Source organism: Pseudomonas sp. JQ170C (genome assembly GCF_035581345.1).
Taxonomy (GTDB): Bacteria; Pseudomonadota; Gammaproteobacteria; order Pseudomonadales; family Pseudomonadaceae; genus Aquipseudomonas.
Window position 1 is genome coordinate 341,468 of record NZ_CP141608.1, and the last position, 112,983, is coordinate 454,450.

Here is a 112,983-nt window from a genome sequence, read left to right on the forward strand (position 1 = left end):
CATCTCGTCGTCGCCCATCTTGCACGAGCACGATGGATGGAACGCGGTTTCGGCGTGTTCGCGGATGAACTTGTCCAGTTCCTCGTCGGTCTGCACATCGGCGCCTGGGCTGATTTCGCGACCACGGTAAGCATCCAGCGCAGGTTGGGCCATGATTTCCCGGGTCAGGCGGATGCCGTCACGGAATTCCTGCCAGTCCTGCTCGGTAGCCATGTAGTTGAACAGGATGCTCGGGTGCTGGCGCGGGTCCTTGGACTTGGCCTGGATACGACCGCGGCTAGGCGAACGCATCGAACCCATGTGGGCCTGGAAGCCATGTTCCTGTACGCCGTTGCTGCCGTTGTAGTTAATCGCAACGGGCAGGAAGTGGTACTGGATGTTCGGCCACTCGAACTCAGGACGGGTGCGGATGAAACCGCCGGCCTCGAACTGGTTGCTGGCGCCGATGCCGGTACCGTTGAACAGCCACTCGGCACCAATGGCCGGCTGGTTGTACCAGAGCAGCGACGGGTACAGGGAAACCGGCTGGGTGCAGGCGTACTGCAGGTACAGCTCCAGGTGGTCCTGCAGGTTCTCGCCAACGCCTGGCAGGTCATGGACCACCGGGATGTCGAGGTTCTTCAGCAGTTCGGCCGGGCCGACACCGGAGCGCTGCAGCAGTTGCGGCGAAGCGATGGCGCCGGAGCAGACGATGACTTCCTTGCGGGCACGGGCTTCGACGCGCTCTTCGCTGGCGCCGACCAGGTAGGTCACGCCAACGGCGCGCTTGCCGTCGAACAGCACGCGGTCAGACAGGGCGTGGGTGACGATAGTCAGGGTCGAACGCTTCTTGGCGGTGTCCAGGTAGCCACGGGCGGTGCTGGAACGACGGCCTTTAGGCGTGACGGTACGGTCCATCGGGCCGAAACCTTCCTGCTGGTAGCCGTTCAAGTCTTCGGTGCGCGGGTAACCGGCCTGCACGCCGGCCTCGACCATGGCGTGGAACAGCGGGTTGTTGCCGGCTTTTGGCGTGGTCACGCTGACCGGGCCTTCGCCACCGTGCCAGTCGTTGGGGCCGATGTCGCGGGTTTCGGCCTTGCGGAAGTACGGCAGGCAGTCCAGGTAGGTCCAGTCGTCAAGGCCCGGCAGTTGTGCCCAGCCGTCGAAGTCCAGGGCGTTGCCGCGGATGTAGCACATGCCGTTGATCAGCGACGAGCCACCCAGGCCCTTGCCACGGCCGCATTCCATCCGGCGGTTGTCCATGTGCGGCTCTGGATCGGTCTCGTAGGCCCAGTTGTAGCGACGACCCTGCAGCGGGAAGGCCAGGGCGGCCGGCATCTGGGTACGGAAGTCCATGCGGTAGTCGGGGCCACCGGCCTCGAGCAGCAGGACGGTAACGCCTTCGTCTTCGGTCAGGCGGGTCGCCAGGGTATTACCGGCCGAGCCGGCACCGACGATGATGTAATCGAATTCCATGGGGGGCTTCCTCCGGAAGCAGCTGCAAGCTTCAGGCTACAAGCTGCAAGTAACAGCAGTTGTGCGAAGCTTGCGAGATGGATTAGGCCTGCAAGGGCCGGTGGGCTACGCCGACCGGCACTTTCTTGCAGCTTGAAGCTTCAGGCTTGTAGCTGTCGGTCAAAAGACCGACGCGTAATTACCCAGCTCTACCTGTACCGACTTGATGCGGGTGTACTGAGCCAGCGAGCTCACACCGTTTTCACGGCCGACACCGGATTGCTTGTAGCCGCCGACCGGCATTTCGGCTGGCGACTCGCCCCAGGCGTTGATCCAGCAGATGCCGGCTTCAAGCTGGTGGATGATGCGGTGGGCGCGGCTGATGTCGTTGGTGCATACGCCAGCGGCCAGGCCGAAGTCGGTGTCGTTGGCACGACGGATGACTTCTTCTTCGGTCTCGTAGGAGAGGATGCTCATCACCGGGCCGAAGATCTCTTCCTTGACGATGGTCATGTCGTCACGGCAATCGGTGAATACGGTCGGGGCCACGAAGGCGCCCTTGGCGAATTCGCCGTCGGTCAGACGCTCGCCGCCGCACAGGACGCGTGCACCTTCTTCCTTGCCCTTGGCGATGTAGCCCAGCACGTTTTCCATGTGGGCGAAGCTGACCAGCGGGCCGAAGTTGGTGTTCTCGTCTTCCGGGTTGCCAACGCGGATGCGGGCAACGCGCTCGGCGATCTTGGCTTCAAAGGCCGCTTTCATCGAGGCAGGCACGAATACGCGAGTACCGTTGGTGCAGACCTGACCGGAGCTGTAGAAGTTGGCCATCATGGCGATATCGGCGGCGCGATCCAGGTCGGCGTCTTCGCAGATGATCAGTGGCGACTTGCCGCCCAGTTCCATGGTGACTTCCTTGAGCGAGGAGCTCGAGGCGCTGGCCATGACTTTCTTGCCGGTGTCGGTGCCGCCGGTGAACGAGACTTTCTCGATGCGCGGGTGCTCGGTCAGCCAGGTGCCGACTTCGCGGCCGCTGCCGGTCAGGACGTTGAACACGCCATCGGGCAGGCCGGCTTCGGTGTAGATCTCGGCCAGTTTCAGGGTGGTCAGCGAGGTGACTTCGCTTGGCTTGAAGATCATCGCGTTACCGGCCGCCAGGGCTGGTGCGGATTTCCACAGGGCGATCTGGATCGGGTAGTTCCAGGCGCCGATACCGACGGTCACGCCCAGCGGCTCGCGGCGGGTGTAGACGAACGAGCTGTCGCGCAGCGGGATCTGCTCGCCTTCGATGGCCGGCACCAGGCCTGCGTAGTATTCCAGCACGTCAGCACCGGTCACGATGTCGACGTAGCGGGTTTCGGAGTAGGACTTGCCGGTGTCCAGGGTTTCCAGGGCGGCCAGCTCATCGTTGCGCTCGCGCAGGATGTCGACGGCGCGGCGCAGGATGCGCGAACGCTGCATGGCGGTCATGGCGGCCCAGACTTTCTGGCCGCGCTCGGCGCTTTCTACTGCGCGCTCGACGTCTTCTTTGGTGGCACGTTGCACCTGGGCGAGGACTTCGCCGTTGGCCGGGTTGATGGCGTCAAAGGTAGCGTCGCTGGAAGCGTCGACATAACCACCATCAATGTAGAGTTTTTGCAGTTCGAAACGGGCCATAGTGTCCTCGCAAGTGCAGTGTGTAAGTGGCTATCCGAGCGACGCTCCTGCTGTTTGGGCAATTGCGCCGCGTAGTGGTTCAGAGGTCCGTGTTTGTGGGGTCGGACTCGTCTGCTTCGCCAGTTGTAGATCCATGTATTCGTAAGCGATTTGTTTCGCCTGGTCGGTGTCGAAGGCTTCTCCGGACAACGCTCCGCGCAGCCACAGGCCGTCGATCAGAGCTGCCAGTCCACGGGCTGCGGTGCGTGCCTCGGACAACGGCAGCACACGGCGGAACTGGCAGCACAGGTTGGAATACAAGCGGTGATCGTTGATCCGCTGCAACCTGTGCAAAGACGGCTGGTGCATGCTGGAGGCCCAGAAGGCCAACCAGGTTTTCATTGCCGGGCCGTTGACCTGACTGGCGTCGAAGTTGCCTTCGATGATCACCTGCAGGTGGGCACGCGGGCTGTTGTCCTTGAGCGCCTGCCGGTTGGCGACGACGTTCTCGCTCAGCACGCTCATCAAGTACTGCATGGTCGCTGCGATCAGGCCGTTCTTGTCCTGAAAGTAGTGACTGATGATGCCATTCGACACGCCGGCCAAACGGGCGATCAGCGCAATGCTGGCGTCACCCATCCCGACCTGGTCGATCGCCAGCAACGTGGCTTCGATCAATTGTTGGCGGCGAATGGGTTGCATACCGACCTTGGGCATCTTGCAAATCTCCTCAGGCCTGCGAGCAGTCGACGAGCGGCTGCCTCGGCGAAGGCCAGTCTATTTTGTTTTGATTGAACGTTCAATCAACAAAGAATAAGCTCTGCGACAATCTGTGCCATTGACAGACTTTTCCTACAGTCTGCTGGCACAAATTGGCACCCCAAAAAGACGTGTAACCCCCGGAATACAAGGTGTTGACGGGTGTAAGCGGCGCGTTGGACAGATCTGCCGAGCGGTACCTCACTGCCCGGCCAACCCTCGGAGCGGGGTGTTCGGCCTGTTTTTTTTCAACGTATTCGATTCGGGATCACGGTTTTTCAAGGTGCTTTTATAACACCTGACGCCAGTGGGGCTATTGCACCATTTGCGCAGGCAACGGTTGTTTCGTTTCTCTCGCACTGCCCGGAGCCTATGTGCAATGAGTTCTGCCTCCCTAACCAAGACCCCTGCCGAGAGGGTCCGGGTCAATAGCGTGGTGTTCTACACCTCGACGCTGCTGATCCTGCTTCTGACTGCCTTGCTTATCGCTGTTCCCGAAACTGCTGGCCAACTGCTGGGCCAGGCCCAGGCCTGGCTGTCGCGCAGTTTTGGCTGGTACTACATGCTGGTGATTGGCGGCTACCTGGTATTCGTCATCGTTCTGGCCTTCTCCAACTTCGGCAAGCTCAAGCTTGGCGGCAAGGACGACACCCCGGACTTCAGCTACGGCGCATGGGCCGGCATGCTGTTCTCGTCCGGCATCGGTATCTCGCTGCTGTATTTCGGTGCTTCCGAGCCGCTGGATCACTACTTCAACCCGCCCCAGGGTTCGCCGCAAAGCCTGCAGGCGGCCCGTGAAGGGTTGCAGCTGACCTTCCTGCACTGGGGCCTGCACGGCTGGGCCATCTATGCTCTGGTCGGCCTCGCCGTGGCTTACTTCGCCTACCGCCACAACCAGCCGCTGGCCCTGCGTTCGGCGCTGTATCCGCTGGTGGGTGAGCGTTGGGTCAAAGGCGCTGCTGGTCACACCGTAGACATCTTCGGCATGTTCGTGACCCTGCTGGGCCTGGTGACCAACCTGGGTATCGGCTCGATGCAGGTGTCCTCGGGCCTGGAATACCTGTTCGGCATGGAGCACAGCAACACTAACCTGCTGATCGTGATCCTGGTCATGAGCACTGTGGCGACCATCGCTGCGGTCTCGGGTGTGGAGAACGGCATCCGCCGCCTGTCCAACCTGAACATCATCCTGTTCAGCGGCCTGTTGCTGTTCGTGCTGCTCAACGGCCCGACCCTGCACCTGCTCAACAGCTTCGTGCAGAACATCGGTGACTACCTCAACGGTGTGGTGCTCAAGACCTTCGACCTGTATGTGTACGAAGGCGACGGCGCCAAGTCCGAGCGCTGGCTGGGCCTGTGGACCCTGTTCTACTGGGCCTGGTGGATCTCCTGGGGCCCATTCGTCGGCATGTTCATTGCCCGGATCTCCCGTGGCCGTACCGTGCGCGAGCTGGTGGCCGGCGTGCTGCTGATTCCGCTGGGCTTCACCCTGGCCTGGCTGTCGATCTTCGGCAACACCGCACTGGACCTGGTGATCAACCAGGGGGCGGTGGAGCTGGGACGCTCGGCGCTGGAACAGCCGTCGATGTCGATCTACCAACTGCTCGAGCACTTCCCGGCGGCCAAGATTGTCGTGGGCGTGGCGATTTTCGTCGGCTTCGTACTGTTCCTGACCCCGGCCGACTCCGGTGCGGTGATGATGGCCAACCTTTCGTGCAAAGGCGGTGACGTCGACGAAGATGCACCGCACTGGCTGCGTATCCTCTGGTCGGCCATCATCACGCTGGTGACCATCGGCCTGCTGTTTGCCGGTAACTTCGAGGCCATGCAGACCATGGTGGTGCTGGCCGGCTTGCCGTTCTCGGTGGTGCTGGTGCTGTTCATGTTCGGTCTGTACAAGGCCATGAAGCAGGACAGCCAGGTCGAGCAGGAGCAGGCCGAACTGGCTGCCCGCGGCCGTCGTGGCTTCAGCGAGCGCCTGAGCCAGCTGGATCTGCAACCGACCCAGGCGGTGGTTCAGCGCTTCATGGACAAGCGCGTCAGCCCGGCGCTCAAGGATGCTGCAGCGCAATTGCAGGTGCTGGGCTTCCAGGTGCAGACCCGTGTCGGCCAGTCGCGCGCGGCCATGGGCCTGCGCATCGAGATGGAGGAGGGCAACCCCTTCGTCTACGAAGTGAGCCTGGACGGCTACCTGGCCGCGCCTAGCGAGGCGCCGGTCGAAGGTGAGAGCGAGGTGCGCCAGCGCTTCTATCGCGCCGAGGTGTACCTGCACAACGGCAGCCAGGAATACGACCTGATGGGCTTCACGCCCGAGCAGATCACCCGTGATGTGCTCGATCAGTTCGAAAGCCACCGCCAGGTGCTGGGGCGCGTCTACAGCTGATAAACGCTGAGTGACCGCAAAGGGCCCTGTTCCACGGAACAGGGCCCTTTTTGTTTGTGCGCCGCGCCAGGCTGGACAGCCGCGCAGGGGATCGGCACTCTTGGCGTTGCCAAGGAGCCCGGTGCCATCATGTTCAAGCGTCTTGTTCTGTTGTTGTGCAGTTGCCTGTCGTTCGCCCACGTTGCCCGCGCGGATGAGGCGGTGGTGCTGCTGACCGAGAATTTTCCGCCCTACAACATGTCGATCAACGGCAAGAGCTTTGCCCGCGACGAGGGCATCAACGGTATCGCCACCGATATCGTGCGCGAGATGTTCAAGCGCGCCGACGTGCCTTATACCCTCACGCTGCGCTTCCCCTGGCAGCGCATCTACCAGCAGGTGCTGACCACGCCCGGCCACGGGATTTTCGTCATGGCCCGCCAGCCGGAACGCGAGGCGCTGTTCAAATGGGTGGGGCCGATCGGCCCGGATGACTGGATCCTGCTGGCGCCGGAAGACAGCGACATCACGCTCAACAGCCTGGATGACGCCCGCCGCTATCGCATCGGTGCCTATAAAGGCGACGCCATCGGCAACTTCCTCACCAACAGAGGGCTAAAGCCGGTGCTCGCACTGCGCGACCGCGACAATGCGCAAAAGCTGGTCAAGGGCGAAATTGACTTGTGGGCCAGCGGCGATCCGGCCGGACGCTACCTCGCCAGGCAAGTCGGCATCAGCAACCTCAAGACCGTGCTGCGCTTCAATGGCGCCGAGTTGTACCTGGCGCTGAACAAGCAGGTGCCCGATGAGGTGGTGCGCAGGCTCCAGCAAGCGCTTGAGCAAATGCGCAGCGACGGCTTCGTCGAAGCGGTCTTCGCCCGCTACTTGTAGACGCCGTTGCGGCCGTGGCCGGCCATGGCCCGGTTACTGCGCTCGGCGATCATCTGGCGAATCTCGATCCATTCGATGCCCTGGGCCTTGAGCCTGGGCAGCTCACGCTCCAGCACGTCCAGCGTCTGTGGATAAGGGTGGCCGATCAGCACCGCCGAGCCTTGCTTGCGTGCCAGGGCAATGCCCAGCTGCAGCTGCGCGGCGATGGCTTCCGGGGTGCGTTCATCATCGAGGAATACGTCCCTGGAAACGCTGGCCAGGCCGATGTTCTGCGCCGAGCGGGCCGCGACCGTGGCCGCGCTGGTGCGGCTGTCGACAAAAAACAGGCCGCGTTGTTGCAGCTCGCCCATCAGCCAGGCCATGGGGCCGGCCTCGGCGGTCATGCGGCTGCCCATGTGGTTGTTGATGCCTGCGGCATAGGGCACTTTGGCCAGGGCGGCGTTGAGCCGGCGCTCAAGCTCCGGCAGCGGTGTGCCGGGATGCCAGGCGTAGGGGCCGGTGGCCGGGTCCATGGGCATGTGCAGGATCACCGTCTTGCCGGCGCGATGGGCCTGGCGGGCAAAGTCGGTGGCGTGCGGGGTGTCGGGCATGATCGCCAGGGTTACCGGGCCGGGTAGCGCCAGGGTGCGCGCATCGCGGGCCGGGTTCTGACCGAGGTCGTCGATGATCAGGCTGAGGTAGGCTTTGGCCGGTTGAGCCGGTGCCGCCAGGGCGACACCGCTCAACAGGAACAGCAGGGTGAACAGCAGGCAACGCATCAACTGGCCTTATTTACCCTGGGTGATGCTCAGGCCCTTGAGCAGGCTCAAGGCCTGGCTGAGCTGGAAGTCATCATCCTGTGGGCGAGCCTTGTTGCGGGCTGCCTTGCCGGACGGGCGGTCGGCGCCGCCGTTGCCGTTGCCCAGGTGGCCTTGCAGATCGGCTTCCTTGAAGTTCTCGGTGTCTTGCTCGGCGGTGATCTTGGCGCGCCGCACCTCGATGTCCGGAACAATGCCCTGGGCCTGGATCGAGCGGCCATTGGGGGTGTAGTAGAGCGCAGTGGTGATCTTCAGGGCGCGCTCGTTGTTCAGCGGCAGTACGGTTTGCACCGAACCTTTGCCGAAGCTGTCGGTGCCCATCACCACGCCGCGTTTCTGGTCCTGCAGGGCGCCGGCGACAATTTCCGACGCCGAGGCGCTGCCGCCGTTGATGAGTACCACCAATGGCACCGCTTCGCTGGCGTCGGCCGGGTCGGCCGAGAAGCGCAGTTCGGAGTTGGCGATACGGCCCTTGGTGTAGACGATCAGGCCCTTGGTCAGGAAGTGGTCGGCCACTTCCACCGCCGACTGCAGGACGCCACCGGGGTTGTTGCGCAGGTCCAGCACCAGGCCGCGCAGCTTCTTGCCGTTTTCCTTGCGTAGCTGGGCCAGGGCCTTGCCGACTTCTTCGCCGGTCTTGACCTGGAACTGGGTGATGCGGATGTAGCCGTAGCCGTCTTCGAGCAGCTGGCTCTTCACACTCTTGACCTGGATGACCGCGCGGGCGAGGGTCACGTCGAACGGGTTGCCGCCATCGCGGACCAGGGTCAGGGTGATTTTCTCACCGATCTTGCCGCGCATCTGGTCGACCGCTTCGGTCATGGTCTGGCCGCGGGTCGGGTGCCCGTTGATCTTGACGATCAGGTCACCGGCCTCGATGCCGGCACGGGAGGCCGGGGTGTCGTCGATGGGGGAGACCACCTTGACGAAGCCATCTTCCATGCCGACTTCGATGCCCAGGCCGCCGAACTCGCCGCTGGTGCTTTCCTGCAGCTCCTGGAAGTCTTCCGGGCCCAGGTAGGCAGAGTGCGGGTCGAGGTTGCTGAGCATGCCCTTGATGGCGTTTTCCAGCAGGGTCTTGTCATCCACAGGTTCGACATAGGCTGCCTTGATCCGGTCCATGACCTCGGCAAAGGTGCGCAGTTCGTCCAGCGGCAGCGGCGCCTTGGCCGTAGCCGCCGAGGCCGGTACCGAGGCAGGTTTGGCGGGCTCGGCCGCCTGGGCCAGGGATGCGCCAAGGACCATGGCGATGCTCAGGGCCAGCGAGGTGAGGCGAGGCGAATACAGCATGTCGAACGAACTCCTGATCCTGGTAGCGCTCCGTAGGGAGCTTCGGCGTAGCCCGATATCGCGCTACGCCGCTAAATAGGGGGTTGGTGGTACCTATCCTTGGGCACGGCACCATTGTGCGGGGTCGCTGGGGCGGCCCTGCTGGCGGATGGCGAAGTACAGTCCCGAGCTGTCCTGGCCGCCGCTGTTGCCGACGGTGGAAATAGCCTCGCCGGCCTTCACGACGTCTCCGGCGCTCTTCAGCAGGCTCTGGTTATGGCCGTAGAGGCTCAGGTAGCCATTACCATGGTCGAGAATGACCAGAAGTCCAGCGCCGCGCAACCAGTCGGCAAACACCACCCGGCCGCCATGCACGGCACGCACCTGGCTGCCGGGAGAGGCGCTGATCATCACCCCGTCCCATCTGGCCCGCGAATCATCGCCGCGGGTTTCACCAAAACGTGCCAACAATCGACCATTGACCGGCCATGGAAGTTTTCCACGGGCCGAAGAAAAAGCACCGCCGAAGGTCTCGCCGCTGCTGGAAACCAGCGGGCCAGGCATCGGCTTGGGCTTTTTCGGGGCATCGGTGTTGGCTGCCAGGGCTTCGCGCTGGCGCTGCTTTTCCGCTTCCTGCGCGGCCAGCAGTGCCTTCTGGCGGGCTTCTTCCGCCTCGCGGGCCTGGCGGGCGAGGGTTTCTTCGATGGTCTTGAGGACCTTGGTCAGGTCGGCCTGGTCCTGCTCGCGGGCCTGCAGCTTCTGGTCGCGCGCATTTACATCGTTGCTGAGCTTGGCCAGCACCTGCTGGCGTTCGGCGCGAACCTTCTCCAGCTCCTGGCGCTGAGCATCGAGGTTGCCTTGCTGGGCCAGCAACTGGGCCTGTTGCAGGCTGATGTCCTGTTCCACATTGGCCAGCTGGCGCAGGGTCTCGTTGAAGCTGCGCAACTGCGCCAGGCGCGCCTGGCTCAGGTAGTCGTAATAGGTCAGGGTGCGGGCGAACTTTTCCGGATTCTGCTGATTGAGCAGCAGCTTGAGGTATTCCTCGCGGCCGTTCTGGTAGGCCGAACGGGCCTGGATTGCAATCAGGCGTTGTTGTTCAACGCGGGCGCTCTGGAGTTTTTTTTTCTCGTGATCAAGGCGCTCCAGTTCGCCCTCGGTCTTTTTTAGTTCCTGCTGCAGGGCCTCCACCTGCTTTTCCAGCTTGCCGATGTCGGTTTCTGTGCTGCGCAGGTCTTTCTGCACACCGGATTTTTCCTGCTGCAAATTGCCGAGCATTTTTTTCAGCTCGGCAATGTCCTGGCGCGTGGCGTCCAGTTGCTGCTGGGTTTGCGCGCGCTCGTCGGCAAACGCCGGGCTGAGCAGGCAAGACAGGGCTAGTACGATCAGGGCGCGAAACATGGAGTGGGCGACACCAGGGATAGAGACTGGCCTAGTATGCCCGCCACACGCCGCAAAAAAAACGCCTCAACACAACTGTGTTGAGGCATTGGTCGGCTACTGCCTCAAAGCTTCAGCGCTTTCTTGCCACTTGAGGCTCGGCGCTGCAGCTCAAGCCTTCAGACGAGAATCGAGGTGCCCGTCATTTCTGCAGGCTTTTCCAGGCCCAGCAGCTTGAGCATGGTCGGCGCCACGTCCGCCAGTACGCCGCCTTCGCGCACCGTGAGGTTGCGCTTGCCGACATAGATGAACGGTACCGGCTCAGTGGTGTGCGCGGTGTGCGCCTGGCCGGTGCATTCGTCTTCCATCTGCTCGACGTTGCCGTGGTCGGCGGTGATCAGCGCTTCGCCGCCCACCTTGTCCAGGGCTTCGACGATGCGGCCGACACACAGGTCCAGGGCTTCGACCGCCTTGACCGCTGCTTCAAACACGCCGCTGTGACCGACCATGTCGCCGTTGGCGTAGTTGACCACGATCACGTCGTAGCGCTGCTGCTCGATGGCTTCGACGATGCGGTCGGTGACTTCCGGCGCGCTCATCTCCGGCTGCAGGTCATAGGTGGCGACCTTCGGCGACGGGATCAGGATGCGCTCTTCGCCTTCAAACGGCTCTTCGCGGCCGCCGGAGAAGAAGAACGTCACGTGGGCGTACTTCTCGGTTTCGGCGATGCGCAGCTGGGTCTTGCCGTTTTTTGCCAGGTATTCGCCGAGCACGTTGTTCAGGCTGCCCGGGGCGAACGCGGCCGGGGCCGGGATCTTCGCCGAGTACTGGGTCAGGCCGATGTAGGCGGCCAGCTTGGGCAGGCGTGCGCGCGGGAATTCATTGAAGTCGGCTTCGACGAACACGCGCGACAGCTCGCGGGCACGGTCCGCGCGGAAGTTCATGAAGATCACCGCGTCGCCGTCTTCGACCTTGACGGCTTCGCCGATGCGCGTGGCCTTGACGAATTCGTCGCTCTCGCCACGGGTGTAGGCAGCTTCCAGGCCGGCAACAGCGGAGTCGGCGGTGTATTCGGCAGCGCTGTCGACGATCAGATTGTAGGCGGTGGAGACACGGTCCCAGCGGTTGTCGCGGTCCATGGCGTAGTAACGGCCGATGAGGCTGGCGATGCGGCCCTTGCCCAGCTTGGCGAAGGTAGCGTCGAGCAGCTCGATCGAGGATTGCGCGCTTTTTGGCGGGGTGTCTCGACCGTCCAGGAAGGCGTGCAGGTAGATCTTCTCGGCGCCACGCTGTGCGGCCAGTTCGGCCATGGCGATCAGGTGATCCTGGTGGCTATGCACGCCGCCGTCGGAGAGCAGACCGAGGATGTGCACTGCCTTGCCGGCGCCCACGGCCTTGTCGACCGCGCCGCAGAGCACGGCGTTCTCGAAGAACTCGCCGTCCTTGATGGCCTTGGTCACCCGGGTGAAGTCCTGGTACACCACGCGGCCGGCGCCGAGGTTCATGTGGCCGACTTCGGAGTTGCCCATTTGCCCGTCAGGCAGGCCGACGTCCATGCCGGAGCCGGAGATCAAGCCGTGCGGCTGGGTGGCGCGCAGGCGATCGTAGACTGGCGTGTTGGCCGAATAGATGGCGTTGTAGTCAGGGCTTTCGCTGTGACCGAAACCATCCAGGATGATCAGGACCAAGGGTTTTGGCGTGCTCGTCATCAATCCCACTCACGGTTGTTCAGATGATAAAGACACGCATTTTAGGGCAAATTGGTCATGAATGACGAATTAACCTTGTTTGGCGCCGGGCATTGGCCGACGGACTGTAGCCGCTTGGCAGGATTTACTGCCAACGAGCCGGTCGGGCGGGCTTTGGCCGACCTTGGGTGCTGTGTATACTGGCCAACATTTTTAATGGCCTGGAACACCTTCCGATGGTTGCTCACCTGATTGAATTCGCAACAAAACACTATTTGCTGGTCGGTATTTTCATCGTTCTGTTGGTGCTGCTGATTATCCACGAAGCGCGCAAGGGCGGCCGCAGCCTGAGCACTGGCGAGCTGACCGCACTGGTCAACGCCGACAAAGGCCTGGTGATCGACATCCGTTCGACCAAGGACTACTCGGCTGGCCACATCGTGGGTGCCCTGAACATCCCGCAGGACAAATTCGCCGCCCGCATGGGCGAGCTGGAAAAGCACAAGGCCAAGACCCTGATCGTGGTCGATTCCATGGGCCAGCACGCCGGCACCACTGCCCGTGAACTGCTCAAGGCCGGCTTCACCGCTGCCAAGCTGTCGGGTGGCGTGTCGAGCTGGAAGGCCGACAACCTGCCGTTGGTGAAGTGATATGAGCGCCGTCATCGTCTACTCCAGCGATTACTGCCCCTACTGCTCGCGGGCCAAATACCTGCTCGAGAGCAAAGGCGTGGATTTCAAAGAGATCAAGGTCGATGGCAAGCCGCAGGTGCGTGCCGAGATGAGCCAGAAGGCCGGCCGCACTTCGGTGCCGCAGATCTGGATCGGCAGTACCCACGTCGGCGGTTGCGACGACCTGTATGCCCTTGAGCGCGCCGGCAAGCTCGACGCGCTGCTCAAGGCTTGAACCAGAACCCCTATAAAGACCCTGGAAAGAAGGATCTGTCATGACTGATCAACAGAACAACGACGCCGCCGCAGCTGAAGACAACTCCCCACAGTTCTCCATGCAGCGCATCTATGTGCGCGACCTGTCGTTCGAGGCGCCGAAAAGCCCGGCCATCTTCCGTCAGCAGTGGGAGCCGAGCGTCGCGCTGGACCTGAACACCAAACAGAAAGGCCTGGAAGGTGACTTCCACGAAGTCGTGCTGACTCTGTCGGTGACCGTGAAGAACGGCGACGAAGTGGCCTTCATCGCTGAAGTGCAGCAAGCCGGTATCTTCCTGATCAAGAACCTGGACGCGGCTTCCATGAGCCACACCCTGGGTGCCTTCTGCCCGAACATCCTGTTCCCGTACGCGCGCGAAACCCTGGACAGCCTGGTAACCCGCGGCTCGTTCCCGGCCCTGATGCTGTCGCCGGTCAACTTCGATGCCCTGTACGCCCAGGAAATGCAACGCATGCAGGAAGCAGGCGAAGCGCCTTCGCTGCAGTAAGTTTTGCGATGCATTGAAAAAGCGCCCTGATGGGCGCTTTTTTTATCGCAGCTGTAGCAGCGGGCTTGCCCCGCGATCAGGCAAATCCCTGCTGACGCCAGGCCTCATACACCGTCACCGCCACCGTATTGGACAGGTTCAAGCTACGGCAGCCTTCCTTCATCGGCAGGCGCAGGCGCTGTTCGGCGGGCAGGCTGTCGAGCACGTCGGCAGGCAGCCCACGGCTTTCCGGGCCGAACAAAAAGGCATCGCCAGGCTGGAACGCCACTTCGTGGTAAGGGTGCGAAGCCTTGGTGGTGAAGGCGAACAGGCGCGGCTGGCCGAGGCTTTCCAGGCAGCTGGCAAGGTCGGCGTGACGCTTGAGCGGGGCATACTCGTGGTAGTCCAGCCCGGCACGACGCAGGCGTTTGTCGTCCAGCTCGAAGCCGATGGGCTCGATCAGGTGCAGGTGACAGCCGCTGTTGGCGCACAGCCTGATAATGTTGCCGGTATTCGGCGGAATCTCTGGTTGAAAGAGGATGACGTGAAACATGCACGGCTCCGAACATAAAGATGACGGGCATTCTACTCCTGAACCGGACCCGCGTTCGCAGCTCTGGCCGCGTGTGCTGTTTTCGCTGGCCATTGTGGGCATGCTGGTGGGGTTGATGATCGGTCGCCTGACCGCGCCTGAGCCCAGGGTGCTGGAGCAGCTTCAGGTAGTCGAGGGCGGGTTGGACCTGTGGTTCAACGAAGAGCCCAAGCTGCACGGCGAAGAAGTCGAAGGCACCCTGGCGCTGCTGTTCGATGCCCAGGGCAAGGCGGCGCGAGGCCAGCTGCAGCTGCAGGGCAAGCCTGTCAGCTGGCGGGTTCAGAAGAGTGACGGCGGGTTGCTGGTGACCCTGGTGGCGGCCCGTCCCCTGCACGGCGACTGGGCCGGTGCAGAGGACGATGGGCGCTGGCGGGTACAAGTGCGACTGCGCGAATAAAAGAGGGGAATCCCCGGCCTGCCTGTACCAAGGTCCCCAAAACTGGAGTACTCATACTAATGCAGGGTGTGTGCCAGTTTTGTTGCAGTGCGCAAAATGGCGGGTTTGGCGGGGTTTGGCAGTCGCGGGCAGGGGATTAGTGCCTTGGGGCGGTGCATGGGGCACAGGTTCGGTGCAGTTTCGCGGGGCAAGCTCGCTCCTGTAGGAGCGGGCTTGCCCCGCGACCGCGTCAACCCTCGTCGTCGCCATCCTCGTCACTGCCATCGACCTTCATCCCCAACTCCTTGATCTTGCGCGTCAGGGTGTTGCGTCCCCAGCCCAGCAGCACGGCGGCATCGCGTCGGCGGCCGGCGGTGTGCTTGAGGGCGGTCTCGATCATGATCCGCTCAAAGCTCGGCACCGCGCTGTCGAGCAGGTTCGACTGACCCCGCGACAGCGCCTGGTCAGCCCACTGGCGCAGCGCTTGCTCCCAGTTGGTGACCGGGGCGGCGTCCTGAGGCAGGTTCAGAAGCTCCGGCGGCAGGTCGCCGACGTGCACTTCCCGGCCTGAAGCCATCACGGTGATCCAGCGGCAGGTGTTTTCCAGCTGGCGTACGTTGCCGGGCCAGGGCAGGTTGCGCATGTACTCTTCGGTCTCGGCCTTGAGCAGCTTGGGCTCTACCGCCAGCTCCTGGGCCGCACGGCCGAGGAAGTGCCGGGCCAGGGTCGGGATGTCTTCGCGACGGTCGGCCAGGCGTGGAATATGGATGCGGATCACGTTCAGGCGGTGGAACAGGTCTTCACGAAACTTGCCGGCCTGCACCAGGGTTTCCAGGTTCTGGTGAGTCGCGGCGATGATGCGGACATCGACTTTTACCGGCACATGACCGCCCACCCGATAGAACTCGCCATCGGCCAGTACCCGCAGCAGGCGTGTCTGGGTGTCGGCGGGCATGTCGCCAATCTCGTCGAGGAACAGCGTACCGCCATCGGCCTGCTCGAAGCGGCCGCGCCGCAGATTGGCCGCGCCGGTGAACGCGCCTTTTTCGTGACCGAACAGCTCGGACTCCATCAGGTCCTTGGGAATGGCCGCCATGTTCAGCGCAATGAAGGGCGAGGCTGCGCGTGGGCTATGGCGGTGCAGGGCGTGGGCGACGAGCTCTTTGCCGGTACCCGATTCGCCATTGATCAACACGGTGATGTTGGAGTGGCTCAGGCGACCGATCGCGCGGAACACCTCCTGCATCGCCGGCGCTTCACCGATGATTTCCGGGGTGCGGGTCAAGGCCGGAGCTACATCGAGGCCTTGCTGTTCCTGGGCGTGCTGGTTGGCGCGCTTGACCAGCGATACCGCTTCATCGACGTCGAATGGCTTGGGCAGGTACTCGAATGCGCCGCCCTGGTAGGAGGCCACTGCGCTGTCGAGGTCCGAATGAGCGGTCATGATGATCACCGGCAGACGCGGGTGCTGCTCGCGGATCTGCGCCAGCAGGTCCAGGCCGCTGGCCCCGGGCATGCGGATGTCGGAGATGATCACGTCCGGCTGCTGGCGTGCCAGGCGGCTCATGACGCCGTCGGCGCTGTCGAAGCTCTGGGTGGTCATGCCTTCCTGTTGCAGGGCTTTTTCCAGGACCCAGCGGATGGAGCGGTCATCGTCGACGATCCAGACGGTTTCACTACGGCTCATGAGGCGGAGGCTCCTTGTTCCAGCGGCAGGAAGATCGAGAAGGTGGTGTGGCCAGGATGGCTGTCACACTCGATCAGGCCCTGGTGCTGGCTGATGATGTTCTGGGTGATGGCCAGGCCCAGCCCGGTACCGTCCGGACGGCCGCTGACCATGGGGTAGAAGATGGTTTCCTGCAGCTCGGCGGGGATGCCCGGGCCGTTGTCGATGATTTCGACCTTGGCCACCAGGCGATGGCGGGTGTGGCCGATGGTGAACTGGCGCATTGCGCGGGTACGCAGGCTGATACGCCCCAGGCGCAGCTCATTCTGGCCGCTGACCGCCTGCATGGCATTGCGCACGATATTGAGCACCGCCTGGATCATCTGTTCGCGGTCGATCAGCACGTCCGGCAGGCTTGGGTCGTAGTCGCGCGCCAGGGTAATACCGCCCTGGCTCTCGGCCTCTACCAGGCTGCAGACCCGCTCGAGCACTTCGTGGATGTTGGTCATCGCCAGCGACGGCAGCTTGTTCGAGCCCAGCATGCGATCGACCAGGTTACGCAGGCGGTCGGCCTCCTCGATGATCACGTTGGTGTAATCCTTCAGGCCTTCCTCAGGCAGTTCCCGGGACAGCAACTGCGCCGCGCCGCGAATGCCGCCCAGCGGGTTCTTGATTTCATGCGCCAGGCCGCGCACCAGCATCTTGGTGGTTTCCTGCTTGGACAGCTGGGCTTCTTCCTTGGTGATGCGCAGCAAGCGATCACGGGGGTGGACCTCCAGCAACAGCAGGGTCTGGCCTTTGCTCAGGATGGGCGTTACCGCGTAGTCGACGGTCTGGGTCTGGCCGGTCAGGGACGTCAGTTGGGCTTCGCGCTTGGTGAAGGGGTGCGCGTGTTCCACCGCCTGGCGCAAGGAGTTGAGGGCCTCAGGGGATTCGGTAAACAACTCGCTGATGAATTGCCCATGGCTGCGCTGGCCGCTGATGGCCAGGAGCATTTCCGCTGCCGGGTTCATGTACTCAAGACGCAGATCGGCATTGAGCAGGATGGTGGCAGTGGTCAGGTTGTCCAGTAGCAGTCGGTGCAGGGCATCGCTGATGGTCATGGGGCGTCGGTGACCTCTTTTGGTGATCTGCGGTGACAAAGGAAAATGCAAAAATTAAACCAAAGCTCCGAAAAGAAGCGTAATCCCCTGAAATGGGGCCATCGCTGCGCAGGAAATCCCTGATTTAACTGTTGTTGGCAGAAAATTGAACCAAATTGGGCTGTTTCCGGGTTTGGGACATTCGCTTATGCACCACTATAGAGCACTGTGGTTTTCGCGGGGCAAGCTGCCCATGTAGGTGCGGGCTCGCCCCGCGACGGGTTTGCAAGGCAAAAAAAAGGCCTCCCAATGGGAGGCCTCTTCACGTCACGTCACTGAATCAGCAGCTGTAGTACAGCTCGTATTCCAGTGGGTGTACGAAGGTACGGACCTTGATTTCTTCTTCGCTCTTCAGCTCGATGAAGGCATCGATGAAGTCGTCGGAGAACACGCCGCCCTTGGTCAGGAACGCACGGCCCTTGTCCAGCTCTTCCAGGGCTTCTTTCAGGCTACCGCAAACCTGTGGGATGTCCTTGGCCTCTTCAGGCGGCAGGTCGTACAGGTTCTTGTCGGCGGCATCGCCTGGGTGGATCTTGTTCTGGATACCGTCCAGGCCGGCCATCAGCAGCGCAGCGAAGGCCAGGTACGGGTTGGCCGATGGGTCCGGGAAGCGCGCTTCGATACGGCGGGCTTTCGGGCTGGAAACGTACGGGATACGGATCGAAGCGGAACGGTTGCGAGCCGAGTAGGCCAGCATGACCGGAGCCTCGAAGCCTGGAACCAGACGCTTGTAGGAGTTGGTCGAAGGGTTGGTGAAACCGTTCAGAGCCTTACCGTGCTTGATGATGCCGCCGATGAAGTACAGGGCGGTATCGGACAGGCCGGCATAGCCTTCGCCTGCGAAGGTGTTCTTGCCTTCTTTCCAGATGGACATGTGAACGTGCATGCCCGAGCCGTTGTCGCCGTACAGCGGCTTCGGCATGAAGGTGGCGGTGCGGCCGTAGGCATCGGCAACGTTGTGCACGACGTATTTCAGGGCCTGTACTTCGTCAGCCTTCTTCACCAGGGTGTTGAACTTGACGCCGATTTCGTTCTGGCCGGCAGTCGCCACTTCGTGGTGGTGAACTTCGACGGTCTGACCCATTTCTTCCAGTGCGTTGCACATGGCAGTACGGATTTCGTGGTCGTGGTCGAACGGCGGAACCGGGAAGTAGCCACCTTTCACGCCTGGACGGTGGCCTTTGTTGCCGCCTTCGACGTCCTGGTCGGACATCCACGAGCCTTGCTCGGAGAAGATCTTGAACATCGAGCCGGAGATGTCGGACTTGAACTTCACTTCGTCGAAGATGAAGAACTCAGGCTCTGGACCGGCGAATACGGTGTCACCGATGCCGGTGCTCTTGAGGTATTCCTCGGCGCGCTTGGCGATCGCGCGCGGGTCACGGTCGTAACCCTGCATGCTCGAAGGATCGACGATGTCACAGGTCAGGATCAGGGTCGGCTCTTCGGTGAACGGGTCCAGCACGGCGGTGTCGTCGACCGGCATCAGGATCATGTCCGAAGCCTCGATGCCTTTCCAGCCAGCGATGGAGGAACCGTCGAACATCTTGCCGACTTCGAAGAAGTCTTCGTCCAGCGCATCACGGGCCGGCATGGTCACGTGGTGCTGTACGCCCTTGGTGTCAGTGAAGCGCAGATCAATCCATTTAACGTCATGATCTTTGATGAGTTGAACCGACTTCGACATAGTGTCCTCCGGGGTGGGGTAGAGCTTGCCTGTGCAGCCCTTGAATTTGGGTGATGCCGGGCGCGAATAGTCGGCCAAGGCAACCTGCCTCACAAGGGAGCAAATTGCATGCCAGTGCCCCGGTTTGGAATTTTTGCCCCATTCTTACGCGTTTCAGGGGTGATGAGCCGAAATGTCAGGCAATTCATGCACCCTTAGGGGGCGCAAACGAGGTCGAAAGCACCATATTGGTGCATCGTAAACCTTCTGTAGATTAATTGGTTAAACCTTGAGCAATTTCCGCTATAATCCGCGCCCCACTTTTTTAGTCGGCATCGCGCGCGCTGTTTTCAATGAAACTAATCGTAAAAGTCTTCCCAGAGATCACCATCAAGAGCCGCCCGGTTCGCAAGCGCTTCATCCGTCAACTGGGCCGCAACATCCGTACCGTGCTCAAGGACCTCGATCCTGCGCTCGCGGTTGACGGTGTCTGGGACAACCTCGAGGTGGTCACCCGCATCGAGGACGAGAAAGTCCTGCGCGAGATGATCGAGCGTCTGACCTGCATGCCGGGCATCGCCCACTTCCTGCAAGTCGACGAGTACCCGCTGGGCGACTTCGACGATATCGTCGCCAAGTGCAAGACCCACTTCGGTCACCTGCTGCCCGGCAAGCGCTTCGCGGTGCGATGCAAGCGCGGCGGTCACCACGACTTCACCTCGATGGACGTCGACCGTTATGTCGGCAGCCAACTGCGTCAGCAGTGCGGCGCCGCCGGTATCGACCTGCGCACCCCCGAGGTCGAGGTGCGTATCGAGGTCCGTGACAAGCTGCTGTATGTGATCCACAACCAGCACAAGGGCATCGGCGGCTACCCGCTGGGCACGCTGGAGCAGACGCTGGTACTGATGTCCGGTGGTTTCGACTCCACCGTGGCGGCCTACCAGATGATGCGTCGCGGCCTGATGACCCACTTCTGCTTCTTCAATCTGGGCGGCCGTGCCCACGAGCTGGGGGTGATGGAAGTCGCCCACTTCCTGTGGAAGAAATACGGCAGCAGCCAGCGCGTGCTGTTCGTCAGCGTGCCCTTCGAGGAAGTCGTTGGCGAGATTCTCGGCAAGGTCGACAACAGCTACATGGGCGTGACCCTCAAGCGCATGATGCTGCGCGCGGCGACCAACATCGCCGACCGCCTGGAGATCGACGCCCTGGTGACCGGCGAGGCGATCTCCCAGGTGTCCAGCCAGACCCTGCCGAACCTGGCAGTGATCGACTCGGCCACCGAGAAACTGGTGCTGCGCCCGCTGCTGGCCAGCCACAAGCAGGACATCATCGACCAGGCCAACGAGATCGGCACCGCCGAGTTCGCCAAGCACATGCCTGAGTACTGCGGCGTGATTTCGGTGAACCCGACCACGTGCGCCAAGCGTCATCGCCTTGAACATGAAGAAAAGCAGTTCGACATGGCTGTGCTCGAGCGCGCCCTGGAGCGTGCTCGCCTGGTGTCCATCGACAATGTGATCGATGAACTTGGCCAGGATATCCAGATCGAAGAAGTCAGCCAGGCGCTGGCCGGGCAAGTGGTGATCGACATTCGCCACCCCGACGCCCAGGAAGACCAGCCCCTGGAACTGGACGGCATCGAGGTCAAGGCCTTGCCGTTCTACGCCCTGAACAGTCGCTTCAAGGAGCTGGACGCTACGCGCCAGTACCTGCTGTATTGCGACAAGGGTGTGATGAGTCGCCTGCATGCCCATCATTTGCTCAGTGAGGGACATGCCAATGTGCGCGTTTATCGTCCGACATAAAACGCCGGGGCTATATGGCGGGAGCATCCGCCATCGCCCTCCCGACCTGCGGGCCCGTTGAGCGCTATTCATTCATATTGGCCGCCTAGACTGGGCGGCAACCCGAATCCTCTGATCGAGATACACACGTGATCGAAAATCTGCGTAACATCGCCATCATCGCCCACGTTGACCATGGTAAAACCACTCTGGTCGACAAACTCCTGCGTCAGTCCGGCACTCTGGAGCGTAACGAGCTCAACGACGAGCGCGTCATGGACTCCAACGACCAGGAAAAAGAGCGCGGTATTACCATTCTGGCGAAAAACACCGCCATCAACTGGAACGGCTACCACATCAACATCGTCGACACCCCCGGCCACGCCGACTTCGGTGGCGAGGTTGAGCGTGTAATGTCGATGGTCGACTCCGTACTGCTGCTGGTCGACGCCCAGGACGGCCCGATGCCGCAAACCCGTTTCGTGACCAAGAAGGCCTTTGAAGCCGGCCTGCGTCCGATCGTGGTCATCAACAAGGTCGACCGTCCAGGCGCGCGTCCTGACTGGGTTCTGGACCAGATCTTCGATCTGTTCGACAACCTGGGTGCCACCGAAGAACAGCTGGACTTCAAAGTCGTCTACGCCTCGGCCCTGAACGGCATTGCCGGTCTGGACCACACCGAAATGGCCGAAGACATGACCCCGCTGTACCAGTCGATCATCGACAACGTACCGGCGCCGGCTGTTGACCGTGACGGTCCGTTCCAGATGCAAATCTCGGCTCTGGACTACAACAGCTTCCTGGGTGTTATCGGCGTTGGCCGTATCGCTCGTGGTCGCGTCAAGCCGAACACGCCTGTCGTGGCTATCGACGTCGACGGCAAGAAGCGCAACGGCCGTATCCTGAAGCTGATGGGTCACCACGGTCTGCACCGCGTTGACGTTGAAGAAGCTCAGGCTGGCGACATCGTCTGCATCAGCGGTTTCGACGAGCTGTTCATCTCCGACACCCTGTGCAGCCCTGACGCGGTCGAAGCGATGAAGCCGCTGACCGTTGACGAGCCAACCGTTTCGATGACCTTCCAGGTCAACGACTCGCCGTTCTGCGGTAAAGAAGGCAAGTTCGTCACCAGCCGCAACATCAAAGAGCGTCTGGACAAAGAGCTGCTGTACAACGTTGCACTGCGCGTTGAAGAAGGCGACTCGGCTGACAAGTTCAAGGTTTCCGGCCGTGGTGAGCTGCACCTGTCGGTTCTGATCGAAACCATGCGTCGTGAAGGCTTCGAGATGGGCGTTGGTCGTCCGGAAGTGATCATCCGCGAAATCGACGGCGTCAAGCACGAGCCGTTCGAGAACGTCACCATCGACATCCCTGAAGATTCGCAGGGCAAGGTCATGGAAGAAATGGGTCTGCGTAAAGGCGACCTGACCAACATGGTTCCGGATGGCAAGGGCCGTGTACGTCTGGAATACAACATTCCAGCCCGTGGTCTGATCGGTTTCCGTAACCAGTTCCTGACCCTGACCAACGGTGCAGGCATCCTGACCTCGATCTTCGATCGCTACGCTCCGATGAAGTCCGGCCACATGTCCGGCCGTCAGAACGGCGTACTGGTTTCGGTAGAGACCGGCAAGGCACTGACCTACTCCCTGGAAACCCTGCAGGCTCGCGGCAAGCTGTTCGTCGAGCACGGTCAGGAGATCTACAACGGTCAGATCGTTGGTCTGAACAGCCGTGACAACGACCTGGGCGTCAACCCTACCAAGGGCAAGAAGCTCGACAACATGCGTGCTTCGGGTAAAGACGAAACCATCGCCCTGGTTCCACCTGTTCGCTTCACCCTGGAACAGGCTCTGGAATTCATCCAGGACGACGAGCTGTGCGAAGTGACCCCTAAGTCGATCCGTCTTCGCAAGAAGATCCTCGACGAAGGCGAGCGTACCCGCGCTGCCAAGAAAGCCAAGGCTAACTAAGCCCGGCTGAACAAAAACGCCCCCGGTCGAAAGGCCGGGGGCGTTTTTTTATGCCTGTAGGAGCGGGCTTGCCCCGCGATAGCGATCTGTAAGTCACATCGCATCACATCGCATCGCGGGGCAAGCCCGCTCCTACCGGTCAGCGGCGTGCAGCAGGCTTGGGCATATAAGCGCAGTAGCCTGGCCGCGGGCCTATCCGTGGGTGATTGCGGCAGGTGTCCGGGCGCGTCTCATAAATGGTGCACAAGCGGCTCTTGCGATCCAGGTACAGGCAGTCATCGTTGCTCATCTGCGCCAGGGTGAAGATCCCCGACTTCTGGTTGAAGCGCTGGATGATCCCGTCTTTCTGCAAACGCTTGGCAATGTTCTTCGGCGGCTCGCCCACCTCGAACTCATCCACTACGCCCATGCGGATCAGGTCTTTGATTTTCACTTCCGTCGGCAAGGTGCAGCAGGTCGAGTTGCAGCCTCCGCACATATGGCTTTGGTACTTCTGCCAAGTCTCCAGGCGGTCAACTTCGGCGGCGGCAATCAGGGTCGGTTTCATCAGGCTCAGGTTTTTAGATGTTCTGGTGGGCGCGCGATCATACCGGAGTTGGTCAAAATGTGAACAACCATTTGCCGGTTCTCCGCCTGCGGGCCTGCTTTTGCGTACAAACACCAGAACCTGCGCTGACGCTCTGTGTCGAAGGGTCTAGGCTGAACAGTCTCCATCCGCATTCGTCAACTTGCCCGAGGACGTCGCATGTCTCAGGAACCACTCGCACGTGACGCAGAGGTGGCCGCGTTTCGCACCGCTGTACTGGATAAATTGACCTACGCCGTCGGCAAAGACCCGGAGCACGCGTTTGAGCACGACTGGTTCGAGGCGATCGCCCTGGCAGCCCGTGATCACATGGTCGATCACTGGATGGACCACACCCGGCAGATTTACCGCAAGAGCCAGAAGCGGGTGTACTACCTGTCACTGGAATTTCTCATCGGCCGCCTGCTCTACGACAGCCTGAGCAACCTGGGCCTGCTGGACATCGCCCGTGAGGCCTTGAGCGGGCTGGATGTCGACCTTGAGCGAATTCGCCTGCTGGAGCCCGATGCGGCGCTGGGCAACGGCGGGCTGGGCCGACTGGCGGCGTGCTTCATGGAAAGCATGTCGACCCTGGGCATCGCCGCCCACGGCTATGGCATTCGCTACGAGCACGGCCTGTTCCGCCAGGCGGTGGTCGATGGCTGGCAGCAGGAGCAGACCGAGAACTGGCTGGACTTCGGCAACCCCTGGGAGTTCGAGCGGGCCGAGGTGATCTACCCGATCAGCTTCGGCGGCAGCGTGGAAACCGTGCATGACGCCAACGGCCAGCAACGCCAGGTCTGGTGGCCGGCCGAGACCGTGCGCGCGGTGGCCTACGATACGCCGGTGGTCGGCTGGCGTGGTTCCAGCGTCAACACCTTGCGGCTGTGGCGGGCCCGGGCGCTGGAAGAGCTGCACCTTGAGCGCTTCAATGCCGGCGACCACCTGGGTGCCGTAGCCGAGGTCGCCCGTGCCGAAAGCATCTCGCGGGTGCTGTACCCGGCCGACAGCACCGAGGCCGGCCAGGAGCTGCGCCTGCGCCAGGAGTACTTTTTCGTCTGTGCCTCGCTGCAGGACCTGCTGCGCCGTCACCTGAACATGCACGACAGCCTGCTCAACCTGCATGAGTCGGCGGCGATCCAGCTCAATGACACCCACCCCTCGATTGCCGTGGCCGAGCTGATGCGCCTGCTGGTCGATCAGCATGAGGTGCCCTGGGACACCGCCTGGCAACTGACGGTCGACACCCTGGCCTACACCAACCACACCTTGCTGCCCGAAGCCCTGGAAACCTGGCCGGTGGGGCTGATGGAACGCATGCTGCCGCGGCACATGCAGATCATCTACCTGATCAATGCCTTTCATATCGACGCCCTGCGCGCCAAGGGCATCCACGATTTCGACGTGCTGCGCGCCGTGTCGCTGATCGAGGAAGACAACGGCCGGCGGGTGCGCATGGGAAACCTGGCGTTCCTCGGCTCGCACAGTGTCAACGGCGTGTCGGCGCTGCACACCAAGCTGATGCGCAGCACGGTGTTCGCCGAGCTGCATAAGTTGTACCCCGAGCGGATCAACAACAAGACCAACGGCATCACCTTTCGCCGCTGGTTGTTCCAGGCCAACCCGGAACTGACGGCCATGCTGGTCGAGGCCCTGGGCCCGGAGGTGCTGGACGATCCGCAAGGCCGGCTCAGGGCGCTGGAGTCGTTTGCCGACAAGCCGGCATTCTGCAAACAGTTCGCCGCCCAGCGCCTGCACAGCAAGCGGGCCCTGGCCAGCCTGATCCAGGAGCGCCTGGGTACCACGGTCAACCCCGAGGCGATGTTCGATGTGCAGGTCAAGCGCATCCACGAGTACAAGCGCCAGTTGCTCAATCTGCTGCACACCGTGGCCCTGTACCAGGCAATCCGCGCCGAGCCAGGCATGGGCTGGGTGCCGCGGGTGAAGATCTTCGCCGGCAAGGCGGCGGCCAGTTACCACCAGGCCAAGCTGATCATCAAGCTGAGCAACGACATCGCCCGCGTGGTGAACAACGACCCGACCGTGCGCGGCCTGCTCAAGGTGGTGTTCCTGCCCAACTACAACGTGAGCCTTGCCGAAAGCATCATTCCGGCGGCCGACCTGTCCGAGCAGATTTCCACCGCCGGTTACGAGGCCTCGGGCACCAGCAACATGAAGTTCGGCCTCAACGGCGCGCTGACCATCGGCACCCTCGATGGCGCCAACGTGGAGATGTGTGAGGAGGTGGGGTCCGAGAACATGTTCATCTTCGGCTTGAGTGCCCAGCAGGTCGAGGCGCGCAAACGCAGTGGCGACTTTGGTGCCAGCGCCGCGATCAGTGCCTCTCATCGGCTCAATGATGTGCTCCAGGCCATTCGTGGCGGGGTGTTTTCGCCCGATGACCCGGCCCGCTATGTTGGCTTGGTGGACTCGCTGGTGGCTTATGACCGCTTTCTGGTGTGCGCCGATTTCGATGCCTACTGGGAGGCGCAGTTGCGCGTCGAAGCGCTCTGGCGCGATCCAAAACAGTGGTGGCGCATGGCGGTACTCAACACCGCGCGCATGGGCTGGTTCTCCTCTGACCGGACCATTCGCGAGTACGCGACGCAGATCTGGAGGGCCCTGGACTAGGCTCTGAACTAGGCTGTGTAGATCGGCCCGGGAGCGATGAACTCTCGGGCCGATGTGCCGTCTGATCGGGCAAGCGTGTCTCATTGCTCGCTAGCGCTTCACTCTCCCTGTAAACTGCGTGGGTTTTTATTACCCCATTCTTCGGAGCCTTACATGTCCCGCGTTACCCTGAGTCGCTATTTGATTGAGCAGACCCGCAGCAACAGTACTCCTGCCGATCTGCGCTTCCTGATCGAAGTGGTGGCGCGTGCGTGCAAGGAAATCAGCCATAACGTCTCCAAGGGCGCCCTGGGCGGCGTTCTGGGCAGCATGGGCACCGAAAACGTGCAGGGCGAAGTCCAGAAGAAACTGGACGTGATTTCCAACGACATCCTGCTCGAAGCCAACGAGTGGGGCGGTCACCTGGCCGGCATGGCGTCCGAAGAAATGGACAACGCCTACCAGATCCCGGGCAAATACCCGAAGGGTGCCTACCTGCTGGTATTCGACCCACTGGACGGTTCGTCGAACATCGACGTCAACGTGTCGGTCGGCACCATCTTCTCGGTACTGCGTTGCCCTAACGAGTACCTGAGCCAGAACGAAAGCCTGAACGAACAGGCCTTCCTGCAGCCAGGCACCAAGCAGGTTGCCGCCGGTTACGCGATCTATGGCCCGCAAACCATGCTGATCCTGACCCTGGGCAACGGCGTCAAGGGCTTCACCCTGGACCGCGAGCTGGGCAGCTTCGTACTGACCCACGAGAACATCAAGGTGCCGGAAACCACCGCCGAGTTCGCCATCAACATGTCCAACCAGCGTCACTGGGAAGCCCCGGTCAAGCGCTACGTCGGCGAGCTGCTGGAAGGTGAGACCGGTCCGCTGAAAAAGAACTACAACATGCGCTGGATCGCCTCGATGGTTGCCGATGTGCATCGCATCCTGACCCGCGGCGGCCTGTTCATGTACCCGCGCGATGCCCGCGAGCCTTCCAAGCCGGGCAAACTGCGCCTGATGTACGAAGCCAACCCGATGTCCTTCATCATCGAACAGGCCGGCGGTGCTTCCACCGACGGCAACCAGCGCATCCTCGACATCCAGCCCGAGAGCCTGCACCAGCGTGTGGCGGTGTTCCTCGGTTCCAAGCAGGAAGTCGAGCGCGTTACCGGTTATCACCAGGAGTAAGTCATGCTCGCACCTTGGCAGCCGTTACTGGAGTGGTGGTTCGGATGGGGCACCAGTCCCCAGGACGTCGCTGACGAGAAGAGTACGCTGTGGTTTGGCAAGCACCACGACGCCGAGGCGCAAGAGCGTTTCGGCGACCTGGTCGAACAAGCCCTGGCCGGCGGTCTGGAAGAGTGGCTGCAAAGCCCGCAGGGTTGGCTTGGACTGGTCCTGCTGCTCGACCAACTGCCGCGCATGATCCACCGCGACACGCCGCGTGCCTTCGATGGCGACCGGCGTGCCCAGGTGCTGGTGATGCAGGGTCTGGACAAGGCCTGGGATTATCAGCTGCTGCCGATCCAGCGGGTGTTCATCCTGCTGGTGCTGGAGCATGCCGAGGTACTGGACTGGCAAAACGTCAGCATCGAGCGCTACCGCTTGTTGCTCGATGCCCAGCCCGACAGTGACCGGCGATTGTTCGAGGGTTTCCTCGATTACGCCGAACAGCACCAGCGGGTGATTGCTCGTTTTGGCCGGTTTCCGCACCGCAATCTGATTCTGAATCGGCCGAGTACCGATGAAGAGATGGATTTCCTGCTGGAGCCGGGTTCGCGCTTCTGAGCTGAGATATATCGCGGGGCAAGCCCGCTCCTACTGTAGGAGCGGGCTTGCCCCGCGATCAGTTTCAGATCCTGAAACTTCCCACCAGGTGCTTCAACCGCTCGACCTGATTCTCCAGGTCATTGCAGGCACGCAACGTCGCTTGCAGGTTCTCGACCCCTTCCTGATTCAGCGTATTGATCTCGGTAATGTCGACATTGATCGACTCGACCACGGCCGTCTGCTCTTCAGTGGCGGTGGCCACCGACTGGTTCATGCCGTCGATCTCGCCGATGCGCTGGGTCACGCTGCCCAGCCGCTCACCGGCCTGGTTGGCGATCCCCACACTGTGTTCGCTGTGGCTCTGGCTTTCGGTCATGGTGCTGACCGCAACGCGGGCACCGGCCTGCAGTTCCTCGATGATGCGCTGCACCTGTTGAGCCGAGTCCTGGGTGCGGTGGGCCAAATTGCGGACCTCGTCGGCGACCACGGCAAAGCCGCGGCCGGCTTCACCGGCGCGGGCAGCCTCGATGGCGGCATTGAGCGCCAGCAAGTTGGTCTGCTGGGAAATGCCACTGATCACTTCGAGGATCTGGCCGATGTTCACCGTGTTGGCGTTCAGGGTCTCGATGTTGCCGCACGAATCGCTGATCTTCGCTGACAGCTGGTTCATCACCTCGATGGTCTGCTCGACCACTTGCTGGCCATCGGCGGCCAGGTTGCGTGCTTCGCTGGAGTGCTGGGAGGCGAGGGCGGCGTTCTGGGCGATTTCCTGGGCCGCGGCGCCGAGCTCGTTGATGGCTGCAGCCACGCTGCTGGTGCGGCTCGATTGCTGGTCGGCGTTGAAAATCGACGCATTGGAGGCGCTCACCACCCGCAGGGCCACTTCGTTGACCTGGCCGCTGGCCGAGGCGACTTCACGAATCGACTCGTGGATGCGTTCGACGAAGCGGTTGAACGACTGGCCCAGGCTGCCGAACTCATCCTGGCCATGAATGACCAGGCGGCGGGTGAGATCGCCTTCGCCTTCGGCGATGTCGTGCATGGCCCGGCCCATCACATGCAGCGGCTCCATCAGCACGCGAATCAGCACGCCGAGCAGGGCGATGATGATCAGCACGGCGATCACCGTGGCGACGATGGCCGTGGTGCGCAGTTCGCTGAGCATGGCGAAGGCGAAGTCCTGGTCCAGCTCCAGGGCGACATACCAGTCTGCCGATGGCACGCCGCTGACCTTGGTGAAGGTGATGAACTGGGCGTTGCCGTCGCGCTCGGTTTCCTTGAGGCCGCTGCCGATCCGCGGGGTGTGCCGTGGGTAGGCTTCGCTGAGGTCCTTGAGCACAAGCTTGGCATTGGGGTGCACCAGGATCTTGCCGTCACCGTTGACGATGAACGCCTGGCCGTGGCCGTCGAAGTTCAGGGCGTTGATGATCGCGCTGATGCTGTCCAGGTCGGTGTCGGCACCGTTGACGCCGATCAGCCGGCCCTGGTGTTGAACGGGGGTGGCCAGCGTGATTACCAGTTTGTTCGCCGATGCCGAGATGTACGGTTCGGTGATGATGGTCTGCCCGGCACTGCTGGCGGCCTTGTACCAGCCCCGTACGCGCGGGTCGTAGTCGGCAGCGCGGTTGCCCAGCGGCACCGACTGCATGTAGCCGTCCTGGCCGCCGAAATAGGTCAGCAAAAAGTTGCTGCCATACACCGGCAGGTTGAGGCTGCGCGTCAGGCTGTCTTTGCTGGCGCCATCGACGGCCACTTGCTGGGACAGCGATTGCAGGATCTGGATGCGGCTTTGCAGCCAGGTCTGGATGTTGCTGCTGGTCAGGCTGCCCAACTGCTGCATCGAGGCCTGGGTGTTGGCAAGCAGGGTCTGGCGCTGGCGGTAGTCGTTGAACAGGATGAAGCAGGTAAAGGCGACAGCAACCACCAGGGCGGCGGCGAGCAGAATCTTGTGGCTGAACTTCAGGTTTTTTGTCATTGCGTGGTCTGTCTGCACAAGGCGGGTCAACGGAGAGGGCGCGGCAATACGTCGCAGCGCCTTCCTGTGTCGTCCGCTGTGGGCAAAAGATTAGGCCGATGCGGGTCTATACGACCAAAGGCAGGGATTTGACGCCAGGAAAGCGCGTGAGGCCGGGAACCAGAGTGGGTTTTTCCCTTCTAAGCTGTCGGTAGGCCATCGTGCCTGCACCCTCATGTCCAGGAGTGACCCTTCATGTCGTTGCGTTCCCTCGCCCTGCTGTCCTTGTGCGTGTTTCTGACCGCGTGCAACAAGATCAACCAGGAAAACTATTCAAAGATCAAAGCCGGTATGGCGAAGGCCGAAGTTGAGCAGCTACTTGGCGCCCCCAAGGAGTGCTCCGGCGCACTGGGCATGTCCAGTTGCACCTGGGGTGACGAGAAAACCTTCATCAGCGTGCAGTACGCTGCCGAGAAAGTGCTGATGTATTCCGGGCAGGGACTCAAATGAAACAGCTACACCTGCTGCTGGCCCTGTGCGCCGGCTTGATCCTGGGTGGCTGTGCCAACTCGGGAACGGGCCCGGTACCGCCCAAGACGGTCGAAAAGGTCGACCTCAAGCGTTATCAGGGCAAATGGTTTGAACTGGCGCGCCTGCCGATGTACTTCCAGCGCGACTGCGCCCAGTCCGAGGCGCACTACAACCTCAAGCCTGACGGAACGATGGGTGTGCTCAACCGCTGCATGACCCTGGAAGGCGAATGGCAGGAAGCCAGCGGCACCGCCATACCGCAGGTGCCAGGCGAGACCGACAAGCTCTGGGTGAGCTTCGACAACTGGTTCTCGAAGCTGCTGCCCGGTGGCGTCAAGGGTGACTATTGGGTGCTCTACATCGGCGACGACTACCAGACCGCGCTGGTCGGCAACCCGGATCGCAAGTACCTGTGGATTCTGTCGCGCAAGCCGGTGATTCCGGCAGTGGAGCGTGAGAGCTTGCTGGCCAAGGCGCGCCAGCAGGGGTATGACACCAACCGGCTGATCTGGCGGGTGTCGGACCGGGACATGGCTTCGCACAAGCGTTGAGGGTCAATCGCCGGCACTGCCGGCGATGGTTGCACTGCGGATAGGGTCAGCCCAGCAACGTACGCAACACCCCGGCAAACGCCCGGGCACTCTCTTCTTCATCGGCATGCCGCCCCTGGCGCACCACCCATGTGCCGTTGACCATCACATCCCGCACCTGGCGATCGCCCCCGGCAAACAACCAGCGGTTGAGGATGCCGTCGTCATTGGCGGTGGCCAGGTACGGATCGTTGCCATCGAGTACCAGCCAGTCGGCGCGTTTGCCCACCGCCAGTTCGCCGATCGGCTGCCCCAGCGCCTGAGCGCCGCCGCTCAAGGCTGCGTCATACAAGGTTCGCCCCACCATCGGCTGATCACCCCGGTACAGGCGGTTGCGGCGCTGGTCGCGCAGGCGCTGGCCGTATTCGAGCCAGCGCAATTCTTCGACCACGCTCAGTGACACATGGCTGTCCGAGCCAATGCCCAGGCGACCGCCCTGGGCCAGGTACTCCACTGCCGGGAAGATGCCGTCGCCGAGGTTGGCCTCGGTGGTCAGGCACAGGCCGGCAACGGCGCCGCTACGGGCCATCAGTTGCACTTCATCAGGTTCGGCATGGGTGGCATGGACCAGGCACCAGCGCGAGTCGACTTCGGTGTTTTCATACAGCCACTGCAACGGCCGGCGCCCGCTCCAGCTCAGGCAGTCGTCGACTTCCTTCTGTTGCTCGGCAATGTGGATATGCACCGGGCAGGCTTTGTCGCTGGCTGCCAGCACCTGGGCAATCTGCTCAGGGGTCACCGCGCGCAGGGAGTGGAAGCACAGGCCCAGTTGTTGCGCCGGTTGGCGGGCCAGCTGCGGCGCCAGTTTGGCCTGCAGGTCCAGGTACTGCTCGGTGCTGTTGATAAAGCGCCGCTGGCCTTCATTCGGTGCCTGGCCGCCGAACCCGGCGTGGCTGTAGAGCACGGGCAGCAGGGTCAGGCCGATGCCGCTGGCGCTGGCCGCCTGGCTGATGCGCAGCGACAACTCGGCAGGGTCGGCATAGGCTTGGCCATGGGTGTCATGGTGGACGTAGTGGAACTCGGCGACCGAGGTGTAGCCGGCCTTGAGCATCTCGATGTACAGCTGGCGGGCGATGACCTGCAACTGCTCGGGGCTGATCTTGCCGACCAGGCGGTACATCAGGTCGCGCCAGGTCCAGAAGCTGTCATTGGGGTTGCCGGCAACTTCGGCAAGCCCGGCCATGGCGCGCTGGAAGGCGTGGGAATGCAGATTGGGCATGCCCGGCAGCAGCGGGCCTGCCAGACGCTCGGCGCCTTCGGCCGAGCCGCCAGGCTGAATGTGTGCCAGCAGGCCATCGGCGCCGACCTCGATACGGACGTTTTCGGCCCAGCCTGTAGGCAGCAAAGCGCGCTCGGCAAAGAAGACGGACATCGACCCACACCTCGTTGTGATTATTTGTATATACATATACAGACGTTTGCCTGCTGGGTAAACTCCGGCAAGCTACCGTTCATTCAACCGAACAAGGATATCTTCCGTGCCGACACCTCCTGTCTCCGCGCTGGTTGCCCAGATGGGCGAGGGTCCGGCGCCGCTGTATGCCCGGGTCAAACAAATGATTGCCCAGCAGATCCAGAATGGCAGCTGGCCGCCGCACCACCGGGTGCCGTCGGAAAGCGAACTGGTCACCCAGCTGGGTTTCAGCCGCATGACCATCAACCGCGCCCTGCGTGAACTGACTGCCGAAGGGTTGTTGGTGCGCATGCAGGGCGTGGGGACCTTCGTGGCCGAGCCCAAGACCCGCTCGGCGCTGTTCGAGGTCAACAACATTGCCGACGAGATCGCCGTGCGTGGCCATGAGCACAGTTGCAAGGTGGTGATCCTGGCCGAGGAGGCCGCCGGTTCCGAGCGCGCCCTGGCCCTGGACATGCGCGAAGGCCAGCGGGTGTTCCATTCCTTGATCGTGCATTACGAGAACGGCATCGCCGTGCAGATCGAAGACCGCTTCGTCAATGCGGCGGTCGCACCCGATTACCTCAAGCAGGACTTCACCCGGCAAACCCCCTACGCCTATTTGTCCCAGGTCGCACCGCTGACCGAAGGCGAGCACGTGGTCGAGGCGATTCTGGCCGAGCCGGAAGAATGCCGCCTGCTGCAAATCGAACAGAGCGAGCCGTGCCTGTTGATCCGCCGCCGCACCTGGTCGGGCCGCGTGCCGGTCACGGCAGCTCGCCTGATTCATCCCGGTTCCCGTCACCGTCTGGAAGGACGCTTCAGCAAATGAGCCAGTTGCAGGTTTTACGCGCCAAAGACTACCCCCGCATGCCGTGGAAGAACGGCGGCGGCAGTACTGAAGAAATCACCCGCGATGCTGGCGTTGGCCTGGACGGCTTCGGCTGGCGCCTGTCGATTGCCGATATCGCCGAGTCGGGCGGTTTTTCCAGCTTCGCCGGTTACCAGCGGATCATCACCGTGCTCGAAGGCGAGGGTATGCGCCTGCTGGTCGATGGCCAGCCCACGCGGCCGCTGTTGCCGTTCGATGCCTATGCCTTCAGGGGTGAGAGCCAGGTCAGTTGCACCTTGCTCGGCGCCTCGATCCGCGACTTCAACCTGATCTATGCCCCTGAGCGTTACCAGGCTCGCCTGCAGTGGCTCGACGGCACCCAGCGGGTCTTCAGCTCGGCCTCGACCCTGTTGCTGTTCGCGGCGTCTTCTCAGGTGGAGGTCGCCGTGGCCGGGCAGGGTGAGCACAGCCTTGGTCGCTATGACTGCCTGCACCTCGATGCCAACGACAGCCTGCAAACCTTGAACATCCAGGGGCGCTGCTGCCTGATCGAGCTGTCCCCGCGCTGAAACCGTAACAGCCTCGGCCACGCATTTGGGCGGGGCTGTTACCGATTGACCCGCAGTGGTGCAACGCCACTGGTCGGCTTCTCTCCCCAAAAATACCGCCCGAAAAAAATATTTCAGACCGGCTCCAAGGCCTGCGGGGCTTTAGCACCTGCATTCGCGCCGCTTGGAGGACAGGTTCGAGAAGTTGGCATTTCAATTGCCTATGCTTGTACATACAAGTAAATATGTGTTTGTATAAGTGCCATGACACACCCAATGCCTGGGTTGGTTTGGACTGATCGCTTAGGAGCCATTTCCGTGACTGACAACAATTTCAAAAAATTCCGTGACGTCGAAATCCGCGCAGCCCGCGGCAACAAGCTCACCGCCAAAAGCTGGCTGACTGAAGCACCGCTGCGCATGCTGATGAACAACCTCGACCCGGAAGTGGCAGAGAACCCCAAGGAACTGGTGGTTTATGGCGGCATCGGCCGCGCCGCGCGTAACTGGGAGTGCTACGACAAGATCGTCGAGAGCCTGACCAACCTCAACGAAGACGAAACCCTGCTGGTGCAGTCGGGCAAGCCGGTCGGCGTGTTCAAGACCCACAGCAACGCCCCGCGTGTACTGATCGCCAACTCCAACCTGGTGCCGCACTGGGCCAACTGGGAACACTTCAACGAACTGGATGCCAAGGGCCTGGCCATGTACGGCCAGATGACCGCCGGCAGCTGGATCTACATTGGCAGCCAGGGCATCGTCCAGGGCACCTACGAAACCTTCGTCGAGGCCGGTCGCCAGCACTACAACGGCAGCCTCAAGGGCAAGTGGGTACTGACCGCTGGCCTGGGCGGCATGGGCGGTGCCCAGCCACTGGCCGCGACCCTGGCCGGTGCCTGCTCGCTGAACATCGAGTGCCAGCAGAGTCGCATCGACTTCCGCCTGAGCAGCCGCTATGTCGACGAGCAGGCCAAGGACCTGGACGACGCCCTGGCACGCATTGCCAAGTACACCGCCGAAGGCAAGGCCATCTCCATTGCCCTGCTGGGCAACGCTGCCGAAATCCTGCCTGAGCTGGTCAAACGTGGCGTGCGCCCCGACATGGTCACCGACCAGACCAGCGCCCACGACCCGCTCAACGGCTACCTGCCTGCCGGCTGGGCCTGGGAGCAGTACCGCGACCGCGCCCAGACCGACCCGGCTGCCGTGGTCAAGGCCGCCAAGCAATCCATGGCCGTACACGTCGAGGCCATGCTCGACTTCCAGAAGCAGGGCATCCCGACCTTCGACTACGGCAACAACATCCGCCAGATGGCCAAGGAAGAAGGCGTCAGCAATGCGTTCGATTTCCCAGGCTTCGTACCGGCCTACATCCGTCCGCTGTTCTGCCGCGGTATCGGTCCGTTCCGCTGGGCTGCGCTGTCGGGCAATGCTGAAGACATCTACAAGACCGACGCCAAGGTCAAAGAACTGATCGCCGACGACGCCCACCTGCACAACTGGCTGGACATGGCGCGCGAGCGCATCAGCTTCCAGGGCCTGCCGGCGCGTATCTGCTGGGTTGGCCTGGGCCTGCGCGCCAAGCTGGGCCTGGCGTTCAACGAAATGGTCCGTAGCGGCGAGCTGTCGGCGCCCATCGTCATTGGCCGCGACCACCTGGACTCGGGCTCGGTCTCCAGCCCCAACCGCGAAACCGAATCCATGCAGGATGGCTCCGACGCCGTCTCCGACTGGCCGCTGCTCAACGCCCTGCTCAACACTGCCAGCGGCGCGACCTGGGTTTCGCTGCACCACGGTGGCGGCGTAGGCATGGGCTTCTCCCAGCACTCGGGCATGGTGATCGTCTGCGACGGTACCGATGAAGCGGCCGAGCGTATCGCTCGCGTACTGCACAACGACCCGGCCACCGGTGTCATGCGTCACGCCGATGCCGGTTACCAGATCGCCATCGACTGCGCCAAGGAACAAGGCTTGAACCTGCCGATGATTACAGGCTGATCATCGCCAATTGGTTGATACTGATATCTATGCAGGCGAATACGCCTCACGAGTACGGAGCATTAACGTGACTGAATTGACCCTGAAGCCCGGCACCCTGACCCTGGCTCAGCTGCGTGCGATCTACAAGCAGCCGGTAAAACTCAAGCTGGATGCCAGCGCCGATCAGCAGATCGATGCCAGCGTCGCTTGTGTCGAGCAGATCCTGGCGGAAAACCGCACCGCCTACGGCATCAACACCGGGTTCGGCCTGCTGGCCTCGACCCGTATCGCCAGCCACGACCTGGAAAACCTGCAGCGTTCGCTGGTGCTGTCCCACGCCGCCGGCGTAGGCGCGCCAATCGATGACGCCCTGGTGCGCCTGATCATGGTGCTCAAGGTCAACAGCCTGAGCCGTGGTTTCTCCGGCATCCGCCGCAAGGTGATCGATGCACTGATCGCCCTGATCAACGCCGAGGTCTACCCGCACATTCCGCTCAAAGGTTCGGTTGGCGCCTCCGGCGACCTGGCACCGCTGGCGCACATGTCGCTGGTACTGCTCGGCGAAGGCAAGGCACGCCACAACGGCCAGTGGCTGCCCGCCACCGAAGCCCTGGCAGTTGCCGGCCTCGAGCCGCTGACCCTGGCGGCCAAGGAAGGCCTGGCCTTGCTCAACGGTACCCAGGCGTCCACCGCCTTTGCCCTGCGCGGTCTGTTTGAAGGCGAGGACCTGTTCGCCGCCGCCATGTCGGTCGGTGGCCTGACGGTCGAAGCGGTACTGGGTTCGCGCTCGCCGTTCGATGCCCGTATCCACGAGGCCCGTGGCCAGCGCGGCCAGATCGACGCCGCCGCCTGCTACCGCGACCTGCTCGGCGACGGCAGCGAAGTCTCGGCTTCGCACCAGAACTGCGGCAAGGTACAGGACCCGTACTCCCTGCGCTGCCAGCCACAAGTCATGGGCGCCTGCCTGACCCAGTTCCGCCAGGCTGCCGAGGTGCTGGTGGTCGAAGCCAACGCCGTGTCCGACAACCCGCTGGTATTCGCCAACGAAGGTGACGTGATCTCCGGCGGCAACTTCCACGCCGAACCCGTGGCCATGGCGGCCGACAACATGGCCCTGGCCATTGCCGAGATCGGCTCGCTCAGCGAACGCCGCATCTCGCTGATGATGGACAAGCACATGTCCCAGCTGCCGCCGTTCCTGGTGGCCAACGGTGGCGTCAACTCGGGCTTCATGATCGCCCAGGTGACCGCCGCTGCACTGGCCAGCGAGAACAAGGCCCTGGCCCACCCGCACAGCGTCGACAGCCTGCCGACCTCGGCCAACCAGGAAGACCACGTGTCGATGGCCCCGGCTGCCGGCAAGCGCCTGTGGGAAATGAGCGACAACGTGCGCGGCATTCTGGCCGTGGAATGGCTGGCTGCCTGCCAGGGCCTGGACCTGCGCGAAGGCCTGAAGACCTCGCCGAAACTGGAACAAGCCCGCCAGACCCTGCGTAGCAAGGTCGCCTACTACGAGAAAGACCGCTTCTTCGCCCCGGACATCGAGGCGGCAATCGCCCTGTTGGCTGAAGGTCACCTGACCGGTCTGCTGCCGGCCAAGGTCCTGCCTAGCCTGTGATCCCTGGGCTGGCCTGTGGGCCAGCCACCTGCCGCACGGACCTTCACAGGTCCGTGCCGCTTTTCGCCTACAACAAAAACAGGACGCGAAATGCACACTCAAGCTCAAGGACTCACGCGCGGATTGAACGCGCGTCATATTCGCTTCATGGCATTGGGCTCGGCAATCGGGACCGGCCTGTTCTACGGCTCTGCCTCGGCGATCCAGATGGCCGGCCCGGCCGTGCTGCTGGCCTACCTGATTGGTGGTGCCGCCGTCTTCATGGTGATGCGCGCGCTCGGTGAAATGGCCGTGCACAACCCGGTGTCCGGCTCCTTCGGCCAGTACGCCAACACCTACCTGGGGCCGATGTCCGGGTTCATCCTGGGGTGGACCTACGCCTTTGAAATGATCATTGTCTGCCTGGCCGACGTCACGGCGTTCGGCATCTATATGGGCTTCTGGTTTCCGGAGGTGGCCCGCTGGATCTGGGTGCTGGGCATTGTCTTCCTGATCGGCGGCCTGAACCTGTGCAACGTCAAGGTGTTTGGCGAGATGGAGTTCTGGCTGTCCTTGCTCAAGGTCGGCGCCATCGTTGCAATGATTCTGGCCGGCTTCGGCATCATGGCGTTCGGGCTGAGCACTGCCGATACCGGTAACGCGGTGGGCGTCAGCAACCTGTTCGAGCATGGCGGTTTCATGCCCAACGGCATCGGCGGCCTGATCGCCTCGTTTGCCGTGGTGATGTTCGCCTTCGGCGGCATCGAGATCATCGGCATCACCGCCGGCGAGGCCAAAGACCCGCAGCGCGTCATCCCCAAGGCGATCAACGCCGTGCCGCTGCGCATCCTGCTGTTCTACATCCTCACCCTGTTCGTGCTGATGTGCCTATACCCATGGCCACAGATCGGCAGCCAGGGCAGCCCGTTCGTGCAGATCTTCAGCAACCTGGGCATTGGCTCGGCAGCGACTGTGCTGAACATCGTGGTGATTTCGGCGGCAGTGTCGGCCATCAACAGTGACATCTTCGGCGCCGGTCGGATGATGTACGGCCTGGCCCAGCAAGGACATGCACCCAAAGGCTTCGCCAAGATCTCCCGTCACGGCGTGCCGTGGATGACCGTGATGGTCATGGGTGCGGCCTTGCTCGGCGGTGTAGTGCTCAACTACCTGATCCCGGAAAACGTGTTCCTGCTGATTGCCTCGATCGCCACCTTTGCTACTGTCTGGGTCTGGCTGATGATCCTGGTGACCCAGGTGGCCATGCGCCGCAGCATGAGCCGTGAAGAGGTGGCCCAGCTCAAGTTCCCGGTGCCGTTCTGGCCGTACGGGCCGGCTGCCGCCATTGCCTTCATGCTGTTCGTGTTCGGCGTGCTCGGGTACTTCCCTGATACTCAGGCCGCATTGCTGGTGGGCGTGGTCTGGGTGCTGTTCCTGGTCGCTTCCTACCTGCTGTGGTGCAAGCCGCGGGCAGCCAAGGGCGAGATGCCGCTGGCCCAGGATCCTTCTCAATCTCACCGCTAACGACGGAGACGTTCCATGAAAACCCTCTGGCAGCACTGCCATGTGGCGAGCATGGCCCAAGGCAGCTACTCGATCATCGAGGACGCGGCGATTGTCACCAGCGCCGGCCACATCGAGTGGATCGGTCCGCGCCAGTCGCTACCGGCCATCACCGCTGACAGAACCGTGGACCTGGGCGGCGCCTGGGTCACGCCGGGGCTGATCGACTGCCACACCCACGCGGTGTTCGGTGGCAATCGCAGCGGCGAGTTCGAGCAGCGCCTGCAAGGCGTGAGCTACGCCGAGATCGCGGCCCAGGGCGGCGGCATCGCCAGCACCGTGCGGGCTACCCGCGCGGCCAGCGAAGATGAGCTGTTCGCCAGTGCCCGCCAGCGGGTGCAGGCGCTGATGCGCGATGGCGTGACCACCCTTGAGGTGAAGTCAGGCTACGGCCTGGACCTGGCCAACGAGCGCAAGATGCTCAAGGTGGCCCGTCGCCTGGGCGAGGAGCTGCCACTGACCGTGCGCAGCACCTGCCTGGCCGCCCATGCCTTGCCGCCTGAGTACAAGGACCGCGCCGACGACTACATCACCCACATCTGCGACGAGATGCTGCCGGCCCTGGCTGCCGAGGGGCTGGTCGATGCCGTGGATGCATTCTGTGAGTACCTGGCCTTTTCCCCGGCCCAGGTCGAGCGGGTGTTCATCAAGGCCCATGAGCTGAAGTTGCCGGTCAAGCTGCATGCCGAGCAACTGTCGTCATTGGCGGGCTCGAGCCTGGCCGCGCGATACCAGGCGCTGTCGGCCGATCACCTGGAGTTCATGACCGAAGACGACGCCATTGCCATGGCGGCATCAGGGACCGTGGCGGTGTTGCTGCCCGGGGCCTTTTACTTCTTGCGTGAAACCCAGCTGCCGCCGATGGATGCCTTGCGCAAGCACGGGGTGAAAATCGCCATCGCCAGCGACCTCAACCCGGGCACCTCGCCGGGGCTGTCGTTGCGCCTGATGCTCAACATGGCCTGCACACTGTTCCGCATGACGCCGGAAGAAGCCCTGGCCGGTGTTACCCTGCACGCCGCCACGGCCTTGGGCCTGGGTCATAGCCATGGTTCGCTGGAGGTGGGCAAGGTGGCAGACTTCGTCGCCTGGCAGATCGAGCGTCCGGCAGACCTGTCGTATTGGTTGGGCGGCGACCTGCCCAAGCGGGTGGTGCGCCTGGGCCATGAAATTTTCAACTGATTAAAGGAGGGCCTATGGACAAGGTACTGAGTTTTCACCAAGGCAGCCTGCCGCTGCTGATCAGCATGCCCCATGCCGGCCTGCGCCTGACCCCTGTGGTCAAAGCCGGACTGGTGGCGCAGGCGCGAAGCCTGCCCGACACCGACTGGCACATTCCGCAGTTGTACGACTTTGCCCGTGAACTGGGCGCCAGCGTGGTGGCGGCCGAGTACTCGCGCTTTGTCATCGACCTGAACCGCCCGGACGACGACAAGCCCTTGTATACCGGTGCCACCACCGGGCTGTACCCGGCCACCTTGTTCGAGGGCGAGCCCCTGTTCGAGGCTGGCAAGGAACCGTCGGCCGAAGAGCGGGCCGAGTACCTGGAAGGCATCTGGCGCCCTTATCACAACACTATCCGCAGTGAACTGGACCGCTTGAAGAAGCAGTTCGGTTACGCGCTGCTGTGGGATGCCCACTCGATTCGCTCGCATATCCCGCACCTGTTCGACGGCAAACTGCCGGACTTCAACCTGGGCACCTTCAATGGCGCCAGTTGTGATCCGCAGCTGGCCGAGCGCCTGCAGGCCGTTTGCGCCAGGGCCGAGCAGTACAGCCATGTGCTCAACGGCCGCTTCAAGGGTGGGCACATCACCCGTCACTACGGCGACCCGGCCAACAACATCCATGCGGTACAGCTGGAGTTGGCGCAGAGCACCTATATGGAAGAGGTCGAGCCGTTCAAGTACCGCGAAGACCTGGCGCAGCCGACCCAAGTGGTGTTGAAGCAGCTGCTGGAAACCATGCTTGCCTGGGGCTGCGGGAGCGGGCTTGCTGCGCGAGGCGATTGACCTGACAGACTGCTATCGCGGGGCAAGCCCGCTCCTACCACTGCCGTGATGATGCTCTAAGCGCAATTCAGGTTTATGATGCCCAACGGCAGAATAATTCCCACACGGAGTGCGTAATGCAGACCTTGTACCCGCAGATCAAACCCTACGCCCGGCACGATCTGGCCGTGGAAGCACCGCATGTGCTGTATGTCGACGAGAGCGGTTCGCCGGAAGGTCTGCCGGTGTTGTTCATCCACGGGGGGCCGGGTGCAGGCTGCGATGCCCAGAGCCGCTGCTACTTCGACCCGAACCTGTACCGGATCATCACTTTCGATCAGCGTGGCTGTGGTCGCTCGACCCCCCATGCCAGCCTGGAAAACAACACCACCTGGCATCTGGTCGAAGACATCGAGCGCATCCGCAAGCACCTGGGGATCGACAAGTGGGTACTGTTCGGCGGCTCCTGGGGTTCGACCCTGGCCCTGGCCTACGCCCAGACCCATCCCGAGCGCGTTCACGGGCTGATTCTGCGCGGCATCTTCCTGTGCCGCCCGCAGGAGATCGAGTGGTTCTACCAGGCAGGCGCCAGCCGCCTGTTCCCTGACTACTGGCAAGACTACATTGCCCCGATCCCGGCCGAGGAACGGGGCGACCTGGTCGGCGCTTTTCACAAGCGCCTGACCGGCAACGACCAGATCGCCCAGATGCACGCCGCCAAGGCGTGGTCCACCTGGGAAGGGCGCACCGCCACCTTGCGGCCCAATCCGCTGGTGGTCGATCGCTTCTCCGAGCCTCAGCGTGCGTTGTCGATTGCCCGCATCGAGTGTCATTACTTCACCAACAATGCCTTCCTCGAACCCGATCAACTGATCCGCGACATGCCGAAGATCGCCCACCTGCCGGCGGTGATCGTGCATGGCCGCTACGACGTGATCTGCCCGCTGGACAATGCCTGGGAGCTGCATCAGGCCTGGCCGAACAGCGAGCTCAAGGTGATTCGCGACGCCGGCCACGCCGCGTCCGAGCCGGGCATCACCGATGCCCTGGTACGCGCCGCCGACCAGATGGCCCGGCGCCTGCTGGACCTGCCCCTGGAAGAAGCATGAAGGGGTTGCTGCAACGCGTGCGGGGCGCGCGGGTCGATGTAGCAGGGCAGACCGTCGGTGCAATCGACCAGGGCCTGCTGGTGCTGGTGGCGGTCGAGCCCGGCGATACCCCGGCCCACGCCGACAAGCTCTTGCACAAGCTGCTCAACTACCGGGTATTCAGCGATCCGCAGGGCAAGATGAACCTGTCGCTCAAGGACATCGGTGGCGGGCTGCTGCTGGTGTCCCAGTTCACCCTGGCCGCCGACACCCAGAGCGGGTTGCGGCCAAGCTTCTCGACGGCCGCGCCGCCGGCACTGGGCGCCGAGTTGTTCGACTACCTGCTGGCCCAGGCCAGGCTCAAACATGAAACGGTTGCCAGTGGCCAATTTGGTGCAGACATGCAAGTGCATCTGGTCAATGATGGCCCCGTAACATTTATGTTACAAATCTGATGGCAAAAAACCCCTGTTTGTTAGAAAACAAGGGGTTTTGTGGCAGAAATAGTTTGTTTCGCCTGATGCGTTGTAACGCGGCCTGCTGGATAATCGCGCGCTATGTGGACCTGCGTTCGTGGGTTCGTTTCACTCTGACTTGAGACTGTCTGGAACCGTTTGGGGAATCATTGCGCCCTTTCGGAGTCCGAACAGTGCTCGCCAACCTGGCATTTGTCGCTGGCCGTTGGTTCTTTAGATCTGTTTTCGGCGAGGGTTGCTCGTGATTGTAAGTCCCTGTAATGCACCAAGAACTCCTGGCAATCGGCTGCGCAAGGCCCTGCTGGCGGGCGCTACGCTGGTAGGCCTGCTCAGCGCCGGCCAGCTCTGGGCGTTCAACCTTGACGATGTCGCGGCCAAGGCGAAGGATCTTGCCGGACAGAAATATGAGGCTCCAAAAAGCAATCTGCCGGCCGTGTTCCGTGACATGAAATACGGTGACTACCAGCAAATTCGCTTCCTTAATGAGAAGGCTGAATGGGCGAATGAGAAAACCCCGTTCAAGCTGTCCTTCTATCACCAGGGCATGCACTTCGACACGCCGGTGAAAATCAACGAAGTGACGGCGACCACGGTCAACGAGATCAAGTACGACCCGAGCCGCTTCGATTTCGGCAATGTGCAGTTCGATCCAAAGGCCACCGAGAACCTGGGTTACGCCGGTTTCCGCGTCCTGTACCCGATCAACAAGGCCGACAAGCAGGATGAGATCATGACCCTGCTTGGCGCCAGCTACTTCCGCGTAGTCGGCAAGGGCCACGTGTATGGCCTGTCGGCCCGTGGCCTGGCCATCGACACCGCGCTGCCGTCCGGCGAAGAGTTCCCGCGCTTCACCGAGTTCTGGGTCGAGCGTCCGAAACCTGCCGACAAGCACCTGGTGATCTACGCGCTGCTCGATTCGCCGCGCTCCACCGGCGCCTACCGCCTGACCCTGCGTCCGGGCAGCGACACCATTGTCGACGTCAAGTCCAAGGTGTTCCTGCGTGACCACGTCAGCCGCCTGGGCATTGCCCCGCTGACCAGCATGTTCCTGTTCGGCGGCAACCAGCCGTCCAAGGTGCTCAACTACCGTCCGGCCCTGCACGACTCCGAAGGCCTATCGATCCACGCCGGTAATGGCGAGTGGCTGTGGCGTCCGCTGAACAACCCGAAACACCTGGCCGTGAGCAACTTCAGCGTCGAGAACCCGCGTGGTTTCGGCCTGCTGCAGCGCCAGCGTGACTTCAGCCAGTTTGAAGACCTGGACGACAACTACCAGAAGCGCCCAAGCGCCTGGATCGAGCCGGTTGGCGATTGGGGCAAGGGCACAGTGGACCTGGTCGAGATTCCGACTGCCGATGAAACCAACGACAACATCGTTGCGTTCTGGAGCCCGGAAAAACTGCCGGAGCCAGGTACCCCGTTCGACTACGCCTACCGCCTGCACTGGACCATCGACGAGTCCGAGTTCCACTCGCCGAACCTGGGCTGGGTCAAGCAGACCCTGCGCTCCACCGGTGACGTCAAGCAATCCAACCTGATCCGCCAGCCAGACGGCAGCGTTGCCTTCCTGGTCGATTTCGAGGGTCCGGTGTTGGCTAAACTGCCAGAAGACACCGCTGTGCGTAGCCAGGTCAGCGTCGGCGACAACGCCGAACTGGTCGAGAACAACCTGCGCTACAACCCGGAAATCAAAGGCTGGCGCCTGACCCTGCGGTTCAAGGTCAAGGACCCGAGCAAGTCCGTGGAAATGCGCGCAGCCCTGCTGCGTGACGTTCCGGTCGAGCCGGCCAAGCCAGCTAAACCTGCCAAGCAGGACAAGGCTGCGGCCAAGCATGCCAAGGCCGAGAAGCCTGCCGAGCAACCTGCCGCCGACGCGGCGCCTACCACCGGGACACCGGCCACCACCGAACAGGTGTTGACCGAGACCTGGAGCTACCAGTTGCCTGCCGATGAGTAATTCTCAAGCACGGCCAGAATCGCTCGGCGAGTACCTGGCCCATTTACCTCTGAGCGACGAGCAGCGGGCAGAACTTGCCAGCTGTTCCTCGTTCAGCGAGCTGCACCAGCGTTTGTCTTCGCAGCCGGCTGTGCGCGATGCCGAGGCCGTCCAGGCCTCGGTGGGCAGCCGCCTGACCTTGACCAGCGCCGCTGAAATGGAAGAGGCCGAGATGCTCGGCCTCGACGCCAGCGGTCGCGTGTGCCTGAAAGCCACGCCGCCGATCAAGCGGACCCGGGTCATTCCCGAGCCATGGCGGACCAACATCCTGATCCGCGCCTGGCGCCGCCTGACCGGGCGTACCAACGCCCCGGCACCGGCCAAGCGTGAGCTGCCCAAGGCACGCTGGCGCTGGGTCGGCTCCATGCGCCGCTATATCCTGCTGACGCTGATGCTCGGCCAGACCATCGTTGCCGGCTGGTACATGAAGGGCATCCTGCCGTACCAGGGCTGGTCGTTCGTTGATCTTGACGAAGTCATGCACCAGCCGCTGCTGCAAACGGCAACCCAGGTCTGGCCGTATGCGCTGCAGACCAGCATCCTGATCCTGTTCGGTATCCTGTTCTGCTGGGTATCGGCCGGTTTCTGGACCGCATTGATGGGCTTCCTCGAGCTGCTGACCGGCCGCGACAAGTACCGCATCTCCGGCAGCAGTGCCGGTAACGAGCCGATCGAGGCCGGTGCGCGTACTGCCATCGTCATGCCGATCTGCAACGAAGATGTGCCACGGGTGTTCGCCGGCCTGCGTGCGACCTTCGAGTCGGTGGCTGCCACGGGCGACCTGGACCGCTTCGACTTCTTCGTCCTCAGCGATACCAACGACACCGACATCGCGGTGGCCGAACAACAGGCCTGGCTTGAAGTCTGCCGCGAGTCCAAGGGCTTCGGGCGGATCTTCTACCGCCGTCGTCGTCGCCGGGTAAAACGCAAGAGCGGCAACCTCGACGACTTCTGCCGTCGTTGGGGCAGCGACTACCGCTACATGGTGGTGCTCGACGCCGACAGCGTCATGAGCGGCGAATGCCTGACCAGCCTGGTGCGCTTGATGGAAGCCAACCCGGACGCCGGTATCATCCAGACCGCGCCGAAAGCCTCGGGCATGGACACTCTGTATGCGCGCATGCAGCAGTTCGCCACCCGCGTCTATGGCCCGCTGTTCACCGCCGGCCTGCACTTCTGGCAGCTCGGTGAGTCGCACTATTGGGGCCACAACGCGATCATCCGCATGAAGCCCTTTATCGAGCACTGCGCCCTGGCGCCGTTGCCGGGTAAAGGCGCGTTCGCCGGTGCCATCCTCTCTCACGACTTCGTCGAAGCTGCGCTGATGCGCCGTGCCGGCTGGGGCGTATGGATTGCCTACGACCTGCCGGGCAGCTATGAGGAGTTGCCGCCGAACCTGCTCGACGAGCTCAAGCGTGACCGGCGTTGGTGCCACGGCAACCTGATGAACTTCCGCCTGTTCCTGGTCAAGGGCATGCACCCGGTTCACCGCGCGGTGTTCCTCACCGGGGTGATGTCGTACCTGTCGGCGCCGCTGTGGTTCTTCTTCCTGGTGCTGTCGACGGCGCTGCTTGCGACCAACACCCTGATGGAGCCGCAGTACTTCCTCGAACCACGCCAGCTCTATCCACTGTGGCCACAATGGCACCCGGAGAAGGCCATCGCGCTGTTCTCCACCACCATCGTGCTGCTGTTCCTGCCCAAGCTGCTCAGCGTCATCCTGATCTGGGCCAAGGGCGCGAAAGAGTTTGGCGGGCGCTTCAAGGTCACCCTGTCGATGCTGCTGGAGATGCTCTTCTCCATGCTGCTGGCGCCGGTGCGGATGATCTTCCATACCCGTTTCGTGCTCGCCGCGTTCCTGGGTTGGGCTGCGACCTGGAACTCGCCGCAGCGTGACGACGACTCCACCCCGTGGAGCGAAGCGGTACGCCGTCACGGCCCGCAAACCCTGCTGGGTGTGGCCTGGGCGTTGCTGGTGGCCTGGCTGAACCCAAGCTTCCTGTGGTGGCTGGTGCCGATCGTGGGTTCGCTGATGCTGTCGATCCCGGTCTCGGTGATCTCCAGCCGCGTGCACCTGGGCCTGCGCGCCAAGGACGAGAGCCTGTTCCTGATCCCCGAGGAATACGCCACGCCCCACGAGCTGCTGGCAACCGACCAGTACACCCACGAGAACCGCTGGCACGCCATGCACGACGGCTTTGTCCGTGCAGTGGTCGACCCGCAACAGAACGCCCTGGCCTGTGCCCTGGCCACTGCACGTCACGGTGTCGCGGCGCCGATCGAGTCGCTGCGTGCCGAGCGGATCGAAAAGGCGCTGGACCTGGGGCCGACCGGCCTGGACGGCAATACCCGTCTGGCCCTGCTCAGCGACCCGGTCGCCCTGACTCGCCTGCACAATCGCGTGTGGGATGAGAAGCACGAGCCCTGGTTGAGCGTGTGGCGTCAGTCGATCGCCAACGATCCGCACTCGCCGTTGCTGCCGCTGCATCCGGAGCCGGTGGCGCAGCCTTCGATGGCCAGCGCCTGATTCATCGCGGGGCAAGCTCGCTCCTGCAGCCAATGCAGGAGCGGGCTTGCCCCGCGATCGTCTCCCCCCTTTTTCCGATACCCACAACGCTGCCCATGCGTTAGCATCCCCTCCGAATATCTCGCACCGGTTTGTAGGACGGTTCGCGCTAAAAATAAAATTCGGGCTTTATTGCTGGGGGATCTGGTGATGTTGAAAAAATATCTGTCGATGCTGCTGGTCGGCGTCACGGCACTGGTCGCGGTCAACGCCGCCCAGGCAGCCGGGGCTATTGATGATGCAGTCAAGCGTGGCACCCTGCGTGCCGGCATGGACCCTACCTACATGCCGTTCCAGATGACCAACAAGCGCGGCGAGATCGTCGGCTTCGAAGTCGATATCCTCAAAGCCATGGCCAAGTCCATGGGCGTCAAGCTGGAGATGGTCTCCACTTCCTACGACGGCATCATCCCGGCCCTGATGACCGACAAGTTCGACATCATCAGCAGCGGCATGACCCTGACCCAGGAACGCAACCTGAAACTGAACTTCAGCGAACCCTTCATCGTGGTCGGCCAGACCCTGCTGATCCGCAAGGAACTGGCGGGCGAGATCAAGTCCTACAAAGACTTGAACAACGAGAAGTACCGCCTGACCTCCAAGCTCGGCACCACCGGTGAAATGGTCGCCAAGAAGCTGATCGGCAAGGCCAAGTACCACGGCTACGACAACGAGCAGGAAGCGGTGATGGACGTGGTCAACGGCAAGGCCGACGCCTTCGTCTATGACGCGCCGTACAACGTGGTTGCGGTGAACAAGGCCGGTGCCGGCAAGCTGCTGTTCCTGGACAAGCCGTTCACCTTCGAGCCCCTGGCCTTCGGCCTGAAGAAGGGCGACTACGACAGCCTGAACTTCATCAACAACTTCCTGCACCAGATCAAGCACGACGGTACCTACGATCGAATCCACGACAAGTGGTTCAAGGACACCGCCTGGCTCAAGGACATGGAATAAGGCCACGGCGCAGCGCCTGGCTTGAAACCCGACGCGCAGGCTGGTCCTGCGCGTTCGCTTTTACGGAAGTACGCTTACGTGATCAAACACAAAAAATCCCAGTGGCCCTGGCACGGGCTCACCGCGCTGGTCCTGGTGGGCCTGGCGCTGAGCCTGTACTACGCGACCTCGATGATCTCCTACGAGTGGAGCTGGAACCGGGTGCCGCAGTACTTCGCCTACCAGGCTGAAGTTGCCCAGCGCGCCCCCGAAAACGGCACCATTGAGTCGATCACCCCCCGCGGCAACATGGCCACCGTCACCGTGCGTGACGAGAGCGGTGCCGAGCAGGTATTCGAGGTTGAACAGGGCAGTGTGCAGCTGTCGCGTGGCGACGATGTCGCTGAAGGCGACTTGATTGGCGTCACCCATCACTGGGCCGCCGGCCCCTTGGCCTGGGGCCTGTGGACCACTATCTGGATCTCGGTGGCCTCGGGCGTGCTGGGCCTGGTGATCGGTCTGTTTGCCGGTCTGTGCCGCTTGTCCAACAACCCGACCCTGCGTGACCTGTCCACGGTCTACGTCGAGCTGGTGCGCGGCACGCCGTTGCTGGTGCAGATCTTCATTTTCTACTTCTTCATCGGCACCGTGCTGAACCTGTCCCGGGAGTTTGCCGGGGTGGCGGCGCTGGCGCTGTTCACCGGCGCCTATGTTGCCGAGATCGTCCGTGCCGGCGTGCAGTCGATTGCCAAGGGGCAGGGCGAAGCGGCCCGTTCCCTGGGCCTGAGCGCAAGCCAGTCGATGCGCCATGTGGTGTTGCCGCAAGCGTTCAAGCGTGTGTTGCCGCCGCTGGCCGGGCAGTTCATCAGCCTGGTCAAGGACACCTCGCTGGTGTCGGTGATTGCCATTACCGAACTGACCAAGAGCGGGCGCGAGGCGATCACCACCTCGTTCTCGACCTTCGAGATCTGGTTCTGTGTCGCCGGGTTGTACCTGTTGATCAACCTGCCGCTGTCGCACATGGCCAGCCGGCTTGAGCGGAGGCTTGCGCAAAGTGATTGAAGTTCGTGATCTGGTAAAAGTCTTCGATACCCGTGGCCAGGTGGTGCGGGCGGTCGACCATGTCAGTACCGATGTGGCCAAGGGCGAAGTGCTGGTGGTGCTCGGCCCGTCGGGTTCGGGCAAGTCGACCTTCCTGCGCTGCCTGAACGGCCTGGAATCCTTCGACGAGGGCACCGTGGCCATCGACGGGCTGCAACTGGCCGACCCCAAGACGGACGTCAACGCCTACCGCCGTGAAGTCGGCATGGTGTTCCAGCACTTCAACCTGTTCCCGCACATGACGGTGCTGGAGAACCTGTGCCTGGCCCAGAAGGTGGTGCGCAAGCGCGGCAAGGCAGAGCGCGAAGCCAAGGCCCGGGCGCTGCTGGAGAAGGTCGGGATCGCCCAGAAGGCCAACGAGTACCCGTCGCGGTTGTCCGGTGGCCAGCAGCAGCGCGTGGCGATTGCCCGCGCCCTGGCGATGGACCCGAAAGTCATGCTGTTTGACGAGCCGACCTCGGCGCTTGACCCGGAAATGGTCGGCGAAGTGCTGGATGTGATGAAGACCCTGGCCCTGGAAGGCATGACCATGGTCTGCGTGACCCACGAAATGGGCTTCGCCCGTGAAGTGGCGGACCGGGTGCTGTTCTTCGACCATGGCAAGCTGCTGGAGGACTCGCCGCCTGAGCAGTTCTTTACCTCGCCCAAGGACCTGCGGGCTCAGGCGTTTTTGCGTCAGGTTCTTTAGGGTCATCGCGGGGCAAGCCCGCTCCTACCAGGTAGGAGCGGGCTTGCCCCGCGATACGGTTTACAGCTGGAACCGCCCGACCAGCATCTGCAAGTGGTTCCCCAACCGCGCCAGCTCGACACTCGACGCCGCCGTCTCTTCACTGGCCGCCGAGGTCTGATCCGACACATCCCGAACGTTCATCACGCTGCGGTTGATCTCTTCCGCCACGGCGCTCTGCTGCTCTGCTGCCGCCGCAATCTGCTGGTTCATCGCCTGGATCGCCGACACCGTACGGGTGATGGTCTCAAGGGACGTGCCGGCGCGGCGGGTCAGTTCGACGCTGCTGTCGGTCAGGCTGCGGCTGGCATCCATCACCGTGGCCACTTGCTGGGTACCGTTCTGCAAGCCCGCGATCAGTTGCTCGATTTCTTCGGTGGACTGTTGGGTGCGCTGGGCCAGGCTGCGCACTTCATCGGCGACCACGGCAAAGCCGCGTCCGGCCTCACCGGCGCGCGCCGCTTCGATAGCGGCGTTGAGGGCCAGCAGGTTGGTTTGCTGGGCCACTGACTTGATCACATCAAGCACGCTGCCGATCTTGTCGCTTTCGGCCTTGAGCTGGCCCATGGCTTCGCTGGAGTGGTTCACCTCGCAGGCCAAGCGCTCGATCTGGGCGATCGCTTCGCCTACCACCCGGTCACCTTCCCGAGCCTGTTGGTCGGCCGCCACGGCCGCCTCAGAGGCTTCTTCGGCGTTACGGGCGACCTCATGCACAGTGGCGGCCATTTCGTTCATGGCGGTGGCCACCTGGTCGGTCTCGACCTTTTGGTTGTTGACCCCGGCGCTGGTCTGCTCGGTCACTGCCGACAGCTCTTCGGCGGCACTGGCGATCTGGGTGACGCCGTCACCGATGCCGCCAATCAGCTCGCGCAGGCTGACAGTCATGCGCTGCATGCTGCGCTGTAGCTGGCCCAGCTCGTCGCGGCGCTCGACAGTGAGGTCCTGGCGCAGGTCGCCGCTGGCGATTCGGTCGGCGGCGTTCAAGGTCTGGCGCAGGGGAATGACGATCTGGCGGGTGATGGCCCAGGCAGCAAGCAGGCTGAGCAGCAGGGCCAGGACAGTGGCCAGGGTCAGCATGGATTTGGCGTTCTGCGATTCCTCATCGCGAACCTGGGTCAGGGCGCTCGTCAGTTGCTGGCTCTGGTCGATCAGGGTCTGGCCCAGGCCGGTCATGTGCTGTGTCGCTTGCTCGTTGGCAGCTTGTGCGGCGCCGAACTGGGTGACAGCTGCCCGGTAAGTGTCCAGCGCACGGGTGGCCTGCTGGAAGCTGCTGGTGAAGTTGGCCGGCAGCACTTCGGTCAGGGTCTTGAGCTGGGCGGTGGCCTGGTCGATGGCCTCGTAGGCGGCCTGCTGGAATTCGCTTTTGGCGCTGTAGGTGTAGCCGCGCACCTGGAAGCGTGCCTGCTGCAGCAGTTTGCCGGCGCCAACGACGCTGTTGAACAGGTTCATGTCGCCACCGCTGAGCAGTTGTTGCTCGACGTCGGTAATCAAGGACACGGCCTGCTCGGCACTGCCTGACATGGCCTGGCGACTGGCCTCGCGCTGTTTCGCCGCCTGGTCAGCCTCTTGCAGCGCCTGGCGGTACTCACGCACGGCCTGCTTCTGCTGCTCGATGTGTTTTTGATCTTCGGGGCGAGTGATGCGCTGGTCGATGACCTGCAACTGGCGCTCAAGGTTGGCCAGGGTGTTTTCGAGGTGGCGCGCCGAGGCCTCGTCGCCCCGGATCTGGTAGCCCTGGCGGGCAATGCGCAGATCGAGGGTGGCCTGCAGCACCTGGGAGATGCCGCCCAGGGTATCGCCGCGCTGGGTGATACCGCTGATGCCTTGCCAGCCGGTCAGGGTAATGCTCAGGGTCAGCAGCAACACCAGGCCGAAGCCGATGCCGAGCTTACGATTGACGCTCACGTTACCCAGGTGCAGGGCTAACCAACGGTACATGGTGGGACTCCATTGCGATCGGCAGAGGCGATTTTATTGTTCTGGTGCTCATGCATCGGCGCCAGATCGCAAAACTGAAGTCAGAACAGACGAGCGAGCAGGGCGGTGACCGCCGTCTCCACGCGCAGGATGCGCTCGCCGAGTTGCACCGGGGCAAGGCCGGCCTTGCCCAGCAAGTCGATCTCGTAGGGGATCCAGCCGCCCTCGGGGCCGATGGCGAGGGTCACCGGCTCGTTCAGGCCGCGCGGGCAGGGGGGGAAGGGGCCGGGGTGGCCGACCAGGCCGAGGGTGCCTTGGGCGATGGCCGGCAGGCGGTCTTCGACGAAGGGCTTGAAGCGCTTCTCGATGATGATCTCGGGCAGGAGGGTGTCGCGGGTCTGCTCCAGGCCCAGGATCAATTGCTCGCGAATCGCGTCGGGTTCGAGGAATGGCGTTTGCCAGAAGCTTTTCTCGACCCGGTAGCTGTTGACCAGGATCACCTTGGGCACGCCCATGGTGGCGACGGTCTGGAACACCCGGCGCAGCATCTTCGGGCGCGGCAGGGCCAGCACCAGGGTCAGCGGCAGCTTGGCCGGCGGTTCGCGGTCGAAGCTGACCGAGAGCTCCGCCTCGTGGCCTTCCAGGCGCAGCACCCGGGCCTCGCCCATCAACCCACCGATGCGGCCGACGCGCAGGCTGTCGCCCACCGCCACGCGGTGGATTTCCTGCATGTGGGTAAAGCGCCGGTCAGCCAGGACGACGCGGTCAGCCGCGATGAAGTCGGCCTCTTCGAGGAGCAACAGGTTCACGGCTGGGTCGCTGGCGGCTGGTCGTTGTGGTCGTCGGCAGCGTCATCCTGCGGCGCACTGCGCTTGCGGATCAGCGAGCCAAACAGAATGCCGATCTCGAACAGCAGCCACATGGGCACCGCGAGCAGGGTCTGGGAGAAGATGTCCGGCGGGGTCAGGACCATACCGACCACGAAGCAGCCGATGATCACGTAGGGGCGGATCTTCTTCAGGTACTCCACGTCGACCACGCCGATCCACACCAGCAGCACTACGGCCACGGGAATCTCGAAGGCGACGCCGAAGGCGAAGAACAGGGTCATGACGAAGTCCAGGTAACTGGCAATGTCCGTCATCATCGACACCCCTTCAGGGGTGGCGCTGGCGAAGAATCCGAAGATCAGCGGGAACACCAGGAAGTAGGCGAAGGCCATCCCGGCGTAGAACAGGAAGATGCTGGAGATCAGCAACGGAATGGCGATGCGCTTTTCGTGGCGGTACAGGCCAGGGGCGATGAAACCCCAGATCTGTTGCAGGATCAGCGGGATGGCCAGGAACAGCGAGACGATCATGGTCAGCTTGAACGGCGTCAGGAACGGCGAGGCCACGTCGGTGGCGATCATCGTTGCGTTGGCCGGCAAGTGGGCGCGCAAGGGCGCCGAGACCAGGGTGTAGATCTGCTGCGCGAAGGAGAACAGCCCGGCGAAGATCAGGAAGATGGCCGCGACGCAGCGCAGCAGGCGTGTACGCAGCTCGGTAAGGTGCGAAACCAGCGGCATCGGCTGGTCGTTTTCCGGAATATCGCTCATGGGGCTCGCGGGGGCTGTGTCGGTTCGGTGGTCACGCTGGCGGCCGGCGTGGTGTCGCTGCTGGCCGGGGTCGGCGCGGCGGCGGTTTCGCTGCTGGCAACCGGGGTTACCGGCGGCTGCGGGCTCACGCTTTGCGGGTTGAGGATCTTGCGTGCTTCCTGCTCCATGGAGAGGATGTGCTCGTTGTGCAGTTGCCGACGGATGTCATCGGCGCCGATCTCACGCTCCACTTCCTGCTTGATCGCATTGAAGCTGCGCTTGAGGCGGCCGATCCACAAGCCTGCGGTACGCGCGGCACCCGGCAGGCGCTCGGGGCCGAGTACCAGCAGGGCCACCAGGCCCACGAGCAGAAGTTCGCCGAAGCTGATCCCGAACATTGATCAATCTTTCCTGATGGGCTCTTCGACTTTGTGCGCCTGGCCGTCGATGGTCTGCGGCTGGTTCAGCGGCGAGGCCTGAGGCTGGACGGGCTGTGCCGGTTGTACCGGCGGCGGGGTCGATTCGGCAGGCTTGGATTCTTCCTCGTTCATGGCCTTGCGAAAGCCCTTGATCGACTCGCCCAGGTCGCTGCCCAGGTTCTTCAGCTTCTTGGTGCCGAACACCAGTACCACCACGACCAGCAGGACAACCCAGTGTTTCCAGTCAAAAATACCCATGGTGCAATCCCTCGAGATAATTCAGTTAGGCCGAAGGCTGGCGCGCGGCCTTTTCGGCGTGCCCGGACAGGCCAAAGCGGCGGTCCAGCTCGTCCAGCACCGCCTGCGGGTGCTGGCCCAGTGCGGCGAGCATGACCAGGCTATGGAACCACAGATCGGCGGTCTCGTAGATGACATCGCTGTAATCTCCGCTGTGGGCGGCATCCTTGGCAGCAATGATGGTCTCGATCGACTCTTCGCCGAGCTTTTCCAGAATCTTGTTCAGGCCCTTGTGATACAGGCTGGCGACGTAGGAACTGTCGGGTTCGGCGCCTTTGCGCGACTCCAGTACTTCAGCCAGGCGGGTCAGGGTGTCGCTCATGTCAGTGTCCTGCGCTGTAGATGGCATGGGGATCCTTGAGGACCGGGTCGACGGTCTTCCACTCACCGTTTTCATAGACGCGGTAGAAGCAGCTTTCGCGACCGGTATGGCAGGCGATATGCCCCAGTTGCTCGACCATCAGGATGATCACGTCGGCGTCGCAGTCCAGGCGCATTTCGTGCAGTTTTTGCACATGGCCGGACTCTTCACCCTTGCGCCACAGTTTGCCACGGGAGCGCGACCAGTAGATGGCTCGCTGCTCGGTGGCGGTCAGGCTCAATGCTTCGCGGTTCATCCAGGCCATCATCAACACGCGCCCGGTCTTGTGGTCCTGGGCAATGGCCGGTACCAGGCCATCGCTGTTCCAGTTGATCTCGTCCAGCCAGTCTTTCATGTTCGACTCCAAATCAGGGCCTGATTCTGTGCCAGGCCCTTGCGCTAGTGTGCCAGCCGCAGGCGCGGCTGGCTATCGACGCACTATCAGGTAGAGGCCCGCGGCGAGCATCAGCCAGGCAGGCCAGGCGGCCGGGGCGCTGAGGCTCACGGCACCGGCGGCCAGGGTTGCGCCGCCCGCGAGCAGGCCGGCACCGAGCAGGCGCAAGGCCCAGCCATCGCCCTTCTGTTGCCAGGGGCTGGGCGGGTCGGCCAGGTGCGGCTGCGACATGCGTTCGAGCAAGTCGCGGGTCATACCGGCCAGGTGCGGAATCTGTTCGACCTGGCCGTGCAGGTTCTGCAGCAGGGTCTTGGGGCTGACGCGCTCGCGCATCCAGCGCTCCAGGAACGGCTGGGCAGTGCTCCACAGGTCCAGGTCGGGGTACAGCTGGCGCCCCAGGCCTTCGATATTGAGCAGGGTTTTCTGCAACAGGACAAGCTGCGGCTGGACCTCCATGTTGAAGCGCCGCGCGGTCTGGAACAGACGCATCAGTACCTGGCCGAAGGAAATATCCTTGAGCGGCTTCTCGAAGATCGGTTCGCACACGGTGCGGATCGCCGCCTCGAACTCGTTGAGCTTGGTATGGGCCGGCACCCAGCCCGAGTCGATGTGCAACTGGGCCACGCGGCGGTAGTCGCGCTTAAAGAAGGCGAACAGGTTGCGGGCCAGATAGTCCTGGTCTTCAGGCGTCAGGCTGCCGACGATGCCGCAGTCGATGGCAATGTACTGCGGGCTCCAGGGTTTGACGGTGCTGACAAAGATGTTGCCCGGGTGCATGTCGGCGTGGAAGAAGCTGTCGCGGAATACCTGGGTGAAGAAGATCTCGACACCGCGCTCGGCGAGCATCTTCATGTCGGTGCGCTGGTCGGCCAGGGTGGCCAGGTCAGTGACCTGGATGCCGTAGATGCGCTCCATCACCAGCACCTTGGGACGGCACCAGTCCCAGTACACCTGGGGCACGTACATCATGTCCGAGCCCTCGAAGTTGCGCTTGAGCTGGCTGGCGTTGGCAGCCTCGCGCAGCAGATCGAGCTCGTCGTAGATGGTTTTTTCGTAGTCGTTGACCACTTCCACCGGGTGCAGCAGGCGGGCATCGGCCGACACACGCTCGGCGCCGCGGGCGATCAGGAACAGCCAGGCCAGGTCCTGGGCGATGATCGGCTTGAGGCCCGGGCGCACCACCTTGACCACCACCTCTTCGCCGCTCTTGAGCTTGGCCGCGTGTACCTGGGCGACCGACGCCGAGGCCAGCGGTTCGACGTCGAAACGGCTGAACACTTCGCTGATCTTGGCACCGAGCTGTTCTTCGATCAGGGCCACGGCCTTTTGTGGATCGAAGGGCGGCACCCGGTCCTGCAGCAGCATCAGCTCATCGGCGATGTCTTCGGGCAGCAGGTCACGGCGGGTTGAAAGTAGCTGGCCGAACTTGATGAAGATCGGGCCCAGGTCCTGCAGCGCCAGGCGCAGGCGTGCGCCGCGGCTGAGTTCCAGGGTTTTGCGGGGAAACCAGCGCCAAGGCATCAGGTGCCGCAGGGCCATCAGCCACCAGGGCAACGGCAGTTCAAACAGCAAGTCATCGAGACGGTAGCGGATGACCACGCTCTGGATGCGCAACAGACGGCGGACGGCAAGCAGCTTCATGCGTTATCGCTGGTATCAAGGGATCGGGCAAGGCGCTCGATGCGCGCCTCGAGGCGTTCAATATCGACTTTGAGCGTGTCGAGCTCGCTGAATCGGGCTTCGGCTTCACGTTGACCGACCAGAGTGCGGGCTTCTTCGGCCAGGTACTCGGAGAGGTTCTGGTTCAGATTGGCCAGGCCCTGGCGCGTCCAGCTGGCGCGGCTGCGCAGATGGCCGCTGAGCAGTTGCGTGGCGACCGGGCCGAGCCAGCGCGAGACTTCGTATTCCCAGTCCAGCTCCAGGTCCTGCAGCACCGCGACCAGGTCCAGCAGTACCGCGCTGTTGCCTTCGAGCTCGACCTGCGGGCTGTGCAGTACCGAGGTCTTGTCCTGGCTCAGGGCCAGGCGAACCAGGCTGCTGGCCGGGGCACGCAGGGTGCAGTCGGCTGCAATCTCCCAGTGGGCGGCGAGCATCAGGCCGTCTTCACCGGGCAGGATGAACACCTGCAGCGCTGGCTGGCGACAGTCGATGGCAATCACCTTGCCATCGAGCGCAGCCAGGCGCGGCAGCGCCGTGCTGTCCAGGCGCAGGACACGGTTCAGACCGTGCTCGACGCTGGCGAGAAGACCGGCCAGGAGCATCAGGGCTTGATGCCCCGGTGCAGGGCAACGATGCCGCTGGTCATGTTGTGGTAGGTGACGCGGTCGAAACCGGCCTCGACCATCATGGCCTTGAGGGTTTCCTGATCGGGGTGCATGCGGATCGACTCGGCCAGGTAACGGTAGCTTTCCGAGTCGTTGGTGATCAGCTTGCCGGCCAGGGGCATGAAGGCGAACGAGTAGGCGTCGTAGACCTTGGACATCAGCTTGCTGGTCGGCTTGGAGAACTCCAGCACCAGCAGGCGGCCACCGGGCTTGAGCACTCGCAGCATCGAGCGAATGGCATCTTCCTTGTGGGTGACGTTACGCAGGCCGAAAGCGATGGTCACACAGTCGAAATGGTTGTCGGGGAACGGCAGCTTTTCAGCGTCGGCCTGGACGAACTCGATATTGCCGGCCACGCCACGGTCGAGCAGGCGGTCGCGACCAACCTTGAGCATCGACTCGTTGATGTCGGCCAGCACCACCTGGCCGGTGGGGCCGACCAGTTGCGAGAACTTGGCGGCCAGGTCGCCAGTGCCGCCGGCGATGTCCAGTACCCGGTTACCGCTGCGCACGCCGGACAGCTCGATGGTAAAGCGCTTCCACAGGCGGTGCATGCCGCCGGAAAGCACATCGTTCATCAGGTCGTATTTGGCTGCTACAGAATGGAAAACCTCAGCGACCTTCTCCGCTTTCTGGCTTTCCGGCACGTTCTGATAGCCGAAATGGGTGACGGGTTCGGCGTTGTCGCCTTTGCGCTGATTGTTCATATCGCTTCACCGGAAAAAATTACTGGCCATTCTAGGGCGTACGGTCGGATTTGTCTTGGCGGGGTGTGTCGCAGGTGGGGGGCGGGCATAATAGTCAGTATGCCTCTGAACCCAGGATTGAACGAATGACCCAGATCAGCGTTGAACGCAAACACAGCCTGGGCCGCCAAGCGGCTCGGGAAAAGGCCCAGGCCCTGGTCGACAAACTGGCCCGCGAATACGACCTCACTGCCCGCTGGGACGGCGACCGGGTCGAGGTCAAGCGCAGTGGCGCCAATGGCAGCGTGCAGATCGGCGAAGACACCATCAAAGTCGAACTCAAGCTGGGCATGATGTTGTCGATGATGAGCGGAACCATCAAATCCGAGATCGAGCGGGCTCTCGAGAAGGCGCTCGCCTAGCGGCTCAAGGGGGGAGTTTTTAGCTGCAAGCTGCAAGTGGTTTGCGGTGAGCGGGAGGAGGGCGAAGGTTTCAAGATCACCGCTGCTCCTACTTGCCGCTTGAAGCTTAAAGCTTGCAGCTGCCCTTTATTAGTGTGCCGTTTCTAATTTTTCTCCCTACCTTATGCTCAAGCCCAACTTCCATGGGCAGTTCCTCCATATCTATTCGAGCGTGAGGTGCAGAGCATGGCCAAAGTGATCCTGAAGAAGAAAGACGACGCCCAGCGTACGCTGGGTGAGGTGCGCGGCTACGCGCGCAAGATTTGGCTGGCAGGCCTGGGCGCTTATGTCCGGGTGGGTCAGGAAGGTGCCGACTACCTGAAAGAGCTGGTCAAGGCCGGCGAAACCGTCGAGAAGCGCAGCAAGAAGCGTATCGACCATGAGCTCGATGCAGCCAATAGCCAGATCGAGTCGGTCAAGGGCGAGATCTCCAGTGTGAAGGGCAAGGTCGAAGTCCAGCTCGATAAAATCGAAAAGGCTTTCGACACACGGGTTGCCAGTGCCTTGAATCGTATCGGCATTCCGTCTAAACATGACGTGGAGGCACTTTCTGCCAAGCTCGATGAGCTGACGGCATTGCTCGAACGTGTCGCGCGTAAACAATAAGGAGATCGGGATGGCTGGCAAGAAGAATAGCGATAAAGGAAGCAGCTCCTGGGTCGGGGGGATCGAGAAGTACTCCCGCAAGATCTGGCTGGCTGGTTTGGGTATCTACTCCAAGATCGACCAGGACGGCAACAAGCTCTTCGAGTCCCTGGTCAAGGACGGTGAGAAGGCTGAAAAGCAGGCCAAGGGATCCGTTGACGCGGCCAAGGCTTCGGCCAAGTCGGCCACCTCTCGGGTGGGTGATGTGAAAGACCGCGCACTGGGCAAGTGGAGCGAACTCGAAGAAGCTTTCGACAAGCGCCTGAACAGTGCCATTTCGCGTCTGGGCGTACCGAGCCGCAATGAGGTCAAGGCGCTGCACCAGCAGGTCGACACGCTGACCAAGCAGATCGAGAAACTGACCGGTGCCTCGGTCAAGCCGGCTTCCAGCAAGCCTGCGGCCGCCAAGACTGCAGCCAAGCCACTGGCCAAGGCTGCGCCGAAAGCGGCAGCCAAGCCTGCAGCTGCGAAGACTGCAGCGGCCAAGCCGGCTGCTAAACCTGCAGCCAAGCCGGCAGCAGCCAAAGCGGCAGCAAAACCTGCCGCGGCGAAAAAGCCTGCGGTGAAGAAAGCACCGGCCAAGCCAGCAGCAGCCAAGCCTGCAGCACCGGCCGTCAGTGCAGCACCAGCACCGAGCGCTGTACCTGCTGCCACTTCGGCACCGGCTGCACCGGCCGCACCTGCGCCATTGGCTTCGGTGAGTCCGATCAACCCGTCCTGATTTTCAGGCGGATCTGTCGCGGGGCAAGCCCGCTCCTGCAGAGGTTGCAGGAGCGGGCTTGCCCCGCGATGCTTTCAGCCACCCAGATAGCGCAACGCAATCTGCTCCGCGGCATGCCTGGAATCCGTTTCGAGGTGCGGCGCCACCAGCATCATCACCTGGTACACCACCACCCCCACTTCACCTTCACGGGCCAGCACCCGCTGGTAGTCCAGGGAGAACAGCAGGGTCAGGGTGATCTGCTCAACCAATTGCCCCAGTGCCCGTGTATCGCTGGTCACCTGCCCCTGGGCCTTGAGGCTGGCAAGCAGCGCCGCCAGGGTGCGCTTGAGGGCGTTTAGCAGGTTGCGCATGCCACGTGCCAGCTTGGGCAGGCGGCCAGTCAGGTTCGACAGGTCCTGGAACAGGAAGCGGTACTGGGCCATGCGCTCGACGATCAGGTGCAGGAACAGCCAGTAGTCCTCGGCATCCAGGCGCACCTCCAGCGGCGGGTCGAGCAGCGGGGTCAGCTCGTCTTCAAAGCGCTCGAACAAGCCCAGCACCAACGGCTCCTTGCCGTGGAAGTGGTAGTACAGGTTGCCCGGGCTGATGCCCATTTCGTTGGCAATCTCGAGTGTCGAGACATTCGGTTCGCCCTGCTGGTTAAACAGCTGCAGGGCACATTCCAGAATACGGTCGCGGGTTTTCATCCGTTCTACTTGTTCAGCGCGCCTGCACGTAGGTGCCAGGGGCGGGGTCCATGGGAGGGTAATTCTGGTTGCCCAGGGTGATCAGTGTTTCGCGCTGCGCACCGGAGCGGGCCTGAATCCATTCCAGCCACTGGGGCCACCAGCTGCCGTCGATCTGCTTGGCGTCGTAGAGCCACGCCCGTGGGTCACTGCTCAGGCGGGGGTTGTCGACGTAATGCGCCTTGGGATTGCCCGGTGGGTTGAGGATGCTCTGTACATGGCCGCTATTGGCCAGGATGAAGCGCTTGTCGCCCCCCAGCAGCAGGGTTGAGCGGTAGACCGCATCCCACGGGGTGATGTGGTCGTTGCTGCCGGCCACGCTGAAGCTGTCGACATTGACCTTCTGCAGATCGATGGGGGTGCCACAGACCTCAAGGCCTGCCGCATGGGCCAGGGGGTTGTGCTTGAAGAAATCCAGCAGGTCGCCGTGCAAGGCAGCCGGCAGGCGGGTGTTGTCGTTGTTCCAGTAGAGGATGTCGAAGGCCGGTGGTGCCTTGCCCAGCAGGTAGTTGTTGACGAAGTAGTTCCAGATCAGGTCGTTGGGGCGCATCCAGGCAAAGACCTTGGCGATCTCCCGGCCATCGAGCACACCTTGCTGGTAGGAACGGCGCTTGGCGGCCTCCAGCGTCTGTTCGTCGGCGAACAGGCTGGCCGGGCTGTCGATCTGGCTGTCGAGCAGGCTGACCAGGTAGGTGGCGCTGCTCACCCGGCGCAACTGGCGCTTGGCCTGCAGGTGGCCCTGCAGCGCCGCCATGGTCAGGCCACCGGCACAGGCGCCCATCAGGCTGATTTCGCGGCTGCCGGTAATTGCCCGGCACACGTTCATGGCCTCCTCCAGCGCCTCGACATAACTCGACAGGCCCCACTCGCGGTGGCGTGGATCGGGGTTGCGCCAGCTGACCATGAACGTCTGCAAGCCGTTCTTGAGCATGTACTGGACGAAGCTGTTGCCCGGGCTCAAGTCGAAGATATAGAACTTGTTGATCTGCGGCGGCACCACCAGTACCGGCCGGGCGTATTGGGTTTCGCTCATCGGCTTGTACTGGATCAGCTCCAGCAGCTCGTTGCGAAACACCACTGCGCCGGGAGTGGTGGCCAGGTTTCTGCCGACCTCGAAGGCGTCGGGGTTTACCTGGCGCGGCAGGCCGTCGTTATGGCGAAGATCGTCGATGAGGTGGTGAACCCCGCGTACCAGGCTCAGGCCGCCGGAGTTGAGCAGCTCCTTGACCGCCGCCGGGTTGAGCAGGGAGTTGCTTGGCGCCATCGCATCGTTGAGCAAGGCGAAGAGAAAGTGCGCGCGGGCGCGGTCATCGGCATCGAGCTGGCTTTCGTCGATCCACTGGCGGGTTTGCTTCTGCCAGGCAAGGTAGGCCTGCAGGCCACGGCTGTAGAAGGGGTTGAGGCTCCAGGCCGGGTCCTTGAAGCGGTTGTCGCGCGGATTGGGCTGGTGAGGGGTATCACCGAGCAGCACACGGCCCAACTGATTGCCCAGGGCGAGCACATGCTTGGCCGTGTGCAGCGGATGACGCAGGCTGTGCCGGCTGACATTGCGCAGCGTTGAAAGCAGGTCGCGACCACGCAGGCCGCTGATCGCACTCTGCACGTTCATATAGGTGGCGGGGACCGGTACCGACCCCTTCGCGGGCTTGTCTTTCATCAGGCAACACTCCGTCGTCAGGCCATCAACAAATAGATCAATGCAAGAGCGGCACCAACCTCATGCCGCGCACCGGGCCGCCTGGCATCCTGCCGAGGGCTCGGGTTCGCTGCTTCTCAGCTGGGGGCGGGCCGAGGGTGCATGACGGCGCGTTGGCGCTCTTGCTGGAGGAATTTCATGATGATCGGGGCCACGGCTTCGGCCCGGGTAATCAGGAACAAGTGACCATCGTCGATTATGTGTAGCTGGGCATTGGGAATACGCCAGGCCAGCAGGCGCATATTGATCAGCGGGATCAGCGGGTCGTCGTCGCCAGCCAGCACCAGGGTGGGCTGCTGGATCTTGTGCAGCCAATGGATGCTGGTCCAGCCAAACCCGGCAAACAGCTGCCAGTAGTAACCCAGCTTGCCCGAGGAACGCACCTTGGCGGCATGGGCCATGGCCAGGTCCGGGTCGCGGCGAAAGGCACCGCCATAGATCTGCGGCGCGATGCGGATGACATGCGAGGGCTGGATGTAACGCCGCGGGCTTGCCATCAACCACAGCACCTTGGGCTTGCCCGGCACCATCACCGCGCCGGCGGCGGTGGCGGCGAGCACCAGCTTCTTGCAGCGCTCGGGATAGTCGTGGGCGAACTGCTGGGCCAGGGCCCCGCCCCAGGACACACCGATGGCGTTGACCTGGCCGTAGTCCAGGTAATCGAGCATGCGCGCGGTGAGCTTGGCCAACCCGGGAAAACGATAGGGATGCCGGGGTGTGGATGAGCCTCCCACCCCGGGCACGTCAAAGGCAATGACTTCCAGGTCCGGGTCCAGGGCCTGGATAAACGGGAACACCAGTTCCAGGTTGGCGCCGATGCCATTGAAGATCAGCAATGGCGTCAAATGCGGCTTGCCGGGACGAACCGCGGTGCGGATGGTCTGGCCATCCAGGTCGACGGTCCTGAATATGTACGGTTGCGGCATGCGCGAAGCCCTGTGGTGGGTGAGGCGCCGTGGCCTGGCGGTGGCCACGGCGGTCGGATGTATCAGCGCTCGTGCACGTAGGTACCCGGTGCCGCTTCGGCGGACGGATGGGCCCGGTTGCCCAGGCGTGTCGGTGCTTTCTTCAGTTCACCGGAACGCTCTGTCAGCCAGTTCTGCCAATGCAGCCACCAGGAGTCGGTGTGCTTGTGGGCATTGTCCTGCCATTCAACGACGCACGCCGGCCGCTCGCTGCTGGTCATGTAGCGTGCCTTGGGGTTGCCAGGCGGGTTGAGAATGCTCTGGATATGCCCGCTGTTGGACAGCACGAATTCGACGTTGCCACCAAACAGCTGGGCCGACCGGTAGCAGGCCTGCCAGGGGGTGATGTGATCGGTGGTGCCGGCCAGGCTGTAGATGTCAGCGGTGACTTTCTTCAGATCGATCGGTGTTCCGCACACTTCCAGTGCATCGGCACGGGTCAGTGGATTACTTTTGAACATTTCGATCAGGTCGCCATGGAAGGCGGCGGGCAGGCGGGTGGTGTCGTTGTTCCAGAACAGGATGTCGAACACCGGTGGCTCGTTGCCGAGCAGGTAGTTGTTGACCCAGTAGTTCCAGATCAGGTCGTTGGGCCGCATCCAGGCAAACACCTTGGCCATGTCGCGGCCTTCCAGTACGCCGGCCTGGTAGGACTGGCGCTTGGCGGACTCGAGCGTCTGCTCGTCGACGAACAGGGCCACCTGGTTGTCGAGGGTGGTGTCGAGCACGCTGACCAGCAGGGTCAGGGCATTGACCTTGGTTTCGCCCAGTGCGGCATAGTGTCCGAGCAGCGCGGTGCAGGTGATGCCGCCGGAGCAGGCGCCGAGCATGTTCAGGTCTTTGCTGCCGGTGATCGCCAGGATCACGTCGACCGCTTCCTTGAGAGCGTCGATGTAGGTCGACAGGCCCCATTCGCGCTGGGCCTTGGTCGGGTTGCGCCAGCTGACGATGAAGGTCTGCACGTTGGAGCGCAGGCAGAAGCGCGCCAGGCTCTTCTCGGGACTGAGGTCGAAGACGTAGAACTTGTTGATCTGTGGCGGGACCACCAGTAGCGGCCGGGACAGGACCTGCTCGGTAATGGGCCGGTACTGGATCAGTTCCAGCACGTCGTTGCGAAAGACCACGGCGCCTTCACTGGTACCCAGGTTCTTGCCGACCTCGAAGGCTTCCATGTTCACCTGGCTGGGCATGCCGCCATTGTTGACCATGTCCTTGGCAAGGTTAGACAGGCCGTCGAGCAGGCTCTTGCCACCGGTTTCAAAGAAGCGTTTGACTGCTGCCGGGTTGGCTGCGGAGTTGGTCGGCGCCATGGCTTCGGTCATCAGGTTGATGACGAAATGGCCGCGGCTGATGTCCTGGTCGGAAAGGTTGCTGGTGTCGATCCAGTGGTGCAGCTCCTTGCGCCAGGCAAGGTACGTTTGCAGGTAGCGGCGATACAGCGGGTTCTGGCTCCAGGCCGGATCGTTGAAGCGACGGTCGTCGTTCTCCGGTTGCAGCCCCGACTTGCCGAAGATCACATCCTTGAGTTCCATGCCGAAGTGAGCGACATGCTTGGCACTGTGCAGCGGTTGCCGGATGGCCTGGCGCAGCACCATTCGAGCAGATGTCAGCAAATCCTTTCGACGCAAGCCGATTACCGGGTTAAGACCCAGGGTGTTTTCCGAGGCTTGGCGCTGCAGGTCATCGTTGTTCTTGTTACTCATCTACGACGCTCCGTTGTCCTGAGACGAGTACCGGCCTGCTGTGGGCGTTACACAGACGAGTGCCCGGTACTGCTGCTCGGGTGACCAGTGATAACGAACTGCGGTCCTGCGGCCGGATGCAAACGAGGATGAGCCATGCGGGGTTTTCTGCGTGTGAAGACAGCCTGCTTTCGCTCGCGACCTCTACATTCCGGCCCGACCCTGCGCCGAATACGATGCAGGGAACTTGCCAGATCCATTGGTTACCCGACTTTGGGGTGATGCGCAAGACGGCCATTCATTGGCCGTTGAGCAGGCATTCAAGCAGATAGAATTAGAAAATGCGCTCTAAACCCTGGAGGGCCCGGACTAGAGCATCAGCTTGACGATCGACTCGGATGGGTCGCGGGATTTTCCGGCTTTTGCCAGGTCATCGAGATACTCGGCCCAGAGCTGGTCCTGACGCAGGCATAGCTGCTCCAGGTACTCCCAGGTGAACAGGCCGCTGTCGTGGCCGTCATCGAAGGTCAGTTTCAGTGCGTACTGGCCAGCCGGTTCGATCTGCGACAGACCGACATTGAGCTTGCCGAATTGCAGGATGGGATTGCCGTGGCCCTGGACCTCGGCGGAGGGAGAGTGCACCCGCAAAAACTCGGCGGGCAGGTGATACACCTCATCAGGCCCGTAGGTAAGCGACAGGGTCTTGGAGGCTTTATGCAGGGTGATACCGGTAGGAAGTCTGGGCATTGGGTAAGAACTCTTGGGCTATCAGCTGCAAGCTACAAGCTGCAAGAGAGAGCGTCCAGCGCTCGTCACCTTGCAGCTTGTAGCTCACCACTTGCCGCTTTAGAGAATATAGCGCGAGAGGTCTTCGTTCTGCGCCAGTTCGCCCAGGTGGCTGTTGACGTACTCGGCGTCGATGCGGATCGGCGCTTCGTTGTGGGCGCTGGCCAGGTCGCCGGCGCTGAACGACACCTCTTCAAGCAGACGCTCGAGTAGGGTGTGCAGGCGACGGGCACCGATGTTCTCGGTCTTCTCGTTGACCTGCCAGGCGATTTCGGCCAGGCGCTTGATGCCTTCGGCAGCGAACTCGATGTTCAGGCCTTCGGTCTTGAGCAGCTCGCGGTATTGCTCGGTGAGCGAGGCGTGCGGCTCGCTGAGGATGCGCTCGAAATCTTCCGGGGTCAGGGCCTTGAGTTCGACGCGGATTGGCAGGCGGCCTTGCAGCTCGGGTACCAGGTCGCTTGGCTTGCTCAGGTGGAACGCACCGGAAGCGATGAACAGGATGTGGTCGGTCTTGACCATGCCCAGCTTGGTGTTCACGGTGCAGCCTTCGATCAGCGGCAGCAGGTCACGTTGCACACCTTCGCGGGAGACGTCAGCGCCGCCGACGTTGCCGCGCTTGGCCACCTTGTCGATCTCGTCGATGAACACGATACCGTGCTGCTCGACCGCTTCCAGGGCCTTGGCCTTGAGCTCTTCCTCGTTGACCAGGCGGCTGGCTTCTTCGTCGCGTACCAGCTTGAGCGCTTCCTTGACCTTGAGCTTGCGGCTCTTGCGCTTGCCCTTGCCCATGTTGGCGAACAGGTTCTGCAGCTGGTTGGTCATCTCTTCCATGCCTGGTGGCGCGGAAATGTCGACGCCCATGGACTCGGCCACTTCGATCTCGATTTCCTTGTCGTCCAGCTGGCCTTCGCGCAGGCGCTTGCGGAACAGCTGGCGGGTGTTGGAGTCCTGGGTGTTGACCTGGTCTTCGTTGAAACCAGTGCGCGCCGGTGGCAGCAGGGCATCGAGGATGCGGTCTTCTGCAGCGTCTTCGGCGCGGTGGCCTACGCGGATGATTTCCTGTTCGCGCAGCATCTTGATGGCGGCATCGGCCAGATCACGGATGATCGACTCGACATCACGGCCAACGTAGCCGACTTCAGTGAACTTGGTCGCTTCGACCTTGATGAACGGGGCGTTTGCCAGCTTGGCCAGGCGACGGGCGATTTCGGTCTTGCCGACACCGGTCGGGCCGATCATCAGGATGTTCTTGGGCGTGACTTCAACGCGCAGCTCGGCAGGGAGCTGCATGCGGCGCCAGCGGTTGCGCAGGGCGATGGCGACGGCACGTTTGGCGTCGTCCTGGCCAATGATGTGGCGGTTGAGTTCGTGGACGATCTCGCGGGGGGTCATGGACATGGTAGTGATGGTCCTTGGGCTCGATAAATCAGCGTGGAAAAGCCCGGCCACTGTGGCCGGGCGCCAGAACAGCTGAGTTACTCGGCCAGGTCCTGCTCCTCGATGGTCAGGTTGTGGTTGGTGAACACACAGATGTCACCGGCGATGTTCAATGCGGTTTCGGCGATTTCACGGGCCGAGAGGTCGGTCTTCTGCAGCAGGGCGCGAGCGGCGGCCTGGGCGTAGGCGCCACCGGAACCCATGGCGATCAGGCCGTCTTCGGGCTCGACCACGTCACCGTTGCCGGTGATGATCAGCGAAGCGTCCTTGTTGGCGACTGCGAGCATGGCTTCCAGGCGGCTCAGGGAACGGTCGGTACGCCATTCCTTGGCCAGCTCTACAGCGGCACGGATCAGATGGCCCTGGTGTTTTTCCAGCTGGCCTTCAAAACGCTCGAACAGGGTGAATGCGTCGGCGGTGGCACCGGCGAAGCCAGCGATGACCTGGCCGTGGTACAGGCGACGGACTTTCTTGGCGTTGCCTTTCATCACGGTGTTGCCGAGAGAAACCTGGCCGTCGCCGCCCATGACGACTTTGCCGTGGCGGCGAACTGAAACGATGGTGGTCAAGGGAGAGTCTCCACGCAGCGGGGCGAAAATGCCTGATGCAGACTCATATGGGGGTGCAGGGAAGAATTTCAACCTTCAATGGCAATCGCGGGGCAAGCCCGCTCCTACGGGTAGGAGCGGGCTTGCCCCGCGAGCGTGTCAGGCTTCGTGGCTGATGTGCCCGTCAACCAGGGTGTAGCGCACGGCGCCTGGCAGGCAATGCCCGATGAACGGGCAGTTGTCGCCCTTGGAGCGCCATTGCTCACCGGCAACGGTGGAGGCATTCGGGTCGAACAACACCAGGTCTGCTGCACCGCCAGCCTTGAGCTGGCCTGCAGGCAGGCGCAGCGCGTCGGCCGGGCCGCTGGACAGGCGCGCCAGCAGCGTTGGCAAGTCGAGCAGGCCGTCTTCGACCAGGGTCATGGCCAGCGGCAGCAACAATTCGACGCTGCTGATGCCTGGCTCGGTAGCACCGAAAGGTGCCAGCTTGGCATCGCGCTCATGGGGCTGGTGGTGGCTGGAGATCGCCTGGATCACCCCGGACTTTACCGCCGCGCGCAGAGCATCACGGTCGGCATGGGTGCGCAGCGGCGGTTGCACGTGGTAGAGGCTGGAGAAATCACGCAGCGCTTCGTCGGTGAGGATCAACTGGTACAGCGCCACGTCGGCGGTGACCGGCAGCCCCAGCTCCTGGGCCTGGGCGATCAGCCGGGCACCGCGGGCGCTGGTCAGCTGGCTGAAGTGTGCACGCACGCCGGTTTGTTCCACCAGCAGCAGGTTGCGCGCCAGGGCCACGGTTTCAGCGGTTTCCGGGATACCCGGCAGGCCGAGGAAGCTGGCCATGGCACCTTCGTGGGCCAGGCCACCCTGGGCCAGGTCGCGGTCCTGGGAGTGGAAGATCACCGTCAGGTCGAAGGTGGCGGCGTATTCCAGGGCGCGAGCCAGGGTACGGTTGTTGGCGAACGCATTCAGGCCATTGCCGAACGCTACGCAGCCGGCATCGCGCAGGGCAATCAGCTCGGCCAGTTGTTCACCTTCCAGGCCTTTGCTCAGGGCGCCGATCGGGAAGACCTTGCTGTGCCCGGCTTCACGGGCGCGGTCGAGGATCAGCTCGGCCACTGCCGAGGTGTCGAGTACCGGCTTGGTCTGCGGCGGGCAGCACAGGCTGGTGACGCCACCGGCGGCGGCAGCGCGGGTCTCGCTGGCAATGCTGCCCTTGCGGCTGTAGCCCGGCTCGCGCAGGGCGACGTTGAGATCGACCAGCCCGGGCGCGGCGATCAGGCCCGTGGCGTCGATGCTGCGGGCCGGGGTGAAACCGGCCGGCGCTGCGCCCAGGGCGACAATTTTGCCGGCATCGATGTGCAGGTCGGTGACCTGGTCCAGGCCGCTGGTGGGATCAATGACCCGGGCGCCGAGAATACTGAGGGTCACTGGGCGTTCTCCTGCTCGAATTGACGTTGGGCGGTCTGCCCGCTCATGGCCATGGACAGCACCGCCATGCGCACGGCAATGCCGTAGGTGACCTGGTTGAGGATCACCGAATGGGCGCCGTCGGCCACTGCCGATTCGATTTCCACACCGCGGTTGATCGGCCCCGGGTGCATGACGATGGCATCGGGCTTGGCACCGGCCAGGCGCGCGGTGGTCAGGCCGAACAGGCGGTAGAACTCACCTTCGCTGGGCAGCAGGCCACCGGCCATGCGCTCACGCTGCAGGCGCAGCATGATCACCACGTCGACGTCCTTGAGGCCCTGTTCCAGGTCGGTGTAGACCTTCACGCCGTACTGTTCGATACCGATCGGCAGCAGGGTTTTCGGGCCGATCACGCGGATGTCCGGGCAGCCGAGGGTCTTGAGGGCGAGCATGTTCGAGCGGGCGACGCGCGAGTGCAGGATGTCGCCGACGATGGCCACCGAGAGGTTTTCAAAGCCGCCCTTGTGCCGACGAATGGTCAGCATGTCGAGCATGCCCTGGGTCGGGTGGGCGTGACGGCCGTCGCCGCCGTTGATGATCGCCACCTCGGGGCAGACGTGCTCGGCGATAAAGTGCGCGGCACCGGAATCGCCGTGGCGCACGACGAACATGTCGGCGGCCATGGCTTCAAGGTTGCGCAGGGTGTCGAACAGGGTTTCGCCCTTGCTGGTCGAGGAGGTCGACACATTCAGGGTGATCACGTCGGCCGACAGCCGCTGTGCCGCCAGTTCAAAGGTGGTGCGGGTGCGGGTGGAGTTCTCGAAGAACACGTTGCAGACGGTCTTGCCGCGCAGCAACGGGACTTTCTTGACGGCCCGGGCGCCGACTTCAAGGAAGGAGTCGGCGGTGTCGAGGATTTCGGTCAGCAGTTCGCGGGGCAAACCGTCGAGCGAGAGAAAGTGGCGCAGCTGGCCCTGATCATTGAGCTGCAGCGGGCGCTTGGCGTCGATTGGCGTCATCGCGAGGGACTCTTAAAGTGCGGAAGCGGAGGCGAGGTCCTGGCGCTCGAGGGCGAGCGGTGCGGGTCCGGTCAATTTTACCCGTTCATGGGCGGCCAGCGACAGGGTGGCACCGACCACATTTGGCCGGATTGGCAATTCGCCGGCATCCAGGTCCAGCAGGCAGACCAGGGTCACGCTGGCTGGGCGGCCGTAATCGAACAATTCATTGAGGGCGGCGCGGATGGTTCGACCGCTCATCAGCACGTCATCCACCAGGACCAGGTGCTGGCCTTCGATCTCGAACGGGAGGTCCGAAGGGCGCACCTGAGGGTGCAGGCCATTCTGGCTGAAGTCGTCGCGGTAGAAGGACACGTCCAGGGTGCCGAGGGCGGTGTCGCTGCCCAGCTCTTCCAGCAGCGCCTGGGCAACCCAGATGCCCCCGGTACGGATGCCGATGAAGCGCGGCTCGGTAATGTTGCGACGGGCCAGATGGGCACGAAGATCGACGGCCATCTGCCGGATCAGTTCGGCGGGATTGGGTAGGCTCATGCTTGCTCCTCAAGAGGCCGGGAGCATAGCGCTGGCCCGGCTTGAATCCGATGATCTGGGTCAGGACTGCCCGGTATTGGCCTCCAGCCAGCCTTGCAACAGCAGGGCGGCGGCAATGGCGTCCACCGGGTTGTCGCGGTAACTGCCGCGCTGGCCACCACGGGCCATGCGCTCGCCCTTGGCTTCAAAGGTGGTCAGGCGTTCGTCGTGGGTGTGCACGGGCAGGTTGAAGCGGCCGTTCAGGCGTCGGGCGAACTTCTCGGCGCGCTCGCTCATTTCACTGGGGGTGCCGTCCATGTTCAAGGGCAGGCCGACCACCAGGGCGTCGGGCTTCCACTCCTTGATCAGTTTTTCCACCTGGGTCCAGTCGGGCGTGCCGTTCTGGGCCTTGAGGGTGCACAGCTCGCGGGCCTGGCCGGTGATCACCTGGCCGACGGCGACGCCGATCTGGCGGCTGCCGTAGTCAAAGCCCAGCAGTAGGCGTACTTCACTCATCAGGCGTGCCCCGCCTGGCTGGTGAGCAGGCTCAGGTTGATGCCTAGGCTCGCGGCGGCGGCTGCCAGGCGTTGTTCGCTGGTCATGCCGAAGATGATCTGGGGGTCGAACGGGCAGTTCAGCCAGGCGTTGTCGGCCAGCTCTGCCTCCAGTTGCCCGGCTTCCCAGCCGGCGTAGCCGAGGGTGATCAGGCTCTGCTGGGGGCCGAAGCCGTCGGCGATGGCAAACAGGATGTCCTGGGACGTGGACAGCGACATGCCTTCCAGCTCGACGGTGGCCTGGAAGGTCTTGTCGGTGGTGTGCAGCACGAAGCCACGGTCGGTCTGTACCGGGCCGCCCATGTAGATGGGGATCTGCGTGCAATTGGCGGGCGGTTCGACGTCGGGGCGCAGTTGTTCAAGGATGTCGGCCAGGTTCAGGTCCTGCGGCCGATTGACCACCAGCCCCATGGCGCCATTGGCGTTGTGCTCGACGATGTAGGTCAAGGTGTGCGCGAAGTTCGGGTCAGCCATGTGCGGCATGGCGATCAGGAACTGGTGCTTGAGGTAACTCGGGCTGAGGTTTTTCATGCTTGATAGTGTGGCGTTGGGGCGCCGGACTGACAAGCCTGCTTTTCCCCGCGCCTACGGGTATCAATTGCTCGACAGGCGGTCGCCGCGGGCGAAGCGCCAGGTGCGGATGATTTCCAGGCGGTCGATATCGGCCAGGTCACCCGTGAATGGTGCGAAAGGGGCGGCCAGGCGCACGATGCGCTGGGCAGCCTGGTCCAGCAACGGCTGGCCGGAAGACTCCAGTACCAGCACTTCATAGAGCGAGCCGTCGCGATTGATCGAGACCATCAGTCGCAGGTTGCCGTAGATCTGTTGCCGGCGGGCTTCGTCGGGGTAGTTCAGGTTGCCGATGCGCTCGACTTTTTTGCGCCACTCGTCCTTGTACCAGGCGCCCTTGTCGCGCATGGTCGAGGCCGCATTGAGGCGGTGGATGCGCGGGCGCTTGGCGTAGAGCTGTTGTTCCTGGGACAGCTCGGCCTCAAGGCTGGCGATCTGGCTCGACAGCTGCGAGCTGTCGAAATCAGGCGTGGCGGCCTTGGGCTTGGGCTGCGGCTTGACTTCTTTGGGGCGCGTTTCGACTTTTTGCGGTTTGGGCGCCTGGGTGGTGACCACGGCCTTGGGCGGCGCCGGCTGGGGTTTCACTTCAGGCTTGGCGGCCGGTGGTGGCGTCACCTTGTTGATCTTGCTGTCCTGGAATGGCGCAATCTCGGTGGTTTTCGGCACCGCTTTCTTGTCCAGGGTGCCACTGCCTTGCTGGTTGTCCTGGGCCAGGTAGTCGGCCTTCTCGGGCGCTTTTTCGCTCTTGAAGGTGGCCAGGGTGATTTCCATGGTCCGGCGGATTTCTTCAGGCTTGGCGAAGGAAAAGCCAAGGCCCAGGATCAGCGCCAGGTGAATCAGGGCCGCCAGGAACAAGGTAAAGCCGAGCCGATCCGCCGGGCGAACGCGGGGCGGGATAAAGTCGGCAGGGATGTCAGCAGGCAGGGTCATCGGGTATCCAGCAGCCGCAAGGCCGGGGGCGAGCCGGCAGAGCAAGGCGCTTCAGGTCAAAATCGACCGGCATGATACCCCACTCTGCGCGGTTGCTCCGCGTCGGCTGTCAGCGCGCTTTGAGCTTGCGATCAATGGCGTCCATCAACTGCACACCGATGCGGGTACCGAAGGCGTTGTCGATTTCGCGGATGCAGGTCGGGCTGGTGACGTTGATTTCGGTCAGGTGCTCGCCGATCACGTCCAGGCCGACAAACAGCAGGCCCTTTTCACGCAGGGTCGGGCCAATCTGTTCGGCGATCCAGCGGTCACGGTCGGTCAACGGACGGGCTTCGCCACGTCCGCCGGCGGCCAGGTTGCCTCGGGTCTCGCCACTGGCCGGAATGCGCGCCAGGCAGTAAGGCACAGGCTCGCCGTCGATCATCAGGATGCGCTTGTCGCCGTCCTTGATAGCCGGCAGGTAGGCTTGCGCCATGATCTGCTGGGTACCGTGGAGGGTCAGGGTTTCGAGGATCACCGACAGGTTCGGGTCGCCCGGGCGATGACGGAAGATCGACGCGCCGCCCATGCCGTCCAGTGGCTTGAGAATGACGTCGCCGTGCTGGGCGGCAAACTCACGCAGGATGTCGGCGCGGCGGCTGACCAGGGTGGGCGGTGTGCATTGCGGGAACAGGGTGGCAAACAGCTTCTCGTTGCAGTCGCGCAGGCTCTGCGGACGGTTGACCACCAGCACGCCGGCGGCCTCGGCCTGCTCGAGCAGGTAGGTGCTGTAGACGAACTCCATGTCGAAGGGCGGGTCCTTGCGCATCAGGATCACGTCCAGCTCGCTCAGGGCGCTGTCCTGTTCGTCTTCCAGCTCGAACCAGTGCTCGGGGTCGGCAAATACCTTCAGGGGACGCATGCGCGCCCGGGCAGCACCTTCGCCCTGATAGAGGTCTTTCTGTTCCATGTAGAACAGCGTCCAGCCGCGCTCCTGGGCGGCAAGCAGCATGGCCAGCGAGCTGTCCTTTTTATAGGAAATGCGCGCAATGGGGTCCATGACAATCCCGAGGCGAACGCTCATGGGCTATATCCTCTAAAGCGGCGGGGTGCCGCGTTGGCTCAAATGAAAAGTGGCGTCAGGGTGGCGCCCGCTGCGCTGGCGGTCAAGGGAAAAACGCAGAGCGGACGGCGCTGTGACGGGCCGATGGAATGCACCCCCAGAGTGTGCTAAAAAGGCCTGGCACGTGGCCTGCACGGCCGTCTCCAGCTGCAAGCCACAAGCCATATGCCACAAGAAAAAGCACGCCGCGTACACCCTGCCTTTTCTTGCCGCTAGAACTTTTAGCTTGCCGCTCATAGCGAGCAGCGATGGTAGAGCAATTATGGAACAGCCCGGCGCGGCACTGAAGGTGATGGTGATCGATGACTCGAAGACGATTCGCCGCACCGCCCAGATGTTGCTCAGCGAAGCAGGGTGCGAAGTCATCACGGCCACCGACGGGTTCGACGCCCTGGCCAAGATTGTCGACCAGCACCCGCAGATCATATTCGTCGACGTGCTGATGCCACGTCTGGACGGCTACCAGACCTGCGCTCTGATCAAACACAACAGCGTCTTCAAGGACACGCCGGTGATTCTGCTGTCGTCCCGTGATGGCCTGTTCGACAAGGCAAGGGGCCGCGTGGTTGGCTCCGATCAATTTTTGACCAAGCCTTTCAGCAAGGAAGAGCTGCTGGATGCAATCCGCGCGCATGTGCCCGGGTTCGCCGCAGAAGAACAACCCGCACCCTGACGCCGCGCCCCGGCAGCAGCGTCCATTCCTTTGATGGGGAACAGCATGGCTCGAGTTCTGATCGTCGATGATTCGCCGACTGAAATGTACAAACTCACCGGAATGCTCGAAAAGCACGGGCATCAGGTGCTCAAGGCTGAAAATGGCGCCGACGGCGTGGCCCTGGCGCGCCAGGAAAAGCCCGATGCGGTGCTGATGGATATCGTCATGCCCGGCATGAACGGTTTCCAGGCGACTCGCCAATTGAGCAAGGATGCGCAGACGGCGCACATCCCGGTCATTATCGTCACCACCAAGGATCAGGAGACCGACAAGGTCTGGGGCACCCGCCAGGGTGCAAAGGACTACCTGACCAAGCCGGTGGATGAGGACACCCTGATCCAGAAACTGAACGACGTACTCAAAGGTTGACCACGCAGCCCATGGGCGAATCGCTGACGGCCTTCGAGCTGCTGCTGGATATCGACCGGCGCTGTCGGTTGCTGGCGGCTGACCTGCCGTTGCAGGAAACCCGTCTGCAGAGCTGGAGCGGTATCGGTTTCCGTATTGCCGACCAATGGTTTGTCGCCCCCATGGGCGAGGTGGCCGAGGTATTGCACGAGCCCCACCTGAGCCGCATTCCCGGGGTCAAGCCCTGGGTGAGTGGAGTGGCCAACCTGCGCGGCCGCCTGCTGCCGGTGATGGACCTGTGCGGCTTTTTCGGCCTGGGCCTGTCGGCACCGCGCAAGCAGCGCCGGGTGCTGGTGCTCGATCATGAAGAGCTGTTTGCCGGGCTTTTGGTTGATGAAGTACTGGGGCTGCAGCACTTTCCCCTGCATAGCCTGGAGCTTTCGCCGCCCACGCCGTTGCTCAATGGCGCGGCGCCTTTTGTGCAAGGTCATTTCCAGCGCCAGCGCTGCTGGGCCATTTTCAGCCCGTTGGCCCTGGCCCAGGCGCCGGGTTTTCTCGACGTGGCGTTGTAAAGGAATGCCAGATTCGTGACCACTACCAAGTCGGCTACTTCGACCCAAGGCTCGCGCAGCAGCGCCCGGATCGCGGCGCTGTTCGTCGTTCTGATCCTCTCGATCATCCTGCTGTTCGCCAACTTCGCCTATCTCAACACCCAGGCCAACTATGACAAGCAGTACATCGGTCATGCCGGTGAACTGCGGGTGCTGTCCCAGCGTATCGCCAAGAACGCCACCGAGGCCGCGGCGGGCAAGGCCCGCGCGTTTCGGCTGCTGAGCGAGGCGCGCAACGATTTCGAGCAGCGCTGGGGCTATCTGAAAAAAGGCGATGCGGCCACCGGCTTGCCGGCCGCGCCGCCAGCGGTGCGCAACGAGATGGAAGCGGTGCTGCGCGACTGGGAAGGCCTGCGCAAGAACACCGACACCATTCTGGCCAGCGAGCAGACCGTGCTGTCGTTGCACCAGGTCGCCGCGACCCTGGCCGAGACGGTGCCACAGTTGCAGATCGAGTACGAAAAAGTAGTGGAGATCCTGCTGCAGAGCGGGGCACCGGCCAGCCAGGTTGCGGTGGCCCAGCGTCAGTCGCTGCTGGCCGAACGTATCCTGGGCTCGGTCAATACGGTGTTGGCCGGGGATGACACGGCCGTGCAGGCGGCCGACGCCTTCGGCCGCGACGCCAGTCGCTTCGGCCAGGTGCTGGACGGCATGCTCGGCGGCAACCAGACCTTGCAGATCACCCGCGTTCAGGACCCCGATGCCCGGGCACGGCTGGCCGAAATTGCCGAGCTGTTCCAGTTCGTCGCAGGTTCGGTGGATGAAATCCTCGAAACCTCGCCGGAGCTGTTCCGGGTGCGTGAGGCCGCCGGCAGCATCTTCAACCAGTCACAGACCCTGCTCGATGAGGCCTCGCGCCTGGCCAACGGTTTCGAGAACCTGGCCAGTGGCCGCACCCTGGATACGGTCGGCGGCTATGTGCTGGGCCTGCTGGCGCTGGCTTCGATCATCCTGATCGGCCTGGTCATGGTCCGCGAGACCCACCGGCAACTGCGCGAAACGGCGGAGAAGAACGAGCGCAATCAGCAGGCAATCATGCGCCTGCTCGATGAAATCGAAGACCTGGCCGACGGCGACCTGACCGTCACCGTGTCGGTGACCGAAGACTTCACCGGGGCCATTGCCGATTCGATCAATTACTCCATCGACCAACTGCGCGACCTGGTCGCGACGATCAACCTCAGCGCCGAGGAAGTGGCCGCGGCCGTCCAGGACACCCAGAACACCGCGCACCAACTGGCCAAGGCCTCGGAACACCAGGCCGAGCAGATCAGCGAGGCCTCGGTGGCCGTAGGTGACATGGCCGAGTCCATCGACCGGGTGTCCACCCATGCCTATGAGTCGGCCAAGGTGGCCGAGCGTTCGGTGGCCATTGCCAACAAGGGCAACGAGGTGGTGCATAACACCATCCACGGCATGGACAACATTCGCGAGCAGATTCAGGACACCGCCAAGCGGATCAAGCGCCTGGGCGAGTCGTCGCAGGAGATCGGCGATATCGTCAGCCTGATCGACGACATTGCCGACCAGACCAACATCCTCGCCCTCAACGCGGCGATCCAGGCCTCGCTGGCTGGGGAAGCCGGCCGCGGCTTTGCCGTGGTCGCCGACGAAGTTCAGCGTCTGGCCGAACGTTCGTCGTCGGCCACTCGCCAGATCGAGGCCTTGGTGCGCACCATCCAGGCCGACACCAACGAAGCGGTCATTTCCATGGAACAGACCACGGCTGAAGTGGTACGCGGTGCGCGCCTGGCACAGGATGCCGGCGTGGCCCTGGCAGAGATCGAAGGGGTTTCGCAGACCCTGGCCGAGCTGATCCACAGCATCTCCGACGCCGCCCAGCTGCAGACCTCATCGGCCGGGCAGATCTCGCATACGATGGCAGTGATCCAGCAGATCACCTCACAGACCTCGGCAGGCTCCAGCGCCACGGCCGAAAGCATTGGCGACCTGGCCCGCATGGCCAGCGAAATGCGCCGCTCGGTGTCCGGCTTCACGCTGCCACCGACGCCGCCACGTTGAGCGCGCGCCAGTGAGCATGGCAACGGGAGCAGATATGGCTGAGCTGCATGACACGGTCGCCCTCGCCTGGGTCAAGGGTGCCATCGGTGACTGCCTGGCCCAGGCGCGCCTGGCGCTGGAGCAGTTTTCCGCCGAGGCCGGCGATGAAGACGCGCTAACCGGATTTGTCGACAACCTGCACCAGGTGCGCGGCTGCCTGGTGATGCTTGAACTCAGCGGCGCCGCGCTGCTGGCCGAAGAGCTGGAGCAGCTAGGGCAGGCGCTGCGGGCAAAGCGGGTAAGCCAGCGTGGCGAAGCCCTTGGCGCGTTGTTTCGCGGCCTTGAGCAATTGCCGTTGTACCTGGACCGGCTGCGCAGTGCCCGTCGCGACCTGCCGTTGGTGGTACTGCCGGTGCTTAACCAGCTGCGCGCGGAGCGCGGAGTCGAGCCGCTGGGGCAGGGTAGCCTGTTGACGACAGCACCCGCACCGGCTGAAGAGCTGGCCAATCTCGACCTGTCCCTGAGCGCCTTGCGCGAGCGGTTGCACGCAGGCTCCGACCGCGATGCCATGCGTTCGGTGGTGGCTGCGTTGTGTGAAGACCTGATGCGGGTCAAGGAACGCCTGGACCTGTTTGTACGCAGCGATCGCCAGCGTCTGGATGATCTGCAGCCCTTGCTCTCGCCGCTGCGGCAAATTGCCGACACGCTGGCGGTGCTGGGCTTTGGCCAACCACGGCGCGTCATTATCGACCAGGTGCTGGTTTTGCAGAGCCTGGCCCAGGGCCAGCGCGCCCCGGATGACGCCGTGCTGATGGATGTGGCCGGGGCATTGCTGTATGTCGAGGCGACGCTGGCCGGCATGGTCGGGCCCCTCGAGCATCACCCCAGCCAGAGCTCGCTGCCGGGCACCGACCTGGCCGAAATTCGTCAGTTGGTGCTGGAAGAGGCCAACGCGGTGCTGCAGCAGGTCAAGGACCAGATCGGCGACTCGCTGGAGGCCGGCTGGCAGCCCCATCGCATGCAGCCCTTGCCCGGTTTGCTGCAACAGGTGCGTGGCGCCCTGGCCATGCTGATGCTGCCGCGACCGGCGGCCTTGATGGGGCGCTGCGGCGACTACGCCCAGGCCAATCTGCTCGGGGCCGCGCCGCCGGACACCACGGCCCTGGCGCACCTTGCCGACGCCCTGAGTGCCTGTGAGTGTTATTTGCAGTGGCTGATTGCCGACCCGCAGGCCAACCACTGGCATTTCCTCGACGCCGCCCAGGCAAGCCTCGCTGCGTTGGGGTATGCGCCTGAGCCTGTGCCGGCGGTTGAAGCCCAGGTGCCGGTTATCGAAGAGCCGGTGGTCGATGAAGAACTGCGCGAGGTGTTTCTGGAGGAAGCCGACGAGCTGTTGCCGCAACTCAAGGCGCAATGGGCGCGCTGGCAGGCCAATCCGGCTGAGCGCGACGCGCTGGTAGAGCTGCGCCGCGGACTGCACACCCTCAAGGGCAGTGGCCGCATGGTGCGGGCCCAGGGGCTGGCCGAGCTGGCCTGGGCGGCCGAGCACTTTCTCAACCGGGTGCTGGAAGGCCGTGTCGAAATCGGCGCCGTGCCCCTTGCCTGTCTGCAACACGTACTGGATCTGATTCCCGGACTGCTGGCGGCCTTTGCCAAGGGCCAGTCCCAGGCTGCAGAAGACATCGAACAACTGGCGTTGCGCCTGCACGCACTGGCGATGAATGACGCGCCCTTCGAGGCGGCTGCCAACGAGTCCATTGACCCTCAATTGCTCGAGATCTTCCGCAACGAAGCCCAGGGTCATCTGGCGAGTATCGACAGCTTTCTGGAACATGCCGAGCAGCATTTGCCGCAGCCGGTCAGCGACACATTGCAACGCGCCCTGCATACGCTCAAGGGCAGTGCCGCCATGGCCGGCGTCGCGCCCATCGCTGAACTGGCTGGTGCCCTCGATCTGCTGGCGCGGGAATTCAAGGCCCACCAACTGGCCTTCGACCTTGAAGAAATCTACCTGCTGGAAAGCGCCGAGCCGCTGTTGAAACGTGGGCTCGAGCAACTGAGCAACGCACCGCTGGCGCCGATTGTCGGCGCGTCGACCCTGATCGAAGAGATTCACCAGGTGGTCGAGGCGCGTCTGCAGGCGCTGCTGGAGGCACCGAGCCAGGGCGTACGGATCAAGCGTGACCCGCAGCTGATTGCCAGCTTCCTGGCCCAGGGCATGGATATCCTGCTGGATGCCGAATCGTTGTTGTTGCGTTGGCAGGAGCACCCGGGCGAGCGCCAGGAGCTCACCGCGCTGCTCGATGAGTTGACCACCCTGGGCCAGAGTGCCCATTTGGCCGATCTTTGGCAGGTGGATGACCTGTGCGAAGCGCTGTTGGACCTGTACGGCGCGGTCGAGGAAAGCAGCCTGGCGGTCAGCGAACGCTTCTTCGAGGAGGCGCAGCATGCCCATGAGGCGCTGATCGACATGCTCGACCAGATTGCCGCAGGCCAGGAAGTCGACCCGCGGCCGGAACGTCTCAAGGCCCTGCGTGAGCTGCTCGACGAAGCGTTGGCACCCGATGCCACGGGGTTGGTCAGCATCCGCGATGGCCAGGCGAACATCGCCGAACTGGGCGCTGCCACGGCGGCCCTGGACGCGGAGCCGGCCATGGTCGAGCTGTTTCTCGAAGAAGCCTGCGATGTGCTTGAAAGCGCTGACCAGGCGTTGGCCCGGTGTTTGGTCGAGCCCGACAATGCCCTGACCTTGTCGTCGCTGCAGCGCGATCTGCAGACCCTCAAGGTGGGGGCGCAGATGGCCGCCATCGGCGCGGTTGAAGTACTGGCCCGGGAGCTGGAGTTGCTCTACGAGGGGCTGGTCGATCGCCGTTTCAGCCTGACGCCTGCGCTTGGCGATCTGCTCAAGCGCAGCCACGCGCAACTGACCCAGGTGCTTGCCTCGTTGCAGCAAGGGCAGGCGCCTGCAGCAGCCGTCGAGTTGCTGGCGGCGCTGCGTGAATTTCGCCATGAGGCAGCCCCGGCCGCGGTCGCGGACAAACCTGCCGACGCAGTGCAGGAGGCGGGCGACAAGGAGCTGCTGGAGATCTTCCTCGAAGAGAGTTTCGATATCGTCGAAAGCTCGGGTGCGGCCTTGTTGCGCTGGCAGGCTGAGCCACGCAATGGCGTCGAAGTGGAGAACCTGTTGCGCGACCTGCATACCCTCAAGGGCGGTGCGCGCATGGTCGAGATTGCGCCCATAGGCGACTTGGCCCATGAACTGGAATTTCTTTACGAACTGCTGGCCGCCGGGCAGTTGCAGCCCAGTGCAGCGCTGTTCAGCCTGTTGCAGAACTGCCATGACCGCCTGGCCCATATGCTGGATGCCGTACGCCTGCATCAGCCGCTGCATGCCGCCACGGCACTGATCGACTACATCCGCAATTTCAGCAGCGCCGCCCTGGCCGACACGGCCGCCCAGCATTCCAATCCGGATGCAGCGCCGGTTGAATTACCGGTGGCCGCACCTGAGCGCGGGCCGGTCGACATGGTCAAGGTGGCGTCAGAGCTGCTCGATGACCTGGGTAACCTGGCCGGTGAGCATTCGATCATTCGTGGACGTATCGAGCAGCAGGTCAACGATGCCCAGGTGGCGTTGAACGAAATGGAAACCACCCTGGAGCGCATGCGCGATCAGTTGCGCCGCCTGGATACCGAAACCCAGGGGCGGATCCTCAGTCGCCAGCAGGCTGATGGTGACAACCAGGCCTACGACGACTTCGACCCGCTGGAGATGGACCGCCACTCGCAGTTGCAGCAGTTGTCCCGGGCCCTGTTCGAGTCGGCTTCCGACCTGCTCGATCTCAAGGAAACCCTGACGGTGCGGGCTCAGGATGCCCACAGCCTGTTACAGCAGCAGGCACGGGTGAACAGCGAGTTGCAGGAAGGCCTGATGCGTACGCGCATGGTGCCGTTCGAGCGGTTGGTGCCGCGCTTGCAGCGGGTCGTGCGGCAGGTGGCCAGCGAGCTGGGCAAGCAGGTCGAGCTGGTGGTGGGCAATGCCGAGGGCGAGATGGACCGCAGCGTGCTGGAGCGCATGGTGGCGCCGCTTGAGCATATGTTGCGCAACGCCGTCGACCATGGCCTGGAAGCCCGCGATATGCGCCTGGCGGCGGGCAAGCCTGAACAGGGTCTGATTTCGCTGAACCTGCTGCATGAGGGCGCCGACATTGTCATTGAAATGTCCGACGACGGTGCGGGCGTGCCGCTGGACGCGGTGCGGCGCAAGGCAATCAAGCGCGGACTGCTCGACCCGGAGGCCGTGCTCAGCGATCACGAGATCATGCAGTTCATTCTGCAGCCGGGCTTCTCCACGGCCGAGAAGATCACCCAGATTTCCGGGCGCGGTCTGGGCATGGATGTGGTCCATGAAGAGGTCAAGCAACTGGGCGGTTCGATGGTGATCGAGTCCAATCCGGGCAAAGGGGCGCGCTTTCTGATCCGCCTGCCGTTCACCGTCTCGGTCAACCGGGCGTTGATGGTGCAGTTTGGCGACGAGCAATATGCCGTGCCGCTCAACACCATCGAAGGCATCGTCCGGGTGCCGCCTGCGGAGCTGGAAACCTGTTACCAGCTCGAATCGCCCCATTACGAATACGCCGGGCATCGTTACGTGCTGCATTACCTGGGCGAACTGCTGCAAGGGGCGGTGCGACCGCGCCTGCTTGGCCAGAGCCTGCCGCTGCCGGTGCTGCTGGTGCATTCTCATGATCAGCAGTTTGCCATCCAGGTCGATAGCCTGGCCGCCAGTCGCGAAATCGTGGTCAAGAGCCTGGGGCCGCAGTTTGCCGGCGTCCAGGGATTGTCCGGGGCGACCTTGCTCGGCGATGGCCGGGTGGTGCTGATTCTGGATTTGCTGGGGCAGTTGCGCGGTCTGCAGCAGCGACAGTCCCAGCAAGCGGGAAGCAACGCCACCCTGCGCCGCCAGCAGATCGAGCGGGCACCGAAGCGGCCGTTGCTGGTGATGGTGGTCGATGACTCGGTAACGGTACGCAAGGTCACGGGGCGACTGCTGGAACGCCACGGCATGAACGTGCTGACGGCCAAGGACGGTGTCGATGCCATGGCGCTGCTGCAGGAGCATCGTCCCGACATTCTCCTGCTGGACATCGAGATGCCGCGCATGGACGGCTTCGAGGTCGCCACCCAGATTCGCCATGACCCGGAGCTCAAGGACCTGCCAATCATCATGATCACCTCGCGAACCGGGCAGAAACACCGCGACCGGGCCATGTCCATCGGCGTCAACGACTACCTGGGCAAGCCTTATCAAGAATCGGTGTTGCTGCAGAGCATCGCCCTGTGGAGTCGCCGCCATGCTTGAGCAATCGGTTCGTAATGGCCGACGCACGAGCCTGACCGGCCTGCTGCTGGCCCTCGGCGATCGCTGCCTGGTGCTGCCGAACGTGGCGGTGGCCGAGTTGATCGGATACCAGGCCGGGACCCCGGCCGAGCAGCAACCGGCGTGGATGCTCGGCTGGATCGACTGGCGCAACCAGCGCTTGCCGCTGCTCAGTTTCGAGGCGGTGTGCGGCGGCCCGGTGAAGGTCGGCGAGCGGGCGCGGATTGTGGTGCTCAATGCCCTGGGCAGCAGCCGCCAGCGGTTTATCGCCTTGCTGGTGCAGGGCATACCTCGCTCCTGCAAGCTCGACAGCCAGCTCAACTATGTCGATGTGCCGTTGGCGCCGCTGGAGCTGGCAGCGGTGCAGGTCGGCGATCAGGTCGCCCGGGTGCCGGACCTGCCGGCACTGGAGCGCTTGCTGGAGGAAGCAGGGCTGGTTTGAAACATTTGCCTGTGTAGGATGGGACGTCAGTCCGTTGTCTGGAGGACCCTGTTGCATGTATCACGGTGAACGTTTCAACGCCTGGACGCATCTGGTCGGCGCGGTGCTGGCCTGTATCGGTGCCATCTGGTTGCTGGTGGTGGCGAGCCTTCAGGGCGATCCCTGGAAAATCGTCAGCCTGGCGATCTATGGCTTTACGCTGCTGTTGCTCTACAGCATCTCCACGGTCTATCACAGCGTGCGCGGCCGGGCGAAGGTGGTGATGCGCAAGCTCGATCACCTATCGATTTATTTGTTGATTGCCGGCAGTTACACGCCGTTCTGCCTGGTCAGCCTGCGCGGCCCCTGGGGCTGGAGCCTGTTCGGCGTGGTCTGGGGGCTGGCAGTGATCGGCATGCTGCAGGAGATCAAGCCGCGCTCCGAAGCCCGGGTGCTGTCGATCATCATCTATGCGGTGATGGGCTGGATCGTACTGGTAGCGGTCAAGCCACTGCTGGCGAGCCTGGGGGGCGCGGGGTTTGCCTGGCTGGCCGCCGGTGGTGCGTTCTACACCATCGGCATTATCTTCTTCGCCTATGACAGCCGCTTTCGCCACTGGCATGGCATCTGGCACCTGTTTGTCATCGCCGGCAGCCTGCTGCACTTCATCGCCGTGTTCTTCTACGTGCTCTAGAAGTCGCCCCACAACTGCTGGGCGACAGCCAGGGCCACCACCGGTGCGGTTTCGGTGCGCAGCACCCGTGGGCCAAGGCGCGCAGCCTGAAACCCAGCGGCCTTGGCCTGGTCCACTTCGGCGTCGCTCAGGCCGCCTTCGGGGCCGATCAAAAAGGCCAGGCTGTCGGGCTTCTGGTGGCTGACCAGCGGCTCGGCTACCGGGTGCAGCACCAGCTTGAGCTGCTCGTCACACGCCTTGAGCCAGTCGGCCAGCAGCACGGGCGGGTTGATCTGCGGCACGCTGGAGCGGCCACACTGCTCGCAGGCGCTGATGGCCACCTGGCGCCAGTGGGCCAGGCGCTTGTCGGCCCGCTCGTCCTTGAGGCGGACTTCACAGCGCTCGCTGACGATCGGGGTGATGACGCTGGCGCCCAGCTCGGTGGCTTTCTGGATGGCCCAGTCCATGCGCTCGCCCCGGGACAGGCCCTGGCCCAGGTGAACCTTGAGGCTGGAGTCGGGCTGGCCGGCGAACGCTTCGTTGAGGCTTACGCGCACGGCTTTCTTGCCGACTTCCAGCAACTGGCCCAGGTATTCCTGGCCGCTGCCGTCGAACAGCTGCACGGCGTCGCCGGCGGCCATGCGCAGTACACGGCCGATGTAGTGGGCCTGGGCCTCCGGCAGGTCGTGCTCGCCAAGGCTCAGGGGGGCATCAATGAAGAAGCGGGACAGTCTCATTTGCAAACTCTGTAGGCGCGGGCTTGCCCCGCGATTGTGTTTTTTGATCGTGATCGCGGGGCAAGCCCGCTCCCACAGGTATTAGCCCGGATCGCGGAAGTCGGGGTGGAAATCAGCCGGTACCGCCACGCTGACACTGCTGCGTGTGGCGATGTCGATGCCTTCGCTGGCCACCTCGGCGAGGAAGTCGATCTGCTCGGGTGTGATCACGTAGGGCGGCAGGAAGTACACCACGCTGCCCAGTGGGCGCAGCAGGGCACCGCGAGTCAGGGCATGCTCGAAGACCTTCAGGCCGCGACGCTCCTGCCAGGGATAAGCCGTCTTGCTGGCCTTGTCCTGGACCATCTCGATGGCCAGGGCCATGCCGGTCTGGCGCACTTCGGCGACATGGGGGTGATCGACCAGGTGCGCGGTGGCCGTGGCCATGCGCGCCGACAAGGCCTTGTTCTGCTCGATGACGTTGTCTTGCTCGAAGATGTCCAGGGTCGCCAGGGCCGCGGCACAGGCCAGCGGGTTGCCGGTGTAGCTGTGCGAATGGAGGAAGGCGCGCAGCGTCGGGTAGTCGTCGTAGAACGCGCTGTACACCTCGTTGGTGGTCAGGCAGGCGGCCAGCGGCAGGTAGCCACCGGTGAGGGCCTTGGACAGGCAGAGGAAGTCGGGGCGGATGCCGGCCTGTTCACAGGCGAACATCGTTCCGGTGCGGCCGAAGCCTACGGCGATTTCGTCGTGGATCAGGTGCACGCCGTAGCGGTCACAGGCCTCGCGCAGCAGCTTGAGGTACACCGGATGGTACATGCGCATGCCGCCGGCGCCCTGGATCAGCGGCTCGACGATCACGGCGGCGACCGTGGCATGGTGCTCGGCCAGGGTCTGCTCCATGACGGCAAACATGTTGCGCGAGTGTTCCTCCCAGCTCATGCCTTCCGGACGCAGGTAGCAGTCCGGGCTTGGCACCTTGAGGGTGTCGAGCAGCAAGGCCTTGTAGGTTTCGGTGAACAGCGGCACATCGCCGACCGACATCGCGGCGATGGTTTCGCCGTGGTAGCTGTTGCTCAGGGTGACGAAGCGCTTCTTCTCTGGCTGGCCTTTGTTCAGCCAGTAGTGAAAGCTCATTTTCAGCGCCACTTCGATGCACGATGAGCCGTTATCGGCGTAGAAGCACCGGTCCAGGCCTTCGGGGGTCAGCTTGACCAGGCGCTCGGACAGCTCGATCACCGGCTGGTGGCTGAAGCCTGCGAGAATCACGTGCTCAAGCTGGTCGACCTGATCCTTGATGCGCTGGTTGATGCGCGGGTTGGCATGGCCGAACACATTGACCCACCAGGAGCTGACAGCGTCCAGGTAGCGCTTGCCTTCAAAGTCTTCCAGCCACACGCCTTCGCCGCGCTTGATCGGGATCAGGGGCAGGTGTTCGTGGTCTTTCATCTGGGTGCAGGGGTGCCACAGGACCTTCAGGTCACGTTGCATCCACTGTTGGTTTAGGCCCATTTCGATTCTCCTGGCGACGACGGCGCGAACATGCGCCGCAAGCCTATGCAAAGCGCCGGGCGAGAACAACCCGTGGCATGCAATCAGGCGGCTGGCGTTGCTGGCGGGGACCCTTGGCCTGGCGTATCCTTCAGCTACTCTTTCCGGGGGATTCCCCCCAACATTCTGCTTAGATCCGGAGTTCGCCAAAATGTCTGCTGGTTGGCTGCGCGCGTGTGCGCTGGTAATGATAGGACTGTTCAGTGGCGCCGCGCTGGCCAAGGACAAAACCCCGACGGCGATTGTCGTCGGCGGTGGCCTGGCCGGCCTTACGGCTGCCTATGAGCTGCAGGGCAAAGGCTGGCAAGTCACGGTGCTTGAAGCCAAGTCGGGCATGGGCGGGCGCTCGGGCCTGGCCACCAGCGAGTGGATCGGCAACAGCAAGGCCCAGCCGGTCCTCAACCAGTACCTGGACAGCTTCAAGATCACCACGCTGCCGGCGCCGGAATTCGTGCGAACGCCGGGTTACCTGATCGACGGCGAGTACTTCACCGCCGCTGACCTGGCCACCAAGCAACCGGCCACGGCCGAAGCGCTCAAGCGCTACGAAAAGACCCTGGATGATCTGGCGCGCTCGATCGACGATCCGCAGAACCCGGCGGCCAACAGCACACTGTTTGCCCTCGACCAATTGAACGTGTCGACCTGGCTGGACAAGCTGCAACTGCCGACTACCGCTCGCCAACTGGTGAATCAGCAGATCCGCACCCGCTACGACGAGCCTTCGCGTTTGTCGCTGCTGTACTTCGCCCAGCAGACCCGTGTCTACCGTGGCGTCAGCGATCGTGACCTGCGCGCCGCTCGCCTGCCTGGTGGCAGCCCGGTGCTGGCCCAGGCCTTCGTCAAGCAGCTCAAAACCATCAAGACCAGCTCGCCGGTCAGCGCCATTGTCCAGGAAAAGGACGGCGTCACCGTCAAGGTCGGTAGCGTCGGTTACCAGGCTGACTACGTCGTGTTGGCGGTCCCCCTGCGTGCCCTGTCGAAGATCCAGATGACCCCGGGCCTGGACAGCCAGCACCTGGCGGCGCTCAAGGGCACCAACTACGGCTGGCGCGACCAGCTGCTGCTCAAGTTCAAGACCCCGGTCTGGGAGCCACGCGCCCGCATGTCTGGCGAGATCTTCAGCAACGCCGGCCTCGGCATGCTGTGGATCGAGCCTGCGCTCAAGGGCGGCGCCAACGTTGTGATCAATCTGTCGGGCGACAACGCCCGCTTGCTGCAGGCGTTTGGTGACAAGCAGATGGTCGATCAGGTGCTGATCCGCCTGCATGCGTTTTATCCACAGGCCCGTGGTTCCTTCACCGGCTACGAAGTACGCCGCTACAGCACAGACGCTGGCATGGGTGGTGCGTATCTGGCTTACGGCCCAGGCCAGATCAGCAAGTACTGGCGCCTGTGGGAGCGCCCGGTGCAGCGTGTAGCCTTCGCCGGCGAGCACACCGACGCCCTGTACCCAGGCACCCTGGAAGGCGCCCTGCGCAGTGGCCAGCGCGCCGCTAGCCAGGTCCAGGACCTGGCGGCAGGCAAGTCCTTCGACCCGGCCAAGGCTGCAGCGGTTGCGGGTGCAGCAGGTGCTGCGGGTGCCGCAGCAGCGGCGAGCAAGGGCAACTTCTTCAGCAATATGTTTGGTGGTTCGTCCGACAAGCCAGCCAAGGCAGCAGAGCCTGCGAAGCAGGACGAGGCCAAGCCAGGCTTGTTCAAGCGTATTTTCGGTGGTGATGAGAAGCCGGTTGAGAAGCCTGCGGCCAAGCCGGTCGAGCCTGCGGCCACCCCTGCTGTGGCACCGGCCGCGCCAGTCGCGCCAGTGGCCAAGCAAGAACCGGTCAAGGCAGCGCCTGCCAAGGCCGCAGCCGCCAAGCCTGCGCCGGTGAAAAAGCCGGTTGCCAAGGCTGAGCAGGCGCAAAAGACGGCTGCCAAGCCGGCGCCGGTCAAGAAGCCTGTGGCCAATACCCAGGCCAAGGCGCAGTAAGGCGTTTATCGCTGTCGCGGGGCAAGCCCGCTCCTACGTTAGGAGCAGGCTTGCCCCGCGAAATCTTCACCACCTTCCCCTGCAGTTAATGTTTTCTTAATGGCGTTGTTTCACAGTACTGATCGTTTTTCTCGATATATCAAGGCAAAATTTTCCGCTTTAATTCGATATTTAACGCGTTAGTCTGTGCACAGTTCTTACAGGGAAACACGGCAATGCAACTGCGTAATTCGTCTTCTCGTTACGGCTTCGTCAGCATCTTCATGCACTGGGGTGTCGCACTGGCAGTCTTTGGACTGTTCGGGCTGGGCTTGTGGATGATGGGGCTGGACTACTACAGCCCGTGGCGCAAAGACGCTCCCGACCTGCACAAGAGCATTGGCCTGGTCCTGCTGGCAGTGATGCTGCTTCGCGTGCTGTGGCGCTTCATCAGCCCGCCGCCACCAGCCTTGCCCAATCACGGCAAATTGACCCGCGTCGCCTCCAAGGCCGGGCATGGTCTGCTCTACCTGGGTTTGTTCGCCGTGATGATCGCCGGCTACATGATCTCGACCGCCGATGGCGTCGGCATCCCGGTGTTCGGCCTGTTCGAGGTGCCGGCCTTGGTCAGCAACCTGCCTGACCAGGCGGATGTCGCCGGTGAGATTCACTTTTACCTGGCCTGGGGCCTGGTGATTTTTGCCGGCCTGCATGGCCTGGCAGCCCTGAAACATCACTTTATCGACCGTGACGCGACCCTCAAGCGCATGCTGGGCCGCAAAGCTTGATGTTCAACCTCAACTCCAAAAAGGATATAGACGCATGTTGAAAAAGACTTTTGCCGCTCTGGCGCTCGGTACCGCACTGCTCTCGGCTGGCCAGGCCATGGCGGCAGACTACAAGATCGACAAGGAAGGCCAGCATGCCTTCGTTGACTGGAAAATCAGCCACCTGGGCTACAGCTTCATCCACGGTACATTCCGCGATTTCGACGGTACCTTCAGCTGGGATTCGGCCAAACCTGCCGACAGCAAGATCGCTGTCGACCTGAAAACCGCCAGCCTGTGGTCCAACCACGCCGAGCGTGACAAGCACATCGCCAGCGCCGACTTCCTCGACGTGAAGAAGTACCCACAAGCCAAGTTCGTTTCCACCAGCGTCAAGCCGACTGGCGACAAGACTGCTGACGTGACGGGCGATCTGACCATGCACGGTGTGACCAAGCCTGTGACCTTCAAGGCTGTGTTCAACGGTGAAGGCAAGGATCCATGGGGCGGCGAGCGTGCCGGCTTCAACGCCAAGACCACCCTCAACCTGAACGACTTCGGCATCAAGGGCCCAGGCGCTACTTCGCAGACTCTGGACCTGGATATCTCGATCGAAGGCGTGAAGCAGAAGTAATCCGCGCTACGCACCAACAAAAACGCCGCCCCTAGGGGCGGCGTTCTTGTTTCTGCGTTTGCTGGATCAGCGATTGCGGGTCAGCAGTGCAGGCTTCTCGCCACGTGGGCGGCTTGGCAATTGCTCAAGCTGCTCGGCAGTCGGGAAACGGTCGATCTTCGACTCTTTGTGCATGATCTTCGGTTGCGGCTGACCTTCACGCGGGTTGCGTACGGCCGGCTCGCCCGAGGCGCTGTCACTGCTCGGACGACGGTTGCGGCCACCACCACCGTCACGGCGCTGTTGGCCGCCAGTGCCGTTACGTGCGCCACCGCGTTTTTCGCCGTTGGCCGAGCCGCCGGTACCGGCGCCGCTGCGTGGGCCATTGTTACGGCCCTGGCCGCCACCGTTGTTACGAGGTTGACCGGTGCCGGCGCCGGCCTGGGCAGGTGCGCCCGGACGACGGTTGCGACCCTGGCCGCCCTTGTTCTGGTAAGGGCTGACGTAGTCGGCGCGGTTACCAAAGTTGTCCACGTCGTCATCCAGGAACTCTTCTGGATCACGGTTGGCCTGTGCGGGTGCTGCACCCGGCTGTGCGGATTGCGGCTGGCGTGGCTTCTTGTCGCGCGGTTTGCGGTCCTGGCGACCACCGGCGGATTTCTCCGCGGTTTTTTCCTTGTCTTTCTCGCGACCTTTTTCCTTGCCTTGATCCTTGCCCTTGTCCTTGCGACCGCCGTTGTTGGCATTGCTGCCATCGGCACGCTGGCCACGGCCGCCGCGCGGATTGTTCTGCGGACGTTCGCGCACTTCAGGTTTTTCGGCTTCAACCTTGGAGGCATCGAAGCCCATCAGGTCACCGTCCTGGATCTTCTGGCGCGTCACGCGCTCGATGCTCTTGAGCAGCTTTTCTTCGTCCGGGGCGACCAGCGAGATCGCCTCGCCGGAGCGACCGGCACGGCCAGTACGGCCGATGCGGTGTACGTAGTCTTCTTCGACGTTGGGCAGCTCGAAGTTGACCACGTGCGGCAGCTGGTCGATGTCCAGGCCACGGGCGGCGATGTCAGTGGCGACCATGATGCGCACGGTGCCGGCCTTGAAGTCGGCCAGGGCCTTGGTGCGCGCGTTCTGGCTCTTGTTGCCGTGGATGGCGGCGGCGGTCAGGCCGTGCTTTTCCAGGTACTCGGCCAGGCGGTTGGCGCCGTGCTTGGTGCGGGTGAACACCAGCACCTGTTCCCAGGCGCCCATGGTGATCAAGTGGGCCAGCAAGGCGCGCTTGTGGCTGGCTGGCAGGCGATACACACGCTGCTCGATGCGCTCGACCGTGGTGTTCGGTGGCGTGACTTCGATGCGCTCGGGGTTGTGCAGCAGCTTGTCGGCAAGGTCGGTGATGTCTTTGGAGAAGGTCGCTGAGAACAGCAGGTTCTGGCGCTTGGCCGGCAACCGTGCGAGGACTTTCTTCACATCGTGGATAAAGCCCATGTCGAGCATGCGGTCGGCTTCATCCAGGACCAGGATTTCGACGTGGGACAGGTCGACGCTACCTTGGCCGGCGAGGTCCAGCAGGCGGCCCGGGCAGGCGACCAGCACGTCGACACCGCGGGACATGGCCTGAACCTGCGGGTTCATGCCGACGCCGCCGAAGATGCAGGCGCTGACGAAGTTCAGGTCGCGGGCATAGACTTTGAAGCTGTCATGCACCTGGGCGGCCAGTTCGCGCGTGGGCGTGAGCACCAGAACGCGCGGCTGGCGCGGGCCATGGCGCTGGGATTTGTCTGGGTGACCACCTGGGAACAGGCGCTCGAGGATTGGCAAGGCGAAACCACCGGTTTTACCAGTACCTGTCTGGGCGGCGACCATCAGGTCGCGACCTTGCAACACGGCGGGAATGGCCCGCTGTTGCACCGGAGTGGGCTGGGTATAGCCCGCTGCCTCGATGGCGCGGACTAGAGCCTCGGAGAGACCGAGGGAAGCAAAGGACATGAGTAATCCTGTTCTTAGTGGGGGCTAAGCCCGATGGGATAATCTTGCCTGGCGCGACGGGCATCGGGTGATGCTATCGCGTCCGGTCCAGCAGGGTCTTCAATGCGCATCCGGAGTGTGGCGGGCGGGCTTTTGGCCGCGCTGTCCTGCCGGTCGGGATGCCTTTTGCAAGGCCGAGCGTCCGGGCGTAAGCCTGGCGGGAAGGCCCGAGTATAACAGAGCAATCAGGGCGTGCTGTGTTCCTGCTGCTCAACGGCCGTCCGAATGCTGTCTCCGGCGCCGCCATAGCGGGCGTTCAGGGCCGCATAGGCAGGTTCACGCTTGAAGCGGCGAAGCTCGGCGGCGAAGCGCTGAACCAGAAGATCCATGCCGACATTGCGGCGCACGGCCAGGTACTGGCTCTGGCGGCTGACCACCAGTGGCAGCTCGCTGATCTCCTGCTTCAGGCCCATGCTGTTGATCATGTAGCGCCCGACACGCCGGTCGGTGATCAGCAGATCAATGCGCCCTCGCTGCAGTTTGCCGAAGTTGGCTTCATGGGTGGGCGCCGGTTCGCGGGTGAACAGCGGCGATTCGCTGAAGGCCGAGGCGTAGGTGTAGCCGGGGGAGGTGCCCACCGTCAGGCCGCGCAGGTCTTCAAGGCTGTTGATCGAGTGGGGGCGGGCGTTGGCGTAGAACAGTACGAATTCGACATCCGACAGGGGTTCGCTGGGGTAGTACAGCTGACTGTCGCGCTGCGCAGTCTGGAAAATATCCAGAACACCGTCGGCCAGGCCCTGCTCGACCATGGCCAGGCACCGCTTCCAGGGCAGGAACTGCCACTCCACTTCCACGCCCAGGCGCTTGAATACCTCGGCGGTGACCTCGTAGTCGATGCCTTTGGGCTCACCGTTCTCCAGGTACACGTAGGGCGCCCAGGGTTCGGTAACGATACGCAGTTTCTCGCCATGGGCCAGGGCACTCAGGCAAGTGAGGAGCAACGCGGTCAGGAGGCGGGCGAAATCAGGCATGGCTGGAGATTACGACGTGTACACGGCTATGGCTAGTGGACGTGCGCAATGCTCCAGCCCAAGCATCAGTGATGTGATCGCTTTAACAGGGATTCGCGGACTGTGCCGTGCTTTTGCCCAAGGCTCAGGCGCATGCCGGGGTGTTCCAGCCACCGCTGAAGTTTTTTCTGGCACAGCGGGTGGCGGGCACTGGCGTTTTCCAGGGCTTTGTCCCACCAGGCGGATGCGCAGGCACGGTCAAACTCGTTGGGGTAGTCGTAGCAGCCGTACATCAGTTCACGCAGGAACTGGCGCTGCTCGGCGGGCAGAGTCAGGCTCAGCGCCTTGTAGCCCAGGCGTTGCAGGGCTGGGGGCTTGGGCAGTTGAGCGTTGACCCGCGCCACGTCCTGCAGGGCCTGGCAACTTAGTGGGGCATGCTGGTGCTTGGCCAACCAGGCCTGGACCTTGGCCCGGAACAGCTGCTTGCGGCTCCAGTAGTGGTGGATCAGGTCGGTGCACTGGTTGACGTGCATCCGGCGGTAGGCCGCGACCGACAGGCAGAACTCCTCCAGGGTGTAGGCCCCGTTGGCGTGCGGGTAGTACGTGTCCATCAGGGCGATGGACTGATCGAGCAGGCCGGCGTCCTCCTGCATCAGGCCGATCACGCCGGAGTTGAGCAACGGCAAGTTGCGGTCGGCCAGACCGCGTGCTTCAAGCATCGGCGCCAGACTTTTGAACAATGGGCATTGGGGATCGTCGCCGTAATTGGCGCCGATGGCGTTGCACAGCAGGGTACCCGGCTGCACGCGGCGAAACAGCTCCATGGGCGATTGATGAAAGAAGGTGTCGGTGTCGATCAGTACGGCTTTGGCGTGGCTGGCCAGCACCTGGCGCAGGACCACATGCTTGCTGCGAAAGTGATAGCCGTAGGGCTGGTTCCAGGCTTCGCGGGTTGCGTCATCCAGGAGGTGGACGGTCACCGGCAGGTGCTGATAAGGCTCGGGGTTGTCACTGTAGACCTGGATGTCCAGGGCTTCATCAGGGGTTTTGCGCAAGTTGGCCAGGGCGCTGACGATGCTGAACTGCGCTTCTTGATGATAGGTGGGCGGCCCGAAGACCAGGTAGACAAGTTGCGGGCGGGCTGAGGCGTGGCCGTGGGTCATGAATGCGCGTAAATCCGTAGGTCATGAATGCAGAAAAGGCCTTAGCGTAAGCCAAGACCTTTTCAGCAATCTGCAGCAATTGTTACCAACGGTTTACAGGCCGATCAGCGGGGCAACTTGAGGTTGTTCCAGATCGCCAAGCTAGGTTCGGCCTGGTTCAGCGTGTAGAAGTGAAGGCCCGGTGCGCCGCCTTGCAGCAGTTGTTCGCACATGCGGGTAATCACCTCTTCACCGAAGGCCTGGATGCTCTTGACGTCATCGCCGTAGGCTTCCAGCTGCTTGCGGATCCAGCGCGGAATTTCGGCGCCACAGGCATCGGAAAAACGTGCCAGCTTGCTGTAGTTGGTGATCGGCATGATCCCCGGTACCACAGGAATGTTCACGCCCAGTTGCTGCGCACGCTCGACGAAGTAGAAGTAGCTGTCGGCGTTGAAGAAGTACTGGGTGATGGCACTGTCGGCACCGGCGTTGGCCTTGCGCACGAAGTTCTTCAGGTCATCCTCGAAGTTGCGCGCCTGGGGGTGCATCTCGGGGTAGGCGGCGACTTCGATATGGAAATGATCACCACTTTCCTGGCGGATGAACTCGACCAGCTCGTTGGCGTAACGCAGTTCGCCACTGGCCATGCCCATGCCCGAAGGCAGATCGCCACGCAGGGCGACGATACGCTGGATGCCGGCAGCCTTGTACTGGGTCAGCAGGCCGCGCAGGTCGTCCTTGCTGTCACCGACACACGACAGGTGCGGTGCGGCAGGCACTTTTACTTCGCTTTCCAGCTGCAGCACGGTGTTGAGGGTGCGGTCGCGGGTCGAACCACCGGCACCATAGGTGCAGGAGAAGAAGTCAGGGTTGTAGCTGGCCAACTGGCGGGCAGTGGCGAGCAGCTTTTCATGGCCAGCATCGGTCTTGGTCGGAAAGAACTCGAAGCTGTAACGACGCTCTTGTGACATAGAAGATTCTCTTCAGCGGCAAGCTACAAGCTGCAAGCGTCAAGTAGAAGCGACATGAGTCGCTTGCTGCTTGACGCTTGCAGCTACCAACTATCAGTAGCGGTAGGCGTGTGGCTTGAATGGCCCTTCAACGGTGACACCGATGTACTCGGCCTGTTGAGGAGTCAATTGGGTCACCACGCCGCCGAAGCCGCGGACCATTTCCAGGGCCACTTCTTCGTCGAGTTTCTTCGGCAGTACTTCAACGGTCAGGCGCTCGGCTTTCTGAGCGGCTGGCAGGTCGGCGTACTTCTGGCCGAACAGGAAGATCTGCGCCAGTACCTGGTTGGCGAACGAGCCGTCCATGATGCGGCTTGGGTGGCCAGTGGCGTTGCCCAGGTTCACCAGGCGGCCTTCGGCCAGCAGGATCAGGTAGTCGTCGTTCTGTGGGTCGAAGGTGCCAGCACCGGTACGGTGGATCTTGTGTACCTGTGGCTTGACCTCTTCCCAGGCCCAGTTCTTGCGCATGAAAGCGGTGTCGATTTCATTGTCGAAGTGGCCGATGTTGCACACCACGGCGCGCTTTTTCAGGGCCTTGAGCATGTTGGCGTCGCAGACGTTGACGTTACCGGTGGTGGTGACGATCAGGTCGATCTTGCCCAGCAGGGCCTTGTCGATGCTCGCTTCGGTACCGGTGTTGATACCGTCGATGAACGGCGAGACCAGCTCGAAACCGTCCATGCAGGCCTGCATGGCGCAGATCGGATCGACTTCGGTGACCTTGACGATCATGCCTTCCTGGCGCAGCGACTGGGCAGAGCCCTTGCCGACGTCACCGTAGCCGATGACCAGGGCTTGCTTGCCCGACAGCAGGTGGTCGGTACCGCGCTTGATCGCATCGTTCAGGCTGTGACGGCAGCCGTACTTGTTGTCGTTCTTGCTCTTGGTGACCGAGTCGTTGACGTTGATGGCCGGAATTTTCAGCTCGCCCTTGGCCAGCATGTCCAGCAGGCGGTGAACGCCGGTGGTGGTTTCTTCGGTAACGCCGTGGACGCGGTCGAGGACGGCCGGGTACTTCTTGTGCAGCAGCTCGGTGAGGTCGCCGCCGTCGTCCAGGATCATGTTGGCATCCCATGGCTGGCCATCCTTGAGGATGGTCTGCTCCAGGCACCACTCGTACTCTTCTTCGGTCTCGCCTTTCCAGGCGAATACCGGAATGCCGGCAGCGGCGATGGAGGCAGCGGCCTGGTCCTGGGTGGAGAAAATGTTGCAGGACGACCAGCGAACTTCGGCACCCAGGGCAACCAGGGTTTCGATCAGCACGGCGGTCTGAATGGTCATGTGGATGCAGCCGAGGATCTTGGCACCCTTGAGCGGTTGCTCTTGCAGGTACTTGCGACGCAGGCCCATCAGTGCCGGCATTTCCGATTCAGCGATGATGGTTTCGCGACGGCCCCAGGCAGCCAGGGAGATGTCGGCGACTTTGAAATCGGTAAAACCTGCAGGCGTGATTACAGCGCTCATTGAGAGCCTCCATTCGTAGTGTGCGAATGGGCGCCGTTGTGCGTTTAGTGTCGGCAGGCAGGGCCTGGCCAGACAACGCCCCATCCGAGCCTGACAGGTTGAACCTGCTGCAGCGCCCCTCGGACAGGTGGCGGGAACGGTATCAAGTGCAGATGACCGTTTTTAAAGCGAGGGCGATTATAGCCGCGCCAACGCAACTGCCCAAGGTTTTCTGTCGATTAATCGAGACCATAGTCGATGTTAAATGGAGGCATGTGGCTGGCTCTGCCATCATTACCTCCATCGATTGGCAAGACGGTCAGGAGTAGATATGAATTTTCACACCCGCAAATGGGTCAAGCCCGAAGACCTCAACCCCAACGGCACCCTGTTCGGCGGTAGCCTGCTGCGCTGGATCGACGAAGAGGCGGCGATCTACGCGATCGTCCAGCTGGGCAACCAGCGTGTGGTGACCAAGTACATCTCGGAGATCAACTTCGTCAGCGCTTCGCGCCAGGGCGACATCATCGAGCTGGGCATCACGGCCACCGAGTTTGGTCGCACCTCCATCACCCTCAAGTGCGAAGTGCGCAACAAGATCACCCGCAAGAGCATCCTCACCGTTGACCGGATGGTGTTCGTCAACCTGGGCGAGGACGGCCTGCCGGCGGCTCATGGGCGGACGGAGATCAAGTACATCAAGGATCAGTTCGATACGACGGTGGAGTGAGGCAAGCATCGCGGGGCAAGCCCGCTCCTACTGGGGCGGGCTTGTCCTTCAAGGCTGCTCGGTTACTCCGCGCACCACTCGCCCAATCGTCAACCCCTGCAACAGGATCGACGACAGCACCACGATGTAGGTGATGCTCAGCAGCAGGTCACGCTCGGTACCGCTGGGCAGCGACAGCGCCAACGCCACCGAAACCCCGCCACGCAACCCACCCCAGGTCAGTACCCGCACGGTGCCGCGCGGTACGGTGCGCCAGCGGCGCAGCAGGACAATCGCCGGGGCCACGGTCAGCAGGCGTGACAGCAGGATCGCCACAGCCAGCACACCGGCGGCCGCCAGGTGCATCCAGGAGAACGGCAGCAGCAACAGCTCAAGGCCGATCAGGGCGAACAGCAGGGCGTTGAGCATGTCGTCGATCAGTTCCCAGAAGCCGTCCATGTAGCGACGGGTCATCTCGTTCATCGCCAGGTTGCGCCCCAGGTTACCGATGATCAGGCCTGCCACCACCATCGCGATGGGCGCCGACACATGCAGCTCGTAGGCCATGGCCGAGCCCCCAATGACCAGGGCCAGGGTCAGCATGACCTCGACCTGGTACTGCTCGATGCTCTTGATCATGCGGTAGGTGATGTAGCCGATCAGGCCGCCGAACAGCGCGCCACCGATGGCTTCGCGGGCAAAGAGAATGGCGGTCTCGCTGGCAGTTGGCGTCTCACCCAGTTGGGCGATGCCCAGCAGCACGGTAAACACCACCACCGCCGTACCGTCATTGAACAGCGACTCGCCGACAATCGTGGTTTTCAGCGGCTTGGAAGCGTTGGCGGTCCGCAAGGCACCGAGCACCGCGATCGGGTCGGTGGGCGAGATCAGGGCGCCGAACAGCAGGCAGTAGAGCAGGCTGACGTGCCAGCCGAACAGGGCAAAGATCCAGTGGGCGAGGTAGCCGATGACCACGGTGGCGATCAGTACGCCCACGGTGGCCAGCAACCCGATCGGCCAGCGGTAGCTACGCAGGTCGGCGAGATTGACGTGCAGGGCGCCGGCAAACAGCAGGAACGACAGCATCCAGTGCATCAGCAGGTCGTTGAAGTCGATCTGGCTCATCAGGCCTTGCACGCGTTCTTCCAGCCCCGGGTAGCCAATGACACTCAAGCCTTGGAGCAGCAGGGAGAACAGCAGGGCAGTGACCATGACGCCGATGGTGGGCGGCAGGCCGATGAAGCGGTAGTTCAGGTAGGTGAGGAGGGTGGTCAAGCAGATAAACGCAGCAACGAGCTCAAGCATTCGGGGTCCTGTAGTGGCTTCCAATTCGGCACCCGATTCCATCGGGCAGTGCTTGGATGGCCTGCCGATGGCTTGGGGACACAGTTTTTGACTGCATGCGTTGACCGCGCCCGCGGGGTTTCGTTTCCCCGGCAAGCAAATGTGCGCGACGCCAGGCTGGATGAAATGCTTAGATAGCGCCTGGCCATTGATGACCCGACCTGCACTGCCAAGGACCTACGCGTGTTAGCCACTTCTCTGGTATTGGTTGCTGCCTTGCTGCATGCAACCTGGAACACCCTGATCAAATTCAGCGGCGAACGCCTGCTGGTGATCGCCAGCATGGATGCCGTGGCACTGGTGTTCGCTGTGGTGATGGTTGCCTTCGTGCAGGTTCCTCCGGCTGAAGTCTGGCCTTGGCTATTGGCTTCGGCCTTGTTCGAGCAGCTATATCGATTTCTGCTGATCCAGGCCTACCGGGTCGGCGATCTTGGGCTGGTCTATCCCCTGATGCGTGGCCTGTCGCCGCTGGTGGTGCTGGCGCTGACGTTGACCTTCGCCGGGGAGACGCTGAGCAATCAGCAGATCCTGGGCATTCTGCTGATCCCTTGTGGCATGGCCTGCCTGCTCTGGCAGGGCGGCGGAGGCGATCGCCTGCCCTGGTCGATGTTGCCGGTGGTGGCCCTGATCGGCTTGTGCATTGGTTGCTACACCTGGTTCGACGGCCAGGCGATTCGGCTCTGGTCGCAACCGCTGGACTATCTTGTGTGGTTGACGCTGCTCAGTGCCTGGCCCTTCCCGTTACTCGCCGGTGTCGCTCGGCGGGCGCCCTTCGTGCTGTTCTGGCGACTGCAATGGCGGCTGGGGCTGGCCGTGGGTGTCTGCGTGCTGCTCAGCTATGCCCTGGTGCTCTGGGCCATGCAGTTGGGGTCGGTGGCCGAGGCGGCGGCATTGCGAGAGGTCAGTGTGATTCTGGTGGTGCTGTTCGGGATGCGCTACCTCAAAGAACCTTTTGGCGGTCCCAGGCTCTTAGCCTGTGCCCTGGTGCTGATCGGCATGCTGATCATGAAACTTTGATGTTCCAACCGACAAGGACTTAGCCATGACCGTTGCTTTCTGGTGTGTATTGATTGCGTTGTTTCTGCCGATCCTGTGTACCAGCATCGCCAAGCTCAGCAGCGGGCGCTTCAACCTGCGCCAGAACCACGACCCGCGGGCCTTCCAGGAGACGCTTGAAGGTTTGCCGCGTCGCGCCCATGCGGCGCAACTGAACAGTTTCGAGGCGTTCCCGGCCTTTGCCGCCGCGGTGATCATCGCCGACATCGTCGGCAATGCCGAGCAGGTGACCCAGGACGTGCTGGCGGTGGTGTACATCACCAGCCGCCTGCTCTACATCATCTGCTACCTGGCCGATTGGGCAGCGTTGCGTTCGCTGGTGTGGTTTGCCGGGGTGGCGTTGATCGTGTCGTTCTTTGTTGTATCCGTTTGAATTGTTCGCGGGGCAAGCCCGCTCCTGCGGTAGGAGCGGGCTTGCCCCGCGATTGGCTCGTCACAGTACCTTCGGCACCTCAGGCAGCGCTGCTCCCTTGGGCCAAAGCAACCAGATCTGACCCTGCTGCTTCATGTTCCCTGCCAGTTCACCCGCTTCTGCACCGGTCCCCCAGAACAGGTCTGCCCGCACTTCGCCGGTGATTGCACCGCCTGTGTCCTGGGCGGCGACCGGGCGAACCACCGGGGCGCCATCGGGACGAGTGGTGGAGAGCCACAGCAGGCTGCCCAGGGGAATGACCTTGCGGTCGATGGCCACGCTGTACCCTGCGGTCAATGGCACGTTGAGCGAACCTCGCGGGCCTTCGTTGCTGTCCGGGCGGGTGCTGAAGAACACGTAGCTGGGGTTGCTCGCCAACAGTTCCGGGACGCGTGTCGGGTTGGCCTGCGCCCAGCCATGAATGGCGCCCATGCTCACTTCTTCTTTTTTCAACTGCCCCTGTTCGACCAGCCAGCGCCCGATCGGGCGGTAGGGGTGGCCATTCTGGTCGGCATAACCAACGCGCAACTGGCGACCGTTCTCCAGTTGAATCCGCCCGGAGCCCTGGATCTGCAGGAACTGCAGGTCCATGGGGTCGGTCAGCCAGGCCAGTACCGGCGCTGGCACGCCTTGCTGGTTGATCACCTCGGCGGTGTCGTAGGGCTTGAGGGTGCGACCCTCGATGCGGCCACGCAGGCGTTTGCCCTTGAGCTCGGGATAGACGCTGTCCAGGGCCACCACGATCATGTCGTCGGGCACGCCGTAGACCGGCACATGGGCTGTGTCGGTCTGGGTCAGGCTGCCGGGATAGACCGGCTCGTAGTAGCCGGTGATCAGGCCGTTGGCGCTGTTTTCGCCCGAACGCATGCTGTAGACATCCAGCTGGCCCTGAAGAAAGCTGCGTACCTGGCCACTGTCGGCGGGCACGGTGGCGGCCGCTGCACAGGTGCTGGCCCAGATGGCATCGCGCTTGAGGCGTTCGCAGGCGCTGCGCCAGGCTTCAAAGCCGGCCAGCAGGTCACGGTCGCTGACCTGGGGCAGGTCTTTCCAGGTCTGGCTCACATAGGTGGCGACGGCGTGGGGCTTGGGCTTTTCCGGGCCGCCGCCGTTGCAGCCAGCGAGCAGGGCGAGTGCCGAAAGCGTCAGAACCAGAGGGCGCAGGTGAGATTTCATGTACAGCGTTCCTTGGCGGATTGCCTGGGCTTCAGTGGCCCTGGCAACCCGTAGAGTTAATAAGGGTATTGGTCTTTGCTGGCGAGACGAGGATACTGGCCGCCTTTTTCTGTGAGCCGAAATTACCATGATGCTCAAGCGACTCTCTGTTGTGCTGCTGGCCTGCCTCACTCTGACCGCCTGTGGCGGTGTTGATCCCAATTCGCCGCTGGGTCAGCGTAAAACCATCTTCAAGCAAATGCTCAAGACCAGTGAAGACCTGGGCGGCATGCTGCGTGGGCGCCTGGCGTTCGACGGGCAGAAGTTCGCCGACGGCGCGGTCAAGCTCGATGCCTTGGGCCGTGAGCCGTGGAAGCACTTCCCGCAAGTGCGCGAAGAAGACGAGAGCAGCGCCCGTCCTGAGGTCTGGCAGCAACAGGCGCGTTTCCAGGAGCTGGCCCGACAAATGGAAGCCAGCACTGCCGAGCTGGTGGCGGTGACACGTACCCAGCCGTTGCAGGCCGCGCAGCTGACGGCGCCGATGAACAAGGTCGAGGCGGCGTGCAAAGCCTGTCATACCGAGTTTCGCAATCATTGAAAACGCCATCGCGGGGCAAGCCCGCTCCTACCGGTAGGAGCGGGCTTGCCCCGCGATGAGGTGTGTCTTACTTCTCGAGTTCATCCAGTGCTTGTTGCAGCTCTTTCTTGGACTCGGCGAGCTTGTCCTTGCGCTTGTTGATCTTCTCGGCGTCACCTTTTTTCATGGCCTTGTCCAGGTCCTTGGTGCGCTGGGTCACTTCATGGCGGGCGTCGAGCACTTTTTGCTCGCGCTCCTTGCGCAGACCGGCATCGGTGCAGTGCTCGGTCACTTCGCTCAAGGCTTTTTCCAGGCCGGCCTGCTGGTCTTTGTTGCCATGGGCGCGAGCCTGTTCGATTTGTTCGCTGATGGCCTGACGCTTGGCTGCGCAACCGGTCAACCCTGGTTGTTCTTCGGCAGCCAGCAGCGGTGAGGCGAGCAAACCACAGACAGTGAACAGGGCGAGAGGTGATAGCAGTTTCATAGGGGCTCCGTGTGAGGCGGGACAGCAGAATTCATGATGCTGCCCTGATCCGTGAAATTTAGAAACCCTCGATTGCATGTCGGTGCAATTGTTCGGCCATCATTTGTACGTCGGGTGAACCGAAAAACGCCAGCAGCTGGGCGCTACGTCCACGCCCGATGCCGGGTTCTGCCAGCCACTGTGCCGCGTCGCGCCGGGCAAGCTCTTCCCAGGGGGCCTTGAATGCAAGGGCGCTGGGGGCTGGAATGCCCAGGGCCCGCAGCCAGCGATCAAAGGGTTTTTGGCGGGTTTGCTGAAATGTAAAAAGAAGTTGCTGGCGACTGCGTTCGGCCAGGCCAGGCACGTGCTGGAGGTCGTCATCCGTGATGTTCAGCCAGTCCGTCAGGCTCTGGACCAGGCCGCTGTCGACCAGGCGGGCCCAGGTCCCGGGCCCCACGCCTTTCATGGCCAATCCCTGTTTGCCACTCAGCCAATTCAGGCGTGCGATGAACTGCCCGCGGCAGGTGTCACTGGGTTGCCAGCAACTGAGCGCGTGGTGGTCGGCGGGGTCGGGCACTTCGATGGCCGGGCGCTCCACGCTGCGGTGTACAACCTGATCGAGGCGCGGAATGGTCAGCCCCGCCAGGCTGATCGCTATCTGGTCACCCGGGCGGATATCCAGTTGTTGCCAATGCTGGAAGGACCCGGCGCTCACCTGGCGGATCTGTCGATCATCCAGTTGCACCGGTTTGATTTGCAGGACCGGTGTGATGCGGCCGGTCCGGCCGATGTTGAACTGCACTGCCCGAACCTCGGCCAGAGCCTGGGCAAAGGGATATTTCCAGGCAGCGATCCAGTACGGCTCGCGGGCTCGCCAGCGCGTGCCGTCCGGGCGCTGGCCCTGGCGCAGCACAACACCGTCGCTGGCGAACGGAAGTGGGGCGCGGTACCAGTGCTCTCGCCATCGTGATGCTTCGTCCAGATCCTGGATGGGCACGCTGTAGCGCTCTGTGTCGGTGAAGCCCAGGTCGCTCAACCCGGCAAGTCGCTGTTGCTGGCTCGCGGGGCCCTGGGGCCAGGCCCAGACAAACAGGCCGATGGCTGCGCCTTGTTGTTCGTCGAGCTGTTTGCGTGCAAGTAGCCCCGCAACCTTGCCGCGGGCATTGCGGCTACCGGTGTCGGCCTGAACATGGGCGTCCAGGCGCCAATAGAGTTCGCCTTGAAGGACCAGGTCCAGGGGGCGCGGCAGTTGACGATTGACGGCACTGAGCACCGGGATGTGACGGCTCCAGTCGTGCCCGTCGCGACCATCGCCGCGGCTGATCAAGGACACCAGTTGGCCTGCCTGATAGACCAGGGTGACGGCAACTCCGTCGACCTTGGGTTGAATCCAAAGGTCGTGCTTGTCCTGCATCCAGGACGCGACTGCCTGCTCGTCGGGCAGTTTCGCCAGGCCTGTGTGGGCAATGGGGTGGGGAATCGGGCCGGTGGCAGTCTTCAGCGGGTTGTCGGCGACCGCACTGGTCGCCGGGAAGCATGAGCGCCAGTGTGCGAGCCGGGTGCGGCTCTGATCGTAGAGTTCGTCTGCTACCAGCGATACGCCTTGGCGATGGTAGTGGTCATCCCAGTGGGTGAGGGTTTGTTGCAGGTTGTGGATCTCGGCCTGTGCCTGAGCGGCGGGCCATTGGGGGCACGTCTGGGCGTGCGCGCAGGTGAGCCAGGGCAGCAGCAGTAGCGTGAGCAGCAGTTTGTGGAACATGGCGAGCATCCTTGCTCTGCGAGGTGAACTCACAGACTAGGATGGCTTCGGGCCGTAGAGGGCAGAGCATTGTTAGGGGGTGTGTAGGGAACTCGCGGGGCAGGCCGCTGCCTGCAACAGGCACAAAAAAGCCCCGGCCGGTGACCCGGCAGGGGCTTTGTATTGCCTGGGGTTTACAGGCCGGCAGCGGCGCGCAGGGCGTCGACGCGGTCGGTGCGTTCCCAGGTGAAAGTGGTGAAGGTATCGTCGCCGACAGTCTTCTGCTGCGGGGTGCGACCGAAGTGGCCGTAGGCAGCGGTTTCCTGGTACATCGGGTGCAGCAGGTCGAGCATGGTGGTGATGGCGTACGGACGCAGGTCGAAGCACTCACGCACCAGCTGGATGATCTTGTCGTCGGCGATCTTGCCGGTGCCGAAGGTGTTCAGCGAGATGGAGGTAGGCTGGGCCACGCCGATGGCGTAAGACACCTGGATCTCGCAGCGCTCGGCAAGACCGGCGGCAACGATGTTCTTGGCCACGTAACGACCGGCGTAGGCTGCCGAGCGGTCAACCTTGGACGGGTCCTTGCCGGAGAACGCGCCGCCGCCGTGACGGGCCATGCCGCCGTAGCTGTCGACGATGATCTTGCGACCGGTCAGGCCGCAGTCGCCCACCGGGCCGCCGATGATGAACTGGCCGGTCGGGTTGATGTGGAACTGGGTGTCTTTGTGCAGCAGTTCGGCCGGCAGGGTGTGCTTGACGATCAGCTCCATCACCGCTTCCTGGAGGTCTTTCTGCGAGACTTCAGGGTTGTGCTGGGTCGACAGGACCACGGCGTCGATGCCGACGACCTTGCCGCCTTCGTAGCGGCAGGTCACCTGGGACTTGGCATCCGGGCGCAGCCACGGCAGCAGGCCGGACTTGCGTGCTTCGGCCTGGCGCTCGACCAGGCGGTGCGAGAAGCAGATTGGCGCAGGCATCAGCACGTCGGTTTCGTTGCTGGCATAGCCGAACATCAGGCCCTGGTCGCCAGCGCCCTGGTCTTCCGGCTTGCTGCGGTCAACGCCCTGGGCAATGTCTACCGACTGCTTGCCGATGATGTTCATTACGGCGCAGGTGGCGCCGTCAAAGCCGACGTCGGAGCTGTTGTAGCCGATGTCGACGATGACTTTACGCACGATCTCTTCCAGGTCTACCCAGGCCGAGGTGGTCACTTCGCCAGCGATGATCGCTACACCGGTTTTAACCAGGGTTTCGCAGGCGACACGGGCGAATTTGTCCTGGGTGATGATGGCGTCCAGCACAGCATCCGAAATCTGGTCGGCGATTTTGTCCGGATGCCCTTCAGATACGGACTCGGAGGTGAAAAGGGAGTATTCGCTCATCTCGACGGGTTCCTAAAATTTACCGATGGTGAGTGTCGCCAGCCGGTCGCTGAAAATGGCGGACCTGGATCTGGAAACCATTACGTAAGCCCACATAGAGGCTGTCCCCGGGAGCCAGTCCCGCAGCGCTGGCCCAACGGGCCAGGTCGTCCTGCTCGAAGCCCAGCCAGATATCGCCGCAAGCCTCTCTGGCCCAGCTCTGGTCGTGGCTGCACAACTCTGTTACCAACAGGCTTCCGCCTGGCTTCACACGGTTGGCCAGCTGCCGCAGGGCTTCGGCCGGGGCGCTGAAATGGTGCAGGACCATGTTCAGCACTACGCAGTCGGCGTCCACATCCGTTGCACTGAGTGCATCGGCCAACTGCAGGTTCACATTGGCCAGACCTTCTCGCTCACAGACCTGGCGGGCCAGTTCGAGCATGGTCGGGCTGTTGTCCAGTGCCGTGACCCGGGTAAAGCGCCGGGCCAGCTCTGGAAGAAATTCACCATCGCCAGGGCCCACTTCAAGGGCGCCAGCGTCGGCTTCAAAGCTCAAGTTATCGAGCAGCGCCAACAGGCTTTCGCGGTACTGGGGCAGTCCGGCGATCAGGTCCTGCTGGGCACGGAATTTTTCTTCGACGCGCTGGAAAAAGTCCTGGCTGGTGGCCGCACGCCGTTGCTGGACCTGGCCGATCCGCGCCTGGACATCGTCCGGCAACGCCAGGCCATCGACTTCTTCAAGCAAGGCCGCATGCAGCTTGCCGCCCAGGCGCAGGGCATCGGGCAGGGCACGGCGATAAAAGATCGCGTTGCCTTCGCGACGCGTCGCCACCAGTGCAGCCTGGGATAGCACCTTGAGGTGGTGGCTCATCCCGGACTGGCCGATGGCGAAAATCTGCGCCAGTTCCAGTACCCCGAACGAATCGTTAGCCAGCGCGCGCAAGACGTTCAGGCGCAGCGGATCGCCACTGGCCTTGCACAGGGCGGCCAGCTCGTCGCTTTGCTCAGGGCGGATTGACGGCAAACGAAGATTCATGGGCGGCAGTCTAGTCAGGGTGCCCCTGCGTCGCAAGCTCAATATCAAAAAGTTTTGATATTGAGCGATGGGCGGGGCAATTCGTCGCAGCAGACTCGACCGATTCCGCTGTTTGACCGGGCTATTGCCTGAATCTGTACGCAAACACAGGAAAATCATGCCGCATCGACCATCCGTCATTGCCCCCGGACACATGCCTAGGCGAAAATAGCCGCCTTTTTTCGTTTCGTAACTTATTCAACCCCCCAGGAGATAAGCGATGCCCAGCCGTCGTGAACGTGCCAACGCCATTCGAGCACTCAGCATGGATGCCGTGCAGAAGGCCAACAGCGGTCACCCCGGTGCCCCTATGGGCATGGCGGATATCGCCGAAGTTCTTTGGCGCGACTACCTGAAGCACAGCCCGAGCAACCCTGATTTCGCCGACCGCGACCGCTTCGTGCTGTCCAACGGCCACGGCTCGATGCTGATCTACTCGCTGCTGCACCTGACCGGCTACGACCTGTCGATCGACGACCTGAAGGCCTTCCGCCAGCTGCACAGCCGCACCCCGGGCCACCCGGAACTCGGTTACACCCCAGGCGTCGAGACCACCACCGGTCCGCTCGGCCAGGGCCTGGCCAACGCCGTGGGCTTTGCCATCGCTGAAAAAGTCCTGGGTGCCCAGTTCAACCGCGAAGGCCACAACGTCGTCGATCACCACACCTATGTGTTCCTGGGTGATGGCTGCATGATGGAAGGTATCTCCCACGAAGTCGCTTCCCTGGCCGGTACCCTGGGCCTGGGCAAGCTGATCGCCTTCTACGATGACAACGGCATCTCCATCGACGGCGAAGTCGAAGGCTGGTTCACCGACGACACGCCAAAGCGTTTCGAGGCCTACAACTGGCAGGTGATCCGCAATGTCGACGGCCATGACGCCGACGAAATCAAGACCGCCATCGAGACCGCTCGCAAGAGCGAGCAGCCGACCCTGATCTGCTGCAAGACCATCATCGGTTTCGGCTCGCCGAACAAGCAGGGCAAGGAAGATTGCCACGGTGCTCCGCTGGGCAACGACGAAATCGCCCTGGCCCGCAAAGAGCTGAACTGGAACCACGGCCCGTTTGAAATCCCGGCTGACATCTACGCCGAGTGGGACGCCAAGGAAGCCGGCAAGGCCGCTGAAGCCGAGTGGAATCAGCGTTTCGATGCCTACGCTGCCGCCTTCCCTGAACTGGCCAGCGAGCTCAAGCGTCGCCTGAGTGGCGAGCTGCCGGCTGACTTCTCCGAGAAGGCTGCTGCCTACATCGCTGAAGTCGCGGCCAAAGGCGAAACCATCGCCAGCCGTAAAGCCAGCCAGAACACCCTGAACGCTTTCGGTCCTCTGCTGCCGGAATTCCTGGGCGGTTCGGCTGACCTGGCCGGTTCCAACCTGACCCTGTGGAAAGGCTGCAAGGGCGTCAGCGCCGAAGATGCCAGCGGCAACTACATGTTCTACGGCGTGCGTGAGTTCGGCATGACCGCAATCATGAACGGCGTTGCCCTGCACGGCGGCCTGGTGCCTTACGGCGCGACCTTCCTGATGTTCATGGAGTACGCCCGCAACGCCGTGCGCATGTCGGCCCTGATGAAGCAGCGCGTGATCCACGTCTACACCCACGACTCCATCGGTCTGGGCGAAGACGGCCCGACTCACCAGCCGATCGAGCAGCTGACCAGCCTGCGCAGCACCCCGAACCTGGACACCTGGCGCCCAGCCGACGCCGTTGAATCGGCGGTGTCGTGGAAGCACGCACTGGAGCGCAAGGACGGCCCTTCGGCGCTGATCTTCTCGCGTCAGAACCTGCAGCACCAAACCCGTGATGCTGGCCAGATCGCCGATATCAGCCGTGGCGGCTACGTGTTGAAAGACTGCGCAGGCGAGCCTGAGCTGATTCTGATCGCCACCGGCTCCGAAGTCGGCCTGGCCGTTCAGGCCTTCGACAAGCTGACCGAACAGGGCCGCAAGGTCCGCGTGGTGTCGATGCCCTGCACCAGCGTCTTCGATGCCCAGGATGCTGCCTACAAGCAGTCGGTCCTGCCGTTGCAGGTCGGTGCACGTATCGCTATCGAAGCGGCCCATGCCGACTTCTGGTACAAGTACGTCGGCCTCGAAGGCCGCGTGATCGGCATGACCACCTACGGCGAGTCGGCCCCTGCGGCCGCCTTGTTCGAGGAGTTCGGTTTCACCCTGGAAAACATCCTGGGTACCGCTGAAGAGCTGTTGGAAGACTGATTCGATAGAATCGGATTCATCGCGGGGCAAGCCCGCTCCTACAGGAATGTAGGGGCGGGCTTGCCCCGCGATTGCAGATAACGCTTCTGTTCCGTGAGCATCCCATGCCCCAAACGCGTCCTTACAAAGTTGCACTCAACGGCTACGGCCGTATTGGTCGTTGCGTCTTGCGCGCACTCTTTGAACGGGGGGCGAAGGCGGGCTTCGAGATCGTTGCACTGAACGACCTGGCCGATCAGGCCAGCATCGAATACCTGACACGCTTCGACTCCACCCACGGGCGTTTTCCCGGCGAGGTGAAGGTCGACGGCGATTGTCTGCATATCAATGGCGACTGCGTGAAGGTTTTACGCAGTGCCACCCCGGAAGGGATCGACTGGGCGGCGCTGGATGTCGACCTGGTACTGGAATGCTCCGGTGCCTACAACACCCGTGCCGATGGCCAGCGTTTTCTCGAAGCCGGCGCGCCGCGGGTGCTGTTTTCCCAGCCCATGGCCAGCGAGGCGGACGTCGATGCGACGGTCGTCTATGGCATCAACCAGGACTGCCTCGATGGCAGTGAATTGCTGGTTTCCAACGCCTCCTGTACCACCAACTGCGGCGTGCCGCTGCTGCGGGTACTGGACCAGGCGTTTGGCCTTGAATACGTGTCGATTACCACGATCCACTCGGCGATGAACGACCAGCCGGTGATCGACGCCTATCACCATGAAGACCTGCGCCGCACCCGCTCGGCGTTCCAGTCGGTGATTCCGGTATCCACCGGGCTTGCGCGCGGCATCGAACGGCTGCTGCCGGAACTTGCCGGGCGAATTCAGGCCAAAGCCGTACGCGTGCCGACCGTCAACGTATCGTGCCTGGACATCACCCTGCAGACCGCCCGTGATACCACTGCGGCAGAGGTCAACCAGGTGCTGCGCGATGCTGCCCTGAGCGGCCCGCTGAAGGGGCTCCTGGCCTACACCGAGCTGCCGCACGCCAGTTGTGATTTCAACCATGACCCACATTCGGCCATTGTCGATGCCAGCCAGACCCGCGTTTCCGGCCCCCGGCTGGTCAATCTGCTGGCCTGGTTCGACAACGAATGGGGTTTTGCCAACCGTATGCTCGACGTTGCCGAACATTATCTGCACGTCGTCAATCAAACCCGCTCCACTAGTAAACAGCCCTGAAGGACCGCATTCATGACCGTGTTGAAGATGACCGACCTCGATCTGCAAGGTAAGCGCGTACTGATCCGCGAAGACCTCAACGTGCCTGTGAAGGACGGTGTGGTTGCCAGCGATGCGCGTATCCTCGCTTCGCTGCCGACCATCAAGCTGGCCCTGGAAAAGGGCGCGGCCGTGATGGTCTGCTCGCACCTGGGCCGTCCGACCGAAGGCGAGTTCTCGGCCGAGAACAGCCTCAAGCCGGTAGCCGATTACCTGAGCAAGGCCCTGGGCCGTGAAGTACCCCTGGTTGCCGATTACCTCGACGGCGTCCAGGTCCAGGCCGGTGATCTCGTGTTGTTCGAGAACGTGCGTTTCAACAAGGGCGAGAAGAAGAACGCCGACGAGCTGGCGCAGAAGTACGCAGCGCTGTGCGACGTGTTCGTGATGGACGCGTTCGGCACCGCTCACCGCGCCGAGGGTTCGACCCACGGCGTGGCCAAGTTCGCCAAGGTTGCCGCTGCAGGCCCGCTGCTGGCCGCCGAACTGGACGCCCTGGGCAAGGCGCTCAAAGCCCCGGCCAAGCCGATGGCGGCCATTGTTGCCGGCTCCAAGGTGTCGACCAAGCTGGACGTACTCAACAGCCTGAGCCAGGTCTGTGACCTGCTGATCGTCGGTGGCGGCATCGCCAACACCTTCCTGGCCGCTGCCGGTCACCCGGTGGGCAAGTCGTTGTACGAGCCTGACCTGATCGACACTGCCAAGGCCATCGCTGCCAAGGTCAATGTACCGCTGCCGGTAGATGTGGTGGTTGCCAAGGAATTCGCCGAAAGCGCCGCGGCTACCGTCAAGCTGGTTGCCGACGTTGCTGAAGACGACATGATCCTCGACATCGGCCCGCAGACCGCGGCCAACTTCGCCGAGCTGTTGAAGTCGTCCAAGACCATTCTGTGGAATGGCCCGGTTGGCGTGTTCGAGTTCGACCAGTTCGGAAACGGCACCAAGGTACTGGCCCAGTCCATCGCTGAAAGCACCGCGTTCTCCATCGCCGGTGGTGGCGATACCCTGGCCGCCATCGACAAATATGGCGTTGCCGAGCAAATCTCCTACATTTCTACCGGTGGCGGCGCGTTCCTCGAGTTCGTCGAGGGCAAGGTCCTGCCAGCGGTGGAAGTACTGGAACAACGGGCCAAGGCCTGATTCGCTCAGCGCCTGGCAAAGGGAGCGACCTGATGGTCAAGCGATTGCCTGTGTTTGTCCTGGTCGGTTTGCTGGGCGCTTGCTCCAGCACGCCGGAGCCTGAGGCCGATCAGCCTGGTGCGCCGAAAGGTGGCTGCTATCAGTCGGAATGGCAGGCGGAGACCGCTCCTGTGATCAACAAGCGACTCGGCCCGGATGGCCTTGAGAAGTACGACGACGAGCACCAGCGCCGGGCCCAGGGTTGCCCTTGATCGGTTGATGGCAACCTACCGGCCTGTTTGTGGTCTGCTAGAGGATATTGGATGAAAGGTGTCGTGGCCCTGATGGCCTTGGCAGTACTCGGTGGATGCGCAAGCTTCACGCCGAAGGAGACACCCGCGGACAACTGGACCCGCTGGGTCTGCGACAGCAAGGCCGAAGTGCTCTGGCGCTTTGCCGACAGCAGTCAGCAGAACCTGGACGTGCGTCTGGGCGGTGGTGACCAGGTCTATCGGCTCAAGGCCGAGCCAGGTGCTTCCGGTACGCTGTACAGCGATGGCGTGCTGGCGTTCCACAGCAAGGGTGATGAAGGCCTGGTGTACTGGGCTGCCACCAACGATTTGATAGGGCGGGGCTGCAAGGCGCCGTGACTGGCCGGGCCGCCTGGAGGCGGCCCACACTACTTGAATAGCAACCGCCACTGCGGCAGGCTTGCACGAAAAACGACGCTTGTCGGGAGAGAGATACACAATGGCACTCATTAGCATGCGCCAGATGCTGGACCACGCCGCCGAATTCGGCTACGGCGTTCCAGCTTTCAACGTCAACAACCTCGAGCAGATGCGCGCCATCATGGAAGCCGCCGACAAGACCGACTCTCCGGTGATTGTCCAGGCCTCGGCCGGTGCCCGCAAATACGCCGGTGCCCCGTTCCTGCGCCACCTGATCCTGGCCGCGATCGAAGAATTCCCGCATATCCCGGTGTGCATGCACCAGGACCACGGCACCAGCCCTGACGTTTGCCAGCGCTCGATCCAACTGGGCTTCAGCTCGGTGATGATGGACGGTTCGCTCGGCGAAGACGGCAAGACCCCGACCGACTACGAGTACAACGTCCGTGTTACCCAGCAGACCGTTGCCATGGCGCACGCCTGCGGCGTTTCGGTTGAAGGCGAACTGGGCTGCCTGGGCTCGCTGGAAACCGGCATGGCCGGCGAAGAAGACGGCATCGGTGCCGAAGGCATCCTGGATCACAGCCAGATGCTGACCGATCCGGAAGAAGCCGCCGACTTCGTCAAGAAGACCCAGGTCGATGCCCTGGCTATCGCCATCGGTACCAGCCACGGCGCCTACAAGTTCACCAAGCCACCAACCGGTGACGTCCTGGCGATCGACCGTATCAAGGAAATCCACAAGCGCATCCCCAACACCCACCTGGTGATGCACGGTTCTTCCTCGGTTCCGCAGGAATGGCTGGCGATCATCAACCAGTACGGCGGCGACATCAAAGAAACCTACGGCGTGCCGGTCGAAGAAATCGTCGAAGGCATCAAGTACGGCGTTCGCAAGGTCAACATCGACACCGACCTGCGCCTGGCCTCCACCGGTGCCATGCGTCGCCTGATGGCGCAAAACCCGAGCGAGTTCGACCCGCGCAAGTTCTTCGGCGCCACCGTAACGGCCATGCGTGATGTCTGCATTGCCCGTTACGAAGCCTTCGGTACTGCCGGCAATGCCTCCAAGATCAAGCCGATCTCCCTGGAAGGCATGTTCCAGCGCTACCTCAAGGGTGAGCTGGCGGCCAAGGTCAACTAAGACCTGACCGTATGAAAAAACCCGCAGCGATGCGGGTTTTTTTATGCCTGGCGCCAATCTAGAGGCTGGTATGGCCTGATCGGACAGACCGTTAGTCGGCTAACGAGCGTTTCCGTGGATAGTGGCAAGGTGATAACTTCAGGTTTAAGGCAGCGAGGTCTAGAGTTAGGCTCGGATTTCAACCGAAATTCGACTTGTGCCACAAGAGAAGCAGCATGGATTGCGCGCAACCTCCGTCACATGAAAACGGCTCAGTCCTTCTAGTCGTTGATGACTACCCGGAAAACCTGGTGAGTATGCGTGCCCTGCTGGCGCGTCAGGACTGGCAGGTACTGACTGCAAGCTCGGGGACAGAAGCCTTGAGTGCGCTGCTCGAGCACGAAGTGGATCTGGTGCTGCTGGATGTGCAGATGCCAGGCATGGATGGTTTTGAAGTCGCCCGTCTTATGCGCGGCAGCCAGCGTACGCGGCTGACGCCGATCATTTTCCTCACCGCCAACGAACAGTCCCAGGCCGCCGTGCTCAAGGGCTATGCCAGCGGTGCGGTGGATTACCTGTTCAAACCCTTCGATCCGCAGATTCTCAAGCCCAAGGTGCAGGCGTTGCTTGAGCAGCAGCGCAACCGGCGTTCGCTGCAGCGCTTGAGCCGCGACCTGGAAACCGAGCGCGCCTTCAACGCCTCGGTGTTGGAGAACGCGGCCGAGGGCATCCTGGTGGTGGCCGATGACGGCTTGATCTGCTTTGCCAACCCAGCGATTTCGCGGTTGCTCGATGCGCCGGTTGAACGTTTGCAGGGCACCGATCTTCTGGCTTATGTGCAGTCGCCGGGCGCGACGGTATGGTCCGAGTCGCCGTTCTATCAAACCTACCTGGATCGGGAGATTTTCCGCGTTCACGATGCTGTGCTGCGTACCGCAGGGGGGCATCCGCTGCCGGTGGCGCTGTCGTGCGCACCGCTTCCGGGCGAGCGGCGGGCGATGGTGGTGACGGTGCTGGATATGTCAGTGGTGCGCAGCCTGCATCAGCAGCTGGAGTATCAGGCCGTGACCGACCC

The 112,983-nt window shown here is 62.8% G+C and carries 102 protein-coding genes, 2 pseudogenes and 1 riboswitch (2 of these 105 only partly in view); of the genes and pseudogenes, 51 read left to right on the forward strand and 53 right to left on the reverse strand.

The genetic code is table 11. The features are described 5' to 3' along the window. The 3 genes from betA to betI form a co-directional block, all read right to left on the reverse strand. Positions 1-1,455, reverse strand: the 5' portion of a protein-coding gene (gene betA, locus U9R80_RS01495) for a choline dehydrogenase (RefSeq protein ID WP_301838486.1). 237 nt of this gene lie to the left of the window's left edge; only the first 1,455 of its 1,692 coding nucleotides appear in the window; it begins with the start codon at positions 1,453-1,455; the stop codon falls past the left edge of the window. 159 nt (positions 1,456-1,614) lie between these two features. Next, on the reverse strand, positions 1,615-3,087 hold the full coding sequence (gene betB, locus U9R80_RS01500) for a betaine-aldehyde dehydrogenase (RefSeq protein WP_301838484.1): 1,473 nt from the start codon (positions 3,085-3,087) through the stop codon (positions 1,615-1,617). Positions 3,088-3,117: 30 nt separating this feature from the next. Beyond that, the gene (betI, locus tag U9R80_RS01505) at positions 3,118-3,783 is read right to left on the reverse strand and encodes a transcriptional regulator BetI (protein WP_301838483.1); all 666 of its coding nucleotides are present in this window, start codon (positions 3,781-3,783) and stop codon (positions 3,118-3,120) included. A 478-nt stretch (positions 3,784-4,261) separates the two neighbouring features. On the opposite strand from betI, the gene U9R80_RS01510 reads away from it, so the two are divergent. Together U9R80_RS01510 and U9R80_RS01515 are read left to right on the forward strand one after the other, a co-directional pair. Next, a complete protein-coding gene (locus U9R80_RS01510; protein WP_324805171.1) occupies positions 4,262-6,208 on the forward strand; it encodes a BCCT family transporter in 1,947 nt (648 codons plus the stop codon). 129 nt (positions 6,209-6,337) lie between these two features. Beyond that, a complete protein-coding gene (locus U9R80_RS01515) occupies positions 6,338-7,078 on the forward strand; it encodes a substrate-binding periplasmic protein (protein WP_301838478.1) in 741 nt (246 codons plus the stop codon). Here U9R80_RS01515 and U9R80_RS01520 read toward each other — a convergent pair. From U9R80_RS01520 to gpmI, 4 genes are all read right to left on the reverse strand, one after another. After that, positions 7,069-7,836: a divergent polysaccharide deacetylase family protein gene (locus U9R80_RS01520; RefSeq protein ID WP_301838477.1), complete on the reverse strand. Its 768-nt coding sequence runs from the start codon at positions 7,834-7,836 to the stop codon at positions 7,069-7,071. The two genes, U9R80_RS01515 and U9R80_RS01520, sit on opposite strands and share 10 nt — an antisense overlap. Positions 7,837-7,845: 9 nt before the next feature. Continuing rightward, a complete protein-coding gene (locus U9R80_RS01525; RefSeq protein WP_301838476.1) occupies positions 7,846-9,165 on the reverse strand; it encodes a S41 family peptidase in 1,320 nt (439 codons plus the stop codon). A 93-nt stretch (positions 9,166-9,258) separates the two neighbouring features. Beyond that, positions 9,259-10,542, reverse strand: coding sequence for a murein hydrolase activator EnvC family protein (locus U9R80_RS01530; protein WP_301838474.1), 1,284 nt, complete (start codon positions 10,540-10,542; stop codon positions 9,259-9,261). 158 nt (positions 10,543-10,700) lie between these two features. Beyond that, positions 10,701-12,230: a 2,3-bisphosphoglycerate-independent phosphoglycerate mutase gene (gene gpmI / locus U9R80_RS01535; RefSeq protein WP_301838473.1), complete on the reverse strand. Its 1,530-nt coding sequence runs from the start codon at positions 12,228-12,230 to the stop codon at positions 10,701-10,703. Positions 12,231-12,445: 215 nt separating this feature from the next. Here gpmI and U9R80_RS01540 point away from each other — a divergent pair, with 215 nt between their 5' ends. The 3 genes from U9R80_RS01540 to secB are packed head-to-tail and all read left to right on the forward strand — an operon-like array spanning position 12,446 to position 13,644. Further along, complete coding sequence (locus tag U9R80_RS01540) at positions 12,446-12,859, forward strand: rhodanese-like domain-containing protein (RefSeq protein ID WP_301838472.1); 414 nt, start codon at positions 12,446-12,448, stop codon at positions 12,857-12,859. 1 nt (position 12,860) lies between these two features. After that, a complete protein-coding gene (grxC, locus tag U9R80_RS01545; protein WP_301838471.1) occupies positions 12,861-13,115 on the forward strand; it encodes a glutaredoxin 3 in 255 nt (84 codons plus the stop codon). 40 nt (positions 13,116-13,155) lie between these two features. After that, positions 13,156-13,644 carry a protein-export chaperone SecB gene (gene secB, locus U9R80_RS01550; RefSeq protein WP_301838470.1) on the forward strand — a complete coding sequence of 163 codons (489 nt, stop codon included), beginning with the start codon at positions 13,156-13,158 and terminating at the stop codon, positions 13,642-13,644. Positions 13,645-13,720: 76 nt separating this feature from the next. Here secB and trmL read toward each other — a convergent pair whose 3' ends face one another. Then, positions 13,721-14,176: a tRNA (uridine(34)/cytosine(34)/5-carboxymethylaminomethyluridine(34)-2'-O)-methyltransferase TrmL gene (trmL, locus tag U9R80_RS01555; protein ID WP_301838469.1), complete on the reverse strand. Its 456-nt coding sequence runs from the start codon at positions 14,174-14,176 to the stop codon at positions 13,721-13,723. Here trmL and U9R80_RS01560 point away from each other — a divergent pair. Further along, positions 14,175-14,612 carry a hypothetical protein gene (locus U9R80_RS01560; RefSeq protein WP_301838468.1) on the forward strand — a complete coding sequence of 146 codons (438 nt, stop codon included), beginning with the start codon at positions 14,175-14,177 and terminating at the stop codon, positions 14,610-14,612. The two genes, trmL and U9R80_RS01560, sit on opposite strands and share 2 nt — an antisense overlap. A gap of 229 nt (positions 14,613-14,841) precedes the next feature. Here U9R80_RS01560 and ntrC read toward each other — a convergent pair whose 3' ends face one another. The 3 genes from ntrC to glnA all read right to left on the reverse strand — a co-directional run bounded on the left by ntrC (position 14,842) and on the right by glnA (position 19,086). Continuing rightward, positions 14,842-16,278 (reverse strand): nitrogen regulation protein NR(I), encoded by a 1,437-nt coding sequence (gene ntrC, locus U9R80_RS01565; protein ID WP_301838466.1) that lies wholly within the window; start codon positions 16,276-16,278, stop codon positions 14,842-14,844. Beyond that, positions 16,275-17,360 carry a nitrogen regulation protein NR(II) gene (gene glnL / locus U9R80_RS01570; protein WP_301838465.1) on the reverse strand — a complete coding sequence of 362 codons (1,086 nt, stop codon included), beginning with the start codon at positions 17,358-17,360 and terminating at the stop codon, positions 16,275-16,277. The genes ntrC and glnL overlap by 4 nt, the downstream gene beginning before the upstream one ends. Before the next feature lie 319 nt (positions 17,361-17,679). Next, on the reverse strand, positions 17,680-19,086 hold the full coding sequence (gene glnA, locus U9R80_RS01575; protein ID WP_301838464.1) for a type I glutamate--ammonia ligase: 1,407 nt from the start codon (positions 19,084-19,086) through the stop codon (positions 17,680-17,682). A gap of 332 nt (positions 19,087-19,418) precedes the next feature. On the opposite strand from glnA, the gene thiI reads away from it, so the two are divergent. Continuing rightward, positions 19,419-20,873: a tRNA uracil 4-sulfurtransferase ThiI gene (gene thiI / locus U9R80_RS01580; protein ID WP_301838463.1), complete on the forward strand. Its 1,455-nt coding sequence runs from the start codon at positions 19,419-19,421 to the stop codon at positions 20,871-20,873. Positions 20,874-21,001: 128 nt separating this feature from the next. Continuing rightward, positions 21,002-22,825 carry a translational GTPase TypA gene (typA, locus tag U9R80_RS01585; protein ID WP_038615481.1) on the forward strand — a complete coding sequence of 608 codons (1,824 nt, stop codon included), beginning with the start codon at positions 21,002-21,004 and terminating at the stop codon, positions 22,823-22,825. A gap of 139 nt (positions 22,826-22,964) precedes the next feature. Here the strand turns inward: typA and U9R80_RS01590 are convergent, their stop codons facing one another. Continuing rightward, positions 22,965-23,372 (reverse strand): YkgJ family cysteine cluster protein, encoded by a 408-nt coding sequence (locus U9R80_RS01590; protein WP_301838460.1) that lies wholly within the window; start codon positions 23,370-23,372, stop codon positions 22,965-22,967. Between the two features lie 198 nt (positions 23,373-23,570). Between U9R80_RS01590 and U9R80_RS01595 the strand changes: the two genes are divergently transcribed. The 3 genes from U9R80_RS01595 (at position 23,571) to U9R80_RS01605 (ending at position 27,785) form a co-directional block, all read left to right on the forward strand. Then, a complete protein-coding gene (locus U9R80_RS01595; RefSeq protein WP_301838459.1) occupies positions 23,571-26,021 on the forward strand; it encodes a glycogen/starch/alpha-glucan phosphorylase in 2,451 nt (816 codons plus the stop codon). A 153-nt stretch (positions 26,022-26,174) separates the two neighbouring features. Then, a complete protein-coding gene (locus tag U9R80_RS01600) occupies positions 26,175-27,185 on the forward strand; it encodes a class 1 fructose-bisphosphatase (RefSeq protein ID WP_028943981.1) in 1,011 nt (336 codons plus the stop codon). A gap of 3 nt (positions 27,186-27,188) precedes the next feature. Continuing rightward, positions 27,189-27,785, forward strand: a complete 597-nt coding sequence (locus U9R80_RS01605; protein WP_301838458.1) for a DUF924 family protein — start codon at positions 27,189-27,191, stop codon at positions 27,783-27,785. A 64-nt stretch (positions 27,786-27,849) separates the two neighbouring features. On the opposite strand, the gene U9R80_RS27220 is transcribed toward U9R80_RS01605, so the two are convergent. Further along, entirely contained in the window at positions 27,850-28,650 is an 801-nt protein-coding gene (locus U9R80_RS27220; RefSeq protein WP_442964957.1) for a methyl-accepting chemotaxis protein, read from the reverse strand. Positions 28,651-28,752: 102 nt separating this feature from the next. Then, positions 28,753-29,742: pseudogene (locus U9R80_RS27225) on the reverse strand (cache domain-containing protein); the annotation flags it as partial. Positions 29,743-29,976: 234 nt separating this feature from the next. Here U9R80_RS27225 and U9R80_RS01615 point away from each other — a divergent pair. Beyond that, positions 29,977-30,231: a hypothetical protein gene (locus U9R80_RS01615; RefSeq protein ID WP_301838454.1), complete on the forward strand. Its 255-nt coding sequence runs from the start codon at positions 29,977-29,979 to the stop codon at positions 30,229-30,231. After that, positions 30,228-30,803 carry a lipocalin family protein gene (locus tag U9R80_RS01620; protein ID WP_301838452.1) on the forward strand — a complete coding sequence of 192 codons (576 nt, stop codon included), beginning with the start codon at positions 30,228-30,230 and terminating at the stop codon, positions 30,801-30,803. The genes U9R80_RS01615 and U9R80_RS01620 overlap by 4 nt, the downstream gene beginning before the upstream one ends. A 46-nt stretch (positions 30,804-30,849) precedes the next feature. Here U9R80_RS01620 and U9R80_RS01625 read toward each other — a convergent pair whose 3' ends face one another. Further along, positions 30,850-32,214, reverse strand: a complete 1,365-nt coding sequence (locus tag U9R80_RS01625) for a formimidoylglutamate deiminase (protein ID WP_301838450.1) — start codon at positions 32,212-32,214, stop codon at positions 30,850-30,852. A gap of 142 nt (positions 32,215-32,356) precedes the next feature. Between U9R80_RS01625 and hutC the strand changes: the two genes are divergently transcribed. The 14 genes from hutC (at position 32,357) to U9R80_RS01695 (ending at position 49,594) form a co-directional block, all read left to right on the forward strand. Then, complete coding sequence (gene hutC, locus U9R80_RS01630) at positions 32,357-33,067, forward strand: histidine utilization repressor (RefSeq protein ID WP_167332117.1); 711 nt, start codon at positions 32,357-32,359, stop codon at positions 33,065-33,067. Then, complete coding sequence (locus U9R80_RS01635; protein WP_301838449.1) at positions 33,064-33,636, forward strand: HutD/Ves family protein; 573 nt, start codon at positions 33,064-33,066, stop codon at positions 33,634-33,636. The genes hutC and U9R80_RS01635 overlap by 4 nt, the downstream gene beginning before the upstream one ends. Positions 33,637-33,933: 297 nt before the next feature. After that, positions 33,934-35,613, forward strand: coding sequence for a urocanate hydratase (gene hutU / locus U9R80_RS01640; RefSeq protein WP_301838448.1), 1,680 nt, complete (start codon positions 33,934-33,936; stop codon positions 35,611-35,613). 67 nt (positions 35,614-35,680) lie between these two features. Next, positions 35,681-37,213: a histidine ammonia-lyase gene (gene hutH, locus U9R80_RS01645; RefSeq protein ID WP_301838446.1), complete on the forward strand. Its 1,533-nt coding sequence runs from the start codon at positions 35,681-35,683 to the stop codon at positions 37,211-37,213. A gap of 90 nt (positions 37,214-37,303) precedes the next feature. Further along, positions 37,304-38,716 (forward strand): amino acid permease, encoded by a 1,413-nt coding sequence (locus U9R80_RS01650; protein ID WP_301838445.1) that lies wholly within the window; start codon positions 37,304-37,306, stop codon positions 38,714-38,716. Between the two features lie 15 nt (positions 38,717-38,731). Further along, on the forward strand, positions 38,732-39,937 hold the full coding sequence (gene hutI / locus U9R80_RS01655) for an imidazolonepropionase (protein WP_301838444.1): 1,206 nt from the start codon (positions 38,732-38,734) through the stop codon (positions 39,935-39,937). 14 nt (positions 39,938-39,951) lie between these two features. Beyond that, on the forward strand, positions 39,952-40,767 hold the full coding sequence (hutG, locus tag U9R80_RS01660) for an N-formylglutamate deformylase (protein WP_301838443.1): 816 nt from the start codon (positions 39,952-39,954) through the stop codon (positions 40,765-40,767). A gap of 116 nt (positions 40,768-40,883) precedes the next feature. Further along, the gene (gene pip, locus U9R80_RS01665; RefSeq protein ID WP_301838441.1) at positions 40,884-41,855 is read left to right on the forward strand and encodes a prolyl aminopeptidase; all 972 of its coding nucleotides are present in this window, start codon (positions 40,884-40,886) and stop codon (positions 41,853-41,855) included. Next, positions 41,852-42,289: a D-aminoacyl-tRNA deacylase gene (gene dtd, locus U9R80_RS01670; RefSeq protein ID WP_301838440.1), complete on the forward strand. Its 438-nt coding sequence runs from the start codon at positions 41,852-41,854 to the stop codon at positions 42,287-42,289. Before pip ends, dtd begins: the two co-directional genes overlap by 4 nt. A 262-nt stretch (positions 42,290-42,551) precedes the next feature. Continuing rightward, the gene (locus U9R80_RS01675) at positions 42,552-44,267 is read left to right on the forward strand and encodes a glucan biosynthesis protein G (RefSeq protein ID WP_301838439.1); all 1,716 of its coding nucleotides are present in this window, start codon (positions 42,552-42,554) and stop codon (positions 44,265-44,267) included. Beyond that, on the forward strand, positions 44,260-46,833 hold the full coding sequence (mdoH, locus tag U9R80_RS01680; RefSeq protein WP_301838438.1) for a glucans biosynthesis glucosyltransferase MdoH: 2,574 nt from the start codon (positions 44,260-44,262) through the stop codon (positions 46,831-46,833). The genes U9R80_RS01675 and mdoH overlap by 8 nt, the downstream gene beginning before the upstream one ends. 192 nt (positions 46,834-47,025) lie before the next feature. Continuing rightward, positions 47,026-47,826 (forward strand): transporter substrate-binding domain-containing protein, encoded by an 801-nt coding sequence (locus U9R80_RS01685; RefSeq protein ID WP_028945550.1) that lies wholly within the window; start codon positions 47,026-47,028, stop codon positions 47,824-47,826. 78 nt (positions 47,827-47,904) lie between these two features. Continuing rightward, on the forward strand, positions 47,905-48,867 hold the full coding sequence (locus tag U9R80_RS01690) for an amino acid ABC transporter permease (RefSeq protein ID WP_301838437.1): 963 nt from the start codon (positions 47,905-47,907) through the stop codon (positions 48,865-48,867). After that, positions 48,860-49,594 carry an amino acid ABC transporter ATP-binding protein gene (locus tag U9R80_RS01695; protein ID WP_301838665.1) on the forward strand — a complete coding sequence of 245 codons (735 nt, stop codon included), beginning with the start codon at positions 48,860-48,862 and terminating at the stop codon, positions 49,592-49,594. Before U9R80_RS01690 ends, U9R80_RS01695 begins: the two co-directional genes overlap by 8 nt. Before the next feature lie 60 nt (positions 49,595-49,654). On the opposite strand, the gene U9R80_RS27230 is transcribed toward U9R80_RS01695, so the two are convergent. From U9R80_RS27230 to ubiE, 11 genes and pseudogenes are all read right to left on the reverse strand, one after another. Continuing rightward, positions 49,655-50,527, reverse strand: a complete 873-nt coding sequence (locus U9R80_RS27230) for a methyl-accepting chemotaxis protein (protein WP_442964958.1) — start codon at positions 50,525-50,527, stop codon at positions 49,655-49,657. 30 nt (positions 50,528-50,557) lie between these two features. After that, positions 50,558-51,571, reverse strand: a pseudogene (locus tag U9R80_RS27235) (methyl-accepting chemotaxis protein); the annotation flags it as partial. A gap of 80 nt (positions 51,572-51,651) precedes the next feature. Beyond that, positions 51,652-52,359 (reverse strand): 16S rRNA (uracil(1498)-N(3))-methyltransferase, encoded by a 708-nt coding sequence (locus U9R80_RS01705; RefSeq protein ID WP_301838435.1) that lies wholly within the window; start codon positions 52,357-52,359, stop codon positions 51,652-51,654. Further along, positions 52,356-53,147 carry a twin-arginine translocase subunit TatC gene (gene tatC, locus U9R80_RS01710; RefSeq protein WP_301838433.1) on the reverse strand — a complete coding sequence of 264 codons (792 nt, stop codon included), beginning with the start codon at positions 53,145-53,147 and terminating at the stop codon, positions 52,356-52,358. Before tatC ends, U9R80_RS01705 begins: the two co-directional genes overlap by 4 nt. After that, entirely contained in the window at positions 53,144-53,524 is a 381-nt protein-coding gene (gene tatB, locus U9R80_RS01715; protein WP_301838431.1) for a Sec-independent protein translocase protein TatB, read from the reverse strand. The genes tatC and tatB overlap by 4 nt, the downstream gene beginning before the upstream one ends. Positions 53,525-53,527: 3 nt before the next feature. Further along, a complete protein-coding gene (locus U9R80_RS01720) occupies positions 53,528-53,803 on the reverse strand; it encodes a twin-arginine translocase TatA/TatE family subunit (RefSeq protein WP_028945557.1) in 276 nt (91 codons plus the stop codon). A 25-nt stretch (positions 53,804-53,828) separates the two neighbouring features. Beyond that, positions 53,829-54,164 (reverse strand): phosphoribosyl-ATP diphosphatase, encoded by a 336-nt coding sequence (locus U9R80_RS01725; RefSeq protein WP_301838428.1) that lies wholly within the window; start codon positions 54,162-54,164, stop codon positions 53,829-53,831. A 1-nt stretch (position 54,165) separates the two neighbouring features. Beyond that, positions 54,166-54,558, reverse strand: a complete 393-nt coding sequence (gene hisI, locus U9R80_RS01730; protein WP_028945559.1) for a phosphoribosyl-AMP cyclohydrolase — start codon at positions 54,556-54,558, stop codon at positions 54,166-54,168. A gap of 72 nt (positions 54,559-54,630) precedes the next feature. After that, positions 54,631-56,238 (reverse strand): ubiquinone biosynthesis regulatory protein kinase UbiB, encoded by a 1,608-nt coding sequence (gene ubiB, locus U9R80_RS01735; protein WP_301838427.1) that lies wholly within the window; start codon positions 56,236-56,238, stop codon positions 54,631-54,633. Further along, entirely contained in the window at positions 56,235-56,858 is a 624-nt protein-coding gene (locus tag U9R80_RS01740) for a ubiquinone biosynthesis accessory factor UbiJ (RefSeq protein ID WP_301838424.1), read from the reverse strand. The genes ubiB and U9R80_RS01740 overlap by 4 nt, the downstream gene beginning before the upstream one ends. Further along, positions 56,858-57,628, reverse strand: coding sequence for a bifunctional demethylmenaquinone methyltransferase/2-methoxy-6-polyprenyl-1,4-benzoquinol methylase UbiE (ubiE, locus tag U9R80_RS01745; protein WP_301838422.1), 771 nt, complete (start codon positions 57,626-57,628; stop codon positions 56,858-56,860). The genes U9R80_RS01740 and ubiE overlap by 1 nt, the downstream gene beginning before the upstream one ends. Before the next feature lie 125 nt (positions 57,629-57,753). Here ubiE and U9R80_RS01750 point away from each other — a divergent pair, with 125 nt between their 5' ends. From U9R80_RS01750 to U9R80_RS01760, 3 genes are all read left to right on the forward strand, one after another. Further along, the gene (locus tag U9R80_RS01750; protein ID WP_301838420.1) at positions 57,754-58,029 is read left to right on the forward strand and encodes a polyhydroxyalkanoic acid system family protein; all 276 of its coding nucleotides are present in this window, start codon (positions 57,754-57,756) and stop codon (positions 58,027-58,029) included. A gap of 225 nt (positions 58,030-58,254) precedes the next feature. Next, positions 58,255-58,674, forward strand: coding sequence for a phasin family protein (locus tag U9R80_RS01755; RefSeq protein WP_301838418.1), 420 nt, complete (start codon positions 58,255-58,257; stop codon positions 58,672-58,674). A 10-nt stretch (positions 58,675-58,684) separates the two neighbouring features. After that, entirely contained in the window at positions 58,685-59,434 is a 750-nt protein-coding gene (locus U9R80_RS01760; RefSeq protein WP_301838416.1) for a phasin family protein, read from the forward strand. 74 nt (positions 59,435-59,508) lie between these two features. Here U9R80_RS01760 and U9R80_RS01765 read toward each other — a convergent pair whose 3' ends face one another. The 14 genes from U9R80_RS01765 to gshB all read right to left on the reverse strand — a co-directional run bounded on the left by U9R80_RS01765 (position 59,509) and on the right by gshB (position 73,335). Beyond that, the gene (locus U9R80_RS01765) at positions 59,509-60,123 is read right to left on the reverse strand and encodes a TetR/AcrR family transcriptional regulator (protein ID WP_301838415.1); all 615 of its coding nucleotides are present in this window, start codon (positions 60,121-60,123) and stop codon (positions 59,509-59,511) included. 13 nt (positions 60,124-60,136) lie between these two features. Continuing rightward, the gene (gene phaC, locus U9R80_RS01770; protein WP_301838413.1) at positions 60,137-61,819 is read right to left on the reverse strand and encodes a class II poly(R)-hydroxyalkanoic acid synthase; all 1,683 of its coding nucleotides are present in this window, start codon (positions 61,817-61,819) and stop codon (positions 60,137-60,139) included. A gap of 116 nt (positions 61,820-61,935) precedes the next feature. After that, positions 61,936-62,784, reverse strand: a complete 849-nt coding sequence (gene phaZ, locus U9R80_RS01775) for a poly(3-hydroxyalkanoate) depolymerase (RefSeq protein ID WP_301838411.1) — start codon at positions 62,782-62,784, stop codon at positions 61,936-61,938. Between the two features lie 62 nt (positions 62,785-62,846). Then, positions 62,847-64,526, reverse strand: a complete 1,680-nt coding sequence (gene phaC, locus U9R80_RS01780) for a class II poly(R)-hydroxyalkanoic acid synthase (RefSeq protein WP_301838409.1) — start codon at positions 64,524-64,526, stop codon at positions 62,847-62,849. Between the two features lie 348 nt (positions 64,527-64,874). Then, positions 64,875-65,252: a DUF971 domain-containing protein gene (locus tag U9R80_RS01785; RefSeq protein WP_301838408.1), complete on the reverse strand. Its 378-nt coding sequence runs from the start codon at positions 65,250-65,252 to the stop codon at positions 64,875-64,877. Positions 65,253-65,351: 99 nt separating this feature from the next. Next, positions 65,352-66,689, reverse strand: coding sequence for an ATP-dependent protease ATPase subunit HslU (gene hslU / locus U9R80_RS01790; protein WP_028945571.1), 1,338 nt, complete (start codon positions 66,687-66,689; stop codon positions 65,352-65,354). Positions 66,690-66,766: 77 nt separating this feature from the next. Continuing rightward, the gene (gene hslV, locus U9R80_RS01795) at positions 66,767-67,297 is read right to left on the reverse strand and encodes an ATP-dependent protease subunit HslV (RefSeq protein WP_028945572.1); all 531 of its coding nucleotides are present in this window, start codon (positions 67,295-67,297) and stop codon (positions 66,767-66,769) included. 138 nt (positions 67,298-67,435) lie between these two features. Continuing rightward, the gene (locus U9R80_RS01800) at positions 67,436-68,707 is read right to left on the reverse strand and encodes a dihydroorotase (RefSeq protein WP_301838402.1); all 1,272 of its coding nucleotides are present in this window, start codon (positions 68,705-68,707) and stop codon (positions 67,436-67,438) included. Then, positions 68,704-69,708, reverse strand: a complete 1,005-nt coding sequence (locus U9R80_RS01805; RefSeq protein ID WP_038997542.1) for an aspartate carbamoyltransferase catalytic subunit — start codon at positions 69,706-69,708, stop codon at positions 68,704-68,706. The genes U9R80_RS01800 and U9R80_RS01805 overlap by 4 nt, the downstream gene beginning before the upstream one ends. Positions 69,709-69,720: 12 nt before the next feature. Continuing rightward, positions 69,721-70,239 carry a bifunctional pyr operon transcriptional regulator/uracil phosphoribosyltransferase PyrR gene (gene pyrR, locus U9R80_RS01810; RefSeq protein ID WP_301838400.1) on the reverse strand — a complete coding sequence of 173 codons (519 nt, stop codon included), beginning with the start codon at positions 70,237-70,239 and terminating at the stop codon, positions 69,721-69,723. Between the two features lie 60 nt (positions 70,240-70,299). Beyond that, complete coding sequence (gene ruvX, locus U9R80_RS01815; RefSeq protein WP_028945576.1) at positions 70,300-70,734, reverse strand: Holliday junction resolvase RuvX; 435 nt, start codon at positions 70,732-70,734, stop codon at positions 70,300-70,302. Beyond that, positions 70,734-71,303, reverse strand: a complete 570-nt coding sequence (locus U9R80_RS01820) for a YqgE/AlgH family protein (RefSeq protein ID WP_301838399.1) — start codon at positions 71,301-71,303, stop codon at positions 70,734-70,736. The genes ruvX and U9R80_RS01820 overlap by 1 nt, the downstream gene beginning before the upstream one ends. 63 nt (positions 71,304-71,366) lie before the next feature. Then, entirely contained in the window at positions 71,367-72,272 is a 906-nt protein-coding gene (locus U9R80_RS01825) for an energy transducer TonB (RefSeq protein ID WP_301838398.1), read from the reverse strand. A gap of 109 nt (positions 72,273-72,381) precedes the next feature. Further along, positions 72,382-73,335 (reverse strand): glutathione synthase, encoded by a 954-nt coding sequence (gshB, locus tag U9R80_RS01830; RefSeq protein ID WP_301838397.1) that lies wholly within the window; start codon positions 73,333-73,335, stop codon positions 72,382-72,384. A gap of 301 nt (positions 73,336-73,636) precedes the next feature. On the opposite strand from gshB, the gene pilG reads away from it, so the two are divergent. Genes pilG through trhA form a run of 7 tightly spaced genes read left to right on the forward strand, consistent with a single transcriptional unit; the run spans position 73,637 to position 83,544 of the window. Then, on the forward strand, positions 73,637-74,047 hold the full coding sequence (gene pilG / locus U9R80_RS01835) for a twitching motility response regulator PilG (RefSeq protein ID WP_301838396.1): 411 nt from the start codon (positions 73,637-73,639) through the stop codon (positions 74,045-74,047). 45 nt (positions 74,048-74,092) lie between these two features. After that, positions 74,093-74,458 (forward strand): twitching motility response regulator PilH, encoded by a 366-nt coding sequence (pilH, locus tag U9R80_RS01840; RefSeq protein WP_274117306.1) that lies wholly within the window; start codon positions 74,093-74,095, stop codon positions 74,456-74,458. Then, the gene (locus U9R80_RS01845) at positions 74,455-75,009 is read left to right on the forward strand and encodes a chemotaxis protein CheW (RefSeq protein ID WP_301838395.1); all 555 of its coding nucleotides are present in this window, start codon (positions 74,455-74,457) and stop codon (positions 75,007-75,009) included. The genes pilH and U9R80_RS01845 overlap by 4 nt, the downstream gene beginning before the upstream one ends. Before the next feature lie 15 nt (positions 75,010-75,024). After that, on the forward strand, positions 75,025-77,070 hold the full coding sequence (locus U9R80_RS01850) for a methyl-accepting chemotaxis protein (RefSeq protein ID WP_301838394.1): 2,046 nt from the start codon (positions 75,025-75,027) through the stop codon (positions 77,068-77,070). A 34-nt stretch (positions 77,071-77,104) separates the two neighbouring features. Continuing rightward, positions 77,105-82,411, forward strand: a complete 5,307-nt coding sequence (locus tag U9R80_RS01855; protein WP_301838393.1) for an Hpt domain-containing protein — start codon at positions 77,105-77,107, stop codon at positions 82,409-82,411. After that, positions 82,404-82,871, forward strand: a complete 468-nt coding sequence (locus U9R80_RS01860; RefSeq protein WP_301838391.1) for a chemotaxis protein CheW — start codon at positions 82,404-82,406, stop codon at positions 82,869-82,871. Before U9R80_RS01855 ends, U9R80_RS01860 begins: the two co-directional genes overlap by 8 nt. Positions 82,872-82,926: 55 nt before the next feature. Further along, the gene (trhA, locus tag U9R80_RS01865) at positions 82,927-83,544 is read left to right on the forward strand and encodes a PAQR family membrane homeostasis protein TrhA (RefSeq protein WP_301838389.1); all 618 of its coding nucleotides are present in this window, start codon (positions 82,927-82,929) and stop codon (positions 83,542-83,544) included. Here the strand turns inward: trhA and U9R80_RS01870 are convergent. Beyond that, on the reverse strand, positions 83,541-84,260 hold the full coding sequence (locus tag U9R80_RS01870) for a 16S rRNA (uracil(1498)-N(3))-methyltransferase (RefSeq protein ID WP_301838387.1): 720 nt from the start codon (positions 84,258-84,260) through the stop codon (positions 83,541-83,543). The genes trhA and U9R80_RS01870 overlap by 4 nt on opposite strands. Positions 84,261-84,341: 81 nt before the next feature. Next, positions 84,342-85,748, reverse strand: a complete 1,407-nt coding sequence (locus U9R80_RS01875; protein WP_301838385.1) for an adenosylmethionine--8-amino-7-oxononanoate transaminase — start codon at positions 85,746-85,748, stop codon at positions 84,342-84,344. A gap of 190 nt (positions 85,749-85,938) precedes the next feature. Here U9R80_RS01875 and U9R80_RS01880 point away from each other — a divergent pair, with 190 nt between their 5' ends. The 3 genes from U9R80_RS01880 to U9R80_RS01890 all read left to right on the forward strand — a co-directional run bounded on the left by U9R80_RS01880 (position 85,939) and on the right by U9R80_RS01890 (position 89,136). Further along, a complete protein-coding gene (locus U9R80_RS01880) occupies positions 85,939-87,756 on the forward strand; it encodes a flavin monoamine oxidase family protein (protein WP_301838384.1) in 1,818 nt (605 codons plus the stop codon). A gap of 215 nt (positions 87,757-87,971) precedes the next feature. After that, positions 87,972-88,523 carry a cytochrome b gene (locus U9R80_RS01885; protein ID WP_301838383.1) on the forward strand — a complete coding sequence of 184 codons (552 nt, stop codon included), beginning with the start codon at positions 87,972-87,974 and terminating at the stop codon, positions 88,521-88,523. Positions 88,524-88,557: 34 nt separating this feature from the next. Beyond that, positions 88,558-89,136, forward strand: coding sequence for a YceI family protein (locus tag U9R80_RS01890; RefSeq protein WP_301838382.1), 579 nt, complete (start codon positions 88,558-88,560; stop codon positions 89,134-89,136). 66 nt (positions 89,137-89,202) lie between these two features. Here the strand turns inward: U9R80_RS01890 and U9R80_RS01895 are convergent, their stop codons facing one another. The 5 genes from U9R80_RS01895 to ahcY form a co-directional block, all read right to left on the reverse strand. After that, positions 89,203-91,095 carry a DEAD/DEAH box helicase gene (locus U9R80_RS01895; protein WP_301838381.1) on the reverse strand — a complete coding sequence of 631 codons (1,893 nt, stop codon included), beginning with the start codon at positions 91,093-91,095 and terminating at the stop codon, positions 89,203-89,205. A gap of 224 nt (positions 91,096-91,319) precedes the next feature. Beyond that, complete coding sequence (locus tag U9R80_RS01900) at positions 91,320-92,105, reverse strand: substrate-binding periplasmic protein (protein ID WP_301838379.1); 786 nt, start codon at positions 92,103-92,105, stop codon at positions 91,320-91,322. A gap of 65 nt (positions 92,106-92,170) precedes the next feature. Next, the gene (locus U9R80_RS01905) at positions 92,171-93,247 is read right to left on the reverse strand and encodes a hypothetical protein (protein WP_301838378.1); all 1,077 of its coding nucleotides are present in this window, start codon (positions 93,245-93,247) and stop codon (positions 92,171-92,173) included. Positions 93,248-93,351: 104 nt separating this feature from the next. After that, entirely contained in the window at positions 93,352-94,197 is an 846-nt protein-coding gene (metF, locus tag U9R80_RS01910) for a methylenetetrahydrofolate reductase [NAD(P)H] (protein ID WP_301838377.1), read from the reverse strand. Between the two features lie 93 nt (positions 94,198-94,290). Then, positions 94,291-95,700 carry an adenosylhomocysteinase gene (ahcY, locus tag U9R80_RS01915; protein ID WP_301838376.1) on the reverse strand — a complete coding sequence of 470 codons (1,410 nt, stop codon included), beginning with the start codon at positions 95,698-95,700 and terminating at the stop codon, positions 94,291-94,293. Between the two features lie 21 nt (positions 95,701-95,721). Further along, positions 95,722-95,827, reverse strand: a riboswitch (S-adenosyl-L-homocysteine riboswitch). A 183-nt stretch (positions 95,828-96,010) separates the two neighbouring features. On the opposite strand from ahcY, the gene U9R80_RS01920 reads away from it, so the two are divergent. After that, positions 96,011-96,409, forward strand: a complete 399-nt coding sequence (locus U9R80_RS01920) for an acyl-CoA thioesterase (protein ID WP_274117322.1) — start codon at positions 96,011-96,013, stop codon at positions 96,407-96,409. A gap of 48 nt (positions 96,410-96,457) precedes the next feature. Here U9R80_RS01920 and U9R80_RS01925 read toward each other — a convergent pair whose 3' ends face one another. Further along, entirely contained in the window at positions 96,458-97,693 is a 1,236-nt protein-coding gene (locus tag U9R80_RS01925; RefSeq protein WP_301838374.1) for a cation:proton antiporter, read from the reverse strand. A 222-nt stretch (positions 97,694-97,915) separates the two neighbouring features. Here U9R80_RS01925 and U9R80_RS01930 point away from each other — a divergent pair, with 222 nt between their 5' ends. Together U9R80_RS01930 and U9R80_RS01935 are read left to right on the forward strand one after the other, a co-directional pair. Beyond that, positions 97,916-98,749, forward strand: a complete 834-nt coding sequence (locus tag U9R80_RS01930; protein WP_301838373.1) for an EamA family transporter — start codon at positions 97,916-97,918, stop codon at positions 98,747-98,749. 25 nt (positions 98,750-98,774) lie between these two features. Beyond that, complete coding sequence (locus U9R80_RS01935) at positions 98,775-99,161, forward strand: MAPEG family protein (protein ID WP_301838371.1); 387 nt, start codon at positions 98,775-98,777, stop codon at positions 99,159-99,161. A 60-nt stretch (positions 99,162-99,221) separates the two neighbouring features. On the opposite strand, the gene mltA is transcribed toward U9R80_RS01935, so the two are convergent. Then, on the reverse strand, positions 99,222-100,373 hold the full coding sequence (gene mltA / locus U9R80_RS01940) for a murein transglycosylase A (RefSeq protein WP_301838369.1): 1,152 nt from the start codon (positions 100,371-100,373) through the stop codon (positions 99,222-99,224). Positions 100,374-100,500: 127 nt separating this feature from the next. Here mltA and U9R80_RS01945 point away from each other — a divergent pair, with 127 nt between their 5' ends. After that, the gene (locus U9R80_RS01945) at positions 100,501-100,950 is read left to right on the forward strand and encodes a c-type cytochrome (RefSeq protein WP_301838367.1); all 450 of its coding nucleotides are present in this window, start codon (positions 100,501-100,503) and stop codon (positions 100,948-100,950) included. Positions 100,951-101,017: 67 nt separating this feature from the next. On the opposite strand, the gene U9R80_RS01950 is transcribed toward U9R80_RS01945, so the two are convergent. The 4 genes from U9R80_RS01950 to U9R80_RS01965 all read right to left on the reverse strand — a co-directional run bounded on the left by U9R80_RS01950 (position 101,018) and on the right by U9R80_RS01965 (position 105,530). After that, the gene (locus tag U9R80_RS01950; RefSeq protein ID WP_301838366.1) at positions 101,018-101,413 is read right to left on the reverse strand and encodes a DUF1090 domain-containing protein; all 396 of its coding nucleotides are present in this window, start codon (positions 101,411-101,413) and stop codon (positions 101,018-101,020) included. Between the two features lie 58 nt (positions 101,414-101,471). After that, positions 101,472-103,151: an NAD-dependent DNA ligase LigB gene (ligB, locus tag U9R80_RS01955; protein ID WP_301838364.1), complete on the reverse strand. Its 1,680-nt coding sequence runs from the start codon at positions 103,149-103,151 to the stop codon at positions 101,472-101,474. Between the two features lie 173 nt (positions 103,152-103,324). Further along, on the reverse strand, positions 103,325-104,515 hold the full coding sequence (gene metK, locus U9R80_RS01960; RefSeq protein ID WP_301838363.1) for a methionine adenosyltransferase: 1,191 nt from the start codon (positions 104,513-104,515) through the stop codon (positions 103,325-103,327). A 19-nt stretch (positions 104,516-104,534) separates the two neighbouring features. Continuing rightward, complete coding sequence (locus U9R80_RS01965; protein WP_301838362.1) at positions 104,535-105,530, reverse strand: ArsR/SmtB family transcription factor; 996 nt, start codon at positions 105,528-105,530, stop codon at positions 104,535-104,537. Between the two features lie 259 nt (positions 105,531-105,789). Between U9R80_RS01965 and tkt the strand changes: the two genes are divergently transcribed. The 7 genes from tkt to U9R80_RS02000 form a co-directional block, all read left to right on the forward strand. Next, the gene (gene tkt, locus U9R80_RS01970; RefSeq protein WP_301838361.1) at positions 105,790-107,787 is read left to right on the forward strand and encodes a transketolase; all 1,998 of its coding nucleotides are present in this window, start codon (positions 105,790-105,792) and stop codon (positions 107,785-107,787) included. A gap of 104 nt (positions 107,788-107,891) precedes the next feature. Then, entirely contained in the window at positions 107,892-108,959 is a 1,068-nt protein-coding gene (gene epd / locus U9R80_RS01975; protein ID WP_301838360.1) for an erythrose-4-phosphate dehydrogenase, read from the forward strand. A 12-nt stretch (positions 108,960-108,971) separates the two neighbouring features. Then, on the forward strand, positions 108,972-110,135 hold the full coding sequence (locus U9R80_RS01980) for a phosphoglycerate kinase (RefSeq protein ID WP_301838358.1): 1,164 nt from the start codon (positions 108,972-108,974) through the stop codon (positions 110,133-110,135). Between the two features lie 32 nt (positions 110,136-110,167). Continuing rightward, positions 110,168-110,386, forward strand: coding sequence for a hypothetical protein (locus tag U9R80_RS01985; RefSeq protein ID WP_301838357.1), 219 nt, complete (start codon positions 110,168-110,170; stop codon positions 110,384-110,386). 51 nt (positions 110,387-110,437) lie between these two features. Next, on the forward strand, positions 110,438-110,764 hold the full coding sequence (locus tag U9R80_RS01990; RefSeq protein WP_301838356.1) for an MliC family protein: 327 nt from the start codon (positions 110,438-110,440) through the stop codon (positions 110,762-110,764). Positions 110,765-110,864: 100 nt separating this feature from the next. After that, positions 110,865-111,929, forward strand: a complete 1,065-nt coding sequence (gene fba, locus U9R80_RS01995; protein ID WP_045182031.1) for a class II fructose-bisphosphate aldolase — start codon at positions 110,865-110,867, stop codon at positions 111,927-111,929. 215 nt (positions 111,930-112,144) lie between these two features. Then, a protein-coding gene (locus U9R80_RS02000) for a putative bifunctional diguanylate cyclase/phosphodiesterase (protein WP_301838355.1) crosses the window boundary here: on the forward strand, positions 112,145-112,983 show its 5' portion. It continues 1,282 nt past the right edge of the window; the window shows 839 of its 2,121 coding nt (coding positions 1-839); the start codon lies at positions 112,145-112,147; its stop codon lies beyond the right edge, outside the window.

What these genes read in the sequence shown, in the direction of transcription:
- betB (WP_301838484.1), bottom strand. Translation starts at nt 3,087, where the DNA reads ATGGCCCGTTTCGAACTGCAAAAACTCTACATTGATGGTGGTTATGTC.
- betI (WP_301838483.1), bottom strand. Translation starts at nt 3,783, where the DNA reads ATGCCCAAGGTCGGTATGCAACCCATTCGCCGCCAACAATTGATCGAA.
- U9R80_RS01515 (WP_301838478.1), top strand. Translation starts at nt 6,338, where the DNA reads ATGTTCAAGCGTCTTGTTCTGTTGTTGTGCAGTTGCCTGTCGTTCGCC.
- U9R80_RS01520 (WP_301838477.1), bottom strand. Translation starts at nt 7,836, where the DNA reads ATGCGTTGCCTGCTGTTCACCCTGCTGTTCCTGTTGAGCGGTGTCGCC.
- U9R80_RS01525 (WP_301838476.1), bottom strand. Translation starts at nt 9,165, where the DNA reads ATGCTGTATTCGCCTCGCCTCACCTCGCTGGCCCTGAGCATCGCCATG.
- U9R80_RS01530 (WP_301838474.1), bottom strand. Translation starts at nt 10,542, where the DNA reads ATGTTTCGCGCCCTGATCGTACTAGCCCTGTCTTGCCTGCTCAGCCCG.
- gpmI (WP_301838473.1), bottom strand. Translation starts at nt 12,230, where the DNA reads ATGACGAGCACGCCAAAACCCTTGGTCCTGATCATCCTGGATGGTTTC.
- U9R80_RS01540 (WP_301838472.1), top strand. Translation starts at nt 12,446, where the DNA reads ATGGTTGCTCACCTGATTGAATTCGCAACAAAACACTATTTGCTGGTC.
- grxC (WP_301838471.1), top strand. Translation starts at nt 12,861, where the DNA reads ATGAGCGCCGTCATCGTCTACTCCAGCGATTACTGCCCCTACTGCTCG.
- secB (WP_301838470.1), top strand. Translation starts at nt 13,156, where the DNA reads ATGACTGATCAACAGAACAACGACGCCGCCGCAGCTGAAGACAACTCC.
- U9R80_RS01560 (WP_301838468.1), top strand. Translation starts at nt 14,175, where the DNA reads ATGCACGGCTCCGAACATAAAGATGACGGGCATTCTACTCCTGAACCG.
- trmL (WP_301838469.1), bottom strand. Translation starts at nt 14,176, where the DNA reads ATGTTTCACGTCATCCTCTTTCAACCAGAGATTCCGCCGAATACCGGC.
- ntrC (WP_301838466.1), bottom strand. Translation starts at nt 16,278, where the DNA reads ATGAGCCGTAGTGAAACCGTCTGGATCGTCGACGATGACCGCTCCATC.
- glnL (WP_301838465.1), bottom strand. Translation starts at nt 17,360, where the DNA reads ATGACCATCAGCGATGCCCTGCACCGACTGCTACTGGACAACCTGACC.
- glnA (WP_301838464.1), bottom strand. Translation starts at nt 19,086, where the DNA reads ATGTCGAAGTCGGTTCAACTCATCAAAGATCATGACGTTAAATGGATT.
- thiI (WP_301838463.1), top strand. Translation starts at nt 19,419, where the DNA reads ATGAAACTAATCGTAAAAGTCTTCCCAGAGATCACCATCAAGAGCCGC.
- U9R80_RS01590 (WP_301838460.1), bottom strand. Translation starts at nt 23,372, where the DNA reads ATGAAACCGACCCTGATTGCCGCCGCCGAAGTTGACCGCCTGGAGACT.
- U9R80_RS01595 (WP_301838459.1), top strand. Translation starts at nt 23,571, where the DNA reads ATGTCTCAGGAACCACTCGCACGTGACGCAGAGGTGGCCGCGTTTCGC.
- U9R80_RS01600 (WP_028943981.1), top strand. Translation starts at nt 26,175, where the DNA reads ATGTCCCGCGTTACCCTGAGTCGCTATTTGATTGAGCAGACCCGCAGC.
- U9R80_RS01605 (WP_301838458.1), top strand. Translation starts at nt 27,189, where the DNA reads ATGCTCGCACCTTGGCAGCCGTTACTGGAGTGGTGGTTCGGATGGGGC.
- U9R80_RS01615 (WP_301838454.1), top strand. Translation starts at nt 29,977, where the DNA reads ATGTCGTTGCGTTCCCTCGCCCTGCTGTCCTTGTGCGTGTTTCTGACC.
- U9R80_RS01620 (WP_301838452.1), top strand. Translation starts at nt 30,228, where the DNA reads ATGAAACAGCTACACCTGCTGCTGGCCCTGTGCGCCGGCTTGATCCTG.
- U9R80_RS01625 (WP_301838450.1), bottom strand. Translation starts at nt 32,214, where the DNA reads ATGTCCGTCTTCTTTGCCGAGCGCGCTTTGCTGCCTACAGGCTGGGCC.
- hutC (WP_167332117.1), top strand. Translation starts at nt 32,357, where the DNA reads ATGGGCGAGGGTCCGGCGCCGCTGTATGCCCGGGTCAAACAAATGATT.
- U9R80_RS01635 (WP_301838449.1), top strand. Translation starts at nt 33,064, where the DNA reads ATGAGCCAGTTGCAGGTTTTACGCGCCAAAGACTACCCCCGCATGCCG.
- U9R80_RS01650 (WP_301838445.1), top strand. Translation starts at nt 37,304, where the DNA reads ATGCACACTCAAGCTCAAGGACTCACGCGCGGATTGAACGCGCGTCAT.
- hutI (WP_301838444.1), top strand. Translation starts at nt 38,732, where the DNA reads ATGAAAACCCTCTGGCAGCACTGCCATGTGGCGAGCATGGCCCAAGGC.
- hutG (WP_301838443.1), top strand. Translation starts at nt 39,952, where the DNA reads ATGGACAAGGTACTGAGTTTTCACCAAGGCAGCCTGCCGCTGCTGATC.
- pip (WP_301838441.1), top strand. Translation starts at nt 40,884, where the DNA reads ATGCAGACCTTGTACCCGCAGATCAAACCCTACGCCCGGCACGATCTG.
- dtd (WP_301838440.1), top strand. Translation starts at nt 41,852, where the DNA reads ATGAAGGGGTTGCTGCAACGCGTGCGGGGCGCGCGGGTCGATGTAGCA.
- mdoH (WP_301838438.1), top strand. Translation starts at nt 44,260, where the DNA reads ATGAGTAATTCTCAAGCACGGCCAGAATCGCTCGGCGAGTACCTGGCC.
- U9R80_RS27230 (WP_442964958.1), bottom strand. Translation starts at nt 50,527, where the DNA reads ATGCAGCGCATGACTGTCAGCCTGCGCGAGCTGATTGGCGGCATCGGT.
- tatC (WP_301838433.1), bottom strand. Translation starts at nt 53,147, where the DNA reads ATGAGCGATATTCCGGAAAACGACCAGCCGATGCCGCTGGTTTCGCAC.
- tatB (WP_301838431.1), bottom strand. Translation starts at nt 53,524, where the DNA reads ATGTTCGGGATCAGCTTCGGCGAACTTCTGCTCGTGGGCCTGGTGGCC.
- U9R80_RS01720 (WP_028945557.1), bottom strand. Translation starts at nt 53,803, where the DNA reads ATGGGTATTTTTGACTGGAAACACTGGGTTGTCCTGCTGGTCGTGGTG.
- U9R80_RS01725 (WP_301838428.1), bottom strand. Translation starts at nt 54,164, where the DNA reads ATGAGCGACACCCTGACCCGCCTGGCTGAAGTACTGGAGTCGCGCAAA.
- hisI (WP_028945559.1), bottom strand. Translation starts at nt 54,558, where the DNA reads ATGAAAGACTGGCTGGACGAGATCAACTGGAACAGCGATGGCCTGGTA.
- ubiB (WP_301838427.1), bottom strand. Translation starts at nt 56,238, where the DNA reads ATGAAGCTGCTTGCCGTCCGCCGTCTGTTGCGCATCCAGAGCGTGGTC.
- U9R80_RS01740 (WP_301838424.1), bottom strand. Translation starts at nt 56,858, where the DNA reads ATGCTCCTGGCCGGTCTTCTCGCCAGCGTCGAGCACGGTCTGAACCGT.
- ubiE (WP_301838422.1), bottom strand. Translation starts at nt 57,628, where the DNA reads ATGAACAATCAGCGCAAAGGCGACAACGCCGAACCCGTCACCCATTTC.
- U9R80_RS01750 (WP_301838420.1), top strand. Translation starts at nt 57,754, where the DNA reads ATGACCCAGATCAGCGTTGAACGCAAACACAGCCTGGGCCGCCAAGCG.
- U9R80_RS01755 (WP_301838418.1), top strand. Translation starts at nt 58,255, where the DNA reads ATGGCCAAAGTGATCCTGAAGAAGAAAGACGACGCCCAGCGTACGCTG.
- U9R80_RS01760 (WP_301838416.1), top strand. Translation starts at nt 58,685, where the DNA reads ATGGCTGGCAAGAAGAATAGCGATAAAGGAAGCAGCTCCTGGGTCGGG.
- U9R80_RS01765 (WP_301838415.1), bottom strand. Translation starts at nt 60,123, where the DNA reads ATGAAAACCCGCGACCGTATTCTGGAATGTGCCCTGCAGCTGTTTAAC.
- phaC (WP_301838413.1), bottom strand. Translation starts at nt 61,819, where the DNA reads ATGAAAGACAAGCCCGCGAAGGGGTCGGTACCGGTCCCCGCCACCTAT.
- phaZ (WP_301838411.1), bottom strand. Translation starts at nt 62,784, where the DNA reads ATGCCGCAACCGTACATATTCAGGACCGTCGACCTGGATGGCCAGACC.
- phaC (WP_301838409.1), bottom strand. Translation starts at nt 64,526, where the DNA reads ATGAGTAACAAGAACAACGATGACCTGCAGCGCCAAGCCTCGGAAAAC.
- U9R80_RS01785 (WP_301838408.1), bottom strand. Translation starts at nt 65,252, where the DNA reads ATGCCCAGACTTCCTACCGGTATCACCCTGCATAAAGCCTCCAAGACC.
- hslU (WP_028945571.1), bottom strand. Translation starts at nt 66,689, where the DNA reads ATGTCCATGACCCCCCGCGAGATCGTCCACGAACTCAACCGCCACATC.
- U9R80_RS01805 (WP_038997542.1), bottom strand. Translation starts at nt 69,708, where the DNA reads ATGACGCCAATCGACGCCAAGCGCCCGCTGCAGCTCAATGATCAGGGC.
- pyrR (WP_301838400.1), bottom strand. Translation starts at nt 70,239, where the DNA reads ATGAGCCTACCCAATCCCGCCGAACTGATCCGGCAGATGGCCGTCGAT.
- ruvX (WP_028945576.1), bottom strand. Translation starts at nt 70,734, where the DNA reads ATGAGTGAAGTACGCCTACTGCTGGGCTTTGACTACGGCAGCCGCCAG.
- U9R80_RS01820 (WP_301838399.1), bottom strand. Translation starts at nt 71,303, where the DNA reads ATGAAAAACCTCAGCCCGAGTTACCTCAAGCACCAGTTCCTGATCGCC.
- U9R80_RS01825 (WP_301838398.1), bottom strand. Translation starts at nt 72,272, where the DNA reads ATGACCCTGCCTGCTGACATCCCTGCCGACTTTATCCCGCCCCGCGTT.
- gshB (WP_301838397.1), bottom strand. Translation starts at nt 73,335, where the DNA reads ATGAGCGTTCGCCTCGGGATTGTCATGGACCCCATTGCGCGCATTTCC.
- pilG (WP_301838396.1), top strand. Translation starts at nt 73,637, where the DNA reads ATGGAACAGCCCGGCGCGGCACTGAAGGTGATGGTGATCGATGACTCG.
- pilH (WP_274117306.1), top strand. Translation starts at nt 74,093, where the DNA reads ATGGCTCGAGTTCTGATCGTCGATGATTCGCCGACTGAAATGTACAAA.
- U9R80_RS01855 (WP_301838393.1), top strand. Translation starts at nt 77,105, where the DNA reads ATGGCTGAGCTGCATGACACGGTCGCCCTCGCCTGGGTCAAGGGTGCC.
- U9R80_RS01860 (WP_301838391.1), top strand. Translation starts at nt 82,404, where the DNA reads ATGCTTGAGCAATCGGTTCGTAATGGCCGACGCACGAGCCTGACCGGC.
- trhA (WP_301838389.1), top strand. Translation starts at nt 82,927, where the DNA reads ATGTATCACGGTGAACGTTTCAACGCCTGGACGCATCTGGTCGGCGCG.
- U9R80_RS01870 (WP_301838387.1), bottom strand. Translation starts at nt 84,260, where the DNA reads ATGAGACTGTCCCGCTTCTTCATTGATGCCCCCCTGAGCCTTGGCGAG.
- U9R80_RS01875 (WP_301838385.1), bottom strand. Translation starts at nt 85,748, where the DNA reads ATGGGCCTAAACCAACAGTGGATGCAACGTGACCTGAAGGTCCTGTGG.
- U9R80_RS01880 (WP_301838384.1), top strand. Translation starts at nt 85,939, where the DNA reads ATGTCTGCTGGTTGGCTGCGCGCGTGTGCGCTGGTAATGATAGGACTG.
- U9R80_RS01885 (WP_301838383.1), top strand. Translation starts at nt 87,972, where the DNA reads ATGCAACTGCGTAATTCGTCTTCTCGTTACGGCTTCGTCAGCATCTTC.
- U9R80_RS01890 (WP_301838382.1), top strand. Translation starts at nt 88,558, where the DNA reads ATGTTGAAAAAGACTTTTGCCGCTCTGGCGCTCGGTACCGCACTGCTC.
- U9R80_RS01895 (WP_301838381.1), bottom strand. Translation starts at nt 91,095, where the DNA reads ATGTCCTTTGCTTCCCTCGGTCTCTCCGAGGCTCTAGTCCGCGCCATC.
- U9R80_RS01900 (WP_301838379.1), bottom strand. Translation starts at nt 92,105, where the DNA reads ATGCCTGATTTCGCCCGCCTCCTGACCGCGTTGCTCCTCACTTGCCTG.
- U9R80_RS01905 (WP_301838378.1), bottom strand. Translation starts at nt 93,247, where the DNA reads ATGACCCACGGCCACGCCTCAGCCCGCCCGCAACTTGTCTACCTGGTC.
- metF (WP_301838377.1), bottom strand. Translation starts at nt 94,197, where the DNA reads ATGTCACAAGAGCGTCGTTACAGCTTCGAGTTCTTTCCGACCAAGACC.
- ahcY (WP_301838376.1), bottom strand. Translation starts at nt 95,700, where the DNA reads ATGAGCGCTGTAATCACGCCTGCAGGTTTTACCGATTTCAAAGTCGCC.
- U9R80_RS01920 (WP_274117322.1), top strand. Translation starts at nt 96,011, where the DNA reads ATGAATTTTCACACCCGCAAATGGGTCAAGCCCGAAGACCTCAACCCC.
- U9R80_RS01925 (WP_301838374.1), bottom strand. Translation starts at nt 97,693, where the DNA reads ATGCTTGAGCTCGTTGCTGCGTTTATCTGCTTGACCACCCTCCTCACC.
- U9R80_RS01935 (WP_301838371.1), top strand. Translation starts at nt 98,775, where the DNA reads ATGACCGTTGCTTTCTGGTGTGTATTGATTGCGTTGTTTCTGCCGATC.
- mltA (WP_301838369.1), bottom strand. Translation starts at nt 100,373, where the DNA reads ATGAAATCTCACCTGCGCCCTCTGGTTCTGACGCTTTCGGCACTCGCC.
- U9R80_RS01945 (WP_301838367.1), top strand. Translation starts at nt 100,501, where the DNA reads ATGATGCTCAAGCGACTCTCTGTTGTGCTGCTGGCCTGCCTCACTCTG.
- U9R80_RS01950 (WP_301838366.1), bottom strand. Translation starts at nt 101,413, where the DNA reads ATGAAACTGCTATCACCTCTCGCCCTGTTCACTGTCTGTGGTTTGCTC.
- ligB (WP_301838364.1), bottom strand. Translation starts at nt 103,151, where the DNA reads ATGTTCCACAAACTGCTGCTCACGCTACTGCTGCTGCCCTGGCTCACC.
- metK (WP_301838363.1), bottom strand. Translation starts at nt 104,515, where the DNA reads ATGAGCGAATACTCCCTTTTCACCTCCGAGTCCGTATCTGAAGGGCAT.
- U9R80_RS01965 (WP_301838362.1), bottom strand. Translation starts at nt 105,530, where the DNA reads ATGAATCTTCGTTTGCCGTCAATCCGCCCTGAGCAAAGCGACGAGCTG.
- tkt (WP_301838361.1), top strand. Translation starts at nt 105,790, where the DNA reads ATGCCCAGCCGTCGTGAACGTGCCAACGCCATTCGAGCACTCAGCATG.
- epd (WP_301838360.1), top strand. Translation starts at nt 107,892, where the DNA reads ATGCCCCAAACGCGTCCTTACAAAGTTGCACTCAACGGCTACGGCCGT.
- U9R80_RS01980 (WP_301838358.1), top strand. Translation starts at nt 108,972, where the DNA reads ATGACCGTGTTGAAGATGACCGACCTCGATCTGCAAGGTAAGCGCGTA.
- U9R80_RS01985 (WP_301838357.1), top strand. Translation starts at nt 110,168, where the DNA reads ATGGTCAAGCGATTGCCTGTGTTTGTCCTGGTCGGTTTGCTGGGCGCT.
- U9R80_RS01990 (WP_301838356.1), top strand. Translation starts at nt 110,438, where the DNA reads ATGAAAGGTGTCGTGGCCCTGATGGCCTTGGCAGTACTCGGTGGATGC.
- fba (WP_045182031.1), top strand. Translation starts at nt 110,865, where the DNA reads ATGGCACTCATTAGCATGCGCCAGATGCTGGACCACGCCGCCGAATTC.